Below are 113,893 nucleotides of genomic sequence, written 5' to 3'. Positions count from 1 at the left end.
CGCCGTCTGGCGGCAAGCCTATAACGACCACGGCATGGCATATTTCGACCCGGTGGTCGCGCATTGCACGACGCGCTCGGCGCCGCTTATCTGGTCACCTGAACTCTTCGCCACCGAACAGCAGCAATCGATGTATGAAGAGGCGCGCTCGCACGGGCTACGTGCCGGCATTACATTGCCGATCCATGGCCCGCGTCAGGAGTCGGGCATGCTGTGCTTCGTCAACGACGCCAATCCTTCTGACTCGTTCTGGCAGGACGTGGACCGTGCGCTGCCGAATCTCGTGTTGCTTCGGGATCTCGTGCTCGACACGAGCCAGCGGCACCTGAACGATCACGCCCAGTCGCTGATTCCCAAGCTTACGCCGCGCGAAAAGGAATGCCTCAAGTGGACTGCGCTGGGCAAGTCCACTTGGGAGATTTCTCACATCCTGAATTGCTCCGAAGCCGTGGTGAACTTCCACATGAAGAACATTCGCGGGAAGTTCGGCGTAAATTCACGGCGGGCGGCAGCCGTGATTGCAACCCAGATGGGCCTTATTGACCCGGGCTGAGCATGGGCGTATCGGTGCGTCGAAGCACACGTTCCGCACGGCCCAGATCGCCATCCGAAATCGTTTTGTTGAAGTACAGACCCAGCAGGATCGATACCGGCGGCGGAATCTCCGCGCCCGACTCAAACCGGCTGCCGCGTGACTGCGTCACGCCGAACCGCGCCCAGAAGCGGCGCTGGCTCTCTTTCTTCTTCTTCCGATACGCGATGATCAGGACACGGTCGATTACCGACGACAGGTCCCCTCCAGTGTGAGAGGAGTTCGCGCCCGCCTGCCATTGATGATTGTCCAGAAGTTCCATTTTGACTCTCGCTGTGTCAGAGATATGCCTGATGAGTGACTGCCGCCCAGCCATTCTCCAGAACTGACCCTCCCCGCGCACCTACCTATCTTGATAGGTGTTTTTTTATATTCATAACGCATAGCTTCGATCCATACCGCTACCCCCACACGCAAACGGGAGAGTTGTCATGCAAGCTGCGATTCGGATCGGACTACGCCAAGAATTCGACAACAAAGATATCAACGAGATGTACCGGCTGCGCGCGCGCGTATTTCGCGACCGCATGGGCTGGGATATTCCCACCATCGCGGGAATGGAAATCGACGGATACGACGCGCTCGGGCCCCACTATATGTTGATCCAGGACAATGACGGCAAGGTGCGCGGCTGCTGGCGCCTGATGCCGACCGAAGGGCCAAACATGCTGCGCGACACGTTCCCGCAGCTGCTGCACGGCCAGGCGGCGCCGGCGGGCCGGCATATCTGGGAGCTCAGCCGGTTTGCCATCGAGTCGGGCAATGACCACGCGTTTGGCTTTGCCGACGTCACCATGCATGCGATCCATTCGCTGGTCTCGTTTGCCGACCGCATGGGCATTTCGCGCTATGTGACCGTCACCACCACGCCGATCGAGCGGCTCCTGCGCCGCACCGGCATCGAGGTCGCGCGGCTCGGCGCGCCCGTGCGCATTGGCGTCGAAAACGCTGTCGCGCTGGAAATCGCCGTGGGCGCGCAGACCCGCAATGCCCTTTTCGGGCCGATGGCCGCCGCAGCCTGAGATCCGCCACGGCTTACGGCATCGAGTCAGACGATTTTTTATTTTGTCTGACGAATCACGCGAAGGGTGGCCAAAAGCCGCTGCAGTGGGCGAGCCGCCCAAGCAAATGTCAGGTCCAGTCCGGCGACGCTGTCACTCGCTCACCCGAAACGATGCCGGTGCAGCGGCTACCGCGGCGACGCGGCTAAAGCGAATATGCGCGATGCGGCGCACGCACAGCGCCGCCACCAGCGCCGCGAAACCGGTCAGGCCGATGCCCAGATGAATGGCGTCAACCAGCACGTGCCGCACAGCTTCGATGAGCGCGGCACCGTCAGGGCCAGCGTCCTTCATGTGGGTCGTCAGCGCGCGGTGAAGCGCCGGGTCGATCAGCACACGCGGATCCGCGAGTTGCGGCTGCCAGCGCGCGGCGCCGGGCGCCCCCAGTACCGCGAGCGCGTCGCCGACGCCCGACGCATAGCGATGGTTCACGATCGTCGCCACGATGCTCGTGCCGAGCATGCCGCCCACCATGCGCGTGGATTGCAGCAACGCCGTCGTGATGCCGAAGCACTCGCGCCCGGCAATCTTCTGCGCGAACACATTGAGATTGTTGAGGATGAAACCGAGCCCGATGCCCACCGCCGCCATCGAAAGCTCCAGCCACGGATGCGGCGTCGCGCGCGTAGCGAATGCGAGCCCCGACGAAGCACACACGAGCAGCCCAAAACCGACGCTCAAAATCGGCTTCTTCAGATGGATCACGATGCGCGTGTTGACGAGACTGCCGAGCGCAATGCACGCCGCGATCGGCGTCGCCAGCAGGCCGGCCTCCTGAGGCGAAAGACCGAACCCGCCGTGCAGCAGCAACGGTGCGAAAAAGATCAGCGAGAACATCACGAAGCCCGAGAGCGTCGAGAGAGTAAACAGCGTGACCAGTTGCGGATCGCGGAAGAGATCGAGCGGAATGATCGGATGCGTCGCGCGCCGCTCGCAAACCAGCAGGGCCACGGCCCCAACCGCCACGACAGCGATCAGCGCGAGGTGGGTGGGTGTGGGGCCGTCTTTCGGCACGGCCTCGATGACGGCCTGGAACGCGACCAGCACAAGCGCGACCAGCGCCGCACCAGCCCAATCGATGCGGACTTCGCCGGTCCGCGCATGGCGGCACGCGGGCAGATGCGCCCAAATGAAATAAAGTGCCAGTACACCGACCGGCAGATTCACCATGAAGGTCGAGCGCCACCCGAAATGCTCGGAGAGCCAGCCGCCCAACGAAGGCCCCGCTGCCGTGCCGATGCCGTAAGCCGCCGCCATGACCACCTGCCAGCGCACCCGCGCACGCGGGTCGGGAAAGAGATCAGGAATCGAGGCGAACGCGGTGCCTACCATCATCCCCCCGCCCACCCCTTGCAACGCGCGCGCCGCTGCCAGAAATCGCATGTCGGTGGCGAGCCCGCACAGCGCCGAGGCGACGGAAAACACGATCGCGGCGGCAATCACGAAACGCTTGCGCCGGAAGTAGTCGCCCAGACGCCCGAACACCGGCACGGTCACGACCGACGCCAGCAAATAGGCGCTCGCGATCCACGCGTAATACTCGAAGCCGTGCAATTCGGCGATGATCGACGGCAATGCTGTACTGACAACGGTTTGATCGAGCGCGACCAGCATGTTCACGAGGCCGATGCCGAGCATGGCCAATAGCGCGTCGCGAAACGGAAAAGGGGTGTGTGTGGAAGTCACTGATTGGAATGCTGCGGCGCGCCGGTGCGAAAGAGAGGCAAAGATAACGGGCTGGCAGGACATGCGCAACCGGGCAGATGGCAGAGCACCGTCCTACCTACTGACAGCGCCGAAGCGACCCAAGACGGACAACCCGCCACACTCCGACGCGTTTTTTTTGATATTCCTTCTGGCACATTCCATTTTTCATACTGCGGCACTGCAATTTTCTGAGCAATCATTTAAGCTTTTTAGAGTTAACGAGACACAGCACAAGATCACGGGCGGGCATGCCCCGAATCCGTGCAGTCCCACTCTAGCGGAGGCTCCATGTATCAACGCATTCTGGTAGCGGTCGACGGCAGCGAAACGTCGCGCCGCGCATTCGACGCCGCGCTCGAACTGGCGAAGGCTATGGGGTCGACGCTGCAACCGTTCTACGTGATCGAAAACACGCCGATGTATTTCGATGCGCCGGGCTACGATCCGTCCATCCTGCGCAATCAAATGATCGCTCAGGGCAAGGAACTCGCGGACCACATGAACAAGGTGCTGCGCGAGCGCGACGTGCAGGGCGAGATGCTGACCGGCGAGGCATCCTCGCTCGACGACGTGCCCACGCTCGTGCTCAACGCGGCGAAGGCGAACGGCGCCGACCTGATCGTGATGGGCACGCATGGGCGGCGCGGTTTTCAGCGGCTGATTCTCGGCAGCGTGGCCGAGCGCTGCGTGCGCCAATCGACCCTGCCGGTCCTGTTGATTCCTTCGGCCGCAGGTGTATCCGCGACGGATACCGAATAGCCACTGGATAGCCATCCGGATAGGAAGCGCCGAATGGCCACAAATTAAAAGATAACGCTCGAATTCCCACCTTTTTGAATCCGCTTGAGCCCGATCACTTGCCGCGAAACCGGCTTCTGACAAGGCGCAAGCGGATCTATCTCATATGCGCGGCGTTTTGCCGCCATTTTAAGATTTAAGCGCGGTGTGACAATGCTCCAAAAATCGATTACAGGAGCAAGCCAATGCTGACCCCTACCGTCGTATCGCACACCACTGTGCGCCGTGCCAGCCGTAATTCCCCAACGAGCCCGCGCACTTCCGCGCGTTGCTCGAGCTGTGCCATGCGTCATCTGTGTATGCCTCAAGGGCTAGCCGCCGATGATCTGCCGAAGCTCGAAGCGCTCATCTGCAATGCGCGCAGTGTACGGCGCGGCGAAGCGCTCTATCGCGCCGGCGACCCGTTCGACACACTCTATGCGGTTCGCTCCGGATCGCTGAAAACCGTCATGGCACACCGCGACGGCCGCGAGCAGGTCACGGGCCTGCGCCTGGCCGGCGACCCGCTAGGCATCGACGGCATCAGCACCGATTTCCACACTTGCAGTGCCGTGGCGCTCGAAGACAGTTCGGTGTGCATCATCCCCTATTCGGCGCTCAAGCACCTGTGCCGCGAAACCGGCGCCATGCAGGACCGCCTGCACCGGCTCATGAGCGAGCAACTCATTCGTGAATCGTCGCAGATGATGGTGCTGGGCTCGCTTTCCGCCGACGAACGCGTGGCAGCCTTCCTGCTCGACGTCTCAGAGCGCAACGGCCAGCGCGGCTACTCGCACGCGGAATTCAACCTGCGCATGACGCGGGAAGACATGGGCAGCTATCTCGGCATGACGCTCGAAACGGTCAGCCGAACCCTGTCAAGATTTCAAAAGCGCGGCCTGATCGACACGCAGGGCAAGCTCATCCGCATCATCGACATCGAAGGCCTGCGCCATCTGTAAACGAAGGTCCCTCAAGCGCGCCGCCCCGGTTGGCGGCGTGCGGCCGTTTACGTCTCCAGAATCTCCCATTTACGCGCCCCGCCCGGGCGCGTGTAACAGCGTTGGCACGGCTCCTGCGCAGCGGTAAAGTTCGTTCACCGCCCCAGTCAGGAGACTCGCCGCAATGCAGCTCCCGTCCCCGCCCACACTCGCCGCACGGCTCGCCCAAGCGCGCGCCGCCAGCGACGCGCTCTTTGCCGTCGTCAAGCCCGAATTCCTCTACGAACGCCCGATCCGCGAGCGCCACCGCATCGTGTTTTACATCGGCCATCTCGAGGCGTTCGACCGTAATCTGTTCGACAAACGCCTGTTCGACCTGCCGTCCGCCGATCCGCGCCTGGACCAGTTATTCGCGTTCGGCATCGACCCCGTCGACGGCGCGCTGCCCACCGACACCCCCGCCGATTGGCCCAGCCTTGCCGAAGTGCGCGACTATGCTCGCGACGCTCGCGCGCGCATCGATGCGCAGCTCGCCACGCTCGACTTGCCGCCCGCTGTGTCCCAGCACGATATCGGCGCTCAATTGCTGAATGTGGCCATCGAGCATCGCCTGATGCACGTCGAAACCCTCTCCTACATGCTTCACCAATTGCCGTTCGCGCAGAAGGTCGCCCCCGCCTCGGCACGCGAAATCGCCGATCACCTCTACGTTGCGACGCCGTCGATGGTGCGCGTGCCGGCGGGCCGCATCGAGCTCGGCATGACGCATGAGCGCGGTGTCTTCGGCTGGGACAACGAGTTCGGCGAGGAGCAGGTGGAGGTGGCTGCGTTCGAGATCGATCGCTACATGGTAACCCACGGCGCGTGGCTCGAATTCATCGCCGATGGCGGCTATCGGCACAAGGCGTTGTGGAACGACGCCGATTGGGCGTGGAGGGAAGTCGAAGGCATCGAACACCCGGTCTTCTGGGTGCGCACCGACGACGGCTGGCGCCTGCGCACGATGTTCGAGGATGTTGCGCTGCCGCGTGCATGGCCGGTCTATGTGAGCCACGCGGAAGCCAGCGCGTTCGCGCGCTGGCGCGGCGCCCGGTTGCCGACCGAGGCCGAATGGCAGCGCGCGGCGCACGGCGCATTGCCAGGCGCCACCGACAACTTCGACTTCCGGAACTGGAACCCTGTCGCCGTGGACGCGACACCGGACAGCGCGAGCACATGGGGCGTGGAAGGGCTATACGGCAACGGCTGGGAATGGACCTCGACGCCATTCGGCCCGCTGCCCGGATTCGAGGCGTTTCCGTTCTACGAAGGCTATTCGGCGAATTTCTTCGACGGCCAGCATTATTCGATGAAAGGCGGTTCCGCGCGCACCGCGGGCTGCATGATGCGCCCTACGTTCCGCAACTGGTTTCAGCCGCACTATCAGTATGTTTATGCGGGATTTCGTTGTGCACGCAACGTGTAGCCATGAAAACATAGGCTGACGCGAAACGCGCACTTCGCGCCCATGCGGGCGGGCAGTGCGCGCGAGTAAGTCGTGTCCGCATCGAAGATCAAACCGATACGAATGTTTTATCGGCGGCGGGTTTCCAGTGCTCCGCAACGGCCTTGTCAGGTATGCGCACCGTGGCAAGCAGCGGCACGTAGCCATGCAGCCTTGCTTCGCTCACCGCCAGTCTCTCGGAACGGAGCAGTTCCCCCGAGAGCTTCGTCCCATCCTGGGTTTCAATGCGGTATCCATCGATGGGGCCCCACTGGCCCTTCGGCACGGGTTCTATATAAACATGCAACATCTCGTCTCTCCACAGGTTTAGAAAATTCCGGAACGCGCGAACGTTCGCCATGGATAAAGCGTATCGGGATAAACATCGCTCGAGGCTCCATATCCGACAGAAATTAGTAGAAATAAAATTCATTAATTTCAACGAGATAGGAAAAATATATTACAATGTGAAATCACATTCGCCCATATGCAATGCACACATATTGCATCGCCGCAGATTTTTCTGGAATACGCGACATCGTTTCACAATATGACATTTGGACGGAGAAGTACGGCACGCGCGAAGATTTCCTCTTCATTTCATTGCAAGCCTAATTATTCGTCATCCTTATTTTTATTCGAATCCAGGCGGCATAAAAAAATTGCGTGGCTTGTAAAGACGTAATGGGCTGCCTATGTTCATAACTGCGTCACCGTGCCCGTGCGAAGCTCCAGCGCATAGCCAAGGGCTGCCCTATTCAGGAGAGCATGCTCATGCTCGAAAGAACACGCATTCATGCTGCGCTCTTCGTCGCTACGATCGCGGCCGTCGCGCCTTCCGCCCAGGCGCAAAACACCATTGACTGGATTGCCAATACCTATGGCACCCTCGCCGCCCATGTGGGTAACACCGCGCGTTCCATGTGGGTTGCGCCCGAAGGTGTCATCTATACGTCGTCCATGTGGGACGAGTACGAGGGCGGCGTGGCGATCTATCAGAATGGCAAGAGCTTCGGCTCGATCGGCTCGCATGGCGAATTCCAGGGCAGCGCGATCACGGGCAACGCCACTTCGATCTTCGCGGCGCTGCAATGCAGCAAGTCGTACGGAAGCGCCGCGGTCGGACGATACAACCGCGCCACCAAGACGCGCGACCTGCTCATTCAGGTCAGCGCAGCGAACAACCAGCCCCGGGTCGATGTAGTCACCGGGCTCGCCACGGCGGGCTCGCTCCTCTATGCAAGCGACTTCTATGGCAATCGCGTGCGGGTCTTCACCACCAACGGGGTCTGGCAGCGGGACATCTCGGTCCAAAGTCCAGGCGCGCTCGCGCTCGATCGCGCCGGCAATGTCTGGGTCGCACAGAAAAGCGAAGGCACGGTCGTCGGCTTCAGCCCATCCGGCGCGCTGCTGAACACCATCCGGTTGCCGAGCGGTTCGCGGCCGTCGGCACTCTATTTCGATGCGTCGTTGGGGCAACTCATGGTCGGGGACGAAGGCCCCGATATGAACATCAAGCGCTACACCCTTTCGCGCACGCCCACGCTGGCGGGCACTTTCGGCGTGCGGGGCGGCTATCTCGACACCACGAAGGGCATCAAGGGCCAAGTCGGCGCGCAGCGCTTCACCCGCGTTGCAGGCATCGGCAAGGACACTGCGGGCAACCTCTATGTGCTCAACAACCCGTGGGGCGGCAGTTGGGATCTGGGCCGCGACGGCGGCACCGACGTTCATGCGTATGACCCGGCCGGCGCCCTGCGCTGGACGCTCCAGTCGCTGAACTTCGAGGGCGTCGCGGCCTCGGACCCGGCCACGGACGGCGCCCTGTTCTATGGCGGCACCAACATTTATTCGGGCAGCGCGGGAGGCACCTTCGTCGCGAACACGGTCGATCCCGTTGCGTATCCGTCGGATCCGCGCATCAACGTCAACGACACCCAGCGCGACGAGCATTTCGGGCAGCTCGTCGCCGTCGGTGCGAACCGGATTCTCGTGGCGTCCGGCCAGAATCCGCCGATTTTCTACTTTTTCCACTTCAACGCGGCGAACGGCTATATCGCCATTCCCGATGCATCGATTCCCGGCCCGATGTTCCAGACCAGCCTGCGGGTCACCCACGGCTTCAGCCTCGACAGCAAAGGCGGCGTGTGGGCCGGCCTGGACAAGACCGGCAATATCTACCACTATCCGCTCGCCGGCTTCGACGCCAGCGGAAAGCCCAGTTGGCGAGCCGGCGTCCCCTTTCGCATTCCCGCCAGCGTCGAGCCGCTCACGCGCATCGTCTACCTCGCCGACAGCGACACCATGATCCTCGCCCAGGGCATCATCGGCAGCACCGACTGGACGGCGATCGGCACGCGCATCGAGGTGTATCACGGCTGGCTCGCGGGCAACACCACCGTGCCCAATCCAGTGATCGAGCTGCCCAGCACCGGCGCCAAGGCGATCGATGCGGCCGGCAACTATCTGTTCGTCGGCTATTGGTTCAGCAGCATCAGCGGGCCGGCCAGGCCGAACATCGACGCCTTCAGCCTGACGACCGGCAAGCTCGACGCCACGCTGGTCAACCCCCGTCCCACGACCGTGGACGCCAGCAGCGCCATCGATTCGATGTACGGCATCCGGGCCTACCTTCGCTCGACCGGCGAGTACGTCGTCACGAAGAACAACGTCAAGGGCAACAGCATCACGGTGTATCGCTGGACGCCCTGAATTCGTCTCGCTATGTAGGAAAACGCTGACAGTCCTACTGTTGCGACTACATCAAGTTCGCTGGCCGCTGATTTCATTTACCCCCCGCCAAAGCAATACTTCCGTCACCCGAGCGACACACGATCGCGCCAGCGCCAGCCGGTCGCCGGGAAACATCGAAGTGGCCCTTGAGCGGGGGAACATCATGAATAGCGCCGACACTCTGCAGTCCATTCAGGAACTCAATCTGTCCTACCTCGCGCTTGCGCAGCGCCTGCTGCACGACGACCGCCCGGCGGGCATGTTCCGGCTCGGCCTGTCCGAGCAGGTGGCCGACCTGCTGGCCGGGCTGACGCTGGCGCAAATCGTCAAGCTCTCGGCCTGCAATCAGTTGCTGTGCTTCTTCCGGATCAACGACCATCAAATGCTGTCCGTGCTGGCGACGCCCGGAAAGGACGCCAACAAGCACATCGATATTGCTCACACACATGCAGCCGTGCTGCTCGCGGGCCAGCCCGCCGAACAATTCGCGTGACCGGACTGAGGCGAGCCATGGCCAGGATCAGCATTATCGAAGACGCAAGGGAAGTGGTGCGCGCAAGCGCATTGATCGAACTCGGCGCACGGATGCAGGTGCTCGAAAGCGAGCTGGCACTGCCGCGCGACCGGTTGATCCGGCTCTACCACGAGATCAAAGGGGAGTCGCCGCCAAAAGGCATGCTGCCGTCTTCCGCCGACTGGTACATGACGTGGCAGGCCAACATCCACGCCTCGCTGTTCTACAACACGTATGTGTTCCTCAAGGACTCGGCGGGCTGCTCGCATCTCGACGCACTCACCAAGGGATTTCGCCTGTATCGGGAACACTGCATGCACAACAGTCTCGAGATGCAGCTTGATCTGACCCGCGCCTGGACGCTGGTGCGCTTCTTCAACGGCGGAATCCTGCAGTTAACTTCATGCCGCCGCTGCGCGGGCAAGTTCGTGATCCACAAATACGATGCACCGGAGGGCAAGGTCTGTGCAATTTGCCAGCCGCCTTCACGCGCGGGCAAGCCCGCGAAGGCCAAGCGGCCCCTCCCTACACCGGTTCCTCTCGATTCAGAGCGCTCGCCGGCAGGCTGACCAACAAGCGGAATCCCTCACCCGGCGCCGTATCGACCGACACCGCGCCGTTCAATTGCCGGACCCGCTCGCGAATGCCGAGCAAACCGAACGACTGCTCCTTGTGCATCGCGCTAACCGCCGAACCGCGCCCGTTGTCGGCCACCCCGACCCGGCACGCATCGCCGTCAAGCACGACCTCGACCTGCACTTCGGTGGCTTCCGAATGCTTGGCAATGTTCGTGAGCGCCTCCTGGACGATCCGGTACACCGCCGTGGCCGCCGCCGAATCGATATTCAGATCGTCGATGTCGATGAGCAGATCCACCACGATCCCATTGCGGCTTTCGAAATCGCCGGCGAGCCATTCGAGCGCCGGCACAAGCCCGAGGTCGTCGAGCACGGTCGGGCGCAGCCCCGCCGCGATATGGCGCACCGATCTCACGGTTTCGTCGATCAGCGTCATCATCGAGCGCGCCCGGCCGGGCAGCGCGGGCGCCATCGTGCGGTCGTCGAGATCGCTTTCGAGCATCGTCAGGTCGATCTTCAGCGCGGTCAGCCGCTGACCGAGATCGTCGTGCAGCTCGCGCGCGATGCGCTTTTGCTCCTCCTCGCGCGCCGCCTGGATGCCCGCCGAGAGATGCCCCAGATGCTCGAGTTCCTTCACGCGCATGCGCTCGCGCATGTCCCGGCGCATGTCGCGGCGCGTGAGCGCGACGAGCCGCGCATAGAGCGTGCCGCTCTCGACCAGCAGCACGATCAGCACGAAGCTCGCCGCCAGCAGGCCATATATCCGCCCCGCATAAAACCCGAGATCGAAGCGGCCATGGTTGAGCATCGCGGCGAGCGCGATGTCGATCATCCACGCCACCATCACGACCATCAGCCACATGTCGAGCGCCGTGCGCTTGCCGTGCCGCCACAGCATGGCGAGCGCGAACGGGCTCGCCAGCCACACCGCGCCGATCACCCAGCGGTACGCCCAGGTAAAGCGCCCGTTCACGAGCAGATCGGGCAGCAGCGCCTTGCCCATCGTGGCGAAGGCGGTCAGGACGCAGACGAGCGCCGCCGCAGCCAGCACGCACCATGCGATCGATGCGCGCGCGGAACGCCGCGGCATGGCGCGACGTTCACCGTGAGCTGCCTTGCCGAGCAGCACATAGGCCGTGACGAAGCAGGGAAAACCGGCGTGCCAGAACATATAGATCCACGCGGTGCTCTGCGAGCCGGCGCCTAGCAAGCCGGCGGGCGCGAACAGGCCCGGGAACGTGAGGCCATGCACAATGGTCATGCCGGCGGTGAAGAGATAGCCGCTGCCGAGCGCGAGCAGCGCACGCGAGCGCAGCGAACTGAACTGGCCGAACAGCAGCATGGCCGTAATCAGGTCGTTCATCACCAGCGCCGATTCGTAGATCGGGATGAATGCCCCCACCACCGGCAGCGGACGCTTCGCAAACGGCGCAAATACCGCGAATAGCGCGCAACTCGCGAGAATGACCGTGAGCGCGAGCCGCCGCTCGCTGCGCCCCGCGGGCAAGGTCGAAAGAAACATCTGGTTGCCGTCGTCTCGATCGCGACCCATGCGCCTGCCTGGAAAAGAATCGGGAAAAGGCATTTGAGCAGAGGATGCATGTCGAAGGCAACTATTGCATACTGGCTCCTGGCAACAGGATTACCCGCAGCGGGATGACCCACAGCGACTCGCCGTAGCCATCGCATGACTTTCCCGCGACCAGCGGCACAGCTGGAGGACACTCACTCATGATCCAAGTTTTGATCGCCGACGACCACGCGCTCGTGCGTGACGGTCTACGCCATATCCTGCAGAACGCCAGCGGATTCGACGTGGTCGGCGAGGCGCGCGACGGCGCGAGCACGATCGCGCTGATCCGCTCGACGCCGGCGCGCGTGCTGCTGCTCGATCTGTCGATGCCGGGACGCAACGGCGTTGAGTTGATCAAGCAGATCAAGGAGGAAAAGCCCGAACTTCGCATCCTCGTGCTGACCATGCACGCCGAGCAGCAATACGCAGTGCGGGCGTTCAAGGCCGGCGCATCCGGCTACCTGACCAAGGAAAGCGCTGGCGCGGAACTGGTCTCGGCCGTCACCAAGGTGGCGGCGGGCGGCGTGTACGTGAGCCTGGCAATGGCCGAGCAGTTCGCGCAGAGCCTGAACGAACCGGCCGACGCACTGCCTCACCAGCGTCTCTCCGACCGCGAGTTCGACGTGTTCCGGCGCCTGGCCGCCGGCGAGACCATCACCGAAATCGCCCAGGCGCTCTGCGTGAGTGCGAAAACGGTCAGCACTTACAAGACGCGCATCCTAGAAAAAATGCGTGTGCCGCACGAGGCCGCGCTCGTGCGCTATGCGATGCGCCACAAGCTCTTCGAAGATAACGACGAGGTCTAGCGCGACCCGGTCTGGCGCGCCCCGGTCTGGCGCGCCTCCATGCAGATTGGGTAGGAATCCGCCTACACGGCTTCCGTTTCGCCTACCCGAAGTTCAACCGTCGCCGATTCCCTTGCGCGATGGCGGGCCCGATACTTCGGCACATGGACGCGAACGCCAAATTGACTGAATTGACCGTCTTCCTCGTCGAAGACTCGGCATCGTTGCGGCGCCGGATCGCGGCACTGCTCCATATGGTCGACGGCGTCCGCGTGGTCGGCGAAGCGGAGGACATCCAGACTGCACTAAGGTGCATCGCCGCGTGCCGCCCCGCTGTCGTGATTACCGACTTGCGCTTGCCCGGCGCAAGCGGGCTCGAATTGATATCGGCACTCTCCCGCCGCGGACCGCCGGTCGTCACGATGGTGCTGACCAATCAGTCGAGCCAGCCCTTTCGCGAAGCCTGCCAGGCGGCGGGCGCACATTACTTCTTCGACAAAACCCAGGAGATCGACAAGGCCCGCAGGGCCATCGAGCGCCTGGCCGAGGCGCACCGCCGGCGTGCGGTGCTGTAGCCTCGCTCCGCGCATCGCTTACACGAGCAGCGTCGCGCCCGCCCACACGATCAATACCACGCCCAGCGCGTGACCGATGCGCTCGCCGCCGGGCAGGATCTTTTCCACGAAAACGATCAGCGAAAGCGCCGCGATCCACAGCACGTTCATGACACCGCCGACGAATAGCAGCGCCATCAGCAGCCAGCAGCAGCCGACGCAGTACATGCCGTGCCGCACGCCGAGCAGGAAACCACCCGCGACACCGGAGCGCCCATGCCCGATCAGGAAATTGACCGGCGAGCGGCACTGCTGGAGACAAGCGCGCTTGAGCGGCGTGAACTGATAGATGCCGGCCGCCGCGAGAATGATCGCGGAAAGCGCCGCGCTCTTCGACCACAGCATCATTGCCGAAATGAGACCGCGTGGTTGCAGGGTCATCTGCAACCACGACGCGCCAATCGAAAACGCGAGCCACGCGCAGAGATAGCCGGCCAGAAGCCCTAGCGAAAGCACTGCGGCATACGATTCCGATGCGCCGCGATGCCGGATGACACGGCGATACAGCAGGATCAGCGGCAACGCGCTGGGCGTCATCATCGCGATCATCATGATCCACCACATGACGATCACGGCGGGCAGCGACATGGCCATGCCGCCGCCGCTGGCGAGCCGATGCGGGAACAGCGCCGCCGCTGTCATGGCCAGCGCCGACATGCCGGTTCCCGCCCCGGTCCACACGTAATACCACGACGCCGCCACCACGCCGGCAACGCCGGCACAGCCAGCAATGCCGGGCGCCGTCAGCGCATGACCACGCCAGCGAACGACCGTGTTCATACCGCGGCGCGATGCCGGATCGGCCCCTGGTTGTTCAGATGCAGGCGCGCGAACTGCGCATAGGTGCCGTCCAGTTGCAGCGCGATGTTGCCTTGCGAGCTGCCCGAGCCGGAGCCGATTTCGGCAAGCTCGTATTCGAAACCGTTCGGCAGGTCGATGCGCACGCGATGCTCGGCGCCCGTCGCCGGATTGCGAATCGGCTCGCCGACGACGTCGAAGACACCTTCGACATGAACCCGGCCGCGCCTCGCATCGACATCGGCTTCGAAATCGATCTTCGTGAAGATCGGCTCGAACGCCTGCTCGATCGTGGATGAGTAGACTGCGAACATCGTGGCGAATGGTTCGGTATCCTGTCCGGTCATGATCTTCAGGATAGCGTCGCGTTGTTCAGGGCTGGCCCGCTCGTCGACGATCGGCTGGCACTTTCCCCTGCCTTCGTGAACCGCTCCGGGCCATTGAAATACCACTGCGATATTGATGCCGTCGAGCCGCACGTCGCCGTAGAAGCCCTGGGCGATGGATATCGCTCCCATGGCCTCGCACCAGCCACGAGTCGGCAGCGCATTGAACTGGCAAGGGCAACCATATGAGCAATTGCAACTGATCAACTCGGTGCCCTGGATTTCCCAGGAAATCACGGTCGTTCTCCTGTCATCGGCGCCTTGCCCTTTGATTTGCTTGATGAAAACCGTGGCACGCCGGGCTGCGTGATTTGAATCTAGTGGACGCGCCAGGCAAAGTCAAAGCCGTGGCGCGCGGTTATTTTCCACGCGCCACGAGTTCAAACCGACGGGTTCAGACCGACGTTTTCAAACCGACGTTTTCAAACCGATTTGGTCACGCCGCCATCGACGCGGATATTCTGGCCGGTAATGTAGGCCGCGCCATCGGAGGCCAGGAACGCAACAGTGGCAGCGATTTCCTCGCTCGTTCCATAGCGCTGCAGCGGCACGGTTTCGCGGCGCGCTTCCTGCGCGGGCAGGCTGTCGATCCAGCCCGGCAGCACATTATTCATGCGAATGTTGTACTTGGCCTGCGTGTCCGCGAAAAGCTTTGTGTACGACGCCAGGCCGGCGCGGAACACAGTCGAGGTGGGAAACATCTCGCTCGGCTCGAAGGCCCAGGCGGTGGAGATATTGATCACGACGCCGCCGTGCTGCTTCTGCATGACGGGCGCAACGAGCCGCGTCGGCCGAATCACGTTCATCAGGTAGGTGTCCATGCCGCGATGCCAGTCTTCGTCGGAGATATCGAGAAGCGGGCCGCGCGGACCATGGCCCGCGCTGTTCACCAGCACGTCGACGCGGCCCCAGCGCGACACGGTCAGGTCGACGAGCTTGCGAAGGTCGTCGTTCGACTGATTCGAGCCCGTCACGCCCACGCCGCCGAGTTCCGCCGCCAGCGCCTCGCCCTTGCCCGAGGACGAAAGAATCGCAATCTTGAAGCCGTCGGCAGCCAGGCGCCGCGCGGCGGCCGCGCCCATGCCACTGCCGCCCGCGGTAACCACTGCCACTTTTTCTACTGTCATGGTGTTGATCTCCGAATGTTGGACCACGCCCAGAATATGCGCACACAATGCGCTGCGTACCGAAAAGAACCCAAAATCTGGTCACGCCAATGACGCGCTTTCGATCTCCGCGATCAACGCCTTCAGCACCCCCTCGATCGGCCGGGAAAGCCGCCGTTCGCGCATCGTCGTCACGCAGAGATTGCGCTGATTGAGCAGCGGTTCGTCGAAGCGCTTTGCGATCAGCGAGAGATCGCTGCCGAGCCCCGCGAGCGAGAGCTTGCTGCCCAGCGTGATCGCGCCGGCCAGCGAAGCAAATGCATGCAAGGCGCTCGAACTGTTGCTCGTGAGGATGGGTTCGAGCGTAATGCCATGGCGCGCACAGCACTCGTCGAACAACTGGCGAGCGGTATTGCCGCGCGCGAGCAGCGCGATCGGATAGTCGCGCAGATCCGCAAGCGTGATCGACGCGTGGCGCGCCAGCGGATGCCCCGGCGCGACCAGCGCGCAAACTGGCGACTCGGCGCTGTATTCCACATGGACCTTCGCGGGGTCTCCGCTCGAAAACGACAGCCCCAGATCGACTTCGCCGGTGGCCACCCACTGCTCGACCTGCGAAGGGGTGCCCGAGCGCATATGGAAATGCACCTGCGGCGCAACGGCATGATGCTCGGCCAGCACATGCGGCAGGAACGAGCGCGTGAACCCCTCCGTGCAGCCGATGCGCACGATGCCGCTCCCTAGCACTTGCGCCGTGGCGATCTCGGCGAGCACCGCGTCGCCTTCGAGCAGCGCGCGCCGCGCGTGCCCGGCCAGCCGCTCGCCTGACTCGGTCAGCACCATGCCGCGCGGCATGCGCTCGAACAGCGCCGTGCCCACGTCCTCCTCAAGCTTGCTGATCTGCCGGCTGATGGCCGAGACGGCAACGTGCAGGTTTTCCGACGCCGCCGCCAGCGACCCCGTGCGCGCGACCTCGACGAAGTAGCGCAAAGCAATTCCATGAAGCATGGGCTGATCCGTTCAATGCGCATCGAGCGCGTTGCCATTTCGGCAATGCTAACTGCAAATATTGAAATTGTTGCGAATTTTTGAACTTCCTAGACTGGCTCCATTGCCTGCAATTTATTGCAGTTTCCCGCGCGAGCGCCAGAGAGGGGCCCCTTTGACCGAATCCCGACAAATCGCCATCGACCGCGCGCTGCGCACCTATGACAGCGGCGCGTTTCTCGCCGATCTCCAGCGCCGTATCGGTTTTCGCACGGAAAGCCAGAATCCCGCGCAGGCCGCCGCCGTGCGCGCCTATCTCACCGAAGAGGTCACGCCCGCACTCGCCCCGCTCGGCTTCACGAGCCGCATCGTCGAAAATCCGGCAGCCGCGCGCGCGCCGATGCTGATCGCGGAACGCATCGAAGACCCTGCCTTGCCGACCGTGCTGACCTACGGCCACGGCGACGTCGTGCGCGGCTACGACGAACAGTGGCGCGAAGGCCTCGCGCCATGGACGATCACCGTGGAAGGCGACCGCTGGTACGGACGCGGCACCGCCGACAACAAGGGGCAGCACTCCGTGAACTTCGCGGCGCTCGCCGCCGTGCTCGGCGCACGCGGCGGCAAGCTCGGCTACAACGTGAAGCTGATCTTCGAAACCGGCGAGGAAATCGGCTCGCCGGGCCTCGACGACGTTTGCGCCGCGCACCGGGACTCCCTCGCGGCGGACGTGTTCATCGCCTCGGACGGCCCGCGCGTGCTGGCCGAGCGGCCCACGCTGTTCCTCGGCTCGCGCGGCGGCGTGACTTTCGAGCTGCTCGTCGACCTGCGCAAAGGCGCGCATCACTCGGGCAACTGGGGCGGCGCGCTGCGCAATCCGGCCATCGTGCTCGTGCACGCGATCGCGAGCCTCGTCGACAAGCGCGGCGCCATCGCCGTGGACGGCCTGCGCCCGCCGCCGATTCCGGCGAGCGTGCGCGAGGCACTCGCCGACATCGTGCTCGGCGGCGACGAAGACGCCCCCGCGATCGACCCGGACTGGGGCGAGCCCGGCCTCACGCCCACCGAGCGCGTGATCGCCTGGAACACGCTCGAAGTGCTCGCGTTCAAGTCCGGCAATCCCGACGCGCCCGTCAACGCAATTCCGCCCACAGCCAAAGCGACCTGCCAGCTGCGCTTCGTGGTCGGCACGGACGCCGCGCGCGCGGGCGAACACCTCGAAGCGCATTTTGCGCGGCTCGGCTTCAGCGACGTGCAAGTGCGCGTCACGCAGACTTCGGCGGCCACGCGCCTCGACCCCGACGACGCCTGGGTGCGCTGGGCGCTCGAATCGCTGCGCGCATCCACGGGCAAGAAGCCCGCGCTGCTGCCGAACCTCGGCGGCACCGTGCCCAACGACGTATTCGCGTACACGCTCGGCCTGCCGACGCTCTGGGTCCCGCACTCGTATCCCGCTTGCGCGCAGCACGCGCCGAACGAGCATCTGCTCGGCTCGGTCGCGCGCGAAGCGCTCGCCGTGATGGCAGGACTCTGGTGGGACCTCGGCGACGACGCCGCGCGCCTCGCCGCCGGTACAACCGCAACAAGTCCGCAAGCAAAAACGAAACCGCAAGCGCCGCAATCCTCCGGCGCCCTGCTCTGAGAAAAAGGCCCGCCAACATGTCCGCCAGGAAACCCGTGAGCCTCGTCAGGCTTGTCATCGCCACCTCCGCCGGCAACGCGCTCGAATGGTTCGACATTGCCATTTACGGGTTTTTCGCAGTGTACATCGGCAAGCACTTCTTTCCGGCCGTTAACGAAACCGTTTCGATGCTGCTCACGTTCGGCACCTTCGGCGCGTCATATCTCGTGCGGCCGATCGGCGGCGCGGTGCTGGGCGCCTATGCCGACCGGCGCGGACGCAAGGCGGCGATGATGCTCTCGGTGGTCCTCATGATGGTGGGCACGGCGATCATCGCGCTGATTCCCGACTACGCGGCGATCGGCGTAGCCGCGCCGCTCGCGGTGTTCGCCGCGCGGCTCATCCAGGGCTTTTCGGCGGGCGGCGAGTTCGGCGCGTCCACCGCCATGCTGATCGAGCACGCCCCGCATCGGCGCGGCTTCTTCGCGAGCTGGCAGTTCGCGACTCAGGGCCTCGCGACGCTGCTCGCGGCCTCGTTCGGCTTTGGGCTCGCTCGCATCCTGACGCCCGCCGATCTCGCGGCATGGGGCTGGCGCCTGCCGTTTTTCTTCGGATTGCTGATTGGTCCGGTGGGTCTCTATCTGCGCAGCTACATCGACGACGCCGAGGACTTCAAGCGCGCCGAGCGCACCGAGACACCCGTGCGCGACGTGCTGGCCCGGCAAAAGCGCCTCCTGCTCACGGCCATCGGCCTGCTGACCGTCTCCACGGCAGTCAACTACCTGCTCCAGTACATTCCGACCTTCGCGATCCGCCAGCTCCATCTGCCGGCGGCGACCGGTTTCGCGGCGACCATGGTGGGCGGCGTGATTCTCACAGTCGTCACGCCGTTCGCGGGGCATTTGTCGGACCGCATCGGCCGCCGCACGCAAATGACCTGCGTGGCGGTGCTGTTACTCGTCAGCGCGTACCCCGGCTTTGCGTGGGCGACGAGCCATTCGAGCGCGCTGCCGCTGTTCGTGCTGATCGCATGGCTCGCGCTTTTGAAATCGATCTATTTCGGCGCGCTGCCCGCGCTCATGGCCGAGATCTTCCCGGCCGCGACGCGTGCGACGGGCATGTCGATCGGCTACAACATCGGCGTCACCGTGTTCGGCGGCTTTACGCCGGCCATCGTCACATGGATGCTCAGCGCGACGGGCGACAAGAGCGCGCCGGGCTACTGGCTGATCGTCACCGCCATGATCAGCCTCGCCGCGCTGGCCTACGTGAGCCGGGTGAGCGTCGCGGCCCCGGTCTCGCCGCAGGCGGCAGCTTAAAAGCGCTCGAGGGCGCTTACGGTGCCGGCCCCGCGGAGCCGGCATCGCTCGAACTGCGATAATTGCGGGAAACCCAGACGCCGGACCGCCGAATATTCGCCGAACCCCGCGATATCTGGTAGAACATCGGCCTGGGCTTTTTCGATCAATAACCGCGAGAGACGACGCAAATGAACACCCCCCGTCCCCTTGAAATCGCCGTGGAACGGCACCCGAATCCCACGCCGGCCGATGAAATCGCCGCCCGGCTGACCAATCCGGTGTTCGGACGCGTTTTCACGGATCACATGGTCACGATCCGCTGGACGGAAGGCATTGGCTGGCACGACGCCAAGGTGGAAGCGCGCCGCCCGTTCCAGATCGACCCGGCCTGCGCGGTGCTGCACTATGCACAGGAAATTTTCGAAGGCATGAAGGCATATCGCGGCGAAAATGGCCAGATTTCGCTGTTCCGCCCGCAGGAAAACGCCAAGCGCTTCCGCAACTCGGCCGCGCGCATGTCGATGGCCGACTTGCCCGAAGAGCTGTTCCTGCGCGCCGTCGAGGCGCTTGTCGACATCGACCGCGCCTGGGTGCCGGGCGGCGACGGCAGCCTCTACCTGCGCCCCTTCATGTTCGCCAACGAGAGCTTCCTCGGCGTGCGCGCCGCCAGCGAATACATCTTCTGCGTGATCGCCTGTCCGGTCGGCCCCTATTTCAAGTCGGGCAAAGCGGCGGTCACGGTCTGGGTTTCGGACCAGTACACGCGCGCGGCGCCGGGCGGCACCGGCGCAGCCAAGTGCGGCGGCAACTATGCGGCTAGCTTGATCGCGCAAACCGAGGCGTCGGCGCATGGCTGCGATCAGGTGGTCTTCCTCGATGCCGCGCAGCATCGCTGGATCGAAGAACTCGGCGGCATGAACGTATTCTTCGTGCTCGACGACGGCTCGCTCGTCACGCCGCCGCTTTCCGGCACGATCCTGCCGGGCATCACGCGCGCGTCGATCATCGAACTGGCACGCAAGGAAGGTCTGACCGTCAACGAAACGCCCATTTCGTTCGATGACTGGCGCGACGGCGCCGCATCGGGCCGCGTCAAGGAAACGTTCGCGTGCGGCACGGCGGCGGTCGTCACGGCGATCGGCACGGTGCGCCATGCGGGCGGCGAGTTCTCGATCGGGGACGGCGGCGAAGGCGAAGTCACGCGCAAGCTGCGCACGCTGCTTACGGGGATTCAGCGCGGCAAGGTCGCGGATCCGGCGGGCTGGGTGTGGAACGTGAAGGGGTAATCCCTTTTCGGGGGCGCTCGCGCACACCGAATTGCCGAACGCCCCTGCTCGATCAAGCACGCAACTGCATCACACGCATGTCCATTACGGCCATCGCATCAGGATTTTGATCAGGTGTCCTCACCCAAACCGCACGCAATAAATCGGCGGAAAATGCGCGGAAACCTGGTGCCAGTTTTCGCCACTATCGCTGGAAGTCCAGAGTGCGCCGGTGGTGGACCCCATCGCGAGACGCGTGCCCGAGTCGTCCACGACGAGGCCGTGCCGATACACGAGGTCATAGGCCGGCGCGGGCGGCAAACCGTTGGAGAAACGCTCGAACGTGCGGCCACCATCGCGCGTGCGCGTGACCACGAACTTGCCGTCGACCGGGATCCGGCAGGCGTCCTTCACGGCCGGCACGAACCATGCAGTGTCGGGCTCGCGCGGATGCACGGCCACCGCGAAGCCAAAGCTCGACGGCTGCGCTTCGATGCGCTGCCAGTGCTCGGCGCCATCGGTCGAGCGGAAGATCGCGCAGTGATGCTGAGTCCACAGCACATCGGGGTTCGCGGCACATTGCACGACGCGGTGCGGGTCCTGCACATTGGCTTCGCCGCGCCGCTCGGGCGGCATGTAGTCGGCTTCCATGCCCTCGGAACTCAGTTGCCAGTTCGCGCCGCCATCGACGGTCTGCCAGACGCCGCCACACGAGATGCCGATTGTCACGTGACGGCTGTCGCGCGGATCGACCATCACGGAATGGATGCCCGGCGCGTCGTAGCCGCCGCCGAACCATTCGGGACGCTCCGGACGGTCCCACAGCGCGCGGTTGAGTTCCCAGCTGTCGCCGCCGTCGCCGGAGCGGAACAGTCCTCCGGGAATCGTGCCGGCCCACAGCACGCCCCGCTCGTCCGGGCCCCCCGTCTCTAGCGACCAGATTTGCTGCAGCGTCCAGGGTGGCGATGGCGGGCGGGGCTCTGCGTCGCTCGCGCCGTTGCTCGCGCGCGTCTCCTCGGGCGGCTGCGGCGGGTAGACCGGGACCGCGCATTCTTCCCATTCGGTCATGCCCGCGCGCAGCCGGTGCAGCTTCACGCCGAAATGACCGAGATTGAGCGCGGCGTAAAGCGTCCCATCGCGCGAGTCCGGTAGCATCATGCTCACCGGCTCGCCCGCGAAATGCGGCGCGCCGTACGTCCAGCCGCCCGCGCCATCGTGTTGCAGTATGAATAGACCCTTGCGCGTGGCGACAAATAATCGATCGCTCATGTGGAATGTCTCCTGGGCGGATAGCTACCCGCCCGACAACGCTTGAACGACGTAGACGCGGCTTGCCTCGCTCAAGGTGTCGGAAAGATGTTGCCGGTCGCGCACGGGGTGGCCATCCACGAACACGGACAGATGCCGCCGCAGTGCGCCTTGATCGTCGAGAATGTAACCGCGCAGCCTCGGCTGCGCGGCGAAAACGGCCGCGAACGCTTCGCCCAGCGTGCGCGCGTCGATCTCACGCTCGGGCGTCGCGACGTGCCGCTGAATCGAGGCAGCGAAGAATATATGGGCCATGGCGGACCGGCGGCGCGGGAAAGTCCGTCGCCGCCGGTTTTGTAGTTTAGGCGATTTGCCGGGCGAGTCCATGCAGGCAACCCGTGAAGCATGCGCGTACGCGCCCGCCGCCAAACCTGGCACAATCACACATGATGTACGCACTCACGAACGGTTCATCACCGCAAGCTCAAGAAACGCCCCAAACCCAGGACCCCCATGGCCCCGCTGGTCGCCACACTCGCTCTATTGATCGTCGTCTTTGTCCACGTGAGCCTTCCTCGCGTCACGCCCCGAGGGCCGAAGCGGCTCATCGCGCATGCATCGCTGCTGCTCGTGGGTTTGGGGTTCGGTGTAGTCAGCGCGATGCTGACTGGCCCGGCTGCGCCGCCGTGGGCCGTGATCGCATGCGGCATGGGCATCGTTCACGTGCCGGCGCTATGCCTGCTCGTGCTCAAGCGCATGAGGCGATGACTTCATCCCGCGCAGCAGGCGCACTGGCGCGCGCCCGATTCAACACCGCGAGCACCTCGCTCGCCGTATTCTCCGAATGCTCGCGCAAAATCCGCGGTAAATCAGCGTGCGCAGGATCTTCAAGCGCAGCCAGAATCGCGTCGTGCTCATCCATCGATTCGGACCAGCGCAATACGTCGGTATTCGCCGCGCCACGCGCGCGATGCACTTTCGACATCAGCGTCGCGTAGATATTCGAAAGCACCGGATTCCCGGCCGCATCCACGATCATCTGATGCACCTGCTGATTCAGCCGGAAATACTCCAGTCGCTTGCCCGCATGGTGGCACTCCACCATGCGCCGGTGCTTCGCGCCGATGGCTGCCACCTGGGTGATGCTCATGCGCTGCTGCAACAACGCCCCCGCCATCGCTTCGAGCCCGTGCAGCATCTCGAAGGTGCTGGCAAGGTCCTCGAGGTCGATCGCCGCCACGCGGTAGCCGATGTACTGCCGGTGCGTCACGCGCCATTCCGACACCAGCACCTTGAGCGCCTCGCGCAAGGGCGTTTTCGACACGTCGAATGCCTGGCACATTTCCTTTTCGTCGATGCGCGCGCCCGGCGGCATCTCGCCTTCATCGATCATGACGCGCAAGCGCGCAGCGACCTCCGCAGCCATGCCGCGGGTGCGCAACAACAGGGGGGGCTATTCGACTGACTATTCATGGCAAGAGCTTAACATGACCCTGGTACATACCCTGAATTTCTTAGCAATTTTATATAAATCAATATGTTAGTGTATTTGTAATTATAGATTCTTAATCCTATACTCTGTCGGACGTTGCGCGACGCCATGAAAACATCCGCCTCTCCCAGGAGCTGTTCATGTCAACAACATCCGGTGTGGCCGCCATGGCGGTCCACAAGTCCAGCGTGCGCTGGAAGATTTTTCTGGTCATGCTGAGCCTCATTTCGATCAACTACATCGACCGCGCGTCGCTGTCGGTTGCCATGCCGCTGATCTCGAAGGAGTTCGACGTCGGACCGGCCATGGAGGGCCTCATCCTCAGCTCGTTTTTCTGGACCTATGCGTTCATGCAGATTCCAGGCGGCATGCTGGCCGACCGTTTCAAGCCGCGCATCGTGATCGCCTGCGCCACGGTCTTCTGGGGCTTCTTCCAGGCCATCGCCGCGCTCTGCACGAACGCCCCGGCCCTGCTGCTCACGCGTCTGGGCCTTGGCGCATCCGAAGCGCCGATCATGCCCGCGGGCGGCAAGCTCAACGCCATCTGGATGACGCAGACCGAACGCGGCCGCGGCGCCACCCTGCTCGACGGCGGCGCGCCGCTTGGCGCGGCGCTCGGCGCGATCCTGATCACCGGGCTCATCGCCATGCTCGGCTCGTGGCGTCTGGCCTTCGCGGTCGCGGGCATCGGCACCGTGCTCGCCGGCATCCTCGCGTGGTTCTATGTGCGCAACACGCCGCGCGAACATCCGGGCGTGAACGAACTGGAAGCCGCCTATATCGAGGAATCGCACGCACAAGACGCGGCGCTCGAACCGTCCTCGCTCTCGGGCCGCACGAGCGACTTCTTCAAATACCGCTCGGTGTGGGGCATGTTCTTCGGCTGGATGTGCTTCAATACGGTTTTCTACGGACTCCTGACCTGGATGCCAAACTATCTGCACATGGTGCACGGCTTCGACATCAAGCAGATGGGCGGTTCGAGCTTCATCATCTTTTTCAGCGGCTTCATCGGCGAGCTGATTGGCGGCTGGATCGCCGACAAGTGGAAAGCGGCGGGCGGCCGTCCGAATGTCGTGATGCGCACGCTGTTCGGCGTCGCGGCGGTGATCGCCACCGTGTCGATCTTTTCGGTTGCCTACGTGACCAATGCGGTCGCGGTGGTCGCGCTGCTCTCGACCACGCTGTTCTTCCTGCGCTGGTGCGGTCTTTACTGGTGCATCCCGTCTTCGCTCGGCACGCGCAGCAAGATCGGCTTCCTCGGCGGCTTCATGAATCTCGGCGGCAATATCGGCGGCATTTCGGTGCCGATCATCGTCGGCGCGATCGTGCAGCTCACGCACTCGTACTTCCTCGCGCTGATGTTCTTCGCGGCGGCCGGTGTCGGCTTGCTGGTGTGCTCGAGCGTGATCGACTACGAAAAGAAGATTCCGGTCTGACGCGATCCGCTGCATGCCGCTTCATTTATTCAGCCATTCATCTTTAGATATCGACATGAACAAGCGCACTCTTATCGGCATGCTCACGCCGTCGTCCAATACCGCGCTCGAGCCGCTCACGAGCGCGATGGTCGGGGGCCTGCCCGATGTCTCCGCACACTTCGCACGCTTTCCCGTGACGGAGATTTCACTCTCGGACCAGGCACTCGGCCAGTTCGACGACACGAAAATCCTGCAAGCCGCCGAATTGCTCGCCGACGCCAAAGTCGATGTGATCGGCTGGAACGGCACGTCCTCGGGCTGGCTCGGCTTCGAAGCCGACGAGCGCCTGTGCCGCCGCATCACCGAGGCCACCGGCATCCCCGCCACGACCTCCGTGCTCGCGCTCAACGAGATCCTCCGCAAGACCGGCGCCGAAGATTTCGGCCTCGTCACGCCCTACCTCGAAGAGGTGCAGGAAAAGATCGTCGCCAACTACCGCAGCGAAGGCCTGAACTGCATCGCCGAGCAGCACCTGGGCCTGAAGGTCAATTTTTCGTTTTCCGAGGTCACGGCCGACCAGATCCGCGAGATGGTGCTCGCGGTGGCGGCGGCCAAGCCGCGCGCGATCACGACGTTCTGCACGAATCTCAAGGCCGCGCATCTCGTGCGGGCACTAGAGGAAGAGACCGGCATTCCCGTCTACGACACGATCTCCACGGTGGTCTGGAAGTCGCTTCAGATCGCTTGCTATGACACCCGCCAGGTCAAGGGTTGGGGGCGGTTGTTCAGCGAAGTCGTTTAAGGACCGGGCAAACGCGCTGCGTTATCCAGCAAAACGAACAAGGAGCAATCGATGAGAGTGCCTCATACGTTGTGCAGAATGGCCGCTGCAGCGATCGTCGCCGGCTCGGCGGCGCACGCTGTGCATGCTGCCGGCGCCGCCAGTGCGGCATCGCCGGACATGCCTGCCGTCGTGCCGGAATCAGTCGGCGTCGATTCGGCGCCGCTCGTGCGCATGTCGCAATGGCTGCGCAACGACAAGATGGACGTGCGCAGCCTCGTGGTCGTGAAGGACGGCAAGATCGTGTTCGAGCGCTATGGCGACGGCCTCACGCGCGAGAACAACTACGAGCTGTACTCGGTCACGAAGACGATTACCGCGCTGCTCACCGGTATCCTGGTGGGCGAAGGCAAGCTCAACCCCTCGACGAAAGTCGCGCCCATGATCGCGCAGGCGCGGCCCGACCTCGCGGGCGAACTCGCCGACAAGCAGAACATCGAGCTGCGCCACCTGATGTCGATGTCGAGCGGCCTCAGCTATCAGACCCGCGAAGGCACGGACCCGCTCTACTACGAAGCGCCCGACCGGCTGCGCGTCGCGGTCACGAGCCACGCCACCGATGCGCTGCCCGGAACGCGCTTCGACTATATCGACGTGAATCCCGTGCTCACCGGCACGGCCGTCTCGATCGCCGCGCAAGCGCCCGAGGACCAGTTCGCGCGCGAGAAGCTGTTCGGGCCGCTCGGCATGTCGCATTACCGCTGGAGCGGCGCGGACAAAACCGGCGCGGTTTCCGGCGGCTGGGGACTGCGCCTGCGCGCAGTGGACATGGCCAAGATCGGCATGCTGCTGCTCGACGGCGGACGCTGGCGCGGCAAGCAGATCGTGCCCGCCGCATGGATCAAGCAGATGGCGACGCCCTCGCCCGCTGCCGCCGACTACGGCTATTACTGCTGGATTCAGCACGTGGTCGAGAAGGGCCAGCCAGAATACGGCGCGATGGGCTTCAAGGGGCAATTCATCACGGTGCTACCCGCGCAGCACGCGGTGGTCGTGATGACGAGCCTGCTGCCGACCGAAGGCGGGCTGCGCGACGCGACTTACCTCCAGCAGTATCGGCGCATGGTCAACGACTACATTCTTCCCGCGCTCTCGCCCGCGAGCAAACCGGCGCAGACCGCCGCGAAAACCCAGGCGCTGCACGAGGAACTCGAAAAGAGCCGCCGGACCCAGGGGATTCCTGGCACGGCCGCCGCATTCAACGACGCCCCTGAAACCTGAAGGAAACCGCGACGATGACAACCCTGCCGGTCCCGCCGCTCCCCGTGTTTTCGCCGCCCCGCTCGCGGCGCGCATCGCCGGTCCTGTGCGCGCTGCTCGCGCGCATGGCGCCGCTCGTGTTCGGCGTAAGCGCGCTCGTGCCGTTCGCGGCTAGCGCACAGCAAGCGAGTGCCACAAGCACCACGAGCGCCCCGCTCCACGAAACCGGCATCGAAGCCGCGATGCCCGAGGACGTGGGCGTCGATTCGAGCGAACTCGTGCGGCTCTCGCAATGGATTCGCGATCAGAAGCTCGACGTCTACAGCCTGCTCGTGGTGAAAGACGGCAAGCTGATTTTCGAGCGCTATGGCGCGGGCGCGTCGCGCAACGCCAACTACGAACTGTATTCCGTGACCAAGTCGGTGACGTCGCTGGTCGCGGGCATCCTGATCGACGAGGGCAAGATCGGCCTGAACGATTCGGTGGGCGACAAGCTGAGCGCATGGCGTCCCGACTTGCGCGCGGATTTCGCAGACAAGCGCGACATCGAGCTGCGCCATGTGCTGTCGATGTCGAGCGGCCTGCACTACGACTTCCGCCCCAAGGACGATCCCATCTACTACACGGCGCCCGACCGCCTGAAGCTTGCGGCCACAACGAGTCCGAAGGCCGCGCCCGGAACGGCGTTCGAATACACGGACATCAATCCGATCCTGACTTCGGCCATGTTGAGCGCAGCGGCGCGCGAGCCGGTCGAACGGTATGCCCAGGCGCACCTGTTCGAGCCGCTCGGCATGCAGCACGCGGCGTGGGAACGCGCCGACCAGAAGGAGCTGGTCTCGGCAGGATGGGGCTTGCGGCTGCGCGCGGTGGACATGGCGAAGATCGGCATGCTCGTGCTCGATCACGGCCGCTGGCAGGGCCGCCAGGTGGTGCCGCAGCAGTGGATCGCGCAGATGACGACGCCGGCGGTGTCGCGTTACTTCGGCTACTACTGGTGGGTCAACAACATCGTGCAGAACGAGCCCGAATATGACGCGATGGGCTTCAAGGGGCAATTCATCACGGTGCTGCCCAAGCGCAATACGGTGATCGTGATGACGAGCATGCTGCCGATCGAGGGCGGCCTGCGCGACGCGAAGAACGTGCAAATGTTCCGGCAGATGGTAAGCGGCTATATCGTGCCGGCGCTCGACAATACGCAGCACGCGAAGCCCAGCGACGCGCGACGCGCGGCGCTCGCGCAAGAGATCGAGGTGAGCGCGCGCACGCAAGGCATTCCGGGCACGTCGATGGACCCGACCGACAAGCCGAAGCTATAAGTTGCTGACGCACCGCCGCGCGACGCGCTCGCGCGGCCACGCTGGAACTCGCGCTAGCGCTGGCGCGAGTGCTAGAACCAGCGCCAGATGCCCGCAGCCATGCCGGCAATCGGCCTATGGGCCCAGGTAGCGACGAGCCAGACGACGAGGCCGCCCGCCAGCGCGTGCATGCCGAAGCCGCCCAGCCGCGCACGGCCCGCCACGATGGCCGCGAACGGCAAGTAGCTCGTTTTCGCTTCCCAGGCGGGCCATTGCTCGGGCTGCAGGCGCTCCTTCTTGCGGTCCTGCAAGGCGGAACCCACGAGCGCGAGCACGATCATCGCCACTGCAACCACGATGTTCTTCCCGACCGGATACACCGCGATATGACACAGCCCCCAGAGGGCGAACGCCCACATCATCGGATGCCGCGTGACCGCGTAGACGCCGCGCGCCGCCTCGGGAAACGCGCCGGGCCGGCCGCCCGTGGGCAGCGCGGGATTGCGGACCAGCGAGCCCATCAGCAGGATCGAGGCGCTCAGCATCAGCACCGTCACCACGGCCCAGAGGCCGTTGCCGACCGCCCAGAGCGGCTCGGTCAGCGGCGCGCGCCGGTAGGCCACGATCATCCAGCCGAGCGTCGCGAACGAGACCAGCGAGTAGATGCCCTGGAACACGGTCTCGCCGAGCGCGCCCACCAATGGCTTGCGCAATGGATGGGACAGGATGAAGTGGCTGCCCACGAAGGCGGCGGCCGCCGCCACGACTGCGGTGATGCTTCCGTCAGGGCTTGGCATGAGCGTGGCTCCTCAGGTCAGGTCATATCGTCAGCAATTCGTCAGGGTTCGATGCACGCGCATACGAACGTACGCGAACGTATGCGCGTGCGCAGACCCGGCAAGATTAGCGCCCTCGCGTGGCGTATCGAAGACTACTCCCAACTTTCGAGGACAACATGAAAAAGATCATCGTGAACGCCGGCCCGTACCGCTTCGTCGGCCGGCTGGAAGAAGAACACGCGCCGCGCACCTGCGAGCGCTTCCTCCAATTGCTGCCACTCAGGAACAAGGTCATCCATTCGCGCTGGAGCGGCGAAGCCGTGTGGATCCCGCTGGGCGACTTCGATACCGGCCTCACGTTCGAGAACCACACCAGCCACGCATCGCGCGGCGATATTCTGCTGTACCCCGGCGGCTTCAGCGAAACCGAATTCCTGTTCGTCTATGGCAGTTCGAGCTTTGCGAGCAAGATGGGGCAGCTTGCCGGCAACCACTTCTTTACCCTGCTCGAAGGCCACGAGCATCTCGAGGCGTTCGGCAAACTCGTGCTGTGGGAAGGTGCGCAGGATATCGAGCTTACGCTTGCCGACGCGAACGACCAATGACTGACGATTACCGGCGCCGGCCCGTCTCGCCCGCGGGCTGCAGCACTTTCATGACTTCCGCTGCCGTGTGCTCGGAATGCTCGCGCAGCAGCCGCGCGAGGCTCGCGCCGTCACGCTTGCCGAGCGCTTCCAGGATCGCGCCGTGTTCGCCGAGCGATTCGGCCCAGCGGAACACATCGGCGTTGGCCGCGCCGCGCGCGCGGTGAATCTTGCTCATCAGCGAAGCGTACAAATCGGATAGCACTGGATTGCTCGCGACATCGACGATCTGCTGGTGCACTTTCTGGTTGGCGCGATAGTAAGCCGTGCGTTTGCCTTCGCGGTGAAACGCTTCCATCGCGTGATGGCGCTCCAGCAGCACCTTCATCTGCTTGTCGTCGATGCGCTGCGCGGCGAGCCGTCCAGCGATCTCCTCCAGCCCGTGCAGGACTTCGAATATCGCGGCGATCTCGTCCTTGTTGATCGGCGCGACCTGAAAGCCCATGTGCTGCCGGTGCGTCACGTGCCCCTCGGTCACGAGGGTCTTGAGCGCTTCGCGCAACGGCGTTCTGGAGATGTCGAACTGCTCGCACAGCGCTTTCTCGTCGATATGTTCGCCGGGCGGCAACTCCCCTTCCAGAATCATCTCGCGCAACCGCTCCGCGATCGCCGCGTACATCCCCGTGCCGCGCAGGCTGATGCGCTTGCGTGTGTCCGCCGGTAGTGACTTCGTGTCCATGTTGTTTGCGTCTCGCTTGCTTGCGTGTGTCTTCCGTCTTTGCTTAATTTTCCTACACTACCAGTCGACTATCCACAAAAATTAAAACACCATAAAATCAAATATTTACGCATCTTGTAATTTATAATTAGAAATCATATACTGCGTTTGCGCAGGCAGCGCACCGGGCCGGAAGCGGTCCGGCCACACACATGAAACCCGAAGGCCGTGACCAGGCGTACGGAGGAGACATCGATGCGAACCGCAAATGCGGCCGTCCAGGCCGAGGCGAAGACCGGCGTACGCTGGCGAATCTTTCTGATCATGTTGATGCTTATTTCGATCAACTATGTGGACCGGGCCTCGCTGTCCGTCGCCATGCCGCTGATCGCCAAGGAATTCAACATCGCCCCTGGCGTGCAGGGGCTGATTCTCAGCTCGTTCTTCTGGACCTACGCGTTCATGCAGATTCCCGGCGGCATGCTCGCTGACCGTTTCAAGCCGCGCATCGTGATCGCGTTCGCCACGCTGTTCTGGGGCTTTTTCCAGGGCATCGCTGCCATCTGCACGACGGCCCCTGCGCTGATCCTCACCCGTCTGGGCCTGGGCGCGGCGGAAGCGCCGATCTACCCGGCCGGCGGCAAGCTCAACACCATGTGGATGACGCGCCACGAACGCGGCCGCGGCGCGACCCTGCTCGACGGCGGCGCGCCGCTGGGCGCGGCGCTTGGCGCAGTGATCATTTCCGGCTTGATCAGCGAGTTCGGCTCGTGGCGCACCTCGTTCGTGGTGGCCGGTGTGGGCACCATGCTGGCCGGCCTGTTCGCGTGGTACTACATTCGCAACAACCCGCGCGAGCATCCGGCCGTGAACGAGGCCGAAGCCGACTATCTCGAAGCCGCGCTGCGGGAAGAGCATGCGGAAGAGCCGATCGATGCGAGCGGCCGCAGCCTCGACTTTTTCCGCTACCGCTCGGTGTGGGGCATGTTCTTCGGCTGGATGTGCTTCAATTCGCTGTTCTACGGCCTGCTCACCTGGATGCCGAACTATCTGAACAAGTCGTACGGCTTCAACATCCAGCAGATGGGCGGCGCGAGCTTCGCGATCTTCTTCAGCGGCTTCGTGGGTGAACTCGTGGGCGGCTGGATCGCCGACAAATGGAAGGCCGCGGGCGGCTCGCCCAATCGCGTGATGCGCACGCTGTTCGGCATTGCCGCTGTGTTGGCCACCGCGTCGATCTTCTCGGTCGCCTATGTGCGCGATCCGGTCACGGTGGTGGTGCTGCTCGCCTCCACGCTGTTTTTCCTGCGCTGGTGCGGCCTGTACTGGTGCCTGCCCTCGATCCTCGGCACCCGCAACAAGGTCGGCTTTCTCGGCGGCTTCATGAATCTCGGCGGCAATATCGGCGGCGTGCTCGTGCCGATCATCGTCGGCCTGATCGTGCAGACGACCGGCTCCTACTTCCTGGCCCTGATGTTCTTCGCCGCCGCGGGCGCTGGCCTGTTCGTCTGCTCGACCCTGATCGACTACGAACGCAAGCTGCCTGTTTGAGCTTTCCCTAATTTAGTAACTGACTGATTGCAGACTTCATCATGAGCAAACGCGTCCTGCTCGGCATGCTGACCCCGTCGTCCAACACCGCGCTCGAACCCATTACAAGCGCGATGGTGGCCCAACTGCCCGGCGTCAGCGCCCATTTCTCGCGCTTCACCGTGACCGAGATTTCGCTGTCCGAGCAGGCGCTCGGTCAGTTCGACACCACCAACATCATTCAGGCCGCGCGCCTGCTGGCCGACGCCAAGGTCGATGTGATCGCATGGAACGGCACCTCGTCGGGCTGGCTCGGCTTCGAGAGCGATCGCCGCCTGTGCCGCGAAATCGAAGAAGCGACCGGCGTTCCCGCGACCACTTCGATTCTGGCGCTGAACGAAATTCTGGTGCAGACCGGCGTGAACAAGTTCGGCCTGGTCAGCCCGTATATCGAGGAAGTCCAGCAGAAGATCGTGGCCAATTACCGCGAGAACGGCATCGACTGCTCGTCCGAAAGCCATCTCGGGCTGAAGGTGAATTTCCAGTTCTCCGAAGTCACTCAAGAAACCCTGCTCGCGCAGATTCGCGAAGTCGCGGCCCAGGGCCCCGATGCGATCGTCACCTACTGCACCAATCTGCACGCCGCGCATCTGGCCGACGAAGTGGAGCGGCAGCACGGCATTCCGCTCTATGACACGATCTCCACCGTGGTGTGGAAGTCGCTGAAGCTCGCGGGCTACGACACGACCCGGCTCGAGGGCTGGGGCCGCCTGTTTACCGAAGTTGCGTGAGGGATTCCATGACATCAACCATGAAAACCGGATACGACCTCGTCATCCGCAATGCCGACGTGGTGACCGCGTCCGAGCGTTTCAACTGCGATATCGGCGTGAAGAACGGCGTCGTCGTGGCGCTGGCCCGCGAGCTGGGCGCAGGCGCGCGCGAGATCGACGCGACCGGCCTGCTGGCGCTGCCGGGCGGCATCGACGCGCACTGCCATCTCGATCAGCCCATGCCCGAAGGGCTGAAAATGGCCGACGACTTCCTGAGCGGCACGCGCGCCGCCGTGTGCGGCGGCACCACCACGGTGATCCCGTTCGCCGCGCAGGAAAAGGGCCAATCGCTGAAGGCCGCGGTTGCCGACTATCACCGCCGCGCCGACGGCCGCGCGGTCGCCGACTACGCGTTCCACCTGATCGTCTCCGATCCCACGCCCGAGGTGCTGGAGCGTGAGCTGCCGGAACTGATCGCCGCCGGCTATACGTCGTTCAAGATCTATATGACCTACGACGACCTCAAGCTCAGCGACCGCGAGATCCTCGAAGTGATGGACGTGGCGCGCCGCAACCAGGCGCTGGTCATGGTTCACGCCGAAAATTCGGACTGCATAGCGTGGCTGACCGACAAGCTGACCGAAGCGGGCAAGCACGCGCCGAAGTATCACGCGCTCTCGCGCCCCGCCGCCGTCGAGCGCGAAGCGACGCATCGCGCGATTGCCTTCTCCGAACTCGTCGACGTGCCGATCCTGATCGTTCACGTGTCGGGCCAGGATGCGATCGAGCAGATCGAATGGGCGCAGCGGCGCGGCCTCCACATCTACGCCGAGACCTGCCCGCAGTATCTGTATCTGACTGCCGAAGACCTCGGCCATGACGACGGCTATCACGGCGCAAAGTGCGTTTGCAGCCCGCCGCCGCGCGACACGTCGAGCCAGAAGGCCGTGTGGGGCGCGCTGAAGCGCGGCACTTTCAGCGTGTTCTCGTCCGACCACGCACCGTTCTCGTTCGACGATCCCCAGGGCAAGAAGCCCGGCGGCGAAGAAGTCTCGTTCGAGCACATTCCGAACGGCATCCCTGGCATCGAGACCCGGCTCGCGCTGCTGTTCGACGGCGTGAGCCACGGCAAGCTATCGCTGCACAAGTTCGTCGAGCTGACGTCGCTGAATCCCGCGAAGCTGTACGGCCTGTATCCGCGCAAGGGCACCATCGCGGTGGGCGCCGACGCCGACATCGTGCTATGGGACCCGAACAAGCAAGTCGCTATCGCGAACGACGCCCTGCACCACAACGTCGACTACACGCCGTACGAAGGCCGCACCGTGCATGGCTGGCCGAAGCACTGTCTGTCGCGCGGCGAACTGCTGGTCGAGGACGGCCGCTATCTCGAGCCCGCAGCGGGCCGCGGCCAGTTTCTCCCGGCCGGCAAGCCGCAGTATCTAGACCTCTGAATCTCGGCCTCTGAACCTGGAGCTCGCCATGAAGATCCTCGTGATCAACCCCAATATTTCCGAGAGCGTTTCGTCGCTGATCGAGGCAGAGGCGCAACGCAGCGCCTCGCCCGGCACCGAGATCGAAGTGGCGACCGCGCCGTTCGGCGTCGCGTACATCGAGACGCGCTTCGAGTCGCTGGTGGGCGCGTACGCGACCTCGTGCGTGGCGGCCGAGCGTGCGGGCACTTACGATGGCGTCGTGGTCGCGGCATTCGGCGACCCGGGCCTGCAGGGCATCAAGGAGCTGCTCGACGTGCCAGTGGTCGGGCTGACCGAAGCCTCGCTGATGACCGCCGCCACGCTGGGGCAGCGCTTCTCGATCATCGCGATTTCGCCGCGCATCAAGGCGTGGTATCGCGAGACGGTTGAACGCAGCCATCTGGGCAGCCGGCTCGCCAGCATCCGCTCGCTCGAGGAGCCGCTGCGCGATATCGGCAGCGTCCAGGAGGACTACGCGCAGCGACTGAAGGCGCTGTGCAACGAGGTGGTCGAGAACGACGGCGCCGATGTCATCATCATCGCGGGTGCGCCGCTCGCAGGGCTCGCGCGCGAGATCCGCCACGAACTGCCGGTGCCGGTGGTCGATGGCGTGTCGAGCTCGATTACCCAGCTTGAAGGCCTGATCCGCCTGAACCCGAAAAAGGCGACCAAGGGCAGTTTCGCCCGGCCGCCGGTCAAGCCGAACCGTGGCCTGCCTGAACCGCTGGAGCGGTTGTTGAGCGCAAGGAACACGGACTGACGCGCACAAAAAAGCGGGCCTCGAAATTTTCAAGGCCCGCTTTTTTTTTCGGCTGGCGCGTGCAGCGCCTGTACCGCGCTTAATGTGGCGACGGCTCGCGCAGCGCCTTCACATCAGCAGCGGTCACATTGGCACTCTGCCCGCCCCACGTCGCGCGCAGGTAGTTCGACAGTTGCGAGAGCTCGTCGTCGCTCAGCGTCGACGCGAACGCCGGCATCGCCTGCATGCTTTCGAGACCCGCGAAGTGCTGCGTGTCGATGCCGTCGAGCATCGCCACGAGCAGATTGTGCGGATCGGCCTGACGCACCGTCGAGTTGCCGTTCATCGGCACCGCCACGTGCGGCTTGCCCTCGCCCGCCAGCCCGTGACAACCCGCGCACACGGCCACATAGACCGAGCGGCCCGCCGCCAGCTGCGCGGCGTCAGCGGCCACGGTCTTCACCGGCTGCGGTGCGGGCGGCGTGTCGCCGAGCAGATAGACGGACAGCGCGCGCGCATCGTCCTTGTTCAGGTACTGCGTGCTCAGGTGCACGACCGGATACATCTCGCCGAACGCCGAGCCTTGCGGCGCAATGCCGACGCTGAAGAACGTCTGCAGGTCGGCGCCGTTCCAGCCGCGGCCAGCAAGACCCGCAGGCGTGATGTCCGGCGCGACCACGCGGCCCAGTGCTGCGCCCGAGAGCGGCTTCGCATCCACGAGCCTGCCGAACAAGTCGCGCGGCGTATGACATTCGGCGCAGTGACCGAGCGCGTTGGCGAGATAGCGGCCGCGCTGCCAATCGGCCGATTGCCCCGCGGAGGCGTCGGGCAACGTGTCTTTCAGGAACAGCATGTCCCACAGCGCCATGCCGAAGCGCATGCTGTACGGGAACTTCAGGTCGTTGGCCGGCGGGTCTGCCGCGACCGGCTTCACGGTCATCAGGTAGGCGTACATCGCGTCGGCGTCGGCACGCGACAACTGACGGTACGACGTATACGGCATCGACGGATAGAGCCGCTTGCCGCGCGCGTTGCCGTCGTGCAGTGCGGCGTAGAAGTCGTCGGCACTCCACTTGCCGATGCCGTGATCCTTGTCGGGCGTGATGTTCGAGCCGTAGAAGGTGCCGTACGGCGAGGCCAGCGCCGCGCCGCCCGCGAACGGCGCGCCGTCCTTGGCGGTGTGGCACGCGGCGCAGTCGGCGGCCTTCACGAGGTAGCGGCCACGCGCGACCTGCCCGGGCGTGGGCGTGAACGCCGCGCCCGAAGTGGACGATTCTTCGCGGCCGCAGGCCGCGAGCGTGAGCGCACAGGCGGCGAGCAACACGCCGTGCGCGAGGCGGTTCAGGAACGCGCGCTTCATGCCGCGTCCTTCACGAGACCGGGCGTGCTCATCACCACGTCCTTGACCGCTTCGTAGTAGCGCACGTAGCCCGTGCAGCGGCAAATGTGGCCGTCGAGCGCGGCCATGATCGTGCTTTCCACATCGGCCTTCTTGATGGGCTCGCGCTTGAGGCGCTCGAGCAGCACCGTGGCCGCGTTGACGAAGCCCGGCGTGCAGTAGCCGCACTGGAAGCTGAAGTGATCGAGGAACTTCTGCTGGATGGGCGACAGCTCCACCACCTCGCCGGCCTCGTTGCGCTTCGCGTGGCCTTCGACCGTGCGGATCGTGCGGCCGTTGAAGAAGTGCGCGCCGGTGATGCAGGTGCGCATTTCCTCGCTCGAACCGTCCGGCTTGTCGAGGATCACCACGCACGCGTGGCATACGCCCTGCCCGCAGCCGAGGCGCGAGCCGGTCAGGCCCGCGTACTCGTGCAGGAACTCGATCATCATGATGCCCTCGGGCACCTGCATCGGACCGACGGCCTTGCCGTTGATGGTGAGCGAGAGCGCTTTCGGCTTGTACTGCACGAGCGGGCGCTCGACGGGCGCGGCCGGCTGTTGGGCCGGTTGTGCGGCGGGTTGGCTTGCCGCCTGAGAGGCAGGCTGTGAAGCAGCCATCGCGGCGCTGGCGCTGGCCGCGGATGCAGCGGATTGGGCGAGCGTCATGCGAGCACCTCCAGGATTTTTTGCGGGGTCACCGGCAAGTCGGTGAAGCGATGGCCGATGGCGTGCGCGACGCCGTTCACGACCGCGCCCACCACGGGAATCATCACCACTTCGGCGACGCCCTTGGGCGGATCGGTTTCCGAGAGTGCCGGCAGCACCTCGCCGGTTTGCGTCCAGACGGCGACGTCCGAGGCGCGCGGCAAGTGGTAACGGTTGAAGTTCCAGGTACCGTTGCCGGGACCGTCCTCATAGAGCGGCAGATACTCGTGCAGCGCATGGCCGATGCCCATTGCGAGACCGCCCTGCAACTGGCCCGAGACGAGCTGCGGCGAGATCTGGTTGCCGCACTCCATGATCGAGTGGTGCGTGAGCAGTTCCACCTTGCCGGTGGCCTCATGCACGGCCAGCTCGACCAGCGTGCCGACCGCGCTGTAATAGGTCACCGCCGCGTTGTTGCGGCTCATCGGCGGGATGAACGCGCGCTTGCGGTCCAGCACGCGATAGCCGTTCGCCGTCGAAGGCAGCGCGGCGTGCGCAGCCGGAGTCAGCGACGTTGCGGGCTTGCCGTTCTCGCCCGCGCCGGCCTGGGCATAGCGCAGCGAGAGACCGTCGATCGGCAGACGCTCGACCGTGCCGCCCACATCGAATTCGGCTTCGGCCCATTGCCAGCGATTGAACACGTGCACGACCGCGCCGGTCGCGAGGCCCATCGCATGCGCCTGCTTTGCGAGCCGTTCGAGCGGCAGCGGCTCGAGGCCCGCCGCGGTCAGCTTGCCGTCCACCCAGCGCGCATCCTCGATGCGCACGACGAGCGGCGCGGCCTGCCCGCCGCCCAGACCTTGCGTCCAGATCGACATGGCCGCCGGCCACAGGCCGTAGCGGAACACCGCGCGCGCGGCTTCGCGCGTGCTGTGCGTGAAGTAGAACGCCGAGTTCGTAGCGCTCGACGGCGACGCGATGTTCGGCGTCCAGCGCGGGTTCGCGCTCAGGCGGTCCTGATCGGCCTGGCTCATGAGGTAGGGGTCGCCGCTCGAGACCATCGGCAGATCGGGCCAGTCGGTCACGGCCACGCGGATATCCGCCGCCGGCTTGCCGAGCCACTTCGCCACGGCCACGGCCTGGGTGGTCGACATGCCCGTGCCGATCTCCGCGCCCGTATGATGGAGCATGATGACGCCATTCTCGTCGATTTCGACCTTTGCGAACGATGCTTCGGATCCCGTACCAAAATCCTTCTGCACGCAGGCGAAGCCCACGCCATAGCGCTTGCCCGGGTTCGCAGCCTCGTATTCGGCCTTGCGCTTAGCGCGCTGCGTCCACAGCGGATGCACCTTCGCGCGCTCCAGCACCTCGTCCACGCGGATCGCGCCGGCGGGAATCGCGCCCTGGGTGTTCTTCATGCCCGAGCGCAGCGCATTCTTCAAACGGAAATCGATCGGATCGACGCCGAGCTGCGCAGCGATTTCGTCGATGGCCATCTCGGTCGCCGCCATGCTCTGCAGCGTGCCGTAGCCGCGCGCCGAGCCCGCGTCGATCGCGCGCGAGGCGATCGCCACCGAGGCGAAGTCGTTCTTCGGGAAGTAGTAGATCGATTGCGCGGCCGTCGCGCCCACCATCGCCACCGAAGGCGAGAAGTTGCAGCGTCCGCCGCCGTTGGCCTCGAAGTCGCCCTTGAACGATTGCAGCAGCCCCGTCTTGCGGTCCACGGCGATGCGGTAATGCATCTTGAACGCGTGGCGTTTCAGGGAAGTCTGGAACTGCTCGTAGCGGTCGTTCGCGAAGCGCACCGGACGGCCGTCGCCATAGAGCGCGGCCACGAGCCCGTAGTACGGCACGTTGAAGTGATCCTTCGAGCCATAGCCCACCGTGTAGCACGGATGCAGGAACAGCTGCTTCACCGGGTAGCGGCTCTTCGCGGCCATTTCCGCGACGGACTGCGCGACTTCGAGCGGCGACTGCGTCGGCACCACGAGGTGCAGCGACTGCGTGGCGGCGTCGTACCAGCCGTTCGCGTTGTCAGGCTCGAGCGCGGCCGTATCGATCGACTGCGTGTTGTACTCGCGGTCGAACACGAGCCAGTCGGCGGAGGCGTGATCGAGCTCGTCGGCGATCTGGGCGGCCCAGGCCATGCCCTGCTCGTCGACCTTGCCGTGCGCATTGGCGTCCGGCCACACCGGCTGATGCTTGCGCATCGAGCTCGGGAAAATCGGCGCGTCCTTGAGGCTCGAATACACGTCGTCGTCATAGGGCGTCTTGCCGCCCACGCGCACGTAGCGGAAGGTCCCCCACGGATCGCGTTCGAGCGGACCAGTCACCGCGCCATAGCGGATCACATCGTCGCGGAACTTGAGCAGGTTCTTCGCGAAACGGAAGCGCGCGAAATCGTGATAGATGAGGATCGCAACCGCGTGGCCCAGATAGGCGGGCGTCTTGCCCGCGGGCAGCAGCATGTCCTCGCCATAGAAGGCCGGGAACGCGACGCCGTCGCGCGCGAGGTCCTCGGCAGTGACGATGCAGTCAGGCTTGAGATCATCGCCGAGCAGCGTCAGGTCGAAGCCTTCGTAAAGGCGATCGGCCCGGGTCGCGCGCAGGATCAGCGCGTGGGCCTGCTGCTGGGGCCAGTGGGGCATGTCCGACGCGCGAACATCGCGCGCGAAGATTTTCGAGCCCGTGACTTTGGCGATGCCGTCGATGCGGAACTTGGGCGTGCCGTTGGCGGCATCCCATTTGACCGGTGTGAGGAGTTTTTCTTCGAAAAGGGCAGCGAATGCGCGGCTGCCGAAAGGCGCCACATATACCGCCACGCCCGCCAGCATGCTGGCTTTGAGAAAACCCCGCCGTGACAGGCCGTGGTTTTTCATGAGGGGACCTCCAGGTGCGTGCGCGACTCGCGAAGGCGACAGTCTGTGCCTTGCGGAGCGGCCCGCATTCTGGCATTGGCGCCCGCCCGAGCCCATAGCGATCGTCACATGCGGAACTTATTATTGCGCTTATAAAGCCCGTTCCATAAGGGTTTACGCGATGCGCGCCGTTTCCGGCGTGTTGCGCCCAGCCCCCACCTGGCCCATGTCCGGCCGGTTCTGTCCCGCCCGCGATAGCGGGCAACCGGAGCGTGCCCACCGCGTCCTTTTCCTACGAAAACGTCATCTTGCGATCACGTTAGCGCACCGCCCAACCGTCATATTGAACACAGCTTCCAGCGAGGAAGCGAGCCAGTCCAACCCGGCTTCCCGGTTGCGGAAGTCCAAAGAGAAGGAGATTCAGCATGAACGCGAAGTTCCCGGTTGCCATCGTCGCCCTTGCCGTCGCACTCGGCACCACTTCGGTAGCGGCGCAAGCGCAGTCGCAGACACAGGGTAAAACGCGCGCCGATGCCCAGCAGGAATTGATTCAGGCCCGTCACGACGGCCTCACGCAATCGAGCCCGACGACGTACCCGCCGAACGCGCAGCAAATCGCCCAAAACAAGGTGCGTCACGAGGCCGGCACGCATCGCGGCGAGCCTTCTGCCGCCGTCGACCAGCACGATCAAATGACGTCGCGCTAACGCTCGCGTGTAGTTCGAGCCCAATCGGCGGCCGCGCCTTCACACCGCGCGGCCGGCGCTAGACCTCGCGCGCCGGAAAGTGCAGCCAGAATGTCGTGCGGACATGCGGCTGGCTTTCGACGCCGCAAGTCCCGCCGTGGCTCTCCATGATGGACTTGACGATGGCGAGCCCCAACCCCGTTCCCGATGCGGAGTTGTTCCGCGACGGATCCACACGGTAGAAGCGCTCGAAGATCTTCTCCCGATGCCCGGCGTCGATGCCCGCGCCCTTATCCGATACCCTCACTGTCGTTCCTGATCCCGATGCTTCGCACTCTATAACGATCGTCGATCCTGTTGGCGCGTGCGCGAGCGCATTGGAAACCAGATTGCTCAGCGCTCGCTGGTAGAGCATGAGATCGGCTTGCACCTGGCCCTCGCCGCGCACGACCAGTTCGACTGAAGCGTCCTCGGCCATGGGCTCGTAATAGCCCGCCACCCGCTGCGCTTCCTGCACGGCGTCGAGCTCGCGCAATCCCGGGGGATGCCGCGCACTCTCGGAGCGCGCGAGAAACAGCATGTCTTCGATCATGCGCGAGAGCCGCTGATATTCGTCGATGCTCGATTCAACGATGCTGCGGTACTCCCCGGCCGTTCTCGGCTGCGCGAGCGCCACCTGAGCGCCCGCCACGAGGTTCGTCAAGGGCGTGCGCATGTCGTGCGCGAGATTCGACGAAAACTGGCTCAACCGGACAAACGATTCGTTCAGCCGCGCCAGCATCCCATTGAACGCACGCCCCAGTTCGCGCAATTCGCCGGCGGTGTCGAGCTCCGGCATGGGCTGCGCGAGGCGCGCCGTGGACATCTCCTCCGCGCGCTTCACGAGTTGCCGCAGCGGGCTCAAACCGAGCATCGCGATGCCGTACGCGAGCGCCGCCGCGAGCAGCACCCCGAGCACCTCGATTGCGACGATCGTCCAGGCGTATCCGCGCAGCAGCGCGTAGTCGCCCGATTCGTCCAGTTGGATCACGACGCGCACCGTTTCATGGCCAGGGCCCCGCAGCGTCACGCGCGAAGCAACGTAGCGGCGCTTCGAATCCGTGTCCGCCTGCATGATCATCCGGTCCGGCAGCGGCCCCGCCATAGCGGGCGCGTAAGCCGCGAAGTCCTGGGTTTCGAGGATCCGCTTGCCCGCTTCGTCGAACAGGCCGAGATCGAGCCGTTGATGGCCGTGGAGCTGATCGATCCAGATTTCCGGTTGCCGCACGATTTCATCGGTATCCTGAACACGTGCGAGATGATCCTCCAGCGCGATCATGGTGGTCACGAGCTCCTGCGTCGCGGTATTGTCGATGCGCGTCTTGAGCGCCTGATAGAGCGCGAATCCGCTGAGCGCGAGAATGGCTGAAGTCGAGATGACGATCAGTACAGTGAGGCGGGCCCGCAACGTCGTGGGCAGCAAGTGCTTGATCATGAATCGACGGCGTCCCGCTCTTCGAGAACATAGCCCATGCCCCTGACCGTGTGGATGAGCCGGGTCTCGTAGGGGTCGTCGATCTTCACCCTGAGCCGCCGGATGGCGGCGTCCACCACGTTGGTATCGCTGCTGAAATTCATGTCCCAGACCTGCGAGGCGATAGTCGCGCGCGGCAGGATCTCGCCGGCCCGGCGCATCAACAGCCACAGCAGCGAGAACTCCTTCGACGTCAGCAGAATGGTCTTGCCCTGCCGCGTAGCCTTGCGCCGCGTGAGATCCAGATGGAGATCGGCCACGCTCAGGGTCGTGGCCTCCCGCGGCTGCCCGCGCCGCAAAATCGAGCGGACCCGCGCCAGCAATTCGACGAAGTCGAAAGGCTTGGCCATATAGTCGTCGGCGCCGAGTTCCAGCCCCTTGACGCGGTCGCCCACGTCGTCGCGCGCCGTGAGAAACAGCACCGGCGTGGAGCGTTCCCGGCGCAGCGCTTCGATCACGCTCCAGCCGTCGCGCCCGGGCAGCATCACGTCGAGCACGATCAGGTCGTAGTCCTCCGTGCTCGCCTGGTGCAGGCCGCTCACGCCGTCCTCCACCCAGTCGACCACGTAGCCCGCTTCGGAGAGGCCTTTTTGCAGGTATTTTCCTGTCTTCGGTTCGTCTTCGACGATCAATATGCGCATGTGCGTTTTACCTGCGTTTTAACCTGAAGCTTCCCATTTTGAGGGATTCGAGCGCCAGCCCGCGCAACGAGCCCGCATGCGCGACCCGGTACAGCACGGGCAGCACCAGCAGCGTGAGCGCCGTGGAAGAGAGAATGCCGCCGATCACGACCGTGGCGAGCGGCCGCTGCACTTCCGCGCCGGTGCCGGTGGCGAACGCCATGGGGAGGAAGCCGAGCGAAGCGACCAGCGCCGTCATCAACACCGGACGCAGCCGCGTGAGTGCGCCATCGCGCACGGCATTCGGCAAATCGGCTCCATCTTCGCGCAATTTCCGTATGAAGGAAATCATCACGAGACCGTTCAACACCGCCACTCCGGAAAGCGCGATGAAACCGACCGCCGCGGTGATGGAGAGCGGAATCCCGCGCAGCCACAGCGACACCACGCCGCCGCTGAGCGCGAACGGAATGCCCGTGAACACGAGCAGGCCATCCTTGGCGTTATTGAACATGATGAAGAGCAGGACGAAAACCATCAGCAGCGCACCCGGCACGACGATTTTCAGGCGCTCGCTCGCGCTTTGCAATTGCTCGAATTGTCCGCCCCATGAGATCCAATAACCGGCCGGCACCTGGACGTCCTGGCGAATCTGCGCCTGCGCATCCGCCACGAACGAGCCCACGTCGCGCTCGCGCACATTGGCCGTCACCACCACGCGGCGCTTGCCGCTGTCGCGGCTGATCTGATTCGGGCCCGGGCCGATCTTCACCGTCGCGAGTTCGGCGAGCGGCACGTAGGGCGCGAGTTCGGTAGTGGAGGCCGTCGTTGCGGCGTTTGCCCCGCTAACCGGCAGCGCGATGGGCAGGCGCTTGATGGCCTGCACATCGGAGCGCAACTCCTCCGGCAAACGCACCACGATATCGAAGCGCCGGTCGCCCTGAAACAGCGTGCCCGCCTTCTGGCCGCCCACGGCAGCCGCCACCGTGTCCTGCACGTCTGCGACGCTCACGCCGTAGCGCGCAAGCTTGTCGCGATCCAGTTCGATCGTGAGCACCGGCAGGCCGGTGGTCTGCTCGACCTTGACCTCGGTGGCGCCCGCCACCTTCTGCAGCGCCGCGGCAATCTCGCTGGCTGTCGTGTTGAGCACGTTCATGTCGTCGCCGAACACCTTGACGGCGACGTCGCTGCGCACGCCCGAAATCAGCTCGTTAAAGCGCAACTGGATCGGTTGCGAGAACTCGTAGACGTTGCCGGGAAACTCGGCCAGCACGGCCTCGATTTTCTTCATCAGATCCTCGCGCGATTTGCGCGGGTTGGGCCACTGGTCCCGCGGCTTGAGCATGATGTATCCGTCCGATGCGTTGGGCGGCATCGGATCCGCGGCGATTTCCGCCGTGCCCGTGCGCGCGAACACGCGCTCGATCTCGGGGAGCTTCTCCTTGAGCGCCTTCTCGATCGCCTTCTCCATCTCCACGGACTGCGTGAGGCTCGTGCCCGGAATGCGCTGCGCGGAAATGGCGAGATCGCCTTCGTTCAGGCTCGGAATGAACTCGCTGCCAAGGCGCGTGGCCAGCAGCAAGGTAACGCCGACGATGGCCACCGCCGCAACCAGCACGCGCTTCGGGCGCTCCATGAAGCGGTCCAGCACCGGCTCGTAGGCGCGGCGGGCCCAGCCCATCACGCGATTTTCCTTTTCCTCCACCCGCGAGCCGATGAACAGCGCCACTGCCGCCGGGATGAAAGTCACGGTGAGCACCATCGCGGCGGCCAACGCCATCACCACGGTAATCGCCATCGGATGGAACATCTTGCCTTCCACGCCGCTCAAGGCGAAGATCGGCAGATAGACCACCATGATGATCAGTTGTCCGAATATCAGGGCCCGGCGCGCCTCACGCGAAGCCTCCATCACCTCGGCGAAGCGCTCGTCGCGCGTGAGCGGCCTGCCTGCGCGAGCTTGTGCGTGCGCGAGCCGCCGTATGCAGTTCTCGACAATGACCACCGCGCCATCGACGATGATGCCGAAATCGAGCGCACCCAGGCTCATCAGGTTCGCGCTGACTTTGGCGTTGACCATGCCGGTGAACGTCATCAGCATCGAAAGCGGAATGACAAGCGCCGTAATGAGTGCGGCCCGAATGTTGCCGAGAAAGATGAACAGCACGGCGATCACGAGCACTGCGCCTTCGAGCAGGTTCTTCTTGACCGTCTGCACGGCCTTTTCGACCAGCACGGTGCGGTCGTAAACGGGCACGGCCTTCACGCCCGGCGGCAGCGAGCGGTTGACCTCGTCCATTTTCAGGGACACTGCCTTTGCCACGCTGCGGCTGTTTTCGCCCATCAGCATGAATACGGTTCCGAGCACGACTTCCTTGCCGTTTTCGGTTGCCGCGCCCGAGCGCAACTCGCGGCCGATGCCCACTTGCCCGACGTCCTCCATGCGCACCGGCACGCCGCCCGCGTTGGTCAGGACGATATTGGCGATATCGTCCAGCCCGCGCGCCTGCCCCGGCACGCGCACGAGGTATTGCTCGCCCTCGCGCTCGATGTAGCCTGCCCCGACGTTTTCGTTGTTGCGCTCGAGCGCACGCACGATGTCCGCGAGCGTGAGTCCGTACGACATCATCCTCGTGGGATTCGGCGCGACGCGGTACTCCTTCCCGTATCCGCCGATCGAGTTGACATCGGTGACGCCGGGCACGTTGCGCAGTTGCGGCTTCACGACCCAGTCTTGCAGTTCGCGCAGATCCGCCGGGGTATAGGGCTTGCCATCCGCCTTCCTCGCGCTTTCCGAGGCCTCCACGGTCCAGAGGAAAATCTCGCCGAGGCCCGTCGACGTGGGGCCCATGGACGGCGTCGCGCCCGGCGGGAGCTTGTCCTTCGCCTCCTGAATGCGCTCGTTGACGAGTTGGCGCGCGAAGTAGATGTCCGTGCCGTCGTTGAAGATCACCGTCACCTGAGAGAGGCCATAGCGCGAAATCGAACGCGTCTCCTGCAGATTCGGCAGGCCCGCCATGGCGGTCTCGATCGGCCAGGTAATGCGCTGCTCGGCTTCCAGCGGGGAGTAGCCGGGCGCGGAGGTGTTGATCTGCACCTGCACGTTGGTGATGTCGGGCACCGCGTCGATCGGCAACTGCCGGTAACTGGCGATGCCGAGGGCCGCCACGGCGACGGTGGCCAACATCACGAGCCAGCGATGCGCGATGGCAAAGCCAATTAACCGCTCAAACATGGTCGATCACTCCTCCACGCTGTCCTTCGTCAGCTCCGCCTTGAGCACGAAGCTGTTCACCGCCGCATAGCGCTGGCCGCTTTTCAGTCCGCCCAGCACTTCCACGTTCTGATCGTCGCGCCGCCCGAGTTCAACGGGCTGCGCCACGAACCCCTTCGGAGACTGCACGAACACCGAGGCCGCGCCACTGATCTCCTGAATCGCGCTGGCCTGAATGGCGAGCGGCACGTCCTGCTCGCCCGCCCCCACCGAGACGTTCACGAACAGGCCGGGCCGCCACGCGCCCTCGGGATTCGCGAGCACCACGCGCGCCGGCGCGGTGCGCGTCTGCTCGCCGAGCAACGCGCCCACGTATGCAATCGAACCGATGGCGCGCGATTCGAACGCCGATGCACTCACCGTGGCCTCGCGCCCGACCCGAACGTCGTTAAGGCGCTGCGCCGGCACGGCCATTTCCGCCCAGACCGAAGACAGATCGGAAATCACGAATACGTTGGCATCCGCCGCAATGGATTCGCCCGCCGTCAAATGCTTCTCGACGATGGTTCCGGCGAACGGTGCGCGCAGTTCATAGAGGCTCAGCGCGGACGCGGACGCAGCGGCATTGAGCGCGGCAAGTTTCTGGCGCGCATTCTGTGTTGCGATTTCGGCCTCGCGCAGTTGCACCTGTGCCTGTTGATAGTCCTGCTCCGCCGAGATTTTTTCCTGCCAAAGCGTCTTTTCGCGTGCGTATGCGGTACGCGCCGCCGCGAGACGCCGCTCGGCCGTCAGCAGCTCGCTTCTCCGGTCGGCGAGGTCCGTGCTCGCGATGACGGCAAGCACCTCGCCCTTCTGCACGCGCTGCCCGATCGAGACGTTCACGCGCTCGACCACGCCCGCGACACGCGGAACGACATGCGCGGTCCGGTCCTCGTCGAACTTGATTTCGCCTGGCAACTGGAAACTGCTGTGAATCTGCGCCGGCCCCACCGTGGCAAGCCCGATATTCGCCGCCTTGACCTGCGATGGGCTCAGCGCCACCGCGCCATCCGCACGCGAAAAGTTGAGCGAACGGGAGCGCCCATCGACTCGAATGTTGATGGCCGCATCGAACACATGAGGCGTGCCGATTCCTCTCGTACTGCCAAACTTCCCATCCTTTCCAGTGAATTTCAGCAGCTCGCGCGACCCGTCGTAGCGCGTGATCGTGGCGCTGACCGTCGCGCGATCGGGAACCGGCTTGCCATCCACGAACGGATAGACGATCAGGCGCGCGTCTCCCGCCTTTTTTGCAAGCACGATCTCAGCGCCCAACGGGCCGTCGGCGACGATCCGGCCGCCGCGAGGGCCGAGGCCATCGGCCCTGGGTTCGTCGGGCGCGCCAGCGGTCGCGCCTTTCTGTGCAGCCGGTTCCCCCGATAACGCATACGCGCCAATAGCGACGCAAAATAAAAATGCAGTCGCCGCAGCGGCAATCTTCTGTTTGGGCAGCATGTTCGATCCTTCAATTCAAGCGGGTCGCGCTGTCGCTACCTGCGACGAGCGGCGTACCGACGAGTCGGCCGATTTCGGCATGGGCCTGATGGGCGGCGCTCAGCGCCCTTACGTATTGGGACTGCGCCTGAAACAGCGTGCGTTGTGCGTCGAGCACGTCGAGGAAACTGAATTTGCCCAATTCGAATCCGCGCAGCATGGCGCCCAGCGTCTGCTTCGCTGCGGGGAGGACCTCATCCTTTAGCCGACGCGCTTCCTGTGCGGCGTTCTCATAGCTCGACCAGGACTGCGCAAGCTCCAGTTGCAGGCGCGCCTTTTCGCTGTCGAGGTCCGCACTCGCCTTCTCGGCGTTGTGGGCCGCTTCGAGAACCGCACCCTTGTTGGTGTCGAAGATCGGCAATGGAATGGATACCCCGACTACTGCCTGGTTATCCGGAATACCTGATGTCCAGACCCGCTTCATACCAGCGCTGACGGTGATGTCGGGCATGCGCCGCGCTTTCCGCACGCTCACGAGCGCGTTGCTGCGCAGCACTTCGGCCTGCGCGATGCGCGACGCAGGCGACTCGTCGAGCCTCGACTGCAAGGCCGACAACGGCTCGATTTCGGGCAGCGCATCGAGATCGCCCGTCACCGGGCGGTTGCGCACTTGCGGGCTTCCGGTGACGTTCGCGAGTTTCTCCATCGCGAGTGCCGCCTGCGTGCGCGCCGAAGCGAGCGCGATTTGCGCATCGGCGGCGGCCACGCGCGCCTTGGTCGATTCGACGGGCGAGATCTTGCCGGCGCGGGCGCGCTTGTCGGCCATATCCGCCGAGCGCAGCGCGGTATCGGCCGACTCCTGCGCCATCTGCATCTGGCGCTGGGCGGCGAGCATGTCGTAGAACGCGGTGATCACCGCTGCGCGAAGCTGCGCTGCCTGCCCGTCGAGCGAAGCCAGCGCCGCCTGGCGGCCATACGACGCCACATCGAGCCGCGCCTGGCGTTTGCCGCCCAGTTCGAAGGTCTGCTCGATCAATGCCGTGCTGGTGCGGTCCGTGCCGCCAAAACCTTCCTGCAACAGCGAGAGATTCGGGTTCGGACGCGCGCCTGCCTGCATTAGCGCTCCGCTGGACGCGTTTGCGCTGGCCACGGCGCTGCGCAACACTGGATTACTCGCAGCGGCAATGCCGAGCGCGTCGTCCAGTGAAAGCGCCTTAGGGCGCGTCCTGGACGGATGGAACAGGTTCCGCGAGCGGCTGGCTGTGCGCGGAATAGCACAGGGCCATGAGCGCGGCGGCAATGAGGTTGCGCGGATGCATGGGCGGATGGCATGAAGAATGACTTGCCGCCGATGCTACGGTCCGGATGCAATGCAAACATGATCCGAAAATGATATTTCTGTCATCTTTCAAGCGGTTGACGCACACTCTGCCCGGCACGCCAATTAATCAGCATGCCGAATTTTTATTGATGAATATGTGAATGTCCGGATACTGGCGAGCATTTTCCGGTGAACGGACCCGCAATGAGTTCAACCCGGCTTGATCAAATGGAAAGGCCGGACGGGCACAAGCTTCGGCACCAATGACAAGGGGCCCTCTCGGGCCCCTGCGGCGAATATCTGCCTTTCAGTCTTCCAGGCGAGGCGCCATCGCGCTCACGCCATGACCGGCTGTGCTGCCAGCCACTCATCGACGGATTGACGAGCTTTATGCTCCACCATGCTGACCACCATCAGCACGTCGATCTTGAGTTTGGGAAACGCAAGCTCCATGCAAGGCAACGCGACATCGCGCATTTCCGCTTCCGTCCCTTTGGTTTCCGCGCGGCATAGCCACTGCGTGTCCGTTGCATCCGCTTTCGTATCGATATTGATTTGAAAACCCCGGTATTCAATTGCCATACACTCTCCACTACCTGTCAAAACGTAAGCTTTTCATCGCTGGATTGCGACGGGGACCGCGAATATAGCACTGCCTCGTGGTCCGTTCAGCGATACGACAGTTGTGCGTTGTGCTCACCGAGCACGCGATGGCCGCTGCATGCGCCAGCCCACGATCGAAAGCGAAATGCCCGAAATGATCGCGGCGAGCGCAACGTAGTAGGCAGGCGCGAGCGTGTTGCCGGTCCAATGAATCAACACCTCGGCGATGGTGGGCGCGAAGCCGCCGAACAGCGTGACGCCCAGGCTATAGGCAATCGACAAGCCGGCCGAGCGCATCTGCACGGGAAAGATCTCCGACATGAGCGCGGGCATCGGGCCGGAATAGGCAGCCTTGAAAATACCGGCCGCGCCTTGCAGCACGAGCAGCCATTCAAGCGTGGGGTGCGCCTTTAGCCAGGCAAACATGGGGTAAGTGAGCGCCGCCAGCAAAACCGACGTGGTGAGCATGATACGCAGGCGTCCGATGCGATCGGACAATGCGCCCATGACCGGCGAAAGCGCGAATTGCAGGCCGCCGTTGAGCACGACCACGCCGAACGAGGTGGCCGCTGCCATGTGAAGCTGCTTCACCGCGTACAGCGGCATATAAAGCTGGAGGATATACACGCCGACCGTCGACTGTGCGACGATGCCCACCGCGAGCAGCAAATCAGTCCAGCGGCGGCCGACATGCTCGTGCTTCACAGCCGCGACGTCCTGCCTCGAGATTGCTTCGCGGTTCGCGAGAAACTCGGGCGTTTCGTCAAGATGCGAACGAATGTAATAACCCACGGGACCCAGCACGAGCCCGAAGAAAAACGGCACGCGCCAGCCCCACGAGGCCAGCTCCGCGGGCGGCAGCCAGAGCGCCAGCAACGAGCCGAACGAGGCCGCGAGAATCGCCGCCGCGCCCTGGCTGGCGAATTGCCAACTCGCGTAATAGCCACGCCGCGTGCTGCTGTGCTCGACCATGAACGCCGTCGCGCTGCCGAACTCGCCGCCTACCGCGAAGCCCTGCACGAGACGGGCGAGCAGGACGAGCAACGGCGCCGCGATGCCGATCGTGGCGTACGTCGGCATCACGGCCATCGCGAGCGTGCCTGCCATCATGAGCGCAATGGCAAGCGTCAACGCGGCCTTGCGCCCTTTGCGGTCGCCATAGATGCCCAGCACGATGGCGCCGAGCGGACGCATCAAAAACGAAATGCCGAAGGTGCCGATTGCGAGCAGCGTCGAAAGCCATTCGTCGTGCACGGGAAAGAACTGCTTCGCTATCAACGGCGCGAAATAGCCGTAGACGAGAAAATCGAACCATTCGAGCGCGTTGCCAATGGACGAAGAAAACACGATGCGGCGCACCATGGCGCGTGTGAGCGGCGTCTTTTGGCCGCTGTCGCTTTCAGGCGCCATGACATCCGCAATGGATTGCGAACCACTCTTCATGTCTCGTCTCCCTGCTCTATTGCCTTGTTGTACTAAGTGATCTGGAAAAATCAAACGCCGGCGCTCCAGCGCTGGCCGGCCGCGTTGCACGCATCGCCGGCCCTGCACGCAATCAGAACCCCGCGGCCAACCCGTCGCGGCGCGAATCGCTCGCTGCCACGTAGCCGCGCTCGGGATCATTGCGATCGAGCTTCCAGATGAACTGGCCGGAGCCGAAGTCCATATACGGATCGTCGATGCTCTTGATCTCGTGACCGCGCGCCGCAAGCTCTTCGGCAACCTGCGCGTCGAGCGTCGATTCGATATCGACCGAGAAATCGCGATTCACCTTCCAGCGCGGCGCATCGCAAGCGGCCTGCGGCTGCTGGCCGTAGTCGAGCATGCGCACGACCGTCTGCAGATGGCCTTGCGGCTGCATGTCGCCGCCCATCACGCCGAAGCTCATGACCGCCTCTTCGCGACCCTCCACCTGCTGCGTGAGGAACCCGGGAATGATGGTGTGGAACGGGCGCTTGCCGCCTTCGACGACGTTGGGCGAGACCGGGTCCATCGAGAACCCGCAGCCGCGATTCTGCAGCGCGATGCCCGTTCCCGGCACCACCACGCCCGAGCCAAAGCCCATGTAGTTCGACTGGATGAAGCTCACCATCATGCCGCGTTCGTCGACCGCGGACAGATAGATCGTGCCGCCCGACCTCGGCATGCCGAATTCGAACTGCGTCGCGCGCTTGGCGTCGATGAGTTTCGCGCGCTCCTTGAGATAGGCGTCGTCGAGCATCTGCTCGGGCGTCACTTCCATTGAGCGCGGATCGGCGACATAGCGATAGACATCGGCGAATGCGAGCTTCATGGCCTCGATCTGCAGATGCTGCGATTCGATGCCATCGCGCGGCAACGACGCCACGTCGAACTGCTCGAGAATGCCCAGCGCGATGAGCGCGGCGATGCCCTGACCGTTGGGCGGAATCTCGTGCATCCGATAGCCACGATATTCCTTCGAGATTGGCTTCACCCAATCGGCGCGATAGTTGCGCAAATCGTCGCTCGTGAGCGCCCCGCCGCCCTCGCGCGCGAACGCAGCGATGCGCTCGGCGATTTCCCCTTCATAGAAGGCGCGCGGACCCAGCTCGGCGAGCCGCCTCAGCGTGGCCGCGTGGCCCGGCAGGCACACGCGCTCGCTCACCTCGGGCGCGCGGCCGCGCGGCATGAAGGTCTCGGCAAAACCGGGCTGGTCGTGCAACTCGGGAATGGCCGCCTGCCATTTGTGCGCGACGATCAAGGCAAGCGCGTAGCCGCGCTCGGCGATCTCGATCGCGGGCTCCATCAAATCGGCAAACGGCAGGGAGCCGAACTTCGCGTGCAACGCTTCCCAGCCGGCAATCACGCCGGGCACGGTGACGGTGTCCCAGCCGCGCTTGGGCTGCATCGCGAGGCCGTTTTCCTCGCCGTACTTGCGCCGGAAGTAATCGGGGTTCCAGGCGGCGGGCGCGGTGCCCGAGGCATTCAGCCCGTGCAGCTGCGCGCCGTCCCAGACAAGCGCGAAGGCGTCGCCGCCCAGGCCGCACGACACCGGCTCGACCACGGTGATGGCCGCCGCTGCCGCAATCGCGGCATCCACGGCATTGCCGCGCTTCCAGAGCATGCGCAGGCCCGCCTGCGCGGCAAGCGGATGCGAGGTCGAGACGATGTTGCGGGCGAACACCGGCAGGCGCGGCGTCGGATAGGGGTTCTGCCAGTCAAAGCGTGTCATGGCGGTATCGATCGGAAAGATTGGAAATAGCTGGAATGCCGATGCGTCGATTATCTTGAAGGCCTGAGCAAAAAAATATTAATATTTTGTTTTCAATACTTAAAATTTTCTTCCATGCTTTCCCTGCGCATGCTGCGTACCCTGCACGCCGTGGCCCGTAGCGGCTCATTCGCCCTCGCAGCGGAACGGACCGCGCTCACGCAGGCGGCTGTGAGCCTGCAGATGCGCGGGCTCGAAGAAGCACTGGGCCGGCAGATCTTCGATCGCCGCGCGCGCCAGGTCGCGTTGACGCGCGAGGGCCGGGAAATCTGCGCGAAAGTCGAGCGCATTCTCGAACTGATCGACGAGTTGCCGGCTCGTGCCGAGGACACGATTCGCGGCTCGGTCATCGTCGGCGCCGTGGTGTCGGTGATCGGCGCCCTTTCGCTCGCCGTCGCGCATCTGAAGACCGAGCATCCCGAACTCGAAGTGCGGCTCACCTCGGCGCGCTCCGCGGAGCTTGCGCGCATGGTGGAAGAAGGCGACGTCGATCTCGCCGTGGTGGTCGGCAATGCGAACGGCGCGCTGCACGAATCGCTCGCATGGACGCCGCTTTATGAAGAGCCGCTCATGCTGGTGACGAGCCGCGCCACCGAGGGTGGCGAGACGGGAGGCACCGCGCGCCGCATCCTGCGCGAACGCAGCTTCCTGCGCTTCGACCGCCGCGTGCCGACAGGCGCCGTGATCGACGAAGCCTTGCGCACGCTCGGCATCAAACCGCAGGAATATCTCGAACTCAATTCCATCGAAACAATCGTTTCGCTCGTGCGCAACGATGTGGGCGTGAGCGTGCTGCCTGTGCTCCATAACGGCCACTGGCACGACGATGCCAACCTGCGGCTGATTCCGCTTTGCAATCCGCCGTTCATGCGCACCGTGGGCATGATCCATCGTAAGTCGAACAAGCGCACGCTGCTGTTCAACACGCTAGCGGAAATGCTGCGCTGAGTATTGGGATTTCCGAACGGGTTTCCGAAAGGAAAAAACCGGCTCTGGATCGATGATCCAGAGCCGGTTTTTATTGCGTACACGTTCCGTCTTCAGGCGATCGCGGCATTCAGCGCCTTCACGGCGTCGAGCGCGCCACTCACCATCTCGCGCAACGCCGGCTCGACCTTGTCGGCCAGCGCCGGCGCGTAGTCGAACGGAGCATGCTCGTTCATATAGGTGGACTGGCACATTTCGAGCTGGACCGCATGCACGCCGTCGAGCGGCGCGCCGAAATGGCGCGTGATATAGCCGCCCTTGAAGCGCCCGTTCGCCACCCACGTGTATCCGCTGCCTGCCGCAGCCTGTTCGACGCGCGCCTGCACCGATGCATGCGCGGTGCGGCCTTCCTGCGTGCCGATATTGAAGTCAGGCAATTTGCTTTCGAAGAGACGCGGCAACACGCTCGCAATCGAGTGCGCCTCCCAGAGCAGCACGTTCGCATGCCTGCCGCGCAGACGCTGCAGTTCGGCATGCAAAGTATCGTGATACGGCTGCCAGTACGCGGCCACGCGGCGCTGGCGCTCGGCGGCATCGGGCGCGCAACCGTCACGGTAGAGCGGCTCGCCGCGGAACGTCTCGATCGGGCACAGCGACGTAGTGGTCTGCCCCGGATACAGGCTTTCGTCGTTGGGCGGACGGTTCAGGTCGATCACATAGCGTGAGACGCGCGCGCCCAGAATCGTCGCGCCCAGCGACTTCGCGAAGGCGTAGAGGCGATCGAGATGCCAGTCGGTATCGGCGAGACTCAGGGCCACATCCGTATATTGGCCGCGCAGCGACTCGGGGATGAACGTGCCCAGATGCGGGATCGAAACGATGAGCGGCGCGTCGCCGCGCTCGAGTGTGTAGAGGTCTGTCATGAGTCGGTCCGTTCAGTGGATTACAGCGCACATCGTCAAGCTTGCTGCGTTCATGTGTCGGCCAGCAAACGCGCAAGCGTCTTGCGATAGTCCGCGTAAAGGCGCTCTTCTGCGCGATGACGCCGGCCTTCGACCACTTTCTCGCCGGCAGTGTAGACGTCGAGCACGGGCGTTTCGCCCTGCTCGCAGAACACGACCGAAGAGAGCCACGTCTGCGGCGTCTTTTCCGCGAGATCGGGATGCCGCGGATCGAGCACGATCCAGTCGGCGCGCGCGCCCGCTTCGAGCGCGCCCACTGCGCGGCCTGCCGCGCGTGCGCCGCCCGCGAGCGCGGCGGCAAACAGCCGGTCCGCCACGTTCGCCGCCTGCGGCGCGGCCAGCACGTTGCGCTCGCGCCGCACGAGACGCTGCCCATATTCGAGCAGGCGCAGTTCCGCGCGCCAGTCCACGCCGATATGGCTGTCCGAACCCACGCCGAACACGCCCTGCGCGTCGAGATAGTCGTGCGCAGGGAAAATGCCGTCGCCGAGATTCGCCTCCGTGGTGAGGCACAGCCCCGCCACCGCGCCGCTCTTCGCGAGCGCCTTGGTCTCCTGAGCGTCAACATGCGTGGCATGCACGAGGCACCAGCGCGCGTTCACGTCGAAGCGATCGAGCAGCCATTGCACCGGGCGCGCGCCTTCGGTCTCGACGCAAGCGTCGACTTCGGCGGTTTGCTCGGCGATATGGATATGCACGGGTGCGCCCGGCAACGCTGCATCGAGACCCTCGAGCAGCGTGCACAGCGACGCCTGCGAGACCGCGCGCAGCGAATGCGGCGCCACGCCGTAGCGCAATGCGCCATGCTCGGGCCGCTCGCCGCGCACGGCCTCGATGATCGAGAGCAGTTGCTCAGGCGTATTGATGAAGCGCCGCTGATCGTCGCGCGGCGCACGCGCGCCGAAACCGCTGTACTGATAGAGCACGGGCAGCATGGTCATGCCCACGCCGGTCTCGCTCGCGGCATCGACCACGCGCTGTGCAAGCTCGGCCGGGTTGGCATAGCGTTGCCCGTCGTGCGCATGATGCACGTAGTGGAATTCGCAGACCGACGTATAGCCGGCCTTGAGCATTTCCACGTAAAGCCAGCGCGCGATCGCGCCGAGATCGTCAGGCGTGATGCGCGCAGCGAAGCGATACATCAGATCGCGCCAGCTCCAGAAGCTGTCGGTAGGATTCGCGCGGTATTCGGTGAGTCCGGCCATCGCGCGCTGAAAAGCGTGCGAATGAAGATTAGGCATGCCTGGCATGAGCGGGCCTGACGCCTGGGCGACGCCCGCGGGCGCGGCCGGAAGGTCGGCTTGGACGCGTTCGAGGTTGCCCGCCGCATCCCATTCGAGCAGCACGTTGCGGCGCCACCCTTGCGGCAGCCAGGCGTGCGTCGCGAACAGCGCGCGTGAGTTGGAATTCATAGTCGATGCCTGCTTCAAGCGTTCAATTCATGCGTTCAAATCGTCTTCGAGCGACGCTCGAAGACCGTCTTGCCGCCGCGCACGACGCGTGCGCAAAGCGGCCGGCCGATCCAGTAAGCCAGTTCCGCGAGCGATTGCACGTCCCACACCGCGAAGTCCGCCGGGCGTCCTTCGGCGAGCGTGCCGTGCCGCTCGGCGTCGCCGAGCGCACGCGCCGCGTGTTGCGTCACGCCTTGCAGCACCTCGGGCACGGTCATGCGGAACAGCGTGGTCGCCATATTCATCATGAGCAGTATTGACGTGGTCGGAGACGTGCCCGGATTGCTGTCTGTCGAGATCGCAATCGGCACCTCGTAGCGGCGCAGCAAGTCGAGCGGCGGCAATTGCGTTTCGCGAATGAAGTAATAAGCGCCCGGCAGCAGCACCGCGACGCTGCCCGCGGCTTTCATCGCCGCCACGCCGGCTTCGTCGAGAAACTCCAGATGGTCCGACGACAAGGCGCCGTAACGCGCAGCCAGCGCCGCGCCGCCGCTGTTCGACAATTGCTCCGCGTGCATCTTGACCGGCAGATTGCGGCGCGCGGCGGCTTCGAACACGCGCTCGCTCTGCGCGATCGAAAAGCCGATGCGTTCGCAGAAAACGTCCACCGCATCGACGAGGCCTTCGTCGGCCAGCGCGGGCAGCATGCGATTACACACTTCGTCGATATAGTCGTCGGCGCGTCCCGCGAATTCGGGCGGCAATGCGTGAGCGCCGAGGAAGGTCGTGCGCACCGTGACCGGATAGCGCTCGTCGAGTTGGCGCGCGACGCGCAGCATCTTGCGCTCAGCGGCGAGTTCGAGACCGTAGCCCGACTTGATCTCGACGGCAGTGACGCCCTCGGCGAGCAGCGGCTCGAGGCGCGCGGCCGATTGCGCGTAGAGCTCCGCTTCGCTTGCGGCGCGCGTTGCGCGCACCGTCGAGACGATGCCGCCGCCATTGCGCGCGATCTCTTCGTAGCTCACGCCCGCGAGGCGCTGCGCGAATTCGTCGGCGCGCTGGCCGCCGTACACGAGGTGCGTGTGGCAGTCTACGAGGCCCGCGGTCACCCACGCGCCCTTGAGGTCTTCGCGCGGCCACTGCACGAACTGCGCCGGCAACGACGCCGCCGCGCCCTGCCACGCGATCTTGCCGTTCTCGACGGCGATGGCCGCGTCTTCGATGGTGTGCCGCGGGTCGCCCTGCGGGCACAGCTTCAGGTGATGCCAGACAGTCTGGTTCATGGAGATTGCGCGGCGCTGCGAGGCGCCGCGTCGCTATCAGGTTCTCGAAGGTTCTCGATTCGCTTGCGCGTTCACGATGTCGAGGGCCATGGCGAGCAGTGCGCCCTCGCCTCGCGTTTCGATCCGCACAGCACGCGCCAAATGCGTCGTGTCGATGCGCAGCGTGTCGCCGGCCGCGAGCGCCGTGGGCTCGCCGCCATTCACGCGCACCTTCGCTTCGCCCTGTGCGCAATAGAGCAGCACGGTGTCGGCCTCGATGCGGCGCGCCACGTTCTCGCGCCACACTTCGAACTGCGCGCGCGCCGCGTCGCGGCGCACCATCAGGTTGAAGTCGCGCGTGGGCCCGTCGACGAGGCGCGCATCGATCGGCGCTTCGCCGTCGAAGCGCGCAACATCGAGCGCCTGCGTCAGCGTATGCGTGCGCACCAGCGCACCGCCGTCCGCCGCCGTCTCGTCGAGCACCATGCCGGCGCCTTCGAGCAGCACCAGCGTGCGCGCCACGCCGTCGAAACGCGAGAACGGGCCAGCCTGCCCGACGTCCGCCACGCTCACGCGCCATGCGAACCCATCGGCGGCCTGGCCCGGCACGGCGCCCGGCAAATGCGCGAGCGCGATCTCGCGCGTGACGCCGCCGCCGTTCTTCCACGGCGACGCCACGAGATCCGCCCCGCGCAGCAGCGTGAGCCGCGCGGCGCCCGCTTCGTCTACCTCGCGGGCGATGCTCATCGGCCCAGCATCGGCAGCTTGAGCCCGGCTTCGCGCGCCGTCTGCTGCGCAAGCTCGTAGCCCGCATCCGCGTGACGCATCACGCCCGTCGCCGGATCGTTCAGCAGCACGCGGCCCAGACGCTCGTGCGCCGCCTGCGTGCCGTCCGCCACGATCACCACGCCCGAGTGCTGCGAGAAGCCCATGCCCACCCCGCCGCCATGGTGCAGCGACACCCACGACGCGCCACCCGCCGTATTCAGCAACGCGTTCAGCAGCGGCCAGTCGCTCACCGCATCCGAGCCGTCCTTCATCGATTCCGTCTCGCGGTTCGGGCTTGCCACCGAACCCGTGTCCAGGTGGTCGCGGCCAATCACGATCGGCGCCTTCAGCTCGCCGTTCTTCACCATCTCGTTGAACGCCTGGCCCAGACGATAGCGGTCCTTCACGCCCACCCAGCAGATCCGCGCCGGCAGACCCTGGAACGCGATGCGCTCGCGCGCCATGTCCAGCCAGTTGTGCAGGTGCGGATCGTCCGGAATCAGCTCCTTGACCTTCGCGTCCGTCTTGTAGATGTCCTCAGGATCGCCCGAAAGCGCCACCCAGCGGAACGGGCCCTTGCCCTCGCAGAACAGCGGGCGGATGTACGCCGGCACGAAGCCCGGGAAGTCGAACGCGTTCTCCACGCCCATTTCCAGCGCCATCTGGCGGATGTTGTTGCCGTAATCGAGCGTCGCCGCGCCGCGCTCCTGCAGCGTCAGCATCGCCTTCACCTGGTGCGCCATCGACTGCTTGGCCGCCTTTACGATGCTTTCCGGCGCCACCTTCTGCGCCTCGCGCCACCGCTCGACGCTCCAGCCCTGCGGCAGGTAGCCGTTGATCGGGTCGTGCGCGCTCGTCTGGTCCGTCACGCAGTCCGGCGTGATGCCGCGCGCCACGCACTCGGCGAACACGTCGGCGGCGTTGCCCAGCAGGCCCACCGACACCGGCTTGCCCGTCTTCTTCGCTTCCTCGACGATGGCCAGCGCCTCGTCGAGCGTCCTGGCCTTGCGGTCCACGTAGCGCGTCTTCAGGCGGAAGTCGATGCGCGTCTCGTCGCATTCGACCGCGATCATCGAGAAGCCCGCCATCGTCGCGGCCAGCGGCTGCGCGCCGCCCATGCCGCCCAGGCCGCCCGTGAGGATCCAGCGGCCCGACGGGTCGCCCTTGAAGTGCTGGTTCGCCACCGAGAAGAACGTCTCGTAGGTGCCCTGCACGATGCCCTGCGAGCCGATGTAGATCCAGCTGCCCGCCGTCATCTGGCCGTACATCATGAGGCCCTTGCGGTCGAGTTCGTGGAAGTGCTCCCACGTGGCCCAGTGCGGCACGAGGTTCGAGTTCGCGAGCAGCACGCGCGGCGCGTCGGCATGCGTGCGGAACACGCCCACCGGCTTGCCCGACTGGATCAGCAGCGTTTCGTCTTCGTTCAGGTCCTTCAGCGACGCCAGGATCTGGTCATAGCATTCCCAGTTGCGCGCGGCGCGGCCAATACCGCCGTACACCACCAGCGCGTGCGGGTGCTCGGCCACTTCCGCGTCCAGATTATTCTGGATCATGCGGTACGCGGCTTCGGCCAGCCAGGTCTTGCACACCTTCTCGCTGCCGCGCGGTGCGCGGATCGTGCGGCTCGGGTCGAGGCGGGGATCGGTGAAGTTCGGATGGTTCATGGCATTCGTCTCGGGATAGAAGTTCTTGCGCGGCCCAGGCCCTTCTGCCCACACCGGGCGATGGCCGGAAACGGCGTCACGGCAACGTGAGCACCAGTCTACCGCCGCCAAGTTGTATATACAACTCGTTTCGACAAAACAAGCGTAGGGAATTACCCTGGCGGGTTTTCCCGCAGGGACTCAAGGGATAGAAGGGATGGAACGCCGGACGAAGGCGCCTATTGACTAGACAAGATGATGGCAGCGGCGCGAAGCCGCGCCATTTCAGACGGTGCCGGCCAGATGGAAGCGCGAAGCCGGGTGCCAGAGCCGCACCGAAGTCGCGACGTGCTTGCCGACCCACGTGCGGCGCAGCAGCAACAGGCAGGGCTCGCCGATTTCCATGGCGAGATGCTGGCGCACGTGCGCGTCCGGCTTTTGCGCGTAGATGCGGAACTCCGCGCGCTGAATGGGCGCGAGGCGCACCATGTAATTGTTCGGCGTTTCGAGCGTGAAATCCTGCGCGAGATAGTCGGGAAATACCTCGGGATTGACGTAGCGATCCTCGTACTGAATCGGCTCACCCTCTTCGTAGTGTACGATGCGCGAATGAAACGCCGGCCCGGCGTCGAGTTCGAGCGCAGCGATGGCATTCGGGTCCTCGCTGGATTCCAGCGCGAGCACGCGCGCCGTGTGGCGATGGCCGCGCGCGGCGATTTCATCGGCGATGTTGCGGATCTGCAGGACCGTCGATTCGTACTGGCGCGGCGCGACATAGGTGCCCGAACCGCGCACGCGGTTCAGGACCCCTTCGGCCATGAGCTCGCGCAGCGCGCGCGAAACGGTCATGCGCGCAACACCGAACTCCTTGACCATCTCCGTTTCGGAGGGCACGACGTCGCCCGGCTTGAGCGCGCCGCTTTCGATCTGGGCGAGGACGTGGCGCTTGATCTGTTCGTATGCGGGCAAAGGCGTGCCGCGCGCCGGCTTGTTTTGCATAATCGTCATCTGGAAATGGGCGGGCGCATTGCCCGGCTTTCGGCCTTGTTTTCAACTGCGCACGAGCGCTGCGCTCGGGCAAAGCCAACCTGACCGGGGCACATTGTACCGTCAGCGATCGGTCGTGCCGCACGTGTTGGTCCATGCGTTCGCCGATGCCTAGCCCGTTCCGCCCCGCGCGAGGCGGCGCGAGCCTGGGCCCGTGCTAAGATCGGCGGCTCCCACTCCGGCGGCGACGCCTCAACGGCGACCCGGCGGCGCACCCGCGACCGCAACTGCGCGGAATCCGCGAGACCCACGCTACAGGCCTTCCAACGTGAACGCTCCCACTCAACTTCTGTTCCTGCCCGGCGCGTCGGGCGATCCCGCGTTCTGGCAGCCGCTCGCAGACCAGCTCGAGCATCCCGCCGAGCGTCGCTTCCTCACTTATCCGGGTTTCGGCGGCGCACCCGCGGACCCCGAGGTCGAGAATTTCGAGGATCTCGTGCGCCAGGTCGTCCAGCAGATCGACCGGCCTAGCGCGCTGATCGCCCAGTCGATGGGCGGCGTGCTCGCGTTGCGTGCCGCGCTGGCCAAGCCGGCGCTCGTCACGCATCTGGTGCTTGCCGCCACCTCGGGCGGCCTGGACACCCAGGCGCTCGGCGCGAGCGACTGGCGCGAGGAATTCGCCGCGCAAAACCCGCACTTGCCCGACTGGTTCCTCACCTTGCGCGAGGACCTCACGAGCGAGCTTGCGTATGTCCAGCAGCCGGTCATGCTGCTGTGGAGCGACGCGGATCCCATCAGCCCGCTAGCCGTCGGCGAAAAACTGCTCGAACTGCTGCCGAACTCGGAGCTCGACGTGGTGAACGGCGGCGGCCACGACCTCGCATGCGAGCATGCGCGCGTGCTTGCACCGCTCGTCGACGATTTCCTGCAAGCGGGCGTCGCCGCGTAGTCAGCGCCCGAGACCGGTCTGGCTACGCGTCGCTGCCGTCACAAGACGCGTGCATGGCGAGCGGCATCCATGCACGCGTCAGTTCATTGCTCGATCTGCCGGTTCCAGCGCGAATCCCACTGTGCGCGATGCTGGTTGATCACGTCCCAGTCCACCACCGTCACCTTCTTCACGAGCTGGTTGAGGTCGCCAAGGCTCTTTTGCATGTCCGGCGGCATGGTCGCGTTCTGATTGGTGGGAATCTGCTTGCCGGCAGTCGCGGCCTTGCTTTGAGCAGGCGCCGAAAGCAGGAATTGCGCGAGTTTTTGCGCGAGTTGCGGATCGGAATTGTTCTTCACGACGCACAGGTCGACGAGCAGCAGCACCGCGCCTTCCTTCGGATTCGCATAGGCCACGGGCAAGCCCTTATCCTTCAGGTCGCCGACGGCAGTGGGCGTGAGCGGGAAGATACCGGCCTCGCCCGTCTGGATCATCTCCGAGAGCTTGGCGGAGTTCGGAATATATTCGACGACGTTCGGCCCCACCGTGCTCGGCCACTTCGTGAAGCCCGGCTCGACGTTGTTCTCGCTGCCGCCCATCAGGCGGTTGATGGCCAGAAAGCCGTGCAGCCCGAAGGTGCTGCTGGAAGCCGACTGGAACACCACTTTGCCCTTGTACTTGGGATTTTCAAAATCGAGCCATGAAGTGGGGGGCGCCCAGCCTTTCTCGGCGAACAGCTTGGTGTTGTAGCCGATGCCGGTCATGCCGAGTTGCACGCCCGCGCCCATGTCGCCCTTCATGCGCGCGAACGGATACAGTTCCTTGAGCACCGGCGAATCGTCGAGCTTCTCGCACACGCCCATGCTGACCGCGCGCGCCATCACGCCGTCGTCGAGAAAAGCCACATGAATCTGCGGGCTGTTGCGGTTCGCCATGAGCTTGGCCAGCACGTCGGACGACGTGCCCGGCACGACCACGACTTTGACGTTATTGGCCTTTTCGAAGTCGGGCAGGACCTGGCTCGTGTAGGCCTTCTCCATCGGACCGCCGTTCATGCCGATATAAATCGTCTTCGTCTGCGACCAGGCAGAGGTGGAAAGACCGAAGGCGCAAAGCGCAGCCAGCGAAGCCAATGTGCGTGCGAATTTCATCAAGTGGACTCCTTATTGGATGGGGAGAGCGGCATGAACGGAAGGCTCGGTGAAGCGGCCGATTGAAAACGGTTCGATGGGCGTGCTCGTTGTGCCTTCGATGACGAGCTCAGCAAGAACTTCACCCACGCCCGGCGCGAGCAAAAAGCCGCCGCCGGAAAAGCCGAAGGCGTGCAGCAAGCGTGGCGTGGTATGGCTGGGGCCAATGATGGGATTGCTATCCGGCGTTTCGCCTTCTACGCCGCTCCAGGTGCGAATCAGCAACGCGTTGCGCAGTCCGGGCAGCAGCGCGCAGGCTTCGCGCATGACGGCGCGCGTGGTATCGCTGGAAGGCTGCGCGTACTCGCCGTCGCCGTGTCCGCGGCCGCCGCCGATCACGCAGTTGCCGCGCTCGACCTGGCGCGCGTAAACGCCGCCGCCATACACGCCCAGGTTGTGCTGAATAAAACGCGGCAGCGGCTCGGTCACCCACATGTTCGGATAAATCGGCTTCATCGGCGCCACTTCCCCGAATGCGCCCGCGACGGTGTTGGCCCAGGCGCCGGCGGCATTGATGAACCAGTCGGCGCTGATGCGTGCTTCGCCAGCGCGCATCTGGAAGCGGCGCCCATCAAAGCTCAGGTCGCCGAGCGCGGTTTGCTCCTGCACGTGCGCGCCCGCGCGGCGCGCCGCCGCCGCGAAGCCGGGCGAGACGAGACGCGGATTCGCCTGGCCGTCGCTCGCGCACAGCGACCCGCCTATCGCGGCCTTGCCGAGCCACGGGTAGCGGCGGCGAAACGCGTCGCCGCTCATGACCTGCGACTCGACACCGTGTTCGCGCGCCATCGCGGACCATGCGTGAAGCGCCTCGATGTCGCTCTCGCGGCGCGCGAGGCGCAAATGCCCCGATACAACGAACTCCCCGTCGATGCCGATCAGTTCGGGCAAACAGCTCCAGACGCGCCGGGCCCGTATCGCCAGCGGCAACTGCTCGGCGGAACGGCCCTGGGTGCGCACGCCGCCGTAGTTCACGCCGCTTGCCTGCGCGCCGCAAAAGCGGCGCTCGAACAGGCCCACGCTCAAGCCCTTGCGCGCGAGCGCGAGCGCCGCCGAAGCACCCACGAGCCCGCCGCCCGCGATCACCACCTGGAAATGGCGTGTGTCATTCATCGTGGGCTTCCTCGTCGACGACCTGAACGCCATCCTCGAACAGCATGGGTGAAATCGGGATCGGCTTGATAGGCGCCTGGCTACGCAACCGGCCCACTTCGTGCAGCGGCTTGCCGGTTTCCGTGCTGAGCAGCGCCACGGCCGATTCGCCGCACATGCGTCCCTGGCAGCGTCCCATGCCGATGCGCGTGAGCGCCTTCAGACGATTGACTTCGGTTGCAAGGCCACTGCGGATACAACTGCGCAACGTGCCCGCGCTCACTTCCTCGCAGCGGCAGACGGTCAGATCGTCGGGCCAACTGGCGGCACAATCGGCGGCCGGCGCAAAGGCCTGCTCGATACCCGCACGAAAGCGCGCGATGCGTTCGAGACGTTTCTCGATGGTGGCCGCATCGTGCGACTGCCCCGCCGATGCGATGCCGATGTCTTCGAGCACGGCGAGCGCGGCACGGCGGCCCGCCAGTTCCGCTGCATCCGCGCCCGCGATTCCCGCGCCGTCGCCCGCGAGATAGACCCCTTCGACGGAGCTACGGCCTGCCGCGTCGCGCTCGGGCAGCCAGCAGCGGTTGAGCGCATCGAACCCGAAGCGGCAGCCCGCAAGATCGGCGAGCTGCGTTTCGGGACGCAGGCCGTAACCGAGGCCGACGGCGTCGCATGCGAGACGCTGCTCGACACCTTTGGCCGAGCGCCAGCGAACCGCTTCGACGGCCTCGCGGCCATCGATGGCCGCGAGAGACACGCCATGCTCGACACGCACGCCGCGCGCCTTGAGCGAGGCCACGTAATAAACGCCCTTCGCGAACGTGGCCGGTTGGTTGAGCAGCGCGGGCGCGGCAGCGGCCTGGCGCGAGAACGGGCTGGTGTCGAGAACCGCAGCCACCTGCGCACCCGCTTTTGCGTATTGGTAAGCGACGAGATAGAGCAGAGGGCCGGTCCCGGCGAACACAGTACGATGGCCGATCGCGCAGCCTTGCGCCTTGAGCGCGACCTGTGCGCCGCCGAGCGTATAAATGCCGGGCAGGGTCCAGCCAGGCAGCGGAACGATGCGGTCAGTCGCGCCGCTCGCGATGATCAAATGCGACCACGGCACGCTCGCTTCCCTGCCCTCGCCCAAGGTCTCGATCCGCCCGGGCTCGCACGACCAGGCGAGCGTATCGGGCCGGTAGTCGATCTTCGAAAGAATCTGTGCCATGGCTTCGTGAACCGCGTGCGCCTTCGTCGCCTCGAAGCCGTAGAGCACGGCCCTGGTGCGCGAAAAACCGGCGCCCGCCTCGGGTTGGCGATAGATCTGCCCGCCCCAGCGCGCGTTCTCGTCGATCACGGTCGGCCGCAGGCCAGCGGCGACGAGCGTCTGTGCAGCGCGAATGCCGGCCGGCCCCGCCCCGACGATAACGATACGAGGAGTCATCGTGCTCATTTCCCAATTCCTTCGTTATCCGGATTGTCTTGCGTGAGCACACGCATGCCTTCGCGCAACGGCGTCGAGCAAGCGCGCAGCCGTGTGCCGTCCTCGCAGCGGACCCAACAGTCCTGGCACGCGCCAATCAGGCAAAAGCCCGCACGCGGCGCGCCGCTGAATTCGCTGCGGCGCACGCGCCGCTGTTGCGTGAGGATCGCGGTGAGCAGCGTGTCGCCCGCGAGCGCCTCGACCTCGACGCCGTCGAGAACGAAGGACACGCGCGCGCGAGCCGTTTCGGCAACACGGACGAACTGGACAAAGGGAAGCGGCGTGACGGTGCTCATATGCGGTCAACTGGCTGGCGTCAAAAATTCAGGCGAAGTATCGGCACTGCGTTCAGTGCCGCCCGATCAGGATGCGATTGAGCCCGTAGACGCGATCGAGCAGCAGCATCGCGCCCGCGGTAATAAAAATAACGAGCGCCGATACGGACGCCATCATCGGGTCGATCGATTCGGTCGCGTACATGTACATGCGCACGGGCAGCGTGACGGTCTGCGGCGACGTCACGAAGATCGACATCGTCAGTTCATCGAAACTATTGATGAATGCGAGCAGCCATCCGCCCGTGATGCCGGGCACGATCATCGGCAGCGTGACGCGACGGAACGTGGCCCACGCGTTCGCGCCGAGCGACGAGGCCGCATGCTCGATGCTGCGGTCGAGGCCGCTCACCGAGGCGAGCACGAGCCGCATCACGAACGGCGTGATGATGATCATGTGCGCGAGAATCAGCCAGGCGAACGCTCCGGTTGCGCCGATCAGCGCGAAGAAGCGCAGCAGCGCGATGCCCAGCACGAGGCCCGGTATCACGAGCGGGGAAAGCAGCAGCGCGTTGAGAAAACCGCGCCCCGGGAAACGCGCGCGGCCAATCGCGAGCCCGGCCGGCAGCGCGATGGCGAGCGAGAGCGTGGCCGAGGCGAAGGCGAGCTTCAGGCTGTTGAAGAATGCCGTGATGAAGTCCGGGTAGTCGAGAATGGCACGGAACCAGCGCAGCGAAAAACCGTGCGTGGGCAGCGTCAGGGTTTCGTCGGGCGTAAAGGCCACGAGAATGACGATGACGAGCGGCGCCAGCACGAAGAGGATGACCAGGCTATGGAACGTGAGAGCGAGCAGTCCGTTTTTGCGCATGATGTGTAATCCGACGATGCAGGAACATCAGCCCATGCTGCGGGCGTAGCGGCGCTCGAGCACGCGGTAGTACGTGAGCATCACCACCAGATTCGCGACCAGCAGGAGCACGGCGATCGTTGCGCCGAGCGGCCAGTTCATCGAACTGAGGAACTGGTCGTAGACGGCGGTCGCCGCCACTTTCAGGCGTCGGCCGCCCAGCAGGCCCGGAATCGCGAACGCGCTTGCCGAGAGGCCGAACACCATGAGGCTGCCCGAGAGAATGCCGGGCAACAGTTGCGGCAGCACGATGCGGCGCAGCGTGGTGGCGGGCGACGCCATCAGCGAGAGCGCCGCATGCTCCGTTTGCGGATCGAGCCGCTGCAGCGAGGTCCACACGGGAATCACCATGAACGGCAGCATCACGTGCACGAGCGCAATGACGATCGCGAAGGTCGTGTATTCGAGCTTGAAGGGCCCCGCGCCGAACAGGCCGAAGAACTGGTTCACGAGGCCGTTCGTGTTGAGCAGCATGCTCCAGCCAAACGCGCGCACCACCACCGAAACGAGCAGTGGCGCAAGAATCACGAGCAGAAATAGCGAGCGCCACGGATCCCGCATGCGCGAGAGAATGTAGGCCTCGGGCGTGCCGATCACGACGCACAGCAGCGTGGTCAGCGCGGCAATGCCAAAGGTGCGCAGGAAGATCGTATGGAAGTACGACGAGCCGAGCACCTCTACATAGTTGTGCAGATCGAATGCGGCGACTGGACCGCTCGACGGATCGAAACGGTAGAAAGTCAGCGCGAACGTCATGGCGAGCGGCACGAGCACGAGCGCGGCGAAGAGCAACAGCGCGGGCGCGCTCATGAGCCACAGCGGCAGATAAGCCTGCCAGCCCCCGTGTGCCGTGGCGCGCGGCGCGCGTTGCGGAGTGGGTTGAGAAGCGGGAAGCGTGCTAGACATGGGGGCCGTCCTGCCGGATGAAGCGAATCGCGTCGCTATGCCAGTCGATGCCCACCTGGTCGTCTTCCGCAAGCGGCTCATTGCCTTCGTTCTGGCAGCACACGAGCATCTCTCCGGCACGACTGTCGAGCCGGTAGAGCCACTGGCTGCCGAGGAAGAAGCGGCTCGTCACGCGGCCCGCGAGACGTCCCGAACCGCTTGCGCACAGCTTGAGCTTTTCGGGGCGGATGCACAGCGTGATCGCGTCGCCCACGCCTACCGCCCGAGCACGCTCGGGCAACTGCGCCATCGAGCCCGTCTCCGCGAGGCCGTTGCCGAGATCGACGCGGATCGTGTCGCCCTCGCGCGCGACGATGCGGCCCGCGAGCATGTTGGCCTTGCCGATGAACTGCGAGACGAAGTCGTTCTCGGGGCGTTCGTAGGCACGATACGGCGTATCGACCTGCGTGATGCGCCCGTGCTCCATCACGACCACGCGGTCGCTGATCGAGAGCGCCTCCGACTGATCGTGAGTGACCATCAGCGTGGTCGTGCCGATCTTGCGCTGAATGGCGCGCAACTCGAACTGCATCTCCTCGCGCAACTTGGCGTCGAGATTGGACATCGGCTCGTCGAGCAGCAGCACCGGCGGCGCAATCACGATCGCACGCGCGATCGCCACGCGCTGGCGCTGGCCGCCCGAGAGTTCGCGCGGAAAGCGGTGCGCATAGGCATCGAGGCGCACGAGCGCAAGCGCCTCGTGGATGCGCGCCTTGCGCTCGGCCTTCTCTATGCCGCGCATCTCCAGGCCGAAGCTCACGTTCTGCTCGACGCTCATGTGCGGAAACAGCGCGTAGCTCTGGAACACGATGCCGAGGCCGCGCTTGTTCGGCGGCATGTGAGTGATGTCGCGGCCATCGAGCGTGATGCGGCCGTGCGTGGCCTCCACGAAGCCGGCAATCATCTGCAGCGTCGTGGTTTTGCCGCAGCCCGAGGGGCCGAGCAGCGACACGAATTCGCCCTTTTCCACCGACAGGTTGATATCGGCGACCGCCTGCAAGTCGCCGAACGATTTCGACACATCCGTCAACGTGAGGAACGACATGGTCTGGCCTTCCTGAATCGATCGCATTGCGTTGAAGCGACTCTAGCTAGCCAAATTTTCGACCGTCAATTTAAAATTCCATCGAATGATAGAAATCTGTCTTACATTCCGTTTAATGGAATATATTGACGAAGCCACGGTCAAGTCATTTCATCAGGCGATCATCGGGAAATCCCTGAATGAACGCTCGCAAGCAAACCCGCACAGGCCGCGGCGCACGAATCAGACAGCGCATCAAACCTTATGGATACCTGCCAGATATTCCGCTGAATGGAATAAATCGAGAGAGACGCGACAGCAATGGAAGAGAAAAGTGGCATGCAAAGCGACGACGCCCGCGGCGCGGGCGTCCTGCAACGCGCATTCGCGGTGATCCGCACGCTGGGAGAAAGCGAGGCGCAAGGCAGCCGCGTAACAACGCTCGCCAAGGCCGTCGGCCTCACGCCGGCAACGGTGCACCGCCTGCTGCAGGGGCTGATTGCCGAGGGCGTGGTCGAGCAGGATGAAGGCACGAAGCGCTATCGCCTGAGCGTGGACTTCTTTGCAATGGCCGCGCAGGCGGGCAATCCGAGCGGCATGCGCACGCTGTGCCGCCCCGCGTTGTTGCGCCTGTGCGCAAGCCTTGGCGACACGATCTTTCTGCTCGTGAAAAGCAGCTTCGATGCAGTGTGCCTCGACATGTGCGAAGGGCCGTTTCCGATCCGTTCGTTCACGGGCGACATCGGCGGGCGCGTCGCGCTGGGCGTGGGCCAGGGCAGCCTCGCGATTCTCGCTTTTCAGCCCGAGGCCGAGCGTGAGGAGATCATCCGGTTCAACGTGCCGCGCCTGCGCAGCTATGGCGTGCTCGACGAGGTCTATCTGCGCACGGAGATCGAGCGCGTGCGCAAGCTCGGCTACGCGGGGCGCAATACCGGCGTGCTGGAGGGCATGGCAGGCGTGGCCGTGCCCATCCTCGACCGCAACGGTTGCGCAGTGGGCGCGCTGAGCGTCGGCACGCTGGCTGCTCGCTTGACCGAGGAGCGCTTGCCGACAATCGTCGAATTGCTCAAACGTCAGGCGGAGATCATCGGCCCCCAGACCAACCCGTTCGACGTGGCGGTGCGCCGGCCCATGCACGGACTCACGCGCGCGATGACGACACAGCCATTGGCGTAAGCAGTATCCTCCTGTCTAAAGCCGCCCCGGCAGACCATCATTTCAATAAAAGCCCAACTGCCGAAGCTCGAGCACGGTTGCCATGATGCCTGGTGCCACGATGGCTTCTGGAATGACATGGTTGGTCAGATCGGCAGCCAGCGCATCGATTGCGATGCTTGTGGGGTTATGGCCCGCTTCGTGCAATGTTTCCGCGAGTTCCCGGATGGCGTTATGGCACGTCATGAAGACCACGCCCCGCGCAACCGCGCGAGCCGCACGCGCGCACGCACGCCGCGTCCGTTCGCGCCCGCATCCAGGCCGACTTCGCCGCCGTGCGAATGCACGATCTCGCGCACGATCGCGAGGCCGAGCCCCGTGCCCTCCGTGTCCGATACCGCCCTGAAGAACGGCTCGAACACGCGGGCACGCGCTTCGGCGGGAATGCCGGGTCCGTCGTCGAGCACCTCTAGCGTCACCGCGTCCTCGCGCGACTGCACGCTCACGGTGACGCGGCCTCCAGGCTGCGTATAGCGCAGCGCGTTATCCACGAGGTTGCTCACCATCGCGCGCAGCAGTTCGCGGTGCCCCGAAACGAGCGCCGCGCCATGCAGTTCCGCGCCGAGGTCGATGTCGCGCGCCTGAGCCAGCATCACGAGCCCCTCCACGGCCTCGTGCGCGAGTTGTGCCATATCCACGGGCACGCCAGGCCGCTGCGCGGTGTCGAACGCCTCGGCCTGCGCCAGCAACAGCAGCTTGTTGGTCAGCGCCACCATCGACCGATTGCTCTCGCGCATCGCCGCGAACACCTCGGCCAGCGCCGGATCCAGCGTCCCCTGCGAGCACGCGTACTGCAATTGCGTGCCCAGCAGCGTAAGCGGCGTGCGCAACTGATGCGATGCATCGGCGATAAAGCGCCTTTGCGCGGCGTTCTGCGCACCGAGGCGCGCGATGCACTGGTTGATCGCATCCACCACGGGCCGCAGCTCCGCATGCAGCCCCTCGGAGCGAATCGGCACGAGGTGCATCGGATCGCGGTCGGCGACCTCGTTCTTGAGCTTCATGAGCGGACGCAGCTCGAACGTGAGGCCGATGCACGCCAGCGCCACCGCCAGCAGCACCATGCCGATCTGGCGCGCGAGCTGGGGCCGCCACAAAGCCGTCGTCATGGCGTCGCGCGAATGCTCCGTCTTGCCCACCGAAACGCGCACGCGCCAGACGCGGCCGTTGTCGTACATCGAGCGCAGCACGCTCACTGCGCGCAGCGCCTCGCCGTGCAGCGCGGCGTCGTACCAGACCGGCGCGTCGACGGCGGGCGCCGTTCCCGCAGCCGGAAAATCGGGCATGCCCGCGAGCAGCGGGCCATCTTCCACGCTGACGTGGTAGAACACCTGATCGCGCTGCGGCGACGCGAAAAGCTCGAGCGCCGCCGGCGGCACGTTCGCGCGCAGCGCGCCGTCGCTCCACTCCACCGAACCCGCAAGCATGCGCGCAGACGAAAGCAGTCTTCCGTCCTGCACGAGATCGGCGGTGTGGCGCGCCGCGCGATACTCGTAGGTGGTCGTGAAAATCACATACAGGCCGAGCGGCACCAGCATCCACCACAACAGCCGGATGCGCAGGCTACTCGTCATCGCGCGGGTTCCTCGTCATGCCTCACGCCGCTTCGTCGCGCTTGCGCAGCAAATAGCCGAGGCCGCGCAGCGTGACGATCGTGGCCGAGCTGCCTTCGAGTTTCTTGCGCAGCCGCGACACGTAGATCTCGATGGCGTCTTCGCTCGGATCGTCGGCGAGCGTGAAGATCGCGTCGGCCAGCGCGGACTTCGAGACGGTCTTGTTCAGACGCAGCATCAGCGCTTCGAGCACGGTGCGCTCGCGCGGCGTCACGTTGAGCGGCGCGCCGTCGAGCGTGAACCGCCCCGTGTTGATGTCGAAGACGAGGTCGCCGCAACTGACTTCGTTGGCGCGCGCCGGCGTCTGCCGCCGGATCAGCACCTTGACGCGCGCCACCAGTTCGCGCACTTCGAAGGGCTTGACGAGATAGTCGTCGGCGCCGCTGCCCAGCAGTTCCACCTTTTCGTCGATCGATCCGCTCGCCGTGAGCACCATCACCGGCGTGGCGTCGCCGCGCTGGCGCAGCCGCCGCAGCACGTTCTTGCCCGAAAGCTTCGGCAGGTTCAGGTCGAGCAGCACGACATCGTAGGCATTGGTGCGCAGGAGCGAATCGGCGGCATCGCCGTCCTGCACCGCATCGCAGGCAAAGCCCTGCTCCACCAGCGTCTTGACGAGCCAGTGAGCGAGCGTGGGGTTGTCTTCGATGAGCAACAGCTTCATGGGCGGGGCGGTGGATGGAAACCGTGTGCGGCGATTGTGCCGGATTGTGCCGCCCCGCGAGCATGGCCGCCTTGCGGGTTAACACGGACGTTCGTGAAGGGGTATCGAAGGCTGGCAGAAAGGTTAGCGTTTCTATAATCGGCCGCATCCATCAAAAAAGCGCGGCCCGCGAGGCCTCGCGCCATCGTCGCCTTTCAGGCATGGGACCAGACTAAGTGCTAAAGCACTAACTCTGGTCGACACAGGAGACTAAAAAATGTACACGTTGCGCCATATCGCCGCCGTATCGAGTGTCGCTTTCGCCCTCGCCGCCACCTCCGCCGCCGCGCATGCGGAAAAGATCACCATCATGGTGGGCGGCGCAACCAAAATCATCTACCTGCCCGCCAAGCTGACCGAGCAGCTCGGCTACTTCAAGGACGAAGGGCTCGACGTGGAAATCCAGTCGCAGCCGGCCGGCGTGGACGCCGAGAACGAACTGCTCGCGGGCGCCGTGCAGGGCGTGGTGGGCTTCTACGACCACACCATCGATCTGCAGAGCAAGGGCAAGGAAGTCCAGACGCTGGTGATCTTCGGCCAGGTGCCGGGCGAAGTGGAGATGGTGTCGAACGCGGCGGCCGGCACGATCAAGAGCATGGCCGACGTCAAGGGTAAGACGCTCGGGGTGACGGGTCTGGGCTCGTCCACGAGCTTTCTCACGCAATACCTCGCGCAGCGCGCCGGCATTGCCTCGAACCAGTACACGCTGCTGCCCGTGGGCGCCGACGCCACCTTCATCGCCGCGATGAAGCAGAACCGCATCGACGCGGGCATGACGACCGAGCCCACCGTCTCGCGCCTCTTGCAGACCGGCGACGCCAAGGTGCTGGTGGACATGCGCACGCTCGACGGCACGCGCGCCGCGCTAGGCGGCACCTACCCGGCATCGAGCTTCTATGTGCAGCGCGCCTGGGCGCAGTCGCACAAGGACGAAGCCACCAAGCTCGCGCATGCGTTCTCGCGCACGCTCAACTTCATCGCGACGCATAAGGCCGAGGAGATCGCAGAGAAAATGCCGAAGGATTACTACGGCAGTAATAAGGATCTCTATGTAAAGGCGCTGGCCGCTTCGCTGCCGATGTTCACGAAGGACGGCCGCATGCCCGCCGATGGTCCGGAGACCGTGCTCAAGGTGCTGTCCGCCTTCAACCCTTCGGTCAAGGGCAAGCATATCGATCTCGCGAAGACGTACTCGAACGAGTATCTGCCGGCCGCGACCGCCACGGCGGCAAAGTAACGCCGCCACGCAAATCGACATCGACGCTGCATCAACACCCTATCGACCACGCACCATCGACGACGCACTACCGAGGCAACGAAGCATGAGCTCCCTCCACGCGCAAGGCACGCCGGCCATCGAGCTGCGCAACGTATCGTGCCGCTTCATCTCTCCCGACGGCAAGGCGACGCTCGCCCTGCGCGATTTCAGCATGGCGGTCGCGCGTGGGGAGTTCGTTGCCATCGTCGGTCCCACGGGCTGCGGCAAGTCCACCACGCTCAGCATGATCACGGGCCTGCTCAAGCCCACCACGGGCGAAGTGCGCGTGATGGGCGCGCCCGTGAACGGCATCGATCCGCGCATCGGCTTCGTGTTTCAGGCCGACGCCGTGTTTCCGTGGCGCTCGGTGCTCGACAACGTGGCCGCCGGCCCGCTGTTTCGCGGCCGCTCGAAATCGGCGGCCTACGACGAGGCGAACGAATGGCTGCGCCGCGTCGGCCTCGACAAGTTCGGCAAGCACTATCCGCATCAGCTTTCCGGCGGCATGCGCAAGCGCGTCGCGCTCGCGCAGACCTTCATCAACAAGCCCGAAATCCTGCTGATGGACGAGCCGTTCTCGGCGCTCGACATGCAAACGCGCACGCTGATGCAGGACGAACTGCTGCAACTGTGGGGCGGCACGGGCTCGGTGGTGTTCGTCACGCATGACCTCGAAGAAGCGATTGCGCTGGCCGACCGCGTGTTCGTGCTCACGGCGCGGCCCGCGACGCTCAAGAAGGTGTACGAGATCGATTTGCCGCGCCCGCGCATTACGTCGGAAATCCGCTACGAACCGCACTTCGTCGAGCTGTCGCGCGATATCTGGCACGACCTGCGCGAAGAAGTGCAGATCGGCTAACCCGGTCGAATTGGCCAAAACATCAAGCAAGCTGGAGCGCTCGCTCATGTCCACCCCGCAACAAACCTTGCCGCAAGGCATCGACGCGGCCTCGCTCGACGCCGTCGAGCGCGCCGCGCAGCGCCGCATCCGCCAGCGCCACGCGCTCGTGATCGGCCTGCGCATTCTGGTGCTCGTCGTCGTGCTCGGCGGCTGGGAACTGGCCGCGCGTCATAAATGGATCGACCCGTTCTTCTTCTCGATGCCCTCGCTGATCTTCGAGCAGATCGTCGACTGGTTCGTGAACGGCACCTCGCAAGGCCCGCTGCTCACCCAGGTCTGGGTCACGCTCGAGGAAACCGGGCTCGGCTTCATCATCGGCTCGATCGGCGGCGTGTTCTGCGGCGTGGTGCTGGGCCGCAACAAGCTGCTCTCCGACGTCTTCAGCCTCTACATCAAGATCGCCAACTCGATTCCGCGCGTGGTGCTGGGCTCGGTGTTCGTGATCGCGCTGGGACTCGGCATGGCGTCGAAGGTGGCGCTCGCCGTGGTGATGGTGTTCTTCGTGGTGTTCGCCAATGCGTTCCAGGGCGTGCGCGAAGCGGACCGCTACATGATCGCCAATGCGCAGATCCTCGGTGCATCGCGCCGCCAGGTGACCACGTCGGTGGTGATCCCCTCGGCGCTTTCGTGGATTCTCGCGAGCCTGCACGTGAGCTTCGGCTTCGCGCTGGTGGGCGCCGTGGTGGGCGAATTCCTGGGCTCCAGGCAAGGCATCGGTCTGCTGATCTCGACCGCGCAAGGCGCGTTCAACGCGAGCGGCGTGTTCGCGGCGATGATCGTGCTCGCAGTGGTTGCGCTGATGGCCGACTACCTGCTCACCGCCGTGGAGCATCGTCTTCTCAAATGGCGGCCCACCTCCACGAACTGATTCTGATCGTCTCCTGTCAAGGCTGTCCGGGCGCGAGAGGCTGATATCCTCCGGCCTGTCATTCGCGGCGCACCTTTGTGCGCCGCTTTTTTTACCACTCCGCTACCCCCGAAAACCCCGCGCTACTTGGGCTGCTCGACCGTGCGCAGATACGGCTTGAGCGTCTTGAAGCCCTGCGGGTACTTCTGTTTGGCCGCATCGTCCGACACCGAAGTCGGGATGATCACGTCTTCGCCCGGCTTCCAGTTCACAGGCGTGGCCACCGTGTGCTTGGCAGTTAGTTGCAATGAATCGAGCAAACGCAGCACTTCATCGAAATTGCGGCCCGAGCTCATCGGATATACGAGCATGGCCTTCACCTTCTTGTCCGGCCCGATGATGAACACCGAGCGCACCGTGGCATTGTCGACCGCCGTGCGCGGCGCGCCGCCGCTCGCGTTCGGATGAATCATGTCGTAGAGCTTGGCGACGTTGAGGTCCGCATCGCCGATCAGCGGATAGTTGACCGCGTTGCCCTGCGTCTCCTCGATGTCCTTGACCCATTTCTGGTGGTCACTCACCGGATCCACGCTCAGGCCGATGATGCGCGTATTGCGCTTGTCGAATTCGGGTTTGAGCCGGGCCATGTAGCCGAGCTCGGTCGTGCAGACGGGCGTGAAATCCTTCGGATGGGAGAACAGAATGGCCCAATGATCGCCAATCCATTCGTGAAAACGAATCGGTCCTTCGGTCGTTTCCGCAGTGAAATCGGGTGCATCTTCTCCTAGACGAATGGTCATCTCGAGCCTCCAAGGGTGGTTGCACTACAGCGCCTCGCGATCGTGCAAGGCGTGTTCTCGATTCTTGATTTTAGGAAGTCCAGCGGACGGTTTTGCGATTTGTTGAAGTGGCGTTCGGCGATATGGGGCGCGACCAAGGCGTGGCGGGATTGGGACCGGGTGCAGTTTGATTTCAGCCTGGTGTCAGTCCTGGTTTGCATACCACCCGCAGCCAGGCGACGCTATTCCCGTAGACTGCGCGCGCGGCACGTCTATTGCTCCAACGAGCTTGAGCCAGGCATGATATTGTGGAATCCCGGAGTCGTAGCGCGCATGTGCCCGTCAATCGAACTCTGTCACCTTCGCGAGCGTCGCCATGAGTGATGTACGCCACCATCTGAGCCCACGCGACCGCGTGGAGCTGCTCTGCTGGCTCACCTGCGGGAGCCTCGGAGCCTACTACCTCAACGAAACCTGGCCCAACGCGGCTTTTCACGTGCAGGCAGCGCACAAGTGGCTCGACCGCCACGCGCGTGAAGCCGACTGGCTCGCGATCGCGCGGCTGACCGCGATCGCCCAGGAAATCGCCCGACAGCACGCATGGTTCGTCGACGCCACCTGGGCGCGCGACGCCGTCGAGGAAATTCTCGACACCGACGACCTCAACTATCAGGCCAAGCTCGTCATGCAGGTACTGAAGGACTGCGAGCTCGCGCTCGCAGACCGCAGTTCCCCCGACTGACTCGCCACCCCCGCGCGTCAGGACTGCGGCGCGGGTTGTTGCGGAGCCCGGCTCGCACCCGCCTGTGCCGGCGGCATCCACCCGTAGCCGAGCGCCTTGTAGAGGTTCACGACCTCCGCGAGCCGCTGATCCTGCAACTGCGATTGCTGGATTTGCGCTGCGAACAGGCTGCGCTCGGCATCGAGCACTTCCAGATAGCTCGTGTAGCCGCCCTCGTAGAGATCGCGTGAAAGCGATGCGTACTGCGCAAGCGCGTCCACCTCGCGCGCGGTGGCCTCGAGCTGATCGTGCGCACGCGCGGCGCCCACCAATGAGTTCTCGACATCCGCGAAGGCCTGCTGAATCGTCTGCTCGTAGTTCAGCAGCGCTTCCTGGTGCGCGGCCTCTGCCGAATGCACGGAGCCCGCGATCGCGCCTCCCTGGAAGATCGGCTGCGAAACCGCGCCCGCGAACGACCATACCCGCGCAGGCCCGGTCCAGAGACCGGATAACGCCGTGCTGGCCGCGCCGAACATGCCCGTGAGCGAGATCTCCGGGAAGTACTGCGCGCGAGCGGCGCCAATCTGCGCATTGGCCGCGATGAGCGTCTGCTCGGCTTGCTGAATATCGGGGCGGCGCTCCAGCAGCGACGACGGCAACCCCGCCGGTATCGCCGGCACGGCAAGCTGCGAGATGGATTTGCCGCGCGGAATCGGCCCCGGATTCTGGCCGAGCAGCAAGGAAATCGCGTCCTCCTGCTGTGCGATCTGCTTCTGGATCGAATAGACCGATGCCTGCGCGGATTCGTATTCGGAGCGCGCCTGGCTCAGTTGCAGCTTCGAGACCACGCCGCCCCCGAAGCGCTCCTCGAACAGCTTGACCGAGTCGTCGCGGCTCTTGAGCGTCTCCTGCGCAATCACCAGTTGATTGTCGTAGTCGCGCAGTTGCAGATAGGCCGTCGCGACATTGGCGATCAGCGCAATGCGGGTCGCCTGTTGCGCCGATTGGGTGGCGAGATACTCGGCGCGCGCGGCTTCGGTCAGACGGCGCAGGCGCCCGAACAAGTCGAGCTCCCACGACGCCACGCCCTGAAGCTGCACCTGATTGCCGACCAGCGGCGGATAGCCGGGCGCGGGCACGCCACGGCTGCGCGAGCCGCCGAAATTCACGCCCACTTGCGGGAACAGTCCGGAGCGCGCGACGACATAGCGGCCGTAATACTCTTCGACGCGTGCCGCCGCAATGCCGAGATCCTTGTTCTGCGCCAGCGCCTTCGTGACCAGATCGTCGAGGACGGGGTCGTTGAACTGCTTCCACCAGTCGAGCGACGTATCGACCACTTCCGCATCGGACGATGCGAACCGGTAGGTGGATGGCGTGTCCACCGTGGGCCGATGGTAGTCGGGGCCGACTGCGCAGGCCGCGAGCCAGAGCGTGCTCGCGGCGATGAAGATCGGTTTCAATGCAGGCTTCAACGCGAATTTCAAGGCAGGCTTCAATGCGGGTTTCGCCGCGCGCGTGATTTTCGGGCTCATGTTCAACCCTCCTGCGCGGGCGGCGCCGCCGGCGGCGGCAAGTCCGGTTCGGCTGTGTTTTTTTTGCGCGAAGAGAGCGTTTCGAGACCCCAGAAGAACATCGGAATGAAGAACAGCGCAATCAGCGTGGCGCCGAGCATGCCGAACACCACGCCGGTGCCGAGCGAGCGGCGGCTTGCCGCCGACGCCCCGCTGGCGATGGCGAGCGGCACGCAGCCGAGAATGAACGCCAGCGAGGTCATGATGATCGGCCGCAGACGCAGCTTCGCGGCGTGCAGGGCCGCCTCGTACGGCGACATGCCCTCCTTCTCGCGCATTTCCACGGCGAACTCGAAGATCAGAATGGCGTTCTTTGCCGCGAGCGCGATCAGCACCGTGAGGCCGATCTGGAAGTACACGTCGTCTTCCATGCCGCGGATCAGAATGCCCACGAGCGCGCCGAACACCGCGAACGGCACCGCCAGCAGCACGCCGACCGGCAGCGACCACTTCTCGTACTGCGCGGCGAGAATCAGGAACACCATCAGCAGCGCGAAGCCGAACACGAGCCCCGCCGTCGAGCCGGCGGTCTTTTCCTCGTAGGCCTGGCCGCTCCACGCGAAGCTGTAGCCGTCGCCCAGCACCTCGTTCGCAATCTCCTCCATCGCCGCGATCGCTTCACCCGAGCTATGGCCGGGCGCGGCGTCGCCCGTGATCTTGGCGGCCGGGAAGTTGTTGAAGCGGTTGACGATGTCCGCGCCGTTCACGAACTTGTAGGTCGTGACGGCCTTGATCGGCACCATGTCTCCGGAGCGGTTACGCACGTAGAGCTGCTGGATGTCCTGCGGACGCAGGCGGTATTGCGGCTCGGCCTGAACGATCACCTGGAAGAGGCGGCTGCCCTTCGGGAACTGGCTCACGTACGACGATCCGAACATCGTCTGCAATGCGTCATAGACGTCCTGCACCGCCACGCCCTGCGATTCGGCGCGCTCACGGTCCACTTCCACGAGCAATTGCCGCGAGTTCGTGTCGATGGTCGAGTTGACGCTGCGCAGCGCCGGATTCTGGCGCGCCTTCGCAATCACCTGGCGCACCTTCTCTTCGAGCTGCTGATAGCTGCCGTCGCCAGTGGTCTGCACCCAGAACTCGAATCCCCCCGTCGTGCCGAGGCCGGGGATCGAAGGCGGATTGACCGGTATCACCACGCCGTCCTTGAAACTCGCGAACGCGCGACTGGCCGCGGTGATGAGGTCGCTGGCCGAGCCGTTCTTGCCGCGATCATGGAAGTCCTTGAGCGTGACGAACAGCGTGCCGGCGTTGGCCTTGTATTGCCCGTCGATCAGGCTGTAGCCGATCGGCGCGGCCACGGCCTTCACCGCTGGCTGCTTAATGAACCAGTCTTCGGCGCGCTTCGAAACGTCTCCGGTACGGTCGAGACTCGCGGCATCCGGCGTGATGACCGCGCCGAACAGATAGCCCTGGTCCTCGACCGGCACGAACGACGTCGGGATCTTCTTGAAGAGCAGACCGGTGGCGGCGCACATCACGGCAATCAGCAAGATCGAGAGCGTGACGCGGCGAATGGCCGACTGCACCGACTTGCCATAGCCTTCGGTCAGCCGCTCGAAGCGCTCGTTGAACCACGTGAAGAAACGGTTCTTCTTGTGTTCGCCCGGCTTGAGCAGAATGGCGGCCAGCGCCGGCGAGAGCGTAAGCGCGACGATGCCCGAAAGCACCACCGAGACCGCGATGGTCACGGCGAACTGCTTGTAGAGCTGACCCGTGATGCCCGAGAGGAACGCAACCGGGATGAACACGGCAAGCAGCACGAGCACGATCGCCACCACCGGGCCGCTCACCTCGTCCATGGCGCGCTTGGCCGCCTCCTTCGGCGGCAGCTTGAACTCGGTCATGTTGCGCTCGACGTTCTCGATCACGACGATGGCGTCGTCCACCACAATGCCGATCGCGAGCACCATGCCGAATAGCGTGAGCATGTTCACCGAGAAGCCGAACGCCAGCATGCCGATGAACGCGCCCACGATCGACACCGGCACCGCCAGCAGCGGCACCAGCGTGGCGCGGAAGCTTTGCAGAAACATGAAGACCACCAGGATCACGAGGATCACCGCATCGCGCAGCGTCTTCACCACCTCGTCGATCGACTCGTGCACGAACGTCGTCGTGTCGAGCGCGATTTCATACTTGAGGCCGGCCGGGAAGCTCTTGCTCAACTGCTCGAGCGTGGCTCGCACCTGCTTCGAAACCTGCAGCGCGTTGGCGCCCGGCTGCTGGTAGACCGCGAGCAGCGTGGCCGTCTTGCCGTTGTAGCGGCCGCGCATCGAGTAGTCCTTCGAGCCCAGTTCGGTATGGCCGATGTCCTTGATGCGCACGATAGCCGCATCGCCCGACTTGGCGCGCAGGATGATGTTGTCGAACTGGGAGGGGTCGGTGAGACGGCTCCCAGTCGATACCGGGAAAGTCTGCAGCACCGGGTCGCCGGTTGGCGACTGGCCGAGACGGCCGGCCGAGAATTGCTGATTCTGCGCGCTAACCGCGCTCTTCACGTCGCCCACGGTAATGCCGAGCTTGGCCATGCGGTCCGGCTTGACCCAGACGCGCATCGCATAATCGGCGGAGCCGAGGATCGCCGACTGGTTCGCGCCCGGCAAACGCTTGATGGCGTCGAGCACATACACATTCGCGTAGTTCGCGACGTACTGCTGGTCGAACGTGTTATCCGGCGAATAAACGGCAATCACCATCATGAACGCCGACGAGCGTTTCTGCACCGAAACGCCCTGCTGCGTGACCGCTTCGGGCAGCGTGGGCAACGCAAGGTTCACCCGGTTCTGCACGTCCACCTGGGCGAGCGAGGGGTCGGTGCCGATGTTGAAGAACACGGTAAGCGTCATGTTGCCCGTCGAGGAACTCGACGAGTTCATGTACATCATGTTGTCCGCGCCGTTCACCTGCTGCTCGATGGGCGCGGCAACGTTCTGCGCGATGATGTCGGCGCTCGCGCCCGGATAGGTCGCTGTCACCGTGATCTGCGGCGGCGCGATGTCGGGAAACTGCGCGACCGGCAGGTTGAACATGGCCACGAGGCCAGCGAGGACGATGATGATCGACAGGACCGACGAAAAAATCGGCCGGTCGATGAAAAAGTGCGAGAACTTCATCGCTCAACCTCCCGCTGCGGGCGAGAGCGTCACGTCCACGCGGCGGGACTTGTCGGCCGGGTCCGTCGCGACGACCTTCGCGGGCTTGCGCATCTCGATGCGCGCGTCCTGCACGCCCGCAACGATCAGCGCCGTGCGCACGGTCGAGGCGCGCGCATGGGCGAGGCGCTCGTTGCTCGCGTAGGAGCCGCTCGAATCGGCGTAGCCCGAAATCACCACATGCGCCTCGGGCGATGCGGCAAGACGCTGTGCGACCGCGGCGAGCGCCGTGGCCGATTGGGCGTCGAGGCTCGCGCTGCCCGGCGCGAAATAAAGCTGCGCCAGCCCGGTTGCGTTCGCATTGGCGGCGGACGCCTTCGCCTGGCCTGCCGCGCCGGCGCCTGCCTTCGCGTTGGCCGCCTGTGCCGCCTGTGCCGCCGTCTTCGCGTTGGCATTCGTGCCGCCGGCACTGCCCGCACCCGCCATACCGGTGTTGCCCGCGCCCGAACCGCCCGCGGCACTGGCAGCGTTGGCGGCGTTCGCGCCATTGGCATCGGCCGCGCCAACCGGCTGCCCGCCGATCTTCACCTCGTCCGACGGCATGGGCACCACCGTTTCCTTCACGGGTGCGCCCGGCATCAGCTTGAGCGTGTTATCGATCACGACATGGTCGCCCGCGTGCAGCCCCGAACTGATGACCCAGTCGTTACCGTTCCATTCACCGGTTTCCACCGCGCGCTGCTGCGCCTTGCCATCCTTATCCACGGTCCACACGTATGCGCCGCGCGGCCCCTGCTGCACGGCCACTTGCGGCACCGCCACCGCGTTCGCCCGATCGGCGCCCAGCAGCTTGATACGCACGAACTGCCCCGGCCGCAAGCTGCCGGTCGGGTTCTTCACTTCGGCGCGAATCATGTACGTGCCCGTCTCTTCGCTCAGGGAAGCGTCGGCGAACTTGATGCGGCCGCGCTCGGGATACACGCTGCCGTCGGCGAGGACGATCACCGCCTCCAGTTCGCCGATCTGCGGCAGCTTGAGCGCGCCGCTCTTCACCTGCGAACGCAGGCTCAGCATCTCGTTTTCGGAAAGCGAGAAGTTGATCCACATGGGATCGAGTTTCGCAACGTAGGTGAGCAGACTATTAGTGGCGTCGATATAGGAGCCGTCCTGCTTCTTCGCAAAACTCGACAGCCCGGTGACGGGCGCCGTGATCGTGGTGTAGCCGAGATTCAGCTTTGCGCTCGTGACATTGGCGCGCGCCTGTTCGAGCGCCGCCGCGGCAGCCCGTTCCTGGCCCACGGAATCGTCGAGATCCTTCTGGCTCAGCGCATTCTTGGCCGCGAGCGGGCGTACACGCGCCAGATTGGCCTGCGCCGTGTCGAGCCGCGCCTTTTGCTGCGCGTATTCGGCGTTCGCAGCATCGAGCGCGGCCTGGAAGGGCTTGCGGTCCATCTGGAACATCACGTCGCCCTGATGAACCAGCGAACCTTCTTCGTAGATGCGTTTTTCAAGAAAGCCGTTGACGCGGGAGCGTATCTCGACTTGCTGCGAGCTCTCGGTCTGCCCCACGTAATCGAATACCACTGGCACGTCGCGCATCGCGACGTTGATTACGTCCACATTCGCAGGCGGCCGCGCCGACGCCTCAGGCGTCTTGTCGTGACATGCAGCGACCCCCAATGCCATTCCCACGGACAGGCACAGCCGTGCCACCCTGATTCCGCTCGTCATGCTTTTTCTCCGTTTTCGACGATCAGCGCTGGACCGACGAACACCGGACGAATCCCGTCATGCCGGATATGCCGAATATGCTGCGCCGCCAGAAAGCCCGGAGCGAAATCTTACTGTGTTTCCCTTTTTGGCTGCGTCGAGATTGTCTGCAAACGACAGGTGTTTGCCGGCAAACAAAACTGTCTACGCATTGCGAAATAATTGAGCGAAATGTTATGCAAACAGCAACAAATCAAGAAAAGTCGGAATGCCAACCTTTACAGCGGCCGAGGCAGCGCCCAGACGGCCCCGTCCGCCTGACTGACGCCTTCGAGCCGCTGGCGTGCTCAGTCGAGCGGCCGGCCCGCCGGTTCGCGGATCAGCGGCAAGGCCAGCAGCGAAACGAGTCCGCATCCGATCAGATACCAGGCCGGCGCGAGCGGGTTATCGAGCAGCTTGATGAGCCAGGTCGCGAAGAACTGCGCGAAGCCGCCGAAGATCGACACGCCCACGCAATAAACGATGGACATGCCCGTCACGCGGATCGACTGCGGGAACAACTCCGGCAGCATGACGATGTTGGGCACCGCGGTGAACGCGACGAGCGCGCCCAGCACGGCGACGACGGCGAGCACCGTCGGCACCGTGGGCATGGCGTGAATCACCATGAAGGCCGGATAGATCACCGCGACCAGCAGCACGCGCGAATAGCCGAACACCCGCTTGCGGCCAAAGCGGTCGGACAGGATGCCGGCGAACGGCGAGCACGCGGCCGTCACGAGCGCGGCCACGAGCGCCGCGCTCATGCCCACCGACATCGGCAGGCCGAGGATCTTGATCGCATAGGTGGACATGTAGAACAGCACGATATAGTTCGCCGCCGTGCCGCCGATGGTCGTCACGACGCCCGCGACGAGCGCCGCACGATGCTTCGAGAAGATCTCGAGCAGCGGGCGCGCAGTCTCGGTCACGGGCGCGGTCATGTCCACGGGTTCGGCGTGCTCGAGGGTTTCGTCGAGATGGCGGCGGATATAGACGCCCACCGGCACGATCAGCATGCCGATCACGAACGGCACGCGCCAGCCCCAGCTCTGCAGCGCCTCGGGCGAGAGCGCCGAGGAAAGCGCCACGCCAAGCAGCGCGCCGCACACCACGTTGAGCCCCTGGCTCACGAACTGCCAGCTGCCGTAGAAACCGCGCGTGCGGTCGTCGGCGTATTCGAGCAGCATCGTGGTCGAGGCGCCCACCTCGCCGCCCACCGCGAAGCCCTGCACGAGCCGCGCGAGCACGATCAGCGCGGGCGCGGCGAGACCGATCTGCGCGTAGGTGGGCGCGAACGCGATCATCGCCGAGCCGAGCGCCATGAGCCAGAGCGTGAGCGTCATGGCCGCCTTGCGGCCCACGCGGTCGGCGAATGCGCCGATCAGCACGCCGCCGAGCGGCCGCACGATGAAGCCCACGCCGAAGCTGCCCACGGCCAGCAGCAATTGGTTCAGCGAACCGTGCACCGGAAAGAACAGCGCGCCGATGGTGGTCGCAAAAAAGCTGTAGACCGTGAAGTCGAAAAACTCCAGGCCGTTACCGAGCGTGATCGCGGCGATGGCCTTCGCGCGCGAGGCGCGCGTGTGCCCGTGCGCGTCGGCGTTCGCCTGCGAATTCAGCGAAGTGGCGTTCATCGTGGGTCTCCTCATGTATTTGTATCTTGATCAGAAGCGTTGATCGAATGCGCTGTAGTGCACTTTGGACGATGGTCAGGCTCAGGCGCGCAAGAAGCGCTCGGCGAGCTTCACCCAGTACGTGGCGCCGGTTGCGAGACAGTCGTCGTTGAAATCGTAGCCGGGGTTATGGACCATGCAGCCGCCTTCGCCGTCGCCATTGCCGATGATCAAATAGCTGCCCGCGCATTGCTCGAGCAGGAACGAAAAGTCCTCGCTGCCCGTGAGCGGCGGGAGATCGTCGATCAAGCCCGCCTCGCCCAGCCAGTCGCGCGCGACGTCTTGCGCGAATGCCGTCATGTCCGCGTCGTTCACGAGCACCGGGTAGCGACGCTGGTAATCGATGCGAGCGGTGGCGCCATAGGCGCTCGCCTGCGCGTACACGAGCGTCGTGATGCGCTCTTCGAGCAGGTCGCGCACCTCGGGGCGCAGCGCGCGCACCGAGAGCCGCATCTGCGCGGTCTGTGGAATCACGTTGGGCGCCTCGCCCGCGTGAATCGCGCCCACCGTGACGATCGCCATGTCGAGCGGCGGCACATTGCGCGAAATGATGGTTTGCAGCGCGAGCACCACGTTCGCGCACACCACCACGGGGTCGATGGCCTTGTGCGGCACGGCGCCGTGGCCGCCGCGCCCGTCGATGTCGATGATCACCGTGTCCGAGGACGCCATGAACGGCCCCGGTCGGAAGCCGAGCTTGCCGGTGGGAAAGCCCGGCATGTTGTGCATGGCAAAAACCGCATCGCAGGGGAAGTGCTCGAACAGACCTTCGTCGAGCATCCGCTTCGCGCCGCCGAGCCCTTCTTCGGCGGGCTGGAAAATGAGATGCAGCGTGCCGTCGAACGAACGCGACTGCGCGAGATGCTTCGCCGCCGCGAGCAGCGTGGCCGTGTGGCCGTCGTGGCCGCACGCGTGCATCTTGCCGGGCACACGGCTCTCGTAATCGAGCCCGGTGTTTTCCTGGATGGGCAGCGCGTCCATGTCGGCGCGCAGGCCAAGGCGCTTCGTGCCCGTCCCTACTTTCAGCGTGCCCACGACGCCGGTGCCGCCCAGCCCGCGGTGCACTTCGTAGCCCCATTCGGCGAGCCGCCCGGCCACGAGGTCGCTCGTGACGAACTCCTCGAAACCGAGCTCCGGATGCGCGTGGATCGCGTGGCGCAACGCGATCATTTCTGCTTCGATTTCCGCGATAGCCGGGGGGATCGCCATGGTGTTCATCCGTCGTCTCCTGTGTTCAAAGCATGGATTGCGTGACGTCTCAGGATAAACACGCCGTTTTCCCCTGGACAGTCCTAGAATGGTTAGCCTGCCAACCGCAGGTTCTCACTCGGGTTTCCACTTATGAAGTTCCACCAGTTCAGGGCGCTCGTCGCCATGGCCGACGCCGGCAGCATCCGCGCGGCGGCGCGCGCGCTGGGCATCTCGCCCGCAGCCGCCACCAAGGCCGTGCGCGAACTGGAAGCCGAGCAGCAGATCGCGCTCGTGACGCGCAATGCGAATGGCATCGCCTTCACCGAGGCCGGCCAGGCGCTGCTCGTGCATGCGCGGGCCATCGTGCACCAGATGTCGCGCGCCCAGGACGAACTCGACGCGCGGCGCGGGCGCGGCAGCGGCAAGCTCTCGATCGGCGTGACGCCGTGGCTCGCGCTCTCGTTCCTGCCCGACGCCGTGACGCTGTTTCGCGCGCGCATGCCGGGGATGCAACTGGAGTTTTATGAGGGACTGCTCAATATCGTCATGCCGCGGCTGCGCGACGGCACGCTCGACTTCTCGCTCGGCAAGCCAGGCCCGGCTTCGCTGCACGCCGAATTCACGCAGACGCCTATCTTCGCCACCGAATCCGCCGTGGTCGTGCGCAAGGGCCATCCGCTCGAGCACGCGCAGTCGCTCGAGGAACTACAGGACTGCGAATGGCTGCTCAACTGGGATCCGGCGAGCAAGGAGATGATCACCGACGATATTTTCCGCCGCCACGGCCTGCCGCTGCCGCGCACGGTGCATCTCGCCCATTCTTTCGTGGTGGCCATGGGACTCATCATGAACACCGACATGGCGAGCATCTTCCCGTGGCCGCTCGTGGAGACGCGCTTCGCGCGCGAGAACCTGCGCGCGCTCTCGCTCCAGGAGGAAGTGGACCGCACCGTGGTGAGCGTGGTCGCGCGACGCGGCGTGCCGCTCTCCGCCGCCGCCGAATGCTTTCTCGCCTGCCTCAAGGAGGCGATCCACGCGGGCGAGGCGTCCCAGGATCCGGAACGGCGCCGGCTTTATCACTCGCTAGAGCTACTGATTTGAGGCGCGTGGGCGGGCTTACCGGCGTGCGTCGATCGAGCCGCTCCGCCCCCCTTCACTCGTCCACGCTACAATGCGGCTGCCGTTCCACTGCCCCCATCGACATGCCGAATTCTAATCGGGCTTTCCTGCTCGGTCCGTTGCTCAAAGGCGTTTCCCGCTCGTTCTACCTCACCATGCGCGTGCTGCCCGCCGGGATGCGCGACCCGGTGGGCGAGGCCTATCTGCTCGCGCGCGCCGCCGACACCATCGCCGACACCTCGCTGATTCCGCCGCCCCAGCGTCTCGCGCTGCTGCTTGCGCTGCGCGAGCGCATCAACGGCACGGCTTGCAGTGCGGCGCACGACGATGCCCTGCAGCGCATCGCCGGCGAAGTCGCGGGCCAGCAAACGCAATCGGACGAGAAGTTGCTGCTCGAATCGCTCGACGGCGCGCTCGACGTGCTGGCGCAACTCGAGCAGGCCGACCGCACGGCCGTGCGCGAGATCGTCACGACGCTCACCGAGGGCATGGAGTTCGATCTGAACACCTTCCCCGACGAGCGCTCAGGCAAGGTCGCCGCGCTCGGCACGTGGGACGCGCTCGACCGCTACACGTATCTGGTGGCGGGCTGCGTGGGCGAGTTCTGGACGAAGATGACCTATATGCATCTGCCCGGCACGCTCGACCCCGCGCTGCGCGAAACGATGCACCAGCGCGGCGTGCGCTTCGGCAAGGCTCTGCAAATGGTCAACGTGCTGCGCGATTGCGGCAAGGACCTGCGCATCGGCCGCTGCTACCTGCCCGCGACCATGCTCGCGCAGGCTGGCCTCACGCCCGAGGACCTGCTCCATCCCGGCACCTCGGCGCGCGCCCGGCCGCTGATGTTCGGGCTCGTGCGCATCACGCTCGATCACTTCCGCGCCGCCATCGTCTACACGTTCGCCTTGCCGCGCCTGTCCGTGCGCCTGCGGCTCGCGTGCCTGTGGCCGATCCTCATCGGCCTCGAGACGCTGGAGCGGCTCGTCGGCAACGACGACTGGCTCGATCCCGCGCGCCCATCCAAAGTCACGCGCAACGATGTCTATCGCATTCTTGCGTGCTCGACGCTCGCAGCACCTTCCAATGCGCTGCTCGACCGATGGTTCAAGCGCCTGCTCGCACGTATCGAGGCGCGCATGGCCGCAATCGAGAAGGCGTAAAAAAACGGCGCGTGCCGTTAAAAGCACGCGCCGGACATGCACTGCGAACCGCTCAGCCCTTCTCGCCGCGATACAGCTTGATAATGGCCGAGAAGTCGAGCTTGCCGTCGCCGCGGCTGCTCATCGCCTGGTAGAGCTGCTGTGCGAGCGCCCCCATATAGGCGGGCTGGTGGACGGTCTTCGCGGCATCGGTCGCGAGGCCCATGTCCTTGAGCATCAGATCCGTGCCGAAGCCGCCCGTGTAGCCGCGCGACGAAGGCGCCGTCTCGATCACGCCCGGAAACGGATTATACGTGTCCGAGCTCCAGCAGCGCCCCGTCGACGTATTCATGATGCCGCCCAGCACCTTCGCGTCGATGCCGAGCGCCTCGCCAAGCGCCATCGCTTCCGCCACGCCCGCCATCGTCACGCCGAGCACGAGGTTGTTGCAGATCTTCGCCACCTGCCCCGTGCCGGTCTCGCCGCAATGGACGATGTTCTTGCCCATTCCGGAAAGCACGGGCTTCACGCTTTCATAGAGCGCGGCGCTGCCGCCCACCATGAACGTAAGCGTGCCCGCCGCCGCGCCGCCCGTGCCGCCCGACACCGGCGCATCCACGAATGCGTTGCCGTTGTTCGCGGCGAGCGCGCCGAACGCCTTCGCGCTCGCCGGGTCAATGGTGCTCGAATCGATGATCGTCACGCCCTTAGCGATGCCCGCCAGCACGCCGTCCTCGGCGGTCAGCACGGTGCGCACGTGCGCCGCTGCGGGCAGCATCGTGACGACCCACTCCGCGCCCGCGGCGGCCGCCTTGGGCGACGCGGCTTTCGTTGCGCCCGCGTCGGCGAGGGTTTGCATCGCCTCGGCGCTCAGATCGAACACGGTAAGCGCGTGCCCTGCCTTGAGCAGATTGAGCGCCATGGGCGCCCCCATGTGGCCCAGCCCGACGAAACCGATTTTCATGAGCGATTCTCCCTTGATGGTTAATCAGGCAACTGCGGCGCTTCAGTGCAGGTTGATCGTCGTGTTCACGCCGGTGTTGAGGGTGGCGTCGTCGAACCAGCGCGCCGTCACGGTCTTGGTCTGCGTATAGAACTGCACGACCTGCTTGCCGTACGGACCGAGATCGCCGAGCTTCGAGCCGCGCGAGCCCGTGAAGCTGAAATACGGCACCGGCACCGGAATCGGAATATTAATGCCCACCTGACCAATGTCGATTTCACTCTGGAACTTGCGCGCCGCTGCGCCGCTTTGCGTAAAGAGCCCCACGCCATTGCCGAACGGATTCGCATTGACGATGGCGATGGCCTCGTCGAGCGTATTCGCAGTCAGCACCACGAGTACCGGCCCGAAGATCTCGTTCGTATAGATGTCCATATCGGTTTTCACATTGGTGAACACCGTCGGGCCAACGAAATTGCCATTCTCATAGCCGGGCACCTTCACGTCGCGGCCATCGAGCGCGAGCGTGGCGCCCTGCTTCACGCCCGATTCGATCAGGCCCAGAATGCGGGCCTTCGCGGCACGCGAGACGACCGGGCCGACGTCGGTCTTCGGTTCGTTGCCGGCATTGACCTTCAGCGTCTTCGCCTTTTCGACGAGTTCGGGCACCCACTGCTGGGCCTCGCCCACGAGCACGACCACTGAAGTGGCCATGCAGCGCTGGCCCGCTGCGCCGAATGCCGCGCCCGCGAGCGCGTTGAGCGCCTGCTCGCGGTTGGCGTCGGGCAGCACGACCGCGTGATTCTTCGCGCCCATCATCGACTGCACACGCTTGCCATGCTCGCTGCCCAGCCGATAGACATGCGTGCCCACCGCCGTCGAGCCCACAAACGAAATCGCCTTGACGAGCGGATGCGTGCAGATCGCGTCGACGACTTCCTTGCCGCCGTGCACCACATTGAGCACGCCCTCGGGAACGCCCGCCTGCACGGCCAGTTCGACGAGCTGCATCGTGGAGAGCGGATCCTGCTCGGACGGCTTGAGCACGAACGTGTTGCCGCAGACGATCGCCATCGGGAACATCCATAGCGGAATCATCGCGGGAAAATTGAACGGTGTGATACCCGCGCATACGCCTAGCGGCTGCTGCAGCGTGTACGTATCGACGCCGCCGGCGACGTTCTCAGCGAACGCACCTTGTTGCAGCGTGCCGATCGAGCACGCGTGCTCGACCACTTCGAGGCCGCGGAAAATGTCGCCCTCGGCATCGGGCAGCGTCTTGCCCTGCTCCGCCGTGAGCGTCTGCGCAATGCGCGACATGTTCTCGCGAATCAGCGCCTGCAGCTTGAGCATGATGCGCAGGCGCGTACCGATCGGCGTGTTCTTCCACGTCGCGAACGCGGCATGCGCGCTCTTGACAGCCCTGTCGACTTCCTCGACGGTCGCGAACGGGACGCGCGCCAGCACTTGCTGGGTGGCCGGATTGACGATATCGCGCCATTCGGTGGTTTTCGATTCGACGAACTCGCCGCCGATCAACAGCTTGACGGTCGAGACTTGAGCGTTGGAGGCCTGGGTGACTGCGTTCATCTTGAACTCTCTCTGTAAAGTCTGAACGGGCCGGCGTGAGCCGGATAGACAGGATTACGATCTAATTTTGAGGTGCTTCAGTCATGGCGTGAGCGCATCGGAGTGCGCAAACGAAGGCGTCGTGGCGGCGTGCTGAGCGGCATCGCGTGTCTCCATCTTTATTTCATTGTAGGCGGGCGCTTATGAAGCGGTCTCCAACGGAGTATAGTTATTCGAATATCCACGTTGTAGAGACGAAAAAACCCATACGATATGCAAAAAAGCACAACGAGGCCGATGGAGACGCTGAACTGGGACGATTTACGCTATTTCCTGGAAGTAGCGCGCACGCAGCGCGCCAGCGGCGCGGCCAGGCGCCTCGGCGTCGACCACACCACGGTCGCGCGCCGCGTGCGCGAACTGGAGGCGGCGCTGGGCACCGTGCTGTTCGACAAATCGCGCTCGGGCGGCTTCGTGCTCACGGCCGAAGGCCAGCGCCTGCTGGCCTATGCGGACACCATCGAAAGCACGGTCCAGTCGGCGAGCGAGCAATTCGCGCTCGGCGCGCAATCGCTTTCCGGCCATGTGCGAGTGGGGTCGACCGAAGGATTCGGCTGCTTCTTTCTTGCTCCCCAACTGGCCCGCTTCACCGGCAAGCACCCCGACATGTCGATCGATCTGCTACCGGTGCCGCATTTCGTGAGCCTCTCGAAGCGAGAAGCCGATCTGGCGATCATGCTCGAGCGCCCCGAACGCGGCCAATACGTCTATACGAAGCTATGCGACTACCGCCTGCGTTTATATGGGACATCTGACTATATCGAGCAGCACGCTCCCATCCGGACGGCGGCCGACCTGCGCCATCACGCGTTCATCAGCTATGTCGCGGATCTCGCGTTTAGCCACGAGCTGCTCTACCTCGAACGCACGGCGCCGAACGTCACGGCGAGCCTGTGCAGCACGAGCGTGATCGCGCAATATCATGCCGCGCTGCAAGGCAGCGCGCTCGCCATCTTGCCCTGCTTCATGGCCGAGCCCGACCCGCGGCTCGTGGCGATCCTGCCGGACGAAATCGTCGTGACACGGCGTTTCTGGCTATGCAGCCGGGAAGATTTGCGCAAGCTGCGGCGCATCACGTCTCTTTGGGATTATTTGCGTGCGGCTGCGGATGCGAACCAGGCGCTGCTAATGGGCGAGTCGTCAGAGATGCACTACATCGAGCCCTGACCGCACCATGACATGAAGAAAAAGCCGTACATGCAATCCGGTTCACGGACTGCATGTACGGCTTCCGCAGTAAAAACCAAAATTGTGAACCCGAATGCATCCGGAACGGACCGACTCCGTTCCGGATGCCATTCAGTCAGGGTCCAACTATCAGGTCCCGACCGGACGGATCGTCAGCGCGTTCTTAACCGACGTCACGCCAGCAACCCCCTTCGCCACTTCCGTGGCGTGGTCGATCTGCGCCTGCTCCGGCACGGTGCCTTGCAGGACGATGGCGCCGTCCTTGGCGCGCACGGTGATGTTGGCCACGCTGATGTTCTTGTCCTTGGCGAGTGCGCCACGCACCTTGCGCGACAGCGCGCGGTTAGCGGCCTTTGCCTTCTTGAGTTCGGCCTTCGACTGCTTCACTTGGGCCTGGGCGGCGTCGGTCGGTGCAGCTGTCGGCGCGGCGGCTGCCGGAGCGGCGGCCGGTGCGCTTGCGGCGGTCTGCGCATACACGTGGAGCGAAGCGGCGACCAGCATCGTGCCGGCTGCCAGTTTGAACGCCTGAATAGCCTTCATGCGGTTTCTCCTGTTGTCACAGTTTTTTGATGGCCCTCGATGGACCGGTGCACTACATACCATTCACTGCCGGTTAAACAGCCGCTGCCAATGCGGCTGACTCCCATTGATTCCCGGTCGAGTCCGCCACGAAGAGCGCATTGGGAAGTAACGATACTCCATTTACGTCAGACCTGATGCGAAACCTGCAATTGCCAGCCGCTATTGCCACTCAATGTTGCCACCATTGCAAATGCTATTGAATGGCATTTACGGCTAACTCTTCCCTTTCATGAATGACCGATGCCGCTAATTCCATGTATGCGGCATTGCAGGTCCTCCTCGACGATCAACGCATACCGATAGCGTGCCGTTGACAGGCCCGGACACAGGTTTTACCCGCATTTACTCATAAAAAAAAATAGCATGCGTTAATTGACGAGCTGCGCTTTCACCCAGCGATAGAACTGCTGGATCGCCGCCTCGCGCGGATGACCCTCGCGCCACGTGAAGTAATAGTCCAGCGACGCGGGAATGCGCACCTGCCCCAGTTGCACCAGCTCGCCGCGATCGATGAAGCCGCGCGCGAGTTGCAGGCGCGCTGTGGCGGCGCCTTGCCCGGCCACCGTGGCCTGCAGCAAAAGACCGGCATCGTCGAATACCGGTCCGCGTTCGGGCTCGTCGCCCGCCACGCCTGCCGCTTCGAAGAAGTCGCGCCACGAGCGGCGCGAGAAGCGCAGCAACGGCATGGCGGCGAGGTCTTCGATACGAAACGCCGGGTAGCGCGCGAGCAACGCGGGGCTGCAGACGGCCACCACCTGATCGTCCAGCAGCTTGCGGAACTGGAAACCCGGCTCGTCCACGCGCCGATGCCAGATGCCGATATCGAACGGATAAGGATCGGGCGGCGTGACGTCGGCGTGCATGCACAACGAGAGATCGACGTTCGGATGGCGGTCGTAGAAGTCGCCCAAACGCGGTATCAGCCAGACCGAAGCAAAATCGGACATCACGCTCAATTCGAGCCGCGTGACGCCGCTCACGCCCGGACGCGTGGCGTCGAGCGCCTCGCGCAGTTCTTCGAGACTGCGCCTCACACGATCGGCAAGCTGCGCGCCGGCCGCGGTGGGAATCATGCGGCTGCCCACGCGGCGAAACAGCTCGACGCCCAACTCGGCTTCAAGCGCGCGCAGATGATGACTCACGGCGCTATGCGTCAAATGCAATTCTTCGGCCGCACGGCTGAAACTGCGCCGCCGCGCCGCTGCTTCGAGCGCGCGTAGGGCCTGCAAGGGTGGAAGCGGTCGGGACATGACGTCAAATTCTACTCACAATCGCGTCTGAAATCTCTCGCTGGCATCGGAACCGGCTTCTCGCCAATAATCGTGAGCCAGTTATTCCATTCGCTTTCAGGTCTCGTACGCACCATGACCGCACTCAGATTGCGCGTATTCGCCGTTTTCGCACTCGGCTATTTCATTTCGTATCTTTTTCGCGGCGTCAATCTGGGATTTGCCCCATTCCTGACGCATGAAATGGGCCTCACCGCCACCGATCTGGGCACGCTTACGAGCCTCTACTTCCTCGGCTTCGCAGGCGCGCAAATCCCCGCCGGCGTGCTGCTCGATCACTTCGGCCCGCGCCGCGTCACCGCGTGCGTGATGCTGGTGGCCGCCGCCGGCGCGCTCGTGTTCGGGCTGTCGCACAGCATGGGCGCGATGATGGCCGGGCGTCTGATGGTTGGCGTGGGCGTCTCGGTTTGCCTTGGCGGCGCATTCAAGGCCACCGCCCAGCACTTCCCGGTCGCCCAGCTCACGCTCGTCAACGGCCTCGTGATGGCGGTGGGCGGCCTCGGCGGCGTAGCGGTCGGCGCACCGCTCTCCTGGCTGCTGACGATCGCGCCGTGGCGCAGCGTGAGCGTCGGGCTCGCCGTGCTCACGGCGGCAGTCGCGGCCATTATCTGGATCGGCGGTCCGCATACGCGCGACACCCATCATCAAGCGAGTGTGCTCGAGCAATTCAAGGGCACCGCCCACATTCTGCGCAGCCATGCGTTCTGGAAGACCGCGACGTTCTCTGCTTTCACGCAGATCGTGTTCTACGCGATGCAGTCGCTGTGGGTGGGCGCCTTCCTGCGCGACATGGCGCCCGCCGGCACCGCCGATGCGGCCTCGCGCGCGGCGTCGCTCATTTCCGTGCTCGGCGGCGCGTTCATCGTCGGCAACATCGGGTTCGGTGCGCTCGCACGCACCTTCGAGCATTATGGCGTGAGCGTCGCGCGCTTTTCCGGCGTGACCATGACGCTCTTCGTACTCGTCCAGGCGCTGCTCGCAGCCCGCGTGCCGCTGCCCGCTGCGTTTCTATGGGCCGCGTATGGCGCATTGGGCGGCACCGGGATACTTACTTACGCCGTGCTCGCCGAACACTTTCCGCCGCGCCTGATTGGCCGTGTCAACACCACTTTCACGCTCGTCATCTTCATCGGAATTTTTTTCGCGCAGATCGCGATCGGCGCAGCGCTCAGCCGCTGGAGCGCCGTGGACGGCCGCTATCCGGTCGTCGCCCATCAAGCCGTATGGGCCAGCCTGATCGGGCTGCAGGTGTTCGCCGGCGTATGGTACTTCCTGCCGAACCGGCGCGCCGGCGCCGCACACCCCGTCATGGAATCGTGAGTTCGAACGCATCGGCCATGCCTCAAGTCCTTCGGCATCCAAACTAATTTCCCGCAGCGCGAAATCGGTGCCCGTAATCGGTTCGGTCACGGGCCAGCGGTCCCGCTTGCCCCCAGCCCCCTCCTTCCCCACCCCTCGCATATATTCGTGCGTCGAGTACAATGCTGCCCCGCCGGCCTCGGGTAGATGCGCGCCGTCCGGACTTCGGCGTCGCTCGCCAGGCCAACCGACTGACCGGTTGTATGACGAATAAGGCAAGCCTCGCGACACGATGTTTTATATGCGGTTTGCGCAGGCTCGTGATGATCGGGAAACCGGAAAACGCACGATCGGACGGAATTTTCCGAACCGAAACACAGCGACCGGACGTAACTCGGCATAAACTGCCGCTGTTGCTATTCGAATGTGTCGATTCATGACTAAGAGAGAAACTTCCATGCCAGACCATACCCATTCGCACGACGGTCATTCCGACTCGTGTGGTTGCGATTTGCTGCACCTTCTCGACGGCGTGGATGAGTTCGCTCGTAACGTATTCCCGGGTGACAAGGAGCTGTTTCGCAGCCTTGCCAACTTCCAGGCGCCGCATACGCTTTTCATCACCTGCGCCGATTCGCGCGTCTCGCCCGAACTGATCACGCAAACGCGCCCCGGCGAGCTGTTCGTCTGCCGCAACATCGGCAATATCGTGCCGGCCTACGGGGAAATGCTCGGCGGTGTCTCGGCGGTCGTGGAATTCGCGGTGCTCGCGCTGAACGTGCGGCAGATCGTGCTGTGCGGCCACACCGACTGCGGCGCCATGAAGGGCCTCGCCGATGGCCCCGAGGCCGCGGCGGACATGCCCACGGTGCAAGCCTGGCTGCGCAACGCCGAAGCGGCGCGCAGCGTCGTGCAAACGCGCGGGCTGAACCCCGATCAAGTGGTGCAGGCGCTCGTGGAGGAAAACGTTCGCCTGCAGCTCACGCACCTGCGCACTCACCCTGCGGTTGCGGCCCGCGTGGCGCAAGGCAAGCTTCAGGTACAGGGCTGGGTGTACGACATCGGCCACGGCACGATTTCCATCTTCGACGACACCCACGGCCGCTTCGAATCGCTCGGCGCGGCGCGCGCCCGGATGCTCAAGGACACCACGGGCTGAACCGCCGAAACAGGTCATGCCGCGGCCCGGCAAGCACGGCCGCCTGATGTGCCAACAGGCGGCGACGAGCGGTCGAACTACTCCGGCACGCCGGCCCGAACCGTGAACTCCTGCTCGGCGCCCGCTTCGAACGCCTCGTCCTCGCGCGCATATGCGCCATGAAATTCCGCAGAAAGCGGCTCGACGGGATAGCCATCGCGCTCCCAGGCGTCGAGGCCGCCCTTGAGCGCGTGAGCGTGATGAATCTGCTTGCTACGCAGCCGGCTCACGATGCGCTTGGCCGTCGCCTCGTTCGGGCACACGCAATACACCACAATCGCGCGTGCGAGCAGTTCGGGCGCGAGCACCTCGGTCGAGTCCAGATCGAGCGGACGCGCGCCCGGAACGCGATAAGCCTCCCTCTCGCGCACGCTTTGGGGCCGTGCGTCGAACACGAGCGGCGGCAGCGGCGATTTCATCATCTCGTCGAGCTGCGCGGGCGAAATCCGGTGGGTAGCCAGCCAGCGGCGCAACTGCATGCGGCGCACCCAGCGATAAGCGAGAAATAGCAGGCCCGCCAGTGCGAGCACGTCGAAAATGGTCCAGCCGTTGGCGCGCACGAACATCGCGAAGCGGGCAATTTGTGTGTGCAAGGCCGCCCCGCCGATGAGCCATGTGCCGGCCCAAAGCGTTGCTCCCACGGCGTCCCAGATCAGGAAAAGACGCAGGTCCATTGACGTGGTGCCGAGCAGCGGCGCGGACATGAGTCCCAAGCCGGGCACGAACTTCGCCACCGCGAGGATGGGCGCGCCGTGGCGCTCGAACACATTGCGCGCCACACGAATCGTCGTATCGAGCGAAAGCGAAAAGCGGACGAGCGAATTGAGCAGGCGACGGCCGCGCATGCGGCCCGCCGTAAACCAGAGCGTATCGGCGAACAAGGTCGCGACGACCGCAGCCAGCAGCAGACTCGCATACGACGCTTCCTGTCCCGCCGCCATGGTGCCCGCCAGTATCAGCACCGGCGCAGCGGGAACCGGCGCGCCCAGCTGCGTCACGAGCACGCTGAGAAAAACCACCCCGGCACCGAAATCGGGCGGGATGGCGGTGGGAAGCGTCCACATATCGGGATTTCCTGCGCGAAGACGTTTTAATCCGAAAGCAAATTGATGTGCAGATGCAGCACGAAGTTGGAGATTACCCTAACCGGGTGCATTTTTGCTTGCCACCTTGCTTCGCGTCGCGCAACACACCATCTCGCCCACATCAACTCAGCGCCGCGGCGGTTGCAACAGCCGTGCGAGCGCACGAACGACTCATGCGGGAGCAGATCGCTCACCCGCCGGCCCCGCGGCGCGCGAGCAACGTGTGCGCCAACGGATCGCCGTACTGGAAGTAGTGCTCGTAATCGCCCAGAGTGCCGGCGGACATGTTCAACGCCACACGATGCGCAAATTTTTCCTGCACGCCATTCCAGACGCAGGAACCCAGATAGTTCGCGTGCAGCAGGTCGGGCATGAGCCGCCCCACTTCGAGCCGCAGGTCGCCCTCGGGCAACGTGCGGTCGGCCAGCAGCTTGAAGACGTTGGAGAGCAACGCCAGTTCGCGGCTAGTGAGAAGCATGCGCGACGTGAATGACCGTGAGTTGAAAAATGCCTGGATGGCTGCCGGGTCGGCCCGTTGCCGTTGTGTGCACAAACATCGGAGCAGCCGCGAACATCAGAGCGTATTTAGCGTTCCCGGCCCATTCAAGAAAACCCGTGCGTGCGCGCGACCGAAGCCGGGAAAGAAAAACGGGCGGCAAAAGCCGCCCGGGAAAACACACGCCGGTTGAGTTTTCACGTCACCGGAGCTTGCACACTACGCGATGAATCCAATCGCCGAATCCTCAATAAAGAGGACAAGACGCATACGAACATTCATCGCATGCGAGCTTCGATTCATTGAATCACGCGTGTCACGCCGCGTCCGCGCGGATCGGCGGCCGCCTCCGGCGTATCGCCGTCGATGCGGATCGCCTGGATGTCGCCGCTGAAGTCCTGACCCTTGAGCACGTAGCCCTTGGCCTCGACCTGCTTGGCGAGATCGCCGTCGATCGGATGGTACGGCTCCCAGAAGATCGTGTTGGGCGGCAGCAGTTGATGATGGAAGCGCATCGCGCCCACCGCGTCCTTCAACGGCATCTTGAAGTCGTAGATGTTGTTGATGACCTGGAAGATCGACGTGAAGATGCGCGAGCCGCCAGGCGTGCCGATCACGAGCGCCACCTTGCCGTCCCGGGTGAGGATCGTGGGACTCATCGACGAAAGCGGGCGCTTCTTCGGCGCAATCGCATTCGCATCGCTGCCCACCACGCCGAACATGTTCGGCACGCCCGGCTTGGCCGAGAAGTCGTCCATTTCGTCGTTCAACACGATGCCCGCGCCCGGCACCACCACGCCCGAGCCGAAGTAGCCGTTGATCGTATAGGTGTTCGACACGGCGTTACCCCACTTGTCGACCACCGAGAAGTGCGTCGTCTCCGCCTTTTCGGGCATCTTGTTGCCGTGCGCCGCGTCCGCTTTTTCCGGCATCGAGGTGCCGAGGCCAGGCTGCACGCCCTTGGTGTCCGACGGCTTGTCGGGGTTCACGTCGGCGGCGCGTTTGGCGAGATAGGCGTCGTCGGTCAACTGGGCAACCGGCACCTTGTAGAAGTCCGGGTCGCCGAGGTATTGCGCACGATCGGCGAACACGCGCTTTTCGATCTCCGCGATCAGATGGATGTATTGTGGCGAATTGAGCGGCACATCCTTGAACTGCGGCGCGAGCATCGCCTTCATCTTGAGCAGTTGGACGAGACCGACGCCGCCCGAGCTCGGAGGCGGCGCCGTGATCACCTCATAGCCGTTCCACCTGGCTTCCACCGGCTGACGCCAGACGGCCTTGTACTCCTGCAGGTCGCGCTTGGTGATGAGTCCGTGGCCCTTCATCGACGCCGCGATCAGGTCGGCGGTCTTGCCGTCGTAGAAGTCCTTCGCGCCCTGGGTCGCGATGCGCGTGAGCACGGCCGCAAGATCGGGCTGCCTGAAATTCGCGCCTTCTTTCATCTCGCCAAAGAACTGGTCGAAATTGGTCTTGCCGCCGAACTCCTTCGACGCCTCCTCGCGGCGCTTGGCCAGTTGCTCGTCGACGACGAAACCGTCGCGCGCGTACTTGATCGCGGGCTGCAGGACCTGCTTCCATTGCAGCTTGCCGAAGCGGCGCTGGGCCTCCCACATGCCCTCGACGGTGCCCGGCACGCCCACGGCGTCGTAGCCATAGAGGCTCTTGCCCTCGATCACATTGCCCTTGTCGTCGAGGTACATGTTGCGCGTGGCCGCCAGCGGCGCGCGCTCTCGATAGTCGAGAAAGTACGGCTTGCCGTTCACATACAGCGTCATGAATCCGCCGCCACCGATGTTGCCGGCTTCCGGGTACGTGACCGCCAGCGAGAAGGCAATCGCGACCGCCGCATCGACGGCATTGCCGCCTTCCTTGAAGATCTGTTCTGCGGCGTCGGCAGCGTACTTGTCGGCAACGGCCACCGCCGATGCGTTCAGTACGGCGGGACGCTGCTGCGTGTCCTTCGCAATGGCGGGCGTGGCTTCGAGAAAGCCCGCGGACAAGGCGGAAAGCGAAACGAGTGCGAGAGCAGCAGCGGAAATTTTCGTTCTATCGACCAGCTTCATTGAGTGACCTCCATGATTCGGTTCATCGAGCACCAACTTACGACCCGGTTTTTCATTCGACTTTCAGCCCGGATCCTGCGCTTATAGCACGCACAGAAAACGTTTGCGATCAGGCCATCCGCCGATAGCCATCCCCCGACAAGCAAAAGCGAAATCGGGCGAAAAAATCAGGTATTGCCGTGCCGCCCGCGCGCGAGCTCTTCGCCTGCGTTGGCGGGCAAGCGCATCGTCACCGGGATCGAAGCCACGGAAAAAAGCGCCACGACAAAGAACGCCGGCCAGAAGTCCGACCACACGATGGTCGAATGCCCCTGTATCCGATGCGAAATCTGCAGCACGATGCCCGCGATGGTCACGCCGAGCCCCAGCGAAACCTGCTGGATCACGCTGGCGACGCTGGTGGCGCGGCCAATGTCCCGGGTGGGAATGTCAGCGTAAGCGAGCGAGTTGAGGCCGCTGAACTGAAGCGAGGGAAACACGCCGCCCAACAGCACCACGAGCCAGATGAGCCAGACAGACGTGCCCGGCGTGAACAGCCCATAGACGGCAATGGACGCGCCCGTCAGCGCGGCGTTGACGATCAACGTGCGGCGAAAGCCAAAGCGGCCCAGCACACGCGAAACTACCGACTTCATGAAGATCGAGCCGAATGCCGACGCGCACGTGATGGCGCCTGAAACAAACGCTGTCATGCCGAGCCCTTCCTGCAGGGTGAGCGGCAACAGAAACGGTACGGCGCCCAGTCCGATGCGAAACAGCGACCCGCCAGCCACGCTCGCGTTAAAACTCGGGATGCGCAGAAATTTCAGATCGAGAACGGGCCGTTCGACGCGTTGCGCGTAGAGCCAGTAAGCGCCCAGCAGCAGCGCGCCGGCCACGCACATCGCCACGGCTTTCGCATTGGAAGCCAGTTCTCCGCCCACGAGCGAAAGGCCGAGCATGAAGAGCGAAGCACCGCCCGCGGAGAGGAGAAAGCCGATCCAGTCGAGGGGTCCGGGATGCTCCTCGTGCATGTTCGCGATGTGGCGGTTCGCAAGCCAGATGCCGAGCAGGCCAATCGGAATGTTGACGAAGAAAATCAGCCGCCAGTGCAGATACGTCGTGATGAAGCCACCGAGCGGCGGCCCCATCACGGGACCGAGCAAGGCAGGCACGGTGAGATAGTTGACGGCGCGAATGAAGTCCGATTTGGGCAGCGAGCGAAAGATGATGATGCGGCCCACGGGCACCATCATCGCGCCGCCGATACCCTGCACGAAACGTGCGGCCACGAACATCTCGAGCGACCTGGACGCGGCGCACAGCAGCGAGCCCGCCATGAAAATGCCGATGGCGGTGCGAAACACGTTGCGCGAGCCGAAGCGGTCGGCAACCCAGCCGCAAATGGGAATGAACACGCCCAATCCGATCACGTAACTCGTGACAGCAAGCTTGAGTGTGATGGGGCTTTGGCCGAGATCGCGGGCCATCGCGGGGAGCGATGTGACGATGACCGTCGCGTCCACGTTCTCCATGAACATCGAGCACGCGACGATGAGCGGAACGATGAAAGTGCCTAGGGCAAGGGGCATGGGCGGAAACGACAATCAGCGGGGCTGATGGCGTAAAGCTGCCATTATGGCACTGTGTTGCCAAAAACGGTGAGTCCGCAACAGATGAAGCGGCGCACAAAAACATGAAGCAGCGCGCCGGGAAAATCACGAGTGCCGTGCGGTGCATTACCGCATTCACGCGGCAACGCCCTTCACGGCCCCTGCATGGCGGAGACGAAAATGCAGCTCAGCCTGCCCTCAAAACGCCGCCTGCTTCACGCGGCTCACGGCCGGCGCCAATTGCGGCAGCACTTCTTCCGCAGCGCGTTTCACATCATTCGGGAAGTCGATTTCAATCCACGGCGCGCCGGTGACGTCCGCGGTTTCGAATTCGCTGCCGCGTTCGAGCAGCAAATCACGCAACGCTTCTTCGTGCGGCATGTTCGCACGACCCGTATCGACATAGCCTTCGACGATTTGCGCAAAGCGGCGCGCCGTCGCTTCGTTCAGGCGGAAGAAACCCACCGATTCACCAATCGTGTCGTACTTCAAACCGACTGCGAGCTGCTTGCGCAGTTCGACGGGCACGCCATCGCGCAGGCACAGCTTCACGGGTTCGTCGCCCGCCTCGAAGTCGCGGTCGATCAGCAGGCGGTTGGCCGGCGCCTCACCCGCCACGAGCGGCGCGAACACGCGCTCGTCGTAAAGCACGTCGGCGTCCATCAGCAACACGTCGCCGCCGCGCGTGAGCGCTTGCGCCGTGCGATGCACCGTGAGCACGCTGCCGAGATCGAAGCGCGGATTGAGCACCACCTCCACTTCATGCGGCCAGCCGATGCGCTTGATCTCGGCCTCGACCAGCTCCGGTTGAAAGCCGAGTGCGAGCACGACTTCGGTCACACCCGCCGACTCGAGCATCTGCAGATGGCGCTCGAGCAGCGTCAGGCCCTCGAATTGCAGCAGACATTTCGGAAACTGTTCTCCAGCGGGTTGCTGAAGGCGCAGGCCGAGACCTGCCGCGAGAATAATGGCGCGCATGCGTTCCTTGGGTGAAAAAAATCAATCGGCAACTTCGACAGCCGGCATGCTCACCGCACGCCGCCGCTGCCAGCTACGTTCGCTGATATGCAGGTAAAGCAGGCCCGGCAGGCCCAGTACGATTTCTCGCGCGCGCTTGGCGAGCGAGAGCGCGAGCGCCGCCTCGGGCGGCAGACCGACGAGCGGCGCGAGCAGCAGATACCCGCCCTCCTGCACGCCGAGCGAGCCGGGAATGGCGAAAGCCGCGCCGCGAATCGCCTGGCCGATGCTTTCGAGCAGCAGCGCATCGACCCAGCTAACGGGGTGACCGAGGAAATGCAGCGCGAGCCACACCTCCACGGTGCCGACGAGCCAGCCCACGAAGCTCAACGCGAAGCTGGCCGCCGCGCGGGAGCGATCGGCGTAGAGCGCCTTGACAGCGGCGTCGACGGCATCGGCTCGCGTGGCGAGCGCCGACCAGTCGCGCTTGCCGAACACCTTCGAAGCGAGGCGCAGCACGCGGCCGAACAAACCACGCCGTTGCGCGGCGTAAAAAAGGCCGATCAGGCCGGCGAGCACGCCGGTCGCGATCAGCGCGGCCATGCCGAGATTGCGCGGCGCGTCGTCCGCTGCGCAGACCGAAAAGAGCACGATGCCGAACACCGCGAAGACGATTTGCGCGAGCGCCTGCAGCGTCGTGCTCACCGTGATGGCCGCAGCTGCGTCGCGCATGGCCATGCCGCGCTGCGCAAGCTGACGCACCATGACGACCGGACCGCCGATCTGCCCTGCGGGCAGCAGACTGTTTACGGATTCGCCGCTCCAGCGCGCGAGCACCGCGTCGCGCCGGTCAACTTGCCCGCTCTTGCGAAACAGCACCGCGATCGCGCCGGCATCGAGCACGAGCGGCACGACGTGGAACGCGGCCACCAGCGCGAGCCCCCAGCCGGCCGCTGCGAGCGCGCCCGTCACCGAGCCGATGCCTTGCCATGCAAGCAGTGCGATGAAGAGTGCCGTGCCGACCGACAACAGCAAAATGGCAATGCGGCTCATACCGGGCCTCCGGCCTTGCCGCCGCCAGCGCGCGCGGACTGGAGCGCCTTGCGGAACACCTGGCGAAAACCGAAGTACGCGATGGCGTCCTTCATGTTCGAGATGAAACGCCGCCACGGGCGCATGTTCGGGTTCGTCACGTATTCGAACGTGAGCGACACGCGTACCTCGCCTTCGCGGCTGGGCGTCACGCGGTGGCGCAGCTTGTCGCCGTCAAACAGCACGAGCGCGCCTGGCGGATATTGCACGGCACCCGGCTCGTCGGGCTTGCTGTCGTCGCGCGTGTGCAGTTCGTAGTCGAGAATGCACGACGATTCGTCGATCACGCCGAACAGCACCGTATAGCGACGGCCGTCGTAATACGAGGTGTCGTAATGCCAGCCGATGTGATCGCCCGCGCGCGTGTAGTAATAGAGCGCGTAAGCATGCGGATCGTCTTCGGGAGAAAGCTGAAGCCGGTCCCCGGTGATTTTTTCGAGCCACGCGATGAGCTTCGGCGAGCGGTACAGCTCCGCGATATACGGCTGCAAGCGGTCGATCGTGTGACGGCTCACGCTGCCACCGGCCTTGTGGCCCGGGATGAAATTGCGATTGACCTCGGGCATGAGCGCGTTGGCGGCATCGATGAGCCGCTGCGTCGCGTCGCGAGGCAAGAAATCGGAGAGATAGAGGAACGAGCCCTGATTCACGTACTCGTCGCGCAGTTGCGCGGCGTCCAGCTTGCCCAGCGCCTGGCCGATTGCGGCATCAGGCAGTGACGCCAGTCCGGCTGCCGACGCGGCGGTCGGTGCACCAGCGAAACGCCCGGTGGACGCGACTTGTTCTTCTGCTTGCACACTCATCTGCTGATCCAGACCTGACGGGTTTCCTTGCCCGAGCTCACGCGGCGCGTGACGCGCCAGTAGTCGAGCACCACGTAGATGGCGAAAAGCGGCGCGCCGATAGAAGCGGCCACCACGAACGGCCCGACGATCCCGGTGAGCGTGACGAGCGGCAACAGATAGAGAACGTCCTCCGTTTCGAAGCCGCCGATGAACGCCTGCTGGGTGCCGGCCTTGCCCGCCATTTCCTCGATGCGCATGCGCAGGAAGAAGATCACGGCAACCGCCACGCCCGCGATCCCGCCAAGCACGACGGGCGGCACTCGCCATTCGGTCGCGGGGGCGGCGGTTGCGGCAGCCACGGCGCCGAGCCCGTAGCCCATGCCGAGAAACAACAGAACGGTCGTTACCGCGTCGGCGGCGAGATCGTAGAAATGGCCGATGCGGCTGGTCTTACCACTGATCCGCGCGAGCTCGCCATCCGTGTGATCAACGAAATTCGACAAGACAATCAAGAATGCGCCAATATTGACATTCAGGAAGTCGCCGCGCGCCAGATAGAAAGCCCCGACGAGGCCGATCAGCAAACGCAGCGTGGTCAGATGATTGGGCGTAACGCAGGTAGGCGCGAGCGGCGTCACGAGCCAGCGCGCCGCGCGCGCGTCCCATGTGCGCGGCTGCGGCACCGTTCGCGGAGCGGGTTTCGGGGCCGCACTGGGGGACGTGTTTGGGACCGCGTTTGTGGCCGCGTTTGTGGCCGCGTTTGTGGCCGCGTTTGTGGCAGGGTTTGTGGCCGCGTTTGGGACCACGTTTGGGACCACGTTTGGGACCGACTCGGCAGATTTGTCTTTTCCAGTCATAACCGCGAAATAATATACGGCTTCCAGAAAACTTGCAGATTTTCCGGCCGCGCAAGCGAAATTGAAAGGAACAATGAGACCACGTCGCCCGGGACTCGCAAGAGGGTCCCACAATGTGGCACCGGAAACGGCACCGCAAGCAAGTTCGCCCGAACCCGCGTACAGTGCAATCCGCTGTGTGCGCACCCCAGGCAACGCGTGGGGATGCCGGGCATCAGCGCGACTCACTCGCCAGAATTTCAATGAAACGTCTTACTGCTGCTTTTCTGCTTGGAACGCTGCCCTTCGTGCCTCTCGCAGGCCATGCCGCTGCACTCGACGATGGGCTGACCTGCAAGGAATCGGCGCACCAGTTCATCTCCGGGCTCATCGACCAGAAGCTGATCAACGCAAAGCCCATGAGGGTCGAAAGCAATTCGATCAACGCGTTCTGGCCCGCGAGCGGTCAGCACCTTACGGCCTATGGCTTCAGCGTGTTCGCGATCGTCGGCTTCCAGCAAGACGACCCGCTATTCCAGACCGGCAGCGGCAAGCCGATCGCGCGCTCGGCATATGGCGCGGTGGTCGTGGCCACTCAGGCCCGGGTGCAGGAAGCGCTCGACGCGGCCGGCAATACCGCTATCGTCCATCATGCCGGGCCGTTGCTGACCGCGATTTTCTGCCAGCAGGACTGAGCGCCCTCTCGCCGGCCCCTTATTGATTACCGTGTGATTGCGCCATCACGTCAATCGATACGGCCGAAGCCGCCTTCGACCCAAGACTCGGCTCGCGCCTTGGTCAGCTTGAAGGTGGGTGCGACACGCACCTGCGCGATCTGCTCGCCGAACACGTCGAGCGCCGTGAGCAGCGCGTAGGGTTCGTATTCGTCGGGCACGATATCGAGAGTCACGTCGATGTCGCCGTCGTCGGTCTGCACACCCAGGCGCTTGTGCAGCATCGCATGCAATTGCTGCTCGTGGCGGCGCAACACCTCGGATGCCGTTTTCACCAGCGTGTTGAACGCCGACGTGTCGAGCGGCTTCGGATTCTTCTTGTCGCGGCCCATGGTCCAGGGACCAACCAGTGCGGGCTCGGGCTCGCCATCCTTGATCATTTCGACGGCCCAGCCGTCATCGTCCTCATTCTTGATGACACGCGCCATCCAGCCGTCCTTGTGCCACAAGCGCGGGTCCTGGACCACTTCGGACGAGCCGGCATCCGGATCGTGCAAGGTGTCCCCGGAGGGATCGGCGGGAGAGACAGCGGGCGAAGAATCGGTCATGGCGGTTTCCATCGGGTTCTGCGGAAGCTGCCCGTTGCATCGCGGGCAGGGGCAAGATTTTAACCGCAAGCGTCCGGCCAGCGGCCATGCTCCCTTCCCGCGCCATTGTTCGGTTCGCCGTGAATTTGCCCGATTTCAAATAGCGCAGTCCTTTAGCGCATGCACCCGAAAATGGCCGCGACCTGTGCGCGCCAAAACGCGGCAATAGACTTTCATCGTTTTTCGCAACACTATTTTTCGCGCGTCAAATCGAACTGAAAATATTTCAATATCAACGGGCCCAAAAAAAACGCGGCCCGGAGGCCGCGTGAAACAGATGAAAAAGACCACCCTTGGTCGAGGGCTGGGTGCAATTGTATCGCCCACATCTCTTTCAATAGAGACCCCGATTTGGAACAGTACCTTGCACAAATCGATTGAAATATCTCGTAATAAACGTCATGATAGCGCTCAATCCCGACCGATAAGCCACCTACGGCGTCGCGCCCACACAACATAATCTCAAATGGCGCATTTTGTCGCCTCGTCCATTTATCCAGAAAAATCGTTTCAGCGCAGCAACTTACAAATAGCAAACTCGCTATTACGATTTTGAAAATGTATTGTTGCGCCGCACAGAACAAAACATCCAGATTGCCGGAATAAACTTCGCTGCGAATCTTCAGACCATAGGAACACCACAGCACCCGTTCCCCTTGAGATTCCCAAGTACAGTCCGGAGTTAAAAGCATGAAAAAAACCTTTATCGTCGCAGGCATTCTCGGTGCATTTGCAATGAGCGCACATGCACAAAGCAGCGTAACCCTTTATGGCTCACTGGATGCCGGCCTCCTCTATGCGAACAACGCTGGTGGCCACAGCCAGTGGGCGCAGGGCACCGGGGCGTTGTCGCACAACTACTTCGGCCTCAAAGGCGCTGAAGACCTTGGCGGCGGCATGAAGGCGATCTTCACGTTGGAGAGCGGCTTCAACCTCAATAACGGCGGCTACCAGAACGGCGACAATGGCTTCAACCGTCAAGCCTTCGTCGGCCTGCAGAGCGACAAGTACGGCACGCTGACTCTCGGCCGCCAGTACGACTCGATGAACCAGTACCTCGCGCCGCTTTCGGAAGCGGGCATGGGCTACGGCAACAACCTGGCCGGCCACCCGTTCGACAACGATAACTTCGCGCAGTCGTTCTCGATCAAGAATGCGGTCAAGTACTCGAGCGCGAATTACGCGGGCTTCCAGTTCGGCGGCATGTACGGCTTTTCGAATGAGGCCGGCGGCTTCTCCAACAGCCGCGCATGGAGCGCAGGCGCATCGTACAACCGCGGCCCGCTCAATCTTGCTGCTGGCTACCTGCAGTTGAACAACTCGGGCACCTATAGCGGCAACGCCAATGGCGCAGCCTCGGCTGACCAGAACATCTCGGCCCGCTCGCAACGCAGCTTCGGCGCCGGTGCGAACTATACGTACGGCGCGGCGCAGTTCGGTTTTGTGTATTCGCACTCGCAGATCGACGGTCTGCAAAGCCTCGGCAGCGGCGGCATGAATATCGCTGGCGTCAGCGGCCTGAACCTGCACCTCAACAACTACGAAATCAACGGTTCCTACCACTTTACGCCGGCGCTCTCGGTCATGGGTTCGTACACATTCACTGACGGCACCGTGACCGGCACCGGCGCTGGCGATCAGCGTCCCAAGTGGCACACCGTCATGGTCGGCACCGACTACTCGCTCAGCAAGCGCACCGACGTCTATCTCGCCGGCGTGTACCAGCACGCATCGGGTTCGCTCGGCATGCAGAACGGCGTGCCGATCGCCAACGTCGCGGCAATCAACACGCTGTCGCCTTCGTCGACGGGCAACCAGGTTGCCGCAACGATCGGTCTGCGTCACCGCTTCTAAAACGGACCGGCTTGCGCCTCGCAGCGCAAGCCTTCGGGCAGGCCGCGAGGTTCGCCGCTCTGCCCGCTTTCTACCCAACGCACATGCGGCACAACCGCATGTGCGTTTTTTGTTTCGCTTCGTTCATGCGGATTGTTGCGCTGTCTTCGCCCGACTCGTTCCCTGGGCCTTGCTCCGAATTTTTCTCGCGCATTTTCTCAATTTCGTATTGGCAACTTTCGTAGTGCTATCGCGGCTAGCTCGCACGCCAGGTTCGCCGTGTTGCATCTTCTTACTTTTGCGTGAACCTGCACTGTCAGACCTGTGCGTATACTCATCTACACGTCCGCCGCAGCGCATCGCGCTGCTTTTTCCCTGCATTCGCTACGACGCCCATGAATATGTTCACGCAACGTCTTGCCGCCGCCTTGCCGCTCGCACTCGTCGCCGCGTGCGGATCGTCGCCGCCCGGCACCAGCTCGGACAATGGCGCAATGGTCTACGCATCCTCGGCACGCTCGCCTTCGTCAATCGCGAGTTGCCTCAGAAGCCATCTGTCGCACACGCATGAATCGCACTCGGGCAGCGCCACCGAACTCGCGATTGGCTCGAGTTCGAACGCCTCATACTTCGTCTCACTCACGCCGAACGGCAGCGGATCGGTAATTCGCGTGACGCACGGAGCGTCCAGCTCGAACGATCCGCCCGAGGAAAATCTGCGCTTCGCCGTGGCGCGCTGCGCAACCTGAGTTATCAAACGACGGTCTCGATCGGCGCGCGGTGAATTCCTCGTGTACCCCCTGTCACGAAGCCGTCGCATCTGCGAAGATTGCGCCCTCTTTCGACTTTGCACTCACACTGCTTCATGGCATCAGGGACCGCACATCACGCCACCGGCTGGGCTGCCGGCGTTATCGCCGCTGCAATCGTCACGCACGCCGGAGCGGACAGCCCATGGCATCTCTATGCCGCACTAGCGTTCGTTGCGGGCGTGGCCGGCGGCACCGCGCCCGACTGGCTGGAGGTTGCATGGTGGAGCAAGAAGCGCCGGCTCTGGATTACCCATCGGACCTTCACGCATTGGGGCGTGGGCTGGATTGCCCTGCTTTGGTGGTCGTATCGCGAACTCGGGCATCTGCCCGTTGCCGCACCGGCATTCGGCTTCGCGTGCGGCGGTCTGATCCATTTGTTCGCGGACTGGCCGAATCCTCTCGGCGTGCCGTGGATCGTGCAGCGCCACTCGTTGAATTTGTGGCGCAGCGGCCGATGTGATCTGATCGTTGTCGCGGCCTCGTGGGTTGCCGCGTGGTTCTTCGCCGTGCATGGCGTGCCGCATGGCTGGTCGCTCGAGCCGCTACGCCGGCTCGCCTGACGCTTGCAAGCTCGCAACGGTCGCCTTGATTGACTGACTGCGCAGCAGATCTGCGGTGCGCACGCGATACACAGTTTCATCTGCAATCCAAATCAAATGAGCGCGCCGCCCGACGGCTGTCCGGCCGTGCCTGGTGCGGAGAACAGGATCGCGCGCAGGGCCCGTTCGCGGTTGGCGTTGTTACCGCCGGGTTCAAGAAACGCACGTCCAAAGCGCTATTTGAATTTCCTATCGGAAACCTCGGATACGCAGCGCGGTTTCCGGACGGAAAAATAACGCCGCTGCCCGACCAAGCCCTTTCACGACCCTTCGACGCATTCGTCGCGCCCCACCCTTCGACCGATGATCAGCCCTGCGTCATACGCGGATTCCAGCGCGCGGCCAACGGCTTCCGCACTGACCAGATGGCAGTCCACAGTTTGCTTGCCGGTCAACTCGAAGCGCTCGATGCCGAGCGTTCTACGCGAAATGGCCAACAGCAGTTCGAGACGTTCGTCGCGCATTTTCTTCTCCAAACTTGATCTATATCGTCCAATCAAATAGCAAGGATCGCCATACGATTCGCCGCGTGACCACGCGACGCTGATCGAGACTCCAATCAAAATTCTTACTGTATTGAAAGACCTTTTCCACGACGACAAGATCCATGGCAATCTTTAAAGATGGTCAATTCGGTTCCCTGAGTAGCGCGAATCGAAACCATACGATCTGTCGAACCCGCGTGCCGCCGATAGTCAGATTGCAAACGTTAGTCATCCGGCCGATGTTTCCTAAAGGCGACGGTTTGCTATGATCGGAAACGTGTCAGAACACCCGATCCTGCTCGTCACCACTCATGGACTCCACGCTCACGCAATCAGCGGCTTCGTCGACCGCAGACCTCGGCCGCCGCGTCCGCGCTGCCCGCCTCGTTCTCGACCTGACGCTCGAACACGCGAGCCAAGCGTGCGGCGTGTCGCGCTCGACGCTCTCCAAAATCGAAAATGGGCTGATGTCGCCCACCTTCGACGTGCTGCAGAAGATCGTTGCCGGCCTGAAAATCGACTTGGGCGAGTTATTCGGCTCGACGCCGAAGCTCGACTTCGGCGGCCGCCGCGCACTGACGCGGCGCGGCGCAGGCAAGCCGCACGCGTATCGCGGCTACGAGATGGAGTTGCTCGCCACCGAGCTTGCGCACAAGGCCATGCTGCCGTTTCTCGTGCGCGTAACGGCCCATTCGGCGGACGCATTCGAAGACTGGGGACGGCACGAAGGCGAAGAATTCATCTATGTGATCAGCGGCAGCGTATGTCTGCACACCGAGCTCTACACCCCACACATCTCGAGGCCGGCGACAGCCTCTACTTCGACAGCCGCACCGGCCACTTTGCCGTTTCCACCAGCAAGGAAGACGCGCTCGTGCTCTGGATGTCGACGGGCGCCACGGTGCCCGGCGCACTCGAAGCCGCCGAAGCCACGGAAGCGGCCCCGCCGCCCAGCAAGCCGCCCCGTTCCAAAAAGAAACTTCCTGCAACCTGAGGCACGAACGCTTTATTTGCCTTTGGCACCGCCCGAGCGCCCCTTGCCTCCGGTGACGGCGGCCGCGTGCGAGCGTTGGCGCCCGCGCCGCACCGCCGGGGTGGTATGCGCTGCCGCATTGCGTTCGCGCGCGGCTTCCCTCACTGCGTCTATCAATGCTCGGCCCGCGGCCGTCGGTTGGGTGTCGGTGCGCTGGATCAGCCCGACGGGCTCCTCGCCGCCCGCGCTTGGCACCGGCAGACGCACCAGCGTCCCCTCGCGCAGATCGTATTCGACTGCCCCAGATGGCACGAACCAGACTGCCTCGTTTTCGAGTGCAAGGGCGCGCCCCACCGAGACCGACAATAATTCGACGAACGAGGTAAGCGGAGGTGCGCCCCACGCCGCCAGCAGACTGTCCGCGGCCTGACGAATCAGCGTTCCGAACGGCGGCAGCACGAGCGGAAACTGCGTGGGAAACGGCGCAAGCAGCGGCGCCGATCCAACCTCCTGCGCGAGCGGATGACCCGAGCGCACGACCACCGCCAGCGGTTCGTTATAAAGCTGCTCGAAGCTCAGTCCCACCATGCGCTCCGGATCCGCAAGACGGCCGACCGCGAAACTGATCGCACCTGCTTTGAGTCGCTCGAGCAACTCTGCGTTGGCAGCCGTCATGAGCCGCACGCTCACGCGCGGCCACTCGCTGCCGAAGCGCCGCAACGCGGCAGGCACGAGTGCGGTCGCCACGGTCGGCAACACTCCGATATCGAGCGTTGCCGCCACCACGCCCTCTTCGCGTGCCAGCAGCGCAACCCCCTGGCGCAGCGCGCTCACGCATGCGCTCGCGTGCGGCATGAAAAGCTGGCCCTCCCGCGTGGGCACCGCCCCGTGACGGCCGCGTTCGAACAGCCTCACGCCGAGCGCCGATTCCAGTTCGGCGATCGTCTTGGACACCGCAGGTTGCGTAATCGAAAGGCTCTCAGCCGCCTGCTGCACGCTGCCGAACTGCGCAACCGCGAGAAAGCACTGAAGGTGACGAAATTTGACGCGCGAGTCCGCAAGCCGGTTTTGCATAACGATTGGTTATACGAGACGCGAGAAAACGTCATTTTGCATAACTTTTCGCCTTGGATAAAGTGGCTGCATGCGCGCGCTGCGACCGTCCGCCGCGTTTCGCACCCTCTTACCACCATCCTGCCAGGAGACACCCCATGGATGAGTCCTTCCTGTCGCCGCGCGACTTCGACTCGCATCCGGCGTATGTCTATCCGCCGTACCGCTCGTCGGTCAAGCGCGGCCCGACCTTGCCGCTGATTCCACTAAAGGAAAAATTGCGCAATCTGCATGCGCCTGTGTACGGCGCGGAAGATCTCGGCGCGCTCGATCACGATCTCACGCGCAATGCGGCGCGTAACGGCGCACCGCTAGGCGAGCGCATCATCGTCACGGGCCGCGTGCTGGACGACGGCGGCAAGCCGGTGCGCAACTCGCTCGTGGAAATCTGGCAGGCCAACGCTGCGGGACGCTATGTTCACAAGCAGGACCAGCACGATGCGCCGCTCGATCCGAATTTTCTGGGCGCGGGACGCTGCCTGACCGACGACGAAGGCCGCTATCGCTTTCTCACGATCAAGCCGGGCGCATACCCGTGGGGCAACCACCCCAATGCGTGGCGGCCGAATCACATTCACTTCTCGCTATTCGGCGATTACTTCGGCTCGCGCCTCGTCACGCAAATGTATTTTCCCGGAGACCCGCTGCTCGCCTACGACCCGATTTTCCAGGGCACGCCCGAGCAGGCGCGCGATCGCATGATCTCGCGCTTCTCGCTCGACACCACCGAAGAAGGCTTTGCACTCGGCTACGAATTCGACATCGTGCTGCGCGGCCCGAACCAGACTCCCATGGAGCGTTGATCATGGCACTCAAGGAAACGCCTTCGCAAACCGTCGGCCCGTACTTCGCCTACGGGCTATGCCCGCAGCAATACGACTTCGACTTCAAGAGCCTCTTCACGCCCGAGATGGCCGGCCCGCAAACACCCGGCGAGCACATCACGCTGATGGGCCGCGTGATCGACGGCGACGGCAAGCCGGTCTTCGATGCCATGCTGGAGTTCTCGCAAGTCGATGCCAGCGGCCAATATCCCGCGTCGCGCGCGCAGGTGGCCGAAACCGGCTTTCGCGGCTTCGCGCGGGTGGGCACCGGCACGGACCCCGAGCAGCGCTTCATCGTACGCACGGTAAAGCCGGGACGCGAGCAACCGGACGAAGCCCCGCACATCAACGTGATCGTCATGATGCGCGGCATGCTCACGCACACGTTCACACGGCTCTATTTCGACGACGAGGCCGCCGTGAATGCCGCTGATCCGGTGCTCGCCTCGGTACCCGAAGCGCGTCGCCACACCCTGGTCGCGCGGCGCACCGAGCAGTCTGGCAATATCGTCTATCACTTCGATATCTGCATGCAGGGCGAACGCGAAACGGTGTTCTTCGATCTGTGACCTGAAATCCGTCGCGCACTTTCATGCGGCTTTCACGGACGCCTCAAAAAATCGCAGCGGCTGCGATTTGATCGCGGAACTCCGAGTCGTACCTTGAAGAAGCCTGCCTCGAGCAGGCTTCTTTTTTGCAGCGCGTCAGCCGAGCGGGCGCACGCCGATCAGCACGCCATGGAGCCAGAAAGCGAATACGGCCCACGCGGCGAGTCCACTCACGACGACCAGCATGTCGCGTGCAAACGTGCCCTGCGCGCGTAAGACGCCAGCCTCGCGATCGCGCCGCCGGTCTGCACGCAGTTTGATCAGCGCCCAAACCAGCAGTGCGCCAAACAGGACGATGGCGTGCAGCGTGCCGTTGGCAAGCAGATGCGCGAACGCCCAGAGCGCCACGCCGCTCAAAAAGGGCTGGCCCAGCGCACGCTTGAGGTGATTGCCCGGCACGCAGGCGGCCGCAATCATCACGAAGGCAATCGCGGTAAGCAATGCGGTGACGTGCGCGATTCCGAA

At 64.3% G+C, this 113,893-nt stretch carries 103 protein-coding genes and 3 pseudogenes (2 of these 106 running past the window's edge); 43 read left to right on the top strand and 63 right to left on the bottom strand.

Features of this window, described 5'->3' with window-relative positions; translation table 11 throughout:
* Window positions 1–553, top strand: partial view of a helix-turn-helix transcriptional regulator gene (locus tag PWP93_RS22400; protein ID WP_421026994.1) — the 3' portion only. It extends 152 nt beyond the left edge of the window; the window shows 553 of its 705 coding nt (coding positions 153–705); its start codon lies beyond the left edge, outside the window; it ends in the stop codon at window positions 551–553.
* Here the strand turns inward: PWP93_RS22400 and PWP93_RS22395 are convergent.
* Window positions 537–854: an XRE family transcriptional regulator gene (locus PWP93_RS22395; protein ID WP_421025346.1), complete on the bottom strand. Its 318-nt coding sequence runs from the start codon at window positions 852–854 to the stop codon at window positions 537–539. The genes PWP93_RS22400 and PWP93_RS22395 overlap by 17 nt on opposite strands.
* Before the next feature lie 169 nt (window positions 855–1,023).
* On the opposite strand from PWP93_RS22395, the gene PWP93_RS22390 reads away from it, so the two are divergent.
* Window positions 1,024–1,614, top strand: coding sequence for an acyl-homoserine-lactone synthase (locus tag PWP93_RS22390; protein ID WP_421045988.1), 591 nt, complete (start codon window positions 1,024–1,026; stop codon window positions 1,612–1,614).
* Between the two features lie 132 nt (window positions 1,615–1,746).
* On the opposite strand, the gene PWP93_RS22385 is transcribed toward PWP93_RS22390, so the two are convergent.
* Window positions 1,747–3,291, bottom strand: coding sequence for an MFS transporter (locus PWP93_RS22385; protein ID WP_421046161.1), 1,545 nt, complete (start codon window positions 3,289–3,291; stop codon window positions 1,747–1,749).
* Between the two features lie 357 nt (window positions 3,292–3,648).
* On the opposite strand from PWP93_RS22385, the gene PWP93_RS22380 reads away from it, so the two are divergent.
* The 3 genes and pseudogenes from PWP93_RS22380 to PWP93_RS22370 form a co-directional block, all read left to right on the top strand.
* The gene (locus PWP93_RS22380) at window positions 3,649–4,119 is read left to right on the top strand and encodes a universal stress protein (protein ID WP_421045987.1); all 471 of its coding nucleotides are present in this window, start codon (window positions 3,649–3,651) and stop codon (window positions 4,117–4,119) included.
* A 224-nt stretch (window positions 4,120–4,343) separates the two neighbouring features.
* On the top strand, window positions 4,344–5,099 hold the full coding sequence (locus PWP93_RS22375) for a helix-turn-helix domain-containing protein (protein WP_421025343.1): 756 nt from the start codon (window positions 4,344–4,346) through the stop codon (window positions 5,097–5,099).
* A 159-nt stretch (window positions 5,100–5,258) separates the two neighbouring features.
* Window positions 5,259–6,543, top strand: a pseudogene (locus tag PWP93_RS22370) (SUMF1/EgtB/PvdO family nonheme iron enzyme); the annotation flags it as partial.
* Between the two features lie 88 nt (window positions 6,544–6,631).
* On the opposite strand, the gene PWP93_RS22365 reads toward PWP93_RS22370, so the two are convergent.
* Window positions 6,632–6,871 (bottom strand): hypothetical protein, encoded by a 240-nt coding sequence (locus PWP93_RS22365; RefSeq protein ID WP_421045986.1) that lies wholly within the window; start codon window positions 6,869–6,871, stop codon window positions 6,632–6,634.
* 464 nt (window positions 6,872–7,335) lie between these two features.
* Between PWP93_RS22365 and PWP93_RS22360 the strand changes: the two genes are divergently transcribed.
* From PWP93_RS22360 to flhC, 3 genes are all read left to right on the top strand, one after another.
* Window positions 7,336–9,273: an SMP-30/gluconolactonase/LRE family protein gene (locus PWP93_RS22360; RefSeq protein ID WP_421045985.1), complete on the top strand. Its 1,938-nt coding sequence runs from the start codon at window positions 7,336–7,338 to the stop codon at window positions 9,271–9,273.
* Window positions 9,274–9,454: 181 nt separating this feature from the next.
* Entirely contained in the window at window positions 9,455–9,787 is a 333-nt protein-coding gene (flhD, locus tag PWP93_RS22355) for a flagellar transcriptional regulator FlhD (protein ID WP_421046160.1), read from the top strand.
* Between the two features lie 17 nt (window positions 9,788–9,804).
* The gene (flhC, locus tag PWP93_RS22350; RefSeq protein WP_421025340.1) at window positions 9,805–10,377 is read left to right on the top strand and encodes a flagellar transcriptional regulator FlhC; all 573 of its coding nucleotides are present in this window, start codon (window positions 9,805–9,807) and stop codon (window positions 10,375–10,377) included.
* Here flhC and PWP93_RS22345 read toward each other — a convergent pair.
* A complete protein-coding gene (locus PWP93_RS22345; protein ID WP_421045984.1) occupies window positions 10,334–11,938 on the bottom strand; it encodes a sensor histidine kinase in 1,605 nt (534 codons plus the stop codon). The genes flhC and PWP93_RS22345 overlap by 44 nt on opposite strands.
* 179 nt (window positions 11,939–12,117) lie before the next feature.
* On the opposite strand from PWP93_RS22345, the gene PWP93_RS22340 reads away from it, so the two are divergent.
* Together PWP93_RS22340 and PWP93_RS22335 are read left to right on the top strand one after the other, a co-directional pair.
* Window positions 12,118–12,765 carry a response regulator gene (locus PWP93_RS22340; RefSeq protein ID WP_421025338.1) on the top strand — a complete coding sequence of 216 codons (648 nt, stop codon included), beginning with the start codon at window positions 12,118–12,120 and terminating at the stop codon, window positions 12,763–12,765.
* A gap of 143 nt (window positions 12,766–12,908) precedes the next feature.
* Complete coding sequence (locus PWP93_RS22335) at window positions 12,909–13,319, top strand: response regulator (protein WP_421045983.1); 411 nt, start codon at window positions 12,909–12,911, stop codon at window positions 13,317–13,319.
* Window positions 13,320–13,337: 18 nt separating this feature from the next.
* Here PWP93_RS22335 and PWP93_RS22330 read toward each other — a convergent pair whose 3' ends face one another.
* The 4 genes from PWP93_RS22330 to PWP93_RS22315 form a co-directional block, all read right to left on the bottom strand.
* Window positions 13,338–14,138, bottom strand: a complete 801-nt coding sequence (locus PWP93_RS22330; RefSeq protein WP_421045982.1) for a DUF2182 domain-containing protein — start codon at window positions 14,136–14,138, stop codon at window positions 13,338–13,340.
* On the bottom strand, window positions 14,135–14,779 hold the full coding sequence (locus PWP93_RS22325; RefSeq protein WP_421025335.1) for a DUF1326 domain-containing protein: 645 nt from the start codon (window positions 14,777–14,779) through the stop codon (window positions 14,135–14,137). The genes PWP93_RS22330 and PWP93_RS22325 overlap by 4 nt, the downstream gene beginning before the upstream one ends.
* Before the next feature lie 185 nt (window positions 14,780–14,964).
* Window positions 14,965–15,669: an SDR family oxidoreductase gene (locus PWP93_RS22320; protein WP_421045981.1), complete on the bottom strand. Its 705-nt coding sequence runs from the start codon at window positions 15,667–15,669 to the stop codon at window positions 14,965–14,967.
* An 81-nt stretch (window positions 15,670–15,750) separates the two neighbouring features.
* The gene (locus PWP93_RS22315) at window positions 15,751–16,656 is read right to left on the bottom strand and encodes a LysR family transcriptional regulator (protein ID WP_421045980.1); all 906 of its coding nucleotides are present in this window, start codon (window positions 16,654–16,656) and stop codon (window positions 15,751–15,753) included.
* A gap of 154 nt (window positions 16,657–16,810) precedes the next feature.
* On the opposite strand from PWP93_RS22315, the gene PWP93_RS22310 reads away from it, so the two are divergent.
* The 3 genes from PWP93_RS22310 (at window position 16,811) to PWP93_RS22300 (ending at window position 20,843) form a co-directional block, all read left to right on the top strand.
* Window positions 16,811–18,277: a M20 family metallopeptidase gene (locus tag PWP93_RS22310; protein ID WP_421045979.1), complete on the top strand. Its 1,467-nt coding sequence runs from the start codon at window positions 16,811–16,813 to the stop codon at window positions 18,275–18,277.
* A gap of 17 nt (window positions 18,278–18,294) precedes the next feature.
* Window positions 18,295–19,575: an MFS transporter gene (locus PWP93_RS22305; protein ID WP_421045978.1), complete on the top strand. Its 1,281-nt coding sequence runs from the start codon at window positions 18,295–18,297 to the stop codon at window positions 19,573–19,575.
* Window positions 19,576–19,745: 170 nt separating this feature from the next.
* The gene (locus tag PWP93_RS22300) at window positions 19,746–20,843 is read left to right on the top strand and encodes a branched-chain amino acid aminotransferase (protein ID WP_421045977.1); all 1,098 of its coding nucleotides are present in this window, start codon (window positions 19,746–19,748) and stop codon (window positions 20,841–20,843) included.
* Between the two features lie 120 nt (window positions 20,844–20,963).
* Here PWP93_RS22300 and PWP93_RS22295 read toward each other — a convergent pair whose 3' ends face one another.
* Window positions 20,964–22,091, bottom strand: coding sequence for a WD40/YVTN/BNR-like repeat-containing protein (locus tag PWP93_RS22295; RefSeq protein ID WP_421045976.1), 1,128 nt, complete (start codon window positions 22,089–22,091; stop codon window positions 20,964–20,966).
* 24 nt (window positions 22,092–22,115) lie between these two features.
* A complete protein-coding gene (locus PWP93_RS22290) occupies window positions 22,116–22,385 on the bottom strand; it encodes a MoaD/ThiS family protein (protein ID WP_421025328.1) in 270 nt (89 codons plus the stop codon).
* Between the two features lie 198 nt (window positions 22,386–22,583).
* Here PWP93_RS22290 and PWP93_RS22285 point away from each other — a divergent pair, with 198 nt between their 5' ends.
* On the top strand, window positions 22,584–22,838 hold the full coding sequence (locus PWP93_RS22285) for a hypothetical protein (protein WP_421025327.1): 255 nt from the start codon (window positions 22,584–22,586) through the stop codon (window positions 22,836–22,838).
* Here PWP93_RS22285 and PWP93_RS22280 read toward each other — a convergent pair.
* Window positions 22,819–23,496 (bottom strand): GntR family transcriptional regulator, encoded by a 678-nt coding sequence (locus tag PWP93_RS22280; protein ID WP_421045975.1) that lies wholly within the window; start codon window positions 23,494–23,496, stop codon window positions 22,819–22,821. The genes PWP93_RS22285 and PWP93_RS22280 overlap by 20 nt on opposite strands.
* 206 nt (window positions 23,497–23,702) lie before the next feature.
* On the opposite strand from PWP93_RS22280, the gene PWP93_RS22275 reads away from it, so the two are divergent.
* The 4 genes from PWP93_RS22275 to PWP93_RS22260 are packed head-to-tail and all read left to right on the top strand — an operon-like array spanning window position 23,703 to window position 28,346.
* The gene (locus PWP93_RS22275) at window positions 23,703–25,001 is read left to right on the top strand and encodes an MFS transporter (protein ID WP_421045974.1); all 1,299 of its coding nucleotides are present in this window, start codon (window positions 23,703–23,705) and stop codon (window positions 24,999–25,001) included.
* A gap of 55 nt (window positions 25,002–25,056) precedes the next feature.
* A complete protein-coding gene (locus PWP93_RS22270) occupies window positions 25,057–25,785 on the top strand; it encodes a maleate cis-trans isomerase family protein (RefSeq protein ID WP_421045973.1) in 729 nt (242 codons plus the stop codon).
* Between the two features lie 51 nt (window positions 25,786–25,836).
* Entirely contained in the window at window positions 25,837–27,045 is a 1,209-nt protein-coding gene (locus PWP93_RS22265; protein WP_421045972.1) for a serine hydrolase domain-containing protein, read from the top strand.
* A gap of 14 nt (window positions 27,046–27,059) precedes the next feature.
* The gene (locus PWP93_RS22260) at window positions 27,060–28,346 is read left to right on the top strand and encodes a serine hydrolase domain-containing protein (protein WP_421045971.1); all 1,287 of its coding nucleotides are present in this window, start codon (window positions 27,060–27,062) and stop codon (window positions 28,344–28,346) included.
* Window positions 28,347–28,417: 71 nt separating this feature from the next.
* Here the strand turns inward: PWP93_RS22260 and PWP93_RS22255 are convergent, their stop codons facing one another.
* Window positions 28,418–29,122 (bottom strand): NnrU family protein, encoded by a 705-nt coding sequence (locus tag PWP93_RS22255; RefSeq protein WP_421045970.1) that lies wholly within the window; start codon window positions 29,120–29,122, stop codon window positions 28,418–28,420.
* A 158-nt stretch (window positions 29,123–29,280) separates the two neighbouring features.
* Between PWP93_RS22255 and PWP93_RS22250 the strand changes: the two genes are divergently transcribed.
* The gene (locus PWP93_RS22250) at window positions 29,281–29,709 is read left to right on the top strand and encodes a DUF3830 family protein (protein ID WP_421045969.1); all 429 of its coding nucleotides are present in this window, start codon (window positions 29,281–29,283) and stop codon (window positions 29,707–29,709) included.
* A 7-nt stretch (window positions 29,710–29,716) separates the two neighbouring features.
* On the opposite strand, the gene PWP93_RS22245 is transcribed toward PWP93_RS22250, so the two are convergent.
* On the bottom strand, window positions 29,717–30,427 hold the full coding sequence (locus PWP93_RS22245; RefSeq protein WP_421025320.1) for a GntR family transcriptional regulator: 711 nt from the start codon (window positions 30,425–30,427) through the stop codon (window positions 29,717–29,719).
* A 234-nt stretch (window positions 30,428–30,661) separates the two neighbouring features.
* Between PWP93_RS22245 and PWP93_RS22240 the strand changes: the two genes are divergently transcribed.
* Genes PWP93_RS22240 through PWP93_RS22225 form a run of 4 tightly spaced genes read left to right on the top strand, consistent with a single transcriptional unit; the run spans window position 30,662 to window position 34,944 of the window.
* Window positions 30,662–31,957, top strand: a complete 1,296-nt coding sequence (locus PWP93_RS22240; RefSeq protein WP_421025319.1) for an MFS transporter — start codon at window positions 30,662–30,664, stop codon at window positions 31,955–31,957.
* Between the two features lie 41 nt (window positions 31,958–31,998).
* A complete protein-coding gene (locus tag PWP93_RS22235; protein ID WP_421025318.1) occupies window positions 31,999–32,727 on the top strand; it encodes a maleate cis-trans isomerase family protein in 729 nt (242 codons plus the stop codon).
* A 20-nt stretch (window positions 32,728–32,747) separates the two neighbouring features.
* Window positions 32,748–34,163: a dihydropyrimidinase gene (hydA, locus tag PWP93_RS22230; RefSeq protein ID WP_421045968.1), complete on the top strand. Its 1,416-nt coding sequence runs from the start codon at window positions 32,748–32,750 to the stop codon at window positions 34,161–34,163.
* A 28-nt stretch (window positions 34,164–34,191) separates the two neighbouring features.
* Entirely contained in the window at window positions 34,192–34,944 is a 753-nt protein-coding gene (locus PWP93_RS22225) for an aspartate/glutamate racemase family protein (protein ID WP_421045967.1), read from the top strand.
* Window positions 34,945–35,023: 79 nt separating this feature from the next.
* Here PWP93_RS22225 and PWP93_RS22220 read toward each other — a convergent pair whose 3' ends face one another.
* The 3 genes from PWP93_RS22220 to PWP93_RS22210 are packed head-to-tail and all read right to left on the bottom strand — an operon-like array spanning window position 35,024 to window position 39,830.
* Window positions 35,024–36,283, bottom strand: coding sequence for a cytochrome c (locus PWP93_RS22220; RefSeq protein WP_421045966.1), 1,260 nt, complete (start codon window positions 36,281–36,283; stop codon window positions 35,024–35,026).
* Entirely contained in the window at window positions 36,280–36,969 is a 690-nt protein-coding gene (locus PWP93_RS22215) for a (2Fe-2S)-binding protein (RefSeq protein ID WP_421045965.1), read from the bottom strand. Before PWP93_RS22215 ends, PWP93_RS22220 begins: the two co-directional genes overlap by 4 nt.
* Window positions 36,966–39,830, bottom strand: coding sequence for a xanthine dehydrogenase family protein molybdopterin-binding subunit (locus tag PWP93_RS22210; RefSeq protein WP_421045964.1), 2,865 nt, complete (start codon window positions 39,828–39,830; stop codon window positions 36,966–36,968). Before PWP93_RS22210 ends, PWP93_RS22215 begins: the two co-directional genes overlap by 4 nt.
* Window positions 39,831–40,234: 404 nt before the next feature.
* On the opposite strand from PWP93_RS22210, the gene PWP93_RS22205 reads away from it, so the two are divergent.
* Window positions 40,235–40,516 carry a DUF4148 domain-containing protein gene (locus tag PWP93_RS22205; protein ID WP_421045963.1) on the top strand — a complete coding sequence of 94 codons (282 nt, stop codon included), beginning with the start codon at window positions 40,235–40,237 and terminating at the stop codon, window positions 40,514–40,516.
* Window positions 40,517–40,574: 58 nt separating this feature from the next.
* Here PWP93_RS22205 and PWP93_RS22200 read toward each other — a convergent pair whose 3' ends face one another.
* The 8 genes and pseudogenes from PWP93_RS22200 to PWP93_RS22165 form a co-directional block, all read right to left on the bottom strand.
* Window positions 40,575–41,969, bottom strand: a complete 1,395-nt coding sequence (locus PWP93_RS22200) for a heavy metal sensor histidine kinase (RefSeq protein WP_421045962.1) — start codon at window positions 41,967–41,969, stop codon at window positions 40,575–40,577.
* A complete protein-coding gene (irlR, locus tag PWP93_RS22195; RefSeq protein WP_421045961.1) occupies window positions 41,966–42,649 on the bottom strand; it encodes a heavy metal response regulator transcription factor IrlR in 684 nt (227 codons plus the stop codon). Before irlR ends, PWP93_RS22200 begins: the two co-directional genes overlap by 4 nt.
* Before the next feature lie 7 nt (window positions 42,650–42,656).
* A complete protein-coding gene (locus tag PWP93_RS22190; protein WP_421045960.1) occupies window positions 42,657–45,863 on the bottom strand; it encodes an efflux RND transporter permease subunit in 3,207 nt (1,068 codons plus the stop codon).
* A gap of 6 nt (window positions 45,864–45,869) precedes the next feature.
* The gene (locus tag PWP93_RS22185) at window positions 45,870–47,336 is read right to left on the bottom strand and encodes an efflux RND transporter periplasmic adaptor subunit (protein WP_421045959.1); all 1,467 of its coding nucleotides are present in this window, start codon (window positions 47,334–47,336) and stop codon (window positions 45,870–45,872) included.
* Window positions 47,337–47,346: 10 nt separating this feature from the next.
* Window positions 47,347–48,695 (bottom strand): annotated as a pseudogene (locus tag PWP93_RS22180) (TolC family protein).
* Between the two features lie 277 nt (window positions 48,696–48,972).
* Window positions 48,973–49,218: a hypothetical protein gene (locus tag PWP93_RS22175; protein WP_421045958.1), complete on the bottom strand. Its 246-nt coding sequence runs from the start codon at window positions 49,216–49,218 to the stop codon at window positions 48,973–48,975.
* Window positions 49,219–49,332: 114 nt separating this feature from the next.
* Window positions 49,333–50,649 carry an MFS transporter gene (locus PWP93_RS22170; RefSeq protein ID WP_421046159.1) on the bottom strand — a complete coding sequence of 439 codons (1,317 nt, stop codon included), beginning with the start codon at window positions 50,647–50,649 and terminating at the stop codon, window positions 49,333–49,335.
* A 145-nt stretch (window positions 50,650–50,794) separates the two neighbouring features.
* On the bottom strand, window positions 50,795–52,432 hold the full coding sequence (locus PWP93_RS22165) for a gamma-glutamyltransferase family protein (RefSeq protein WP_421045957.1): 1,638 nt from the start codon (window positions 52,430–52,432) through the stop codon (window positions 50,795–50,797).
* 114 nt (window positions 52,433–52,546) lie between these two features.
* Between PWP93_RS22165 and PWP93_RS22160 the strand changes: the two genes are divergently transcribed.
* Window positions 52,547–53,419 carry a LysR family transcriptional regulator gene (locus PWP93_RS22160; RefSeq protein ID WP_421045956.1) on the top strand — a complete coding sequence of 291 codons (873 nt, stop codon included), beginning with the start codon at window positions 52,547–52,549 and terminating at the stop codon, window positions 53,417–53,419.
* A 92-nt stretch (window positions 53,420–53,511) separates the two neighbouring features.
* Here PWP93_RS22160 and hutG read toward each other — a convergent pair whose 3' ends face one another.
* From hutG to hutC, 6 genes are all read right to left on the bottom strand, one after another.
* Entirely contained in the window at window positions 53,512–54,321 is an 810-nt protein-coding gene (gene hutG, locus PWP93_RS22155) for an N-formylglutamate deformylase (RefSeq protein ID WP_421045955.1), read from the bottom strand.
* A 50-nt stretch (window positions 54,322–54,371) separates the two neighbouring features.
* Entirely contained in the window at window positions 54,372–55,772 is a 1,401-nt protein-coding gene (locus PWP93_RS22150; RefSeq protein WP_421045954.1) for a formimidoylglutamate deiminase, read from the bottom strand.
* A 35-nt stretch (window positions 55,773–55,807) separates the two neighbouring features.
* A complete protein-coding gene (hutI, locus tag PWP93_RS22145; RefSeq protein WP_421045953.1) occupies window positions 55,808–57,034 on the bottom strand; it encodes an imidazolonepropionase in 1,227 nt (408 codons plus the stop codon).
* 36 nt (window positions 57,035–57,070) lie between these two features.
* Window positions 57,071–57,760, bottom strand: coding sequence for a HutD family protein (locus PWP93_RS22140; RefSeq protein ID WP_421045952.1), 690 nt, complete (start codon window positions 57,758–57,760; stop codon window positions 57,071–57,073).
* Window positions 57,757–59,445 carry a urocanate hydratase gene (hutU, locus tag PWP93_RS22135; RefSeq protein WP_421045951.1) on the bottom strand — a complete coding sequence of 563 codons (1,689 nt, stop codon included), beginning with the start codon at window positions 59,443–59,445 and terminating at the stop codon, window positions 57,757–57,759. The genes PWP93_RS22140 and hutU overlap by 4 nt, the downstream gene beginning before the upstream one ends.
* 264 nt (window positions 59,446–59,709) lie before the next feature.
* Window positions 59,710–60,423, bottom strand: coding sequence for a histidine utilization repressor (hutC, locus tag PWP93_RS22130; RefSeq protein ID WP_421027105.1), 714 nt, complete (start codon window positions 60,421–60,423; stop codon window positions 59,710–59,712).
* A gap of 316 nt (window positions 60,424–60,739) precedes the next feature.
* Between hutC and PWP93_RS22125 the strand changes: the two genes are divergently transcribed.
* Entirely contained in the window at window positions 60,740–61,360 is a 621-nt protein-coding gene (locus PWP93_RS22125) for an alpha/beta fold hydrolase (RefSeq protein WP_421045950.1), read from the top strand.
* Between the two features lie 83 nt (window positions 61,361–61,443).
* Here PWP93_RS22125 and PWP93_RS22120 read toward each other — a convergent pair whose 3' ends face one another.
* The 7 genes from PWP93_RS22120 to PWP93_RS22090 are packed head-to-tail and all read right to left on the bottom strand — an operon-like array spanning window position 61,444 to window position 68,258.
* Complete coding sequence (locus PWP93_RS22120; protein WP_421045949.1) at window positions 61,444–62,490, bottom strand: ABC transporter substrate-binding protein; 1,047 nt, start codon at window positions 62,488–62,490, stop codon at window positions 61,444–61,446.
* A 12-nt stretch (window positions 62,491–62,502) separates the two neighbouring features.
* Window positions 62,503–63,639: an NAD(P)/FAD-dependent oxidoreductase gene (locus PWP93_RS22115; protein ID WP_421045948.1), complete on the bottom strand. Its 1,137-nt coding sequence runs from the start codon at window positions 63,637–63,639 to the stop codon at window positions 62,503–62,505.
* Window positions 63,632–65,056: an FAD-dependent oxidoreductase gene (locus PWP93_RS22110; protein WP_421045947.1), complete on the bottom strand. Its 1,425-nt coding sequence runs from the start codon at window positions 65,054–65,056 to the stop codon at window positions 63,632–63,634. Before PWP93_RS22110 ends, PWP93_RS22115 begins: the two co-directional genes overlap by 8 nt.
* A complete protein-coding gene (locus tag PWP93_RS22105) occupies window positions 65,053–65,382 on the bottom strand; it encodes a (2Fe-2S)-binding protein (RefSeq protein WP_421045946.1) in 330 nt (109 codons plus the stop codon). The genes PWP93_RS22110 and PWP93_RS22105 overlap by 4 nt, the downstream gene beginning before the upstream one ends.
* A gap of 52 nt (window positions 65,383–65,434) precedes the next feature.
* Complete coding sequence (locus tag PWP93_RS22100) at window positions 65,435–66,229, bottom strand: ABC transporter permease (RefSeq protein ID WP_421045945.1); 795 nt, start codon at window positions 66,227–66,229, stop codon at window positions 65,435–65,437.
* Between the two features lie 27 nt (window positions 66,230–66,256).
* Window positions 66,257–67,174, bottom strand: coding sequence for an ABC transporter permease (locus tag PWP93_RS22095; protein ID WP_421045944.1), 918 nt, complete (start codon window positions 67,172–67,174; stop codon window positions 66,257–66,259).
* On the bottom strand, window positions 67,167–68,258 hold the full coding sequence (locus tag PWP93_RS22090) for an ABC transporter ATP-binding protein (RefSeq protein WP_421045943.1): 1,092 nt from the start codon (window positions 68,256–68,258) through the stop codon (window positions 67,167–67,169). The genes PWP93_RS22095 and PWP93_RS22090 overlap by 8 nt, the downstream gene beginning before the upstream one ends.
* Window positions 68,259–68,558: 300 nt before the next feature.
* Between PWP93_RS22090 and PWP93_RS22085 the strand changes: the two genes are divergently transcribed.
* Window positions 68,559–69,413 (top strand): IclR family transcriptional regulator, encoded by an 855-nt coding sequence (locus PWP93_RS22085; RefSeq protein WP_421026979.1) that lies wholly within the window; start codon window positions 68,559–68,561, stop codon window positions 69,411–69,413.
* 42 nt (window positions 69,414–69,455) lie between these two features.
* Here PWP93_RS22085 and PWP93_RS22080 read toward each other — a convergent pair whose 3' ends face one another.
* From PWP93_RS22080 to PWP93_RS22070, 3 genes are read right to left on the bottom strand one after another with little or no spacing between them, the layout of a single operon-like run.
* Window positions 69,456–69,638 (bottom strand): hypothetical protein, encoded by a 183-nt coding sequence (locus PWP93_RS22080; RefSeq protein WP_421045942.1) that lies wholly within the window; start codon window positions 69,636–69,638, stop codon window positions 69,456–69,458.
* Entirely contained in the window at window positions 69,635–71,026 is a 1,392-nt protein-coding gene (locus PWP93_RS22075) for a sensor histidine kinase (RefSeq protein ID WP_421045941.1), read from the bottom strand. The genes PWP93_RS22080 and PWP93_RS22075 overlap by 4 nt, the downstream gene beginning before the upstream one ends.
* 22 nt (window positions 71,027–71,048) lie before the next feature.
* Window positions 71,049–71,726 carry a response regulator gene (locus PWP93_RS22070; protein ID WP_421045940.1) on the bottom strand — a complete coding sequence of 226 codons (678 nt, stop codon included), beginning with the start codon at window positions 71,724–71,726 and terminating at the stop codon, window positions 71,049–71,051.
* A 256-nt stretch (window positions 71,727–71,982) separates the two neighbouring features.
* On the opposite strand from PWP93_RS22070, the gene PWP93_RS22065 reads away from it, so the two are divergent.
* From PWP93_RS22065 to PWP93_RS22055, 3 genes are all read left to right on the top strand, one after another.
* Complete coding sequence (locus tag PWP93_RS22065) at window positions 71,983–73,002, top strand: ABC transporter substrate-binding protein (RefSeq protein WP_421045939.1); 1,020 nt, start codon at window positions 71,983–71,985, stop codon at window positions 73,000–73,002.
* A gap of 85 nt (window positions 73,003–73,087) precedes the next feature.
* Complete coding sequence (locus tag PWP93_RS22060; protein WP_421045938.1) at window positions 73,088–73,882, top strand: ABC transporter ATP-binding protein; 795 nt, start codon at window positions 73,088–73,090, stop codon at window positions 73,880–73,882.
* A gap of 46 nt (window positions 73,883–73,928) precedes the next feature.
* A complete protein-coding gene (locus PWP93_RS22055; protein WP_421045937.1) occupies window positions 73,929–74,792 on the top strand; it encodes an ABC transporter permease in 864 nt (287 codons plus the stop codon).
* Window positions 74,793–74,914: 122 nt separating this feature from the next.
* Here PWP93_RS22055 and PWP93_RS22050 read toward each other — a convergent pair whose 3' ends face one another.
* On the bottom strand, window positions 74,915–75,571 hold the full coding sequence (locus PWP93_RS22050; protein ID WP_421026972.1) for a peroxiredoxin: 657 nt from the start codon (window positions 75,569–75,571) through the stop codon (window positions 74,915–74,917).
* Between the two features lie 355 nt (window positions 75,572–75,926).
* Between PWP93_RS22050 and PWP93_RS22045 the strand changes: the two genes are divergently transcribed.
* Window positions 75,927–76,292 carry a hypothetical protein gene (locus PWP93_RS22045; RefSeq protein WP_175196501.1) on the top strand — a complete coding sequence of 122 codons (366 nt, stop codon included), beginning with the start codon at window positions 75,927–75,929 and terminating at the stop codon, window positions 76,290–76,292.
* A gap of 17 nt (window positions 76,293–76,309) precedes the next feature.
* On the opposite strand, the gene PWP93_RS22040 is transcribed toward PWP93_RS22045, so the two are convergent.
* The 5 genes from PWP93_RS22040 to PWP93_RS22020 form a co-directional block, all read right to left on the bottom strand.
* Entirely contained in the window at window positions 76,310–77,806 is a 1,497-nt protein-coding gene (locus PWP93_RS22040) for an efflux transporter outer membrane subunit (protein WP_421045936.1), read from the bottom strand.
* Between the two features lie 2 nt (window positions 77,807–77,808).
* Complete coding sequence (locus PWP93_RS22035) at window positions 77,809–80,970, bottom strand: efflux RND transporter permease subunit (protein WP_421045935.1); 3,162 nt, start codon at window positions 80,968–80,970, stop codon at window positions 77,809–77,811.
* Between the two features lie 3 nt (window positions 80,971–80,973).
* Complete coding sequence (locus PWP93_RS22030; protein WP_421045934.1) at window positions 80,974–82,680, bottom strand: efflux RND transporter periplasmic adaptor subunit; 1,707 nt, start codon at window positions 82,678–82,680, stop codon at window positions 80,974–80,976.
* 326 nt (window positions 82,681–83,006) lie between these two features.
* Window positions 83,007–84,335: an MFS transporter gene (locus PWP93_RS22025; RefSeq protein WP_421045933.1), complete on the bottom strand. Its 1,329-nt coding sequence runs from the start codon at window positions 84,333–84,335 to the stop codon at window positions 83,007–83,009.
* Between the two features lie 81 nt (window positions 84,336–84,416).
* Entirely contained in the window at window positions 84,417–85,592 is a 1,176-nt protein-coding gene (locus tag PWP93_RS22020) for a M20 aminoacylase family protein (protein ID WP_421045932.1), read from the bottom strand.
* A 123-nt stretch (window positions 85,593–85,715) separates the two neighbouring features.
* On the opposite strand from PWP93_RS22020, the gene PWP93_RS22015 reads away from it, so the two are divergent.
* Window positions 85,716–86,666: a LysR substrate-binding domain-containing protein gene (locus tag PWP93_RS22015; protein WP_421045931.1), complete on the top strand. Its 951-nt coding sequence runs from the start codon at window positions 85,716–85,718 to the stop codon at window positions 86,664–86,666.
* A gap of 101 nt (window positions 86,667–86,767) precedes the next feature.
* The gene (locus tag PWP93_RS22010; protein WP_421045930.1) at window positions 86,768–87,844 is read left to right on the top strand and encodes a phytoene/squalene synthase family protein; all 1,077 of its coding nucleotides are present in this window, start codon (window positions 86,768–86,770) and stop codon (window positions 87,842–87,844) included.
* Window positions 87,845–87,896: 52 nt separating this feature from the next.
* On the opposite strand, the gene mmsB is transcribed toward PWP93_RS22010, so the two are convergent.
* Both mmsB and PWP93_RS22000 read right to left on the bottom strand, forming a co-directional pair.
* Window positions 87,897–88,787: a 3-hydroxyisobutyrate dehydrogenase gene (gene mmsB, locus PWP93_RS22005; RefSeq protein WP_421026964.1), complete on the bottom strand. Its 891-nt coding sequence runs from the start codon at window positions 88,785–88,787 to the stop codon at window positions 87,897–87,899.
* A 42-nt stretch (window positions 88,788–88,829) separates the two neighbouring features.
* On the bottom strand, window positions 88,830–90,356 hold the full coding sequence (locus PWP93_RS22000; protein WP_421045929.1) for a CoA-acylating methylmalonate-semialdehyde dehydrogenase: 1,527 nt from the start codon (window positions 90,354–90,356) through the stop codon (window positions 88,830–88,832).
* Between the two features lie 252 nt (window positions 90,357–90,608).
* Between PWP93_RS22000 and PWP93_RS21995 the strand changes: the two genes are divergently transcribed.
* The gene (locus tag PWP93_RS21995) at window positions 90,609–91,562 is read left to right on the top strand and encodes a LysR family transcriptional regulator (protein ID WP_421045928.1); all 954 of its coding nucleotides are present in this window, start codon (window positions 90,609–90,611) and stop codon (window positions 91,560–91,562) included.
* A gap of 150 nt (window positions 91,563–91,712) precedes the next feature.
* On the opposite strand, the gene PWP93_RS21990 is transcribed toward PWP93_RS21995, so the two are convergent.
* Both PWP93_RS21990 and PWP93_RS21985 read right to left on the bottom strand, forming a co-directional pair.
* Entirely contained in the window at window positions 91,713–92,123 is a 411-nt protein-coding gene (locus PWP93_RS21990) for a BON domain-containing protein (RefSeq protein ID WP_421026961.1), read from the bottom strand.
* Between the two features lie 410 nt (window positions 92,124–92,533).
* Window positions 92,534–93,415 carry a LysR substrate-binding domain-containing protein gene (locus PWP93_RS21985; RefSeq protein WP_421045927.1) on the bottom strand — a complete coding sequence of 294 codons (882 nt, stop codon included), beginning with the start codon at window positions 93,413–93,415 and terminating at the stop codon, window positions 92,534–92,536.
* A gap of 114 nt (window positions 93,416–93,529) precedes the next feature.
* Between PWP93_RS21985 and PWP93_RS21980 the strand changes: the two genes are divergently transcribed.
* Together PWP93_RS21980 and PWP93_RS21975 are read left to right on the top strand one after the other, a co-directional pair.
* On the top strand, window positions 93,530–94,774 hold the full coding sequence (locus PWP93_RS21980; protein WP_421045926.1) for an MFS transporter: 1,245 nt from the start codon (window positions 93,530–93,532) through the stop codon (window positions 94,772–94,774).
* A gap of 436 nt (window positions 94,775–95,210) precedes the next feature.
* Window positions 95,211–95,912: a carbonic anhydrase gene (locus PWP93_RS21975; protein ID WP_421026958.1), complete on the top strand. Its 702-nt coding sequence runs from the start codon at window positions 95,211–95,213 to the stop codon at window positions 95,910–95,912.
* 77 nt (window positions 95,913–95,989) lie between these two features.
* On the opposite strand, the gene PWP93_RS21970 is transcribed toward PWP93_RS21975, so the two are convergent.
* From PWP93_RS21970 to PWP93_RS21935, 8 genes are all read right to left on the bottom strand, one after another.
* Window positions 95,990–97,015 carry a VTT domain-containing protein gene (locus PWP93_RS21970; RefSeq protein ID WP_421026957.1) on the bottom strand — a complete coding sequence of 342 codons (1,026 nt, stop codon included), beginning with the start codon at window positions 97,013–97,015 and terminating at the stop codon, window positions 95,990–95,992.
* Between the two features lie 211 nt (window positions 97,016–97,226).
* The gene (locus PWP93_RS21965; RefSeq protein WP_421045925.1) at window positions 97,227–97,514 is read right to left on the bottom strand and encodes a hypothetical protein; all 288 of its coding nucleotides are present in this window, start codon (window positions 97,512–97,514) and stop codon (window positions 97,227–97,229) included.
* A 317-nt stretch (window positions 97,515–97,831) separates the two neighbouring features.
* Entirely contained in the window at window positions 97,832–99,598 is a 1,767-nt protein-coding gene (gene ggt, locus PWP93_RS21960; protein WP_421045924.1) for a gamma-glutamyltransferase, read from the bottom strand.
* Window positions 99,599–99,765: 167 nt separating this feature from the next.
* The gene (locus PWP93_RS21955; RefSeq protein ID WP_421045923.1) at window positions 99,766–101,169 is read right to left on the bottom strand and encodes an MFS transporter; all 1,404 of its coding nucleotides are present in this window, start codon (window positions 101,167–101,169) and stop codon (window positions 99,766–99,768) included.
* Between the two features lie 219 nt (window positions 101,170–101,388).
* Entirely contained in the window at window positions 101,389–102,168 is a 780-nt protein-coding gene (locus PWP93_RS21950) for an NTP transferase domain-containing protein (protein WP_421045922.1), read from the bottom strand.
* Between the two features lie 21 nt (window positions 102,169–102,189).
* Window positions 102,190–103,200: a flippase-like domain-containing protein gene (locus PWP93_RS21945; protein ID WP_421045921.1), complete on the bottom strand. Its 1,011-nt coding sequence runs from the start codon at window positions 103,198–103,200 to the stop codon at window positions 102,190–102,192.
* Window positions 103,197–104,042, bottom strand: coding sequence for a HalD/BesD family halogenase (locus PWP93_RS21940; protein WP_421045920.1), 846 nt, complete (start codon window positions 104,040–104,042; stop codon window positions 103,197–103,199). The genes PWP93_RS21945 and PWP93_RS21940 overlap by 4 nt, the downstream gene beginning before the upstream one ends.
* Complete coding sequence (locus tag PWP93_RS21935; protein ID WP_421045919.1) at window positions 104,039–104,707, bottom strand: CDP-alcohol phosphatidyltransferase family protein; 669 nt, start codon at window positions 104,705–104,707, stop codon at window positions 104,039–104,041. The genes PWP93_RS21940 and PWP93_RS21935 overlap by 4 nt, the downstream gene beginning before the upstream one ends.
* Before the next feature lie 416 nt (window positions 104,708–105,123).
* Here PWP93_RS21935 and PWP93_RS21930 point away from each other — a divergent pair, with 416 nt between their 5' ends.
* Window positions 105,124–105,555: a hypothetical protein gene (locus PWP93_RS21930; protein ID WP_421026949.1), complete on the top strand. Its 432-nt coding sequence runs from the start codon at window positions 105,124–105,126 to the stop codon at window positions 105,553–105,555.
* A 50-nt stretch (window positions 105,556–105,605) separates the two neighbouring features.
* On the opposite strand, the gene PWP93_RS21925 is transcribed toward PWP93_RS21930, so the two are convergent.
* Both PWP93_RS21925 and PWP93_RS21920 read right to left on the bottom strand, forming a co-directional pair.
* Entirely contained in the window at window positions 105,606–106,142 is a 537-nt protein-coding gene (locus tag PWP93_RS21925) for a hypothetical protein (RefSeq protein ID WP_421045918.1), read from the bottom strand.
* Window positions 106,143–106,372: 230 nt separating this feature from the next.
* Window positions 106,373–106,873 carry a hypothetical protein gene (locus PWP93_RS21920; RefSeq protein ID WP_421045917.1) on the bottom strand — a complete coding sequence of 167 codons (501 nt, stop codon included), beginning with the start codon at window positions 106,871–106,873 and terminating at the stop codon, window positions 106,373–106,375.
* Here PWP93_RS21920 and PWP93_RS21915 point away from each other — a divergent pair.
* The 3 genes from PWP93_RS21915 to PWP93_RS21905 all read left to right on the top strand — a co-directional run bounded on the left by PWP93_RS21915 (window position 106,872) and on the right by PWP93_RS21905 (window position 109,386).
* Window positions 106,872–108,035: a porin gene (locus PWP93_RS21915; protein ID WP_421045916.1), complete on the top strand. Its 1,164-nt coding sequence runs from the start codon at window positions 106,872–106,874 to the stop codon at window positions 108,033–108,035. The two genes, PWP93_RS21920 and PWP93_RS21915, sit on opposite strands and share 2 nt — an antisense overlap.
* Window positions 108,036–108,409: 374 nt before the next feature.
* Window positions 108,410–108,763: a sugar ABC transporter ATPase gene (locus PWP93_RS21910; RefSeq protein ID WP_421045915.1), complete on the top strand. Its 354-nt coding sequence runs from the start codon at window positions 108,410–108,412 to the stop codon at window positions 108,761–108,763.
* Between the two features lie 116 nt (window positions 108,764–108,879).
* Window positions 108,880–109,386 (top strand): metal-dependent hydrolase, encoded by a 507-nt coding sequence (locus tag PWP93_RS21905; RefSeq protein ID WP_421026944.1) that lies wholly within the window; start codon window positions 108,880–108,882, stop codon window positions 109,384–109,386.
* Window positions 109,387–109,685: 299 nt separating this feature from the next.
* On the opposite strand, the gene PWP93_RS21900 is transcribed toward PWP93_RS21905, so the two are convergent.
* Window positions 109,686–109,889, bottom strand: coding sequence for a DUF6900 domain-containing protein (locus PWP93_RS21900; RefSeq protein WP_421026943.1), 204 nt, complete (start codon window positions 109,887–109,889; stop codon window positions 109,686–109,688).
* Window positions 109,890–110,221: 332 nt separating this feature from the next.
* Between PWP93_RS21900 and PWP93_RS21895 the strand changes: the two are divergent.
* A pseudogene (locus tag PWP93_RS21895) lies at window positions 110,222–110,904 on the top strand (helix-turn-helix domain-containing protein).
* Between the two features lie 12 nt (window positions 110,905–110,916).
* Here the strand turns inward: PWP93_RS21895 and pcaQ are convergent.
* Entirely contained in the window at window positions 110,917–111,957 is a 1,041-nt protein-coding gene (gene pcaQ, locus PWP93_RS21890; RefSeq protein ID WP_421045914.1) for a pca operon transcription factor PcaQ, read from the bottom strand.
* 137 nt (window positions 111,958–112,094) lie between these two features.
* Between pcaQ and pcaH the strand changes: the two genes are divergently transcribed.
* Window positions 112,095–112,799 carry a protocatechuate 3,4-dioxygenase subunit beta gene (gene pcaH, locus PWP93_RS21885; protein WP_035533867.1) on the top strand — a complete coding sequence of 235 codons (705 nt, stop codon included), beginning with the start codon at window positions 112,095–112,097 and terminating at the stop codon, window positions 112,797–112,799.
* Window positions 112,799–113,389 (top strand): protocatechuate 3,4-dioxygenase subunit alpha, encoded by a 591-nt coding sequence (gene pcaG / locus PWP93_RS21880; RefSeq protein WP_421046158.1) that lies wholly within the window; start codon window positions 112,799–112,801, stop codon window positions 113,387–113,389. The genes pcaH and pcaG overlap by 1 nt, the downstream gene beginning before the upstream one ends.
* Before the next feature lie 135 nt (window positions 113,390–113,524).
* Here the strand turns inward: pcaG and PWP93_RS21875 are convergent, their stop codons facing one another.
* A protein-coding gene (locus PWP93_RS21875; RefSeq protein WP_421045913.1) for an NnrU family protein crosses the window boundary here: on the bottom strand, window positions 113,525–113,893 show its 3' portion. 210 nt of this gene lie beyond the right edge of the window; 369 of the gene's 579 nt are visible here — the last part of the coding sequence; its start codon lies off the right edge, out of view; its stop codon occupies window positions 113,525–113,527.

This window comes from Paraburkholderia sp. A1RI-2L, from assembly GCF_048957375.1.
Classification (GTDB): Bacteria; Pseudomonadota; Gammaproteobacteria; order Burkholderiales; family Burkholderiaceae; genus Paraburkholderia.
This window is presented reverse-complemented; position numbering and strand designations above follow the sequence as displayed.

Coding starts and splice junctions, on each gene's coding strand:
- PWP93_RS22395 (WP_421025346.1), bottom strand. CDS start 854: ATGGAACTTCTGGACAATCATCAATGGCAGGCGGGCGCGAACTCCTCT.
- PWP93_RS22390 (WP_421045988.1), top strand. CDS start 1,024: ATGCAAGCTGCGATTCGGATCGGACTACGCCAAGAATTCGACAACAAA.
- PWP93_RS22385 (WP_421046161.1), bottom strand. CDS start 3,291: ATGCTCGGCATCGGCCTCGTGAACATGCTGGTCGCGCTCGATCAAACC.
- PWP93_RS22380 (WP_421045987.1), top strand. CDS start 3,649: ATGTATCAACGCATTCTGGTAGCGGTCGACGGCAGCGAAACGTCGCGC.
- PWP93_RS22375 (WP_421025343.1), top strand. CDS start 4,344: ATGCTGACCCCTACCGTCGTATCGCACACCACTGTGCGCCGTGCCAGC.
- PWP93_RS22365 (WP_421045986.1), bottom strand. CDS start 6,871: ATGTTGCATGTTTATATAGAACCCGTGCCGAAGGGCCAGTGGGGCCCC.
- PWP93_RS22360 (WP_421045985.1), top strand. CDS start 7,336: ATGCTCGAAAGAACACGCATTCATGCTGCGCTCTTCGTCGCTACGATC.
- flhC (WP_421025340.1), top strand. CDS start 9,805: ATGGCCAGGATCAGCATTATCGAAGACGCAAGGGAAGTGGTGCGCGCA.
- PWP93_RS22345 (WP_421045984.1), bottom strand. CDS start 11,938: ATGGGTCGCGATCGAGACGACGGCAACCAGATGTTTCTTTCGACCTTG.
- PWP93_RS22340 (WP_421025338.1), top strand. CDS start 12,118: ATGATCCAAGTTTTGATCGCCGACGACCACGCGCTCGTGCGTGACGGT.
- PWP93_RS22335 (WP_421045983.1), top strand. CDS start 12,909: ATGGACGCGAACGCCAAATTGACTGAATTGACCGTCTTCCTCGTCGAA.
- PWP93_RS22330 (WP_421045982.1), bottom strand. CDS start 14,138: ATGAACACGGTCGTTCGCTGGCGTGGTCATGCGCTGACGGCGCCCGGC.
- PWP93_RS22320 (WP_421045981.1), bottom strand. CDS start 15,669: ATGACAGTAGAAAAAGTGGCAGTGGTTACCGCGGGCGGCAGTGGCATG.
- PWP93_RS22315 (WP_421045980.1), bottom strand. CDS start 16,656: ATGCTTCATGGAATTGCTTTGCGCTACTTCGTCGAGGTCGCGCGCACG.
- PWP93_RS22305 (WP_421045978.1), top strand. CDS start 18,295: ATGTCCGCCAGGAAACCCGTGAGCCTCGTCAGGCTTGTCATCGCCACC.
- PWP93_RS22300 (WP_421045977.1), top strand. CDS start 19,746: ATGAACACCCCCCGTCCCCTTGAAATCGCCGTGGAACGGCACCCGAAT.
- PWP93_RS22295 (WP_421045976.1), bottom strand. CDS start 22,091: ATGAGCGATCGATTATTTGTCGCCACGCGCAAGGGTCTATTCATACTG.
- PWP93_RS22290 (WP_421025328.1), bottom strand. CDS start 22,385: ATGGCCCATATATTCTTCGCTGCCTCGATTCAGCGGCACGTCGCGACG.
- PWP93_RS22285 (WP_421025327.1), top strand. CDS start 22,584: ATGGCCCCGCTGGTCGCCACACTCGCTCTATTGATCGTCGTCTTTGTC.
- PWP93_RS22280 (WP_421045975.1), bottom strand. CDS start 23,496: ATGGCTGCGGAGGTCGCTGCGCGCTTGCGCGTCATGATCGATGAAGGC.
- PWP93_RS22275 (WP_421045974.1), top strand. CDS start 23,703: ATGTCAACAACATCCGGTGTGGCCGCCATGGCGGTCCACAAGTCCAGC.
- PWP93_RS22270 (WP_421045973.1), top strand. CDS start 25,057: ATGAACAAGCGCACTCTTATCGGCATGCTCACGCCGTCGTCCAATACC.
- PWP93_RS22265 (WP_421045972.1), top strand. CDS start 25,837: ATGAGAGTGCCTCATACGTTGTGCAGAATGGCCGCTGCAGCGATCGTC.
- PWP93_RS22260 (WP_421045971.1), top strand. CDS start 27,060: ATGACAACCCTGCCGGTCCCGCCGCTCCCCGTGTTTTCGCCGCCCCGC.
- PWP93_RS22255 (WP_421045970.1), bottom strand. CDS start 29,122: ATGCCAAGCCCTGACGGAAGCATCACCGCAGTCGTGGCGGCGGCCGCC.
- PWP93_RS22250 (WP_421045969.1), top strand. CDS start 29,281: ATGAAAAAGATCATCGTGAACGCCGGCCCGTACCGCTTCGTCGGCCGG.
- PWP93_RS22245 (WP_421025320.1), bottom strand. CDS start 30,427: ATGGACACGAAGTCACTACCGGCGGACACACGCAAGCGCATCAGCCTG.
- PWP93_RS22240 (WP_421025319.1), top strand. CDS start 30,662: ATGCGAACCGCAAATGCGGCCGTCCAGGCCGAGGCGAAGACCGGCGTA.
- PWP93_RS22235 (WP_421025318.1), top strand. CDS start 31,999: ATGAGCAAACGCGTCCTGCTCGGCATGCTGACCCCGTCGTCCAACACC.
- hydA (WP_421045968.1), top strand. CDS start 32,748: ATGAAAACCGGATACGACCTCGTCATCCGCAATGCCGACGTGGTGACC.
- PWP93_RS22225 (WP_421045967.1), top strand. CDS start 34,192: ATGAAGATCCTCGTGATCAACCCCAATATTTCCGAGAGCGTTTCGTCG.
- PWP93_RS22220 (WP_421045966.1), bottom strand. CDS start 36,283: ATGAAGCGCGCGTTCCTGAACCGCCTCGCGCACGGCGTGTTGCTCGCC.
- PWP93_RS22215 (WP_421045965.1), bottom strand. CDS start 36,969: ATGACGCTCGCCCAATCCGCTGCATCCGCGGCCAGCGCCAGCGCCGCG.
- PWP93_RS22210 (WP_421045964.1), bottom strand. CDS start 39,830: ATGAAAAACCACGGCCTGTCACGGCGGGGTTTTCTCAAAGCCAGCATG.
- PWP93_RS22205 (WP_421045963.1), top strand. CDS start 40,235: ATGAACGCGAAGTTCCCGGTTGCCATCGTCGCCCTTGCCGTCGCACTC.
- PWP93_RS22200 (WP_421045962.1), bottom strand. CDS start 41,969: ATGATCAAGCACTTGCTGCCCACGACGTTGCGGGCCCGCCTCACTGTA.
- irlR (WP_421045961.1), bottom strand. CDS start 42,649: ATGCGCATATTGATCGTCGAAGACGAACCGAAGACAGGAAAATACCTG.
- PWP93_RS22190 (WP_421045960.1), bottom strand. CDS start 45,863: ATGTTTGAGCGGTTAATTGGCTTTGCCATCGCGCATCGCTGGCTCGTG.
- PWP93_RS22185 (WP_421045959.1), bottom strand. CDS start 47,336: ATGCTGCCCAAACAGAAGATTGCCGCTGCGGCGACTGCATTTTTATTT.
- PWP93_RS22175 (WP_421045958.1), bottom strand. CDS start 49,218: ATGGCAATTGAATACCGGGGTTTTCAAATCAATATCGATACGAAAGCG.
- PWP93_RS22170 (WP_421046159.1), bottom strand. CDS start 50,649: ATGGCGCCTGAAAGCGACAGCGGCCAAAAGACGCCGCTCACACGCGCC.
- PWP93_RS22165 (WP_421045957.1), bottom strand. CDS start 52,432: ATGACACGCTTTGACTGGCAGAACCCCTATCCGACGCCGCGCCTGCCG.
- PWP93_RS22160 (WP_421045956.1), top strand. CDS start 52,547: ATGCTTTCCCTGCGCATGCTGCGTACCCTGCACGCCGTGGCCCGTAGC.
- hutG (WP_421045955.1), bottom strand. CDS start 54,321: ATGACAGACCTCTACACACTCGAGCGCGGCGACGCGCCGCTCATCGTT.
- PWP93_RS22150 (WP_421045954.1), bottom strand. CDS start 55,772: ATGAATTCCAACTCACGCGCGCTGTTCGCGACGCACGCCTGGCTGCCG.
- hutI (WP_421045953.1), bottom strand. CDS start 57,034: ATGAACCAGACTGTCTGGCATCACCTGAAGCTGTGCCCGCAGGGCGAC.
- PWP93_RS22140 (WP_421045952.1), bottom strand. CDS start 57,760: ATGAGCATCGCCCGCGAGGTAGACGAAGCGGGCGCCGCGCGGCTCACG.
- hutU (WP_421045951.1), bottom strand. CDS start 59,445: ATGAACCATCCGAACTTCACCGATCCCCGCCTCGACCCGAGCCGCACG.
- hutC (WP_421027105.1), bottom strand. CDS start 60,423: ATGCAAAACAAGCCGGCGCGCGGCACGCCTTTGCCCGCATACGAACAG.
- PWP93_RS22120 (WP_421045949.1), bottom strand. CDS start 62,490: ATGAAATTCGCACGCACATTGGCTTCGCTGGCTGCGCTTTGCGCCTTC.
- PWP93_RS22115 (WP_421045948.1), bottom strand. CDS start 63,639: ATGAATGACACACGCCATTTCCAGGTGGTGATCGCGGGCGGCGGGCTC.
- PWP93_RS22110 (WP_421045947.1), bottom strand. CDS start 65,056: ATGAGCACGATGACTCCTCGTATCGTTATCGTCGGGGCGGGGCCGGCC.
- PWP93_RS22105 (WP_421045946.1), bottom strand. CDS start 65,382: ATGAGCACCGTCACGCCGCTTCCCTTTGTCCAGTTCGTCCGTGTTGCC.
- PWP93_RS22100 (WP_421045945.1), bottom strand. CDS start 66,229: ATGCGCAAAAACGGACTGCTCGCTCTCACGTTCCATAGCCTGGTCATC.
- PWP93_RS22095 (WP_421045944.1), bottom strand. CDS start 67,174: ATGTCTAGCACGCTTCCCGCTTCTCAACCCACTCCGCAACGCGCGCCG.
- PWP93_RS22090 (WP_421045943.1), bottom strand. CDS start 68,258: ATGTCGTTCCTCACGTTGACGGATGTGTCGAAATCGTTCGGCGACTTG.
- PWP93_RS22085 (WP_421026979.1), top strand. CDS start 68,559: ATGGAAGAGAAAAGTGGCATGCAAAGCGACGACGCCCGCGGCGCGGGC.
- PWP93_RS22080 (WP_421045942.1), bottom strand. CDS start 69,638: ATGACGTGCCATAACGCCATCCGGGAACTCGCGGAAACATTGCACGAA.
- PWP93_RS22075 (WP_421045941.1), bottom strand. CDS start 71,026: ATGACGAGTAGCCTGCGCATCCGGCTGTTGTGGTGGATGCTGGTGCCG.
- PWP93_RS22070 (WP_421045940.1), bottom strand. CDS start 71,726: ATGAAGCTGTTGCTCATCGAAGACAACCCCACGCTCGCTCACTGGCTC.
- PWP93_RS22065 (WP_421045939.1), top strand. CDS start 71,983: ATGTACACGTTGCGCCATATCGCCGCCGTATCGAGTGTCGCTTTCGCC.
- PWP93_RS22060 (WP_421045938.1), top strand. CDS start 73,088: ATGAGCTCCCTCCACGCGCAAGGCACGCCGGCCATCGAGCTGCGCAAC.
- PWP93_RS22055 (WP_421045937.1), top strand. CDS start 73,929: ATGTCCACCCCGCAACAAACCTTGCCGCAAGGCATCGACGCGGCCTCG.
- PWP93_RS22050 (WP_421026972.1), bottom strand. CDS start 75,571: ATGACCATTCGTCTAGGAGAAGATGCACCCGATTTCACTGCGGAAACG.
- PWP93_RS22045 (WP_175196501.1), top strand. CDS start 75,927: ATGAGTGATGTACGCCACCATCTGAGCCCACGCGACCGCGTGGAGCTG.
- PWP93_RS22040 (WP_421045936.1), bottom strand. CDS start 77,806: ATGAGCCCGAAAATCACGCGCGCGGCGAAACCCGCATTGAAGCCTGCC.
- PWP93_RS22035 (WP_421045935.1), bottom strand. CDS start 80,970: ATGAAGTTCTCGCACTTTTTCATCGACCGGCCGATTTTTTCGTCGGTC.
- PWP93_RS22030 (WP_421045934.1), bottom strand. CDS start 82,680: ATGACGAGCGGAATCAGGGTGGCACGGCTGTGCCTGTCCGTGGGAATG.
- PWP93_RS22025 (WP_421045933.1), bottom strand. CDS start 84,335: ATGAACGCCACTTCGCTGAATTCGCAGGCGAACGCCGACGCGCACGGG.
- PWP93_RS22020 (WP_421045932.1), bottom strand. CDS start 85,592: ATGAACACCATGGCGATCCCCCCGGCTATCGCGGAAATCGAAGCAGAA.
- PWP93_RS22015 (WP_421045931.1), top strand. CDS start 85,716: ATGAAGTTCCACCAGTTCAGGGCGCTCGTCGCCATGGCCGACGCCGGC.
- PWP93_RS22010 (WP_421045930.1), top strand. CDS start 86,768: ATGCCGAATTCTAATCGGGCTTTCCTGCTCGGTCCGTTGCTCAAAGGC.
- mmsB (WP_421026964.1), bottom strand. CDS start 88,787: ATGAAAATCGGTTTCGTCGGGCTGGGCCACATGGGGGCGCCCATGGCG.
- PWP93_RS22000 (WP_421045929.1), bottom strand. CDS start 90,356: ATGAACGCAGTCACCCAGGCCTCCAACGCTCAAGTCTCGACCGTCAAG.
- PWP93_RS21995 (WP_421045928.1), top strand. CDS start 90,609: ATGCAAAAAAGCACAACGAGGCCGATGGAGACGCTGAACTGGGACGAT.
- PWP93_RS21990 (WP_421026961.1), bottom strand. CDS start 92,123: ATGAAGGCTATTCAGGCGTTCAAACTGGCAGCCGGCACGATGCTGGTC.
- PWP93_RS21985 (WP_421045927.1), bottom strand. CDS start 93,415: ATGTCCCGACCGCTTCCACCCTTGCAGGCCCTACGCGCGCTCGAAGCA.
- PWP93_RS21980 (WP_421045926.1), top strand. CDS start 93,530: ATGACCGCACTCAGATTGCGCGTATTCGCCGTTTTCGCACTCGGCTAT.
- PWP93_RS21975 (WP_421026958.1), top strand. CDS start 95,211: ATGCCAGACCATACCCATTCGCACGACGGTCATTCCGACTCGTGTGGT.
- PWP93_RS21970 (WP_421026957.1), bottom strand. CDS start 97,015: ATGTGGACGCTTCCCACCGCCATCCCGCCCGATTTCGGTGCCGGGGTG.
- PWP93_RS21965 (WP_421045925.1), bottom strand. CDS start 97,514: ATGCTTCTCACTAGCCGCGAACTGGCGTTGCTCTCCAACGTCTTCAAG.
- ggt (WP_421045924.1), bottom strand. CDS start 99,598: ATGAAGCTGGTCGATAGAACGAAAATTTCCGCTGCTGCTCTCGCACTC.
- PWP93_RS21955 (WP_421045923.1), bottom strand. CDS start 101,169: ATGCCCCTTGCCCTAGGCACTTTCATCGTTCCGCTCATCGTCGCGTGC.
- PWP93_RS21950 (WP_421045922.1), bottom strand. CDS start 102,168: ATGCGCGCCATTATTCTCGCGGCAGGTCTCGGCCTGCGCCTTCAGCAA.
- PWP93_RS21945 (WP_421045921.1), bottom strand. CDS start 103,200: ATGAGCCGCATTGCCATTTTGCTGTTGTCGGTCGGCACGGCACTCTTC.
- PWP93_RS21940 (WP_421045920.1), bottom strand. CDS start 104,042: ATGAGTGTGCAAGCAGAAGAACAAGTCGCGTCCACCGGGCGTTTCGCT.
- PWP93_RS21930 (WP_421026949.1), top strand. CDS start 105,124: ATGAAACGTCTTACTGCTGCTTTTCTGCTTGGAACGCTGCCCTTCGTG.
- PWP93_RS21925 (WP_421045918.1), bottom strand. CDS start 106,142: ATGACCGATTCTTCGCCCGCTGTCTCTCCCGCCGATCCCTCCGGGGAC.
- PWP93_RS21915 (WP_421045916.1), top strand. CDS start 106,872: ATGAAAAAAACCTTTATCGTCGCAGGCATTCTCGGTGCATTTGCAATG.
- PWP93_RS21920 (WP_421045917.1), bottom strand. CDS start 106,873: ATGCTTTTAACTCCGGACTGTACTTGGGAATCTCAAGGGGAACGGGTG.
- PWP93_RS21910 (WP_421045915.1), top strand. CDS start 108,410: ATGAATATGTTCACGCAACGTCTTGCCGCCGCCTTGCCGCTCGCACTC.
- PWP93_RS21905 (WP_421026944.1), top strand. CDS start 108,880: ATGGCATCAGGGACCGCACATCACGCCACCGGCTGGGCTGCCGGCGTT.
- PWP93_RS21900 (WP_421026943.1), bottom strand. CDS start 109,889: ATGCGCGACGAACGTCTCGAACTGCTGTTGGCCATTTCGCGTAGAACG.
- pcaQ (WP_421045914.1), bottom strand. CDS start 111,957: ATGCAAAACCGGCTTGCGGACTCGCGCGTCAAATTTCGTCACCTTCAG.
- pcaH (WP_035533867.1), top strand. CDS start 112,095: ATGGATGAGTCCTTCCTGTCGCCGCGCGACTTCGACTCGCATCCGGCG.